Below are 115,039 nucleotides of genomic sequence, written 5' to 3' on the forward strand. Positions count from 1 at the left end.
CCCCCCCCCCCCCCCCCCCCCCCCCCCCCCCCCCCCCCCCGCCCCCCCCCCGCCCCCCCCCCCCCCCCCCCCCCCCCCCCCCCCCCCCCCCGGGGGGCCCCCTTTCTCCTTCCCGGGCGTCCGTCCTAATAATCCTCCTCGATCACCTGTACCTCCAGATAATCAAACGCAATCGAATCAATAAAGCTATCCTGATAAAACCGCACTTTCGCTGTCCGCTTAAAATCCTCAATACAGGACTCCAGCCAGATAGGCTTACTCAGATCAAACTGATGACAGATCTCGTCCAGCGCGTTGAAAATCTTGTGTGTCCGTGTTTCATCCGAAAAATCCTCAACCACCATATCCTTTAACATATGATTACTCTTAAATTCCCTGGCCCAGATTCGCATAAAAACCTCCCGTTTCAAAAATTATTTCTATAATAAAGAAAATAGATAACAAAGCGATAACGCAACACTTAGAGTATAAAGGCGGCCACCCTGTTTGTAAAGAAAGAATGCCTGGAAAAACCTTGAAAAACTGCGAAAAACCCTTGCTTTTGCGAAAAAATTATGTTATAGTATCACCTTGTGATATATTATTAAAATTCCTTGTTTCCCCCATAGTGAGGAAGCCAGAGACCAAAAGGAGGAAAAGCATGAACAAGTATGAATTAGCATTAGTTGTGAATGCAAAGGCAGAGGATGACGTCAGAACCGCTACCGTAGAGAAAGCGAAAGAGTATATCGCTCGTTACGGCGGTGTAGTGACAGAGGTGGAAGATTGGGGCAAGAAGCGTCTTGCTTACGATATCCAGCACATGAGAGAAGCGTACTACTACTTCATCCAGTTTGACGCTGACGCAACCTGCCCGGCAGAGGTGGAGAAGCACGTTCGTATCATGGAGAATGTCATCCGCTATCTGTGTGTTCGCAAAGACGCATAGAGACAAGGTTTTTAACCGAACAAGTGGAGGATTGTTGGTATGAATAAAGTAATTTTAATGGGACGTTTAACCCGTGACCCGGACGTTCGTTATTCTCAGGGAGAGAACGCGAGCGCATTCGCAAGATATACACTGGCAGTGGACAGAAGATTCAGACGGGACGGAGAAGCAACTGCTGATTTTATCGGCTGCGTGGCATTCGGACGTCAGGCTGAGTTTGCTGAGAAGTATCTGCGTCAGGGAACGAAGATTGTGATTACCGGACGTATCCAGACCGGCAGCTACACGAATCGTGACGGACAGAAGGTTTACACCACAGACGTGGTTGTAGAGGAACAGGAGTTTGCGGAGAGTAAGGCGGCAGCAGGCGAGCATGCAGGCGTCTTCCAGCCCCAGAACAATTCCAATCCTTTCCAGTCTGCACCGGCTCCTTCCGCAGCAGCGGGAGATGGATTCATGAATATCCCGGACGGAATTGACGAAGAATTACCGTTTAACTAACAATCGTGGAAGAGAATTGAAAGATTAACAGGAGGTAAAAGCCATGGCTTACACAAAATCCGATAAAGGCGACGCGCCCATGAGACGTAGAGGCATGGGACGCAGAAGAAAGAAAGTCTGCGTATTCTGCGGCAAAGAGAATAACGAAATCAACTACAAGGATGTAGCAAAATTAAAGAGATACGTATCTGAGAGAGGAAAAATCCTTCCCAGAAGAATCACAGGAAACTGTGCAAAGCACCAGAGAGCTCTGACTGTAGCTATCAAGAGAGCACGTCACATTTCCCTGATGCCGTACGTAATGGACTAATTCATTTACGGGAATCAGACCCCGCAGTCGTAATGGCTGCGGGGTTTTGTTGTGAGAGAGGAAAATCATGATTCAAAAGAAAAAGCTGAATCAGTTTTATATGGAGCAATATGAGCGGGCGGGGCGGAAAAAGCCGAAGAAACCGGTAAAGGAAGCAGGAATGCAGGCCAGAATCGCAAAGGTTCAGAAAACGCTGAAGAGCGCCCGGCCGGGTCAGATTAATATCCGGACGCTGGAGGAGCTGCACAGGCAGCTGAAGAATACGGCTTCTTATGCTTATCGCAGAAATAAAGAAGAACTCATTGAGAAGCTGAATGAGGATATGCTGCCAAGACTTGTGGAGCTTGATTTGGGAATGCTGCTGGCGGAGCAAAAGGATGGGCTGAACGGTGAGTTCCTGGCCTGGGCGCGTCGGACCATGCCCTGTGCCATTTGTCAGGAACCTATGTTTACCCTGTATCCCAGATTCCGCCGGTATAAGGTGAAAAATAAAATTCTGGAACTGGTGCCGGCCCGGCCGGAGATGGAGTTTGCGGAGGTGCGGGAGCTGCCCCGGCATTTCGTGCTGCATATCGGTCCGACCAACAGCGGAAAGACCTTTCAGGCACTGGAGCGGCTGAAAAAAGCGAAAAACGGAAGCTATCTGGGGCCTCTGCGTCTGCTTGCCCTGGAGGTTTATGAGCAGATGCACGCCGCGGGCATTCCCTGTACCATGCGGACGGGGCAGGAATGCATTGAGGAAGAACACAGTCTGGTGACAGCTTCTACCATAGAAATGGCAGATTTCGATGAAAATTACGACATTGCGGTGATTGATGAGGCCCAGCTGGTGGCGGATACGGATCGGGGCCATTCCTGGACGAAAGCGATTCTGGGACTGCGGGCGGTGGAAATTCATATCTGCATGAGCCCTGCAGCGGAACAGGTTGTCTGCCATCTGATTGAGCTCTGCAGGGATACCTATGAGGTGAAACGTTATGAGCGAAAGGCGGAGCTGATTTGCGAAGAGAAGCCTTTCCTTTTTCCGGAGGATGTGCAGGAGGGGGACGCTTTGATTGCGTTTTCCAAAAAATCAGTGCTGGATATAGCCGGGCGGCTGGAGGAAGCGGGAATTGCCTCCAGCGTCATCTACGGCAGCCTGCCCCCGGAGATTCGCCGCCGTCAGACCCGGATGTTCAATAAGGGAAAAACAAAGGTGGCTGTAGCCACGGATGCTATCGGTATGGGACTGAATCTGCCGGTGCGCCGGATTGTCTTTATGCAGACGGATAAGTTTGACGGCGTGAGCCGTCGACCGTTGCGGATTCCTGAGGTCAAACAGATAGCGGGCCGGGCAGGTCGGTTTGGAATTTATGATAAGGGTTATGTGAATGCTCTGGGCGAGCGGGAACTGGAATTTATCCGGGAGCTTTATCAGGCGGCAGAGGAACCGCTGACCCAGGTGAACTTAGGCTTCCCGCAGGTGCTGCTGGATATCGACGCGCCTTTGGACGAGCTGATGAAAATCTGGTATTCCGTTACGCCCTCCGAGCCTTTTGTGAAGGAAAATATTGACGAAGCCCTGTATCTCTATGAGCTGGCGAAGAAATACCGGAATCAGATTGACGGGTTTGAGAATAAGCGCCTTGTATACAAGATGATTACCTGTCCGATTGATATTAAGGATCGGAGGGTGGTTCAGCTGTGGCTGGACTACTGCAGAAGCTATACAGCGGACGTATCATTGGAAAGACCTGCTTTTTACCGGGATCGCAAGGGTGGGATTGCCCAGTATGAGACCTATTATAAGCAGCTGGATTTGTATTATCAGTTTTCTCACCGGATGCAGAAGGAGCTGGACGAGGAATGGCTGGCGTCAGAACGGGAAAAGACCGAGATGCGAATTATGAATTATCTGACCCGCGGAAAACAGAATTATATTGCCAGATGCAGATATTGCGGAAAACTTCTGCCGCTGGGCTCGCCCTTCCAGGTGTGCGAGGAATGTTATGGGAAGCGTTGAAAAACGCTTCCTTTTTTGATTGTATTTCTGAAAATACAAGAAAACACATATTTGATACAGGTTGTAACATATACTAAGTTGTATTGCAATGAATGCTAAAAATGCAACGATATAGGAATGAAACTGGTAAAAGAGCATAAAGTGACGGCGAAAACCGGGAAAATAGGACTAAAAAACTGTGCAAATTAAACATATAGAAAAATGGAATATAAAAATAACTGGCAAAAAGAACGAAAAACAATACAACTTAGAAAATTTATTTTTCTGTATTCTATTGCAAATTTTTGACAGCCTGCATATAATAAAGTCATCAACAAGGTTACGGACATAACCCAAAAGGAAAAAACAAAACAGGGAGGAAAAAACATGAACAAGCTTTTCAAAAAAGTGACTGCCACAGCACTGGCAGCAACCATGGTTCTGGGAATGACAGCCTGCGGCGGTTCCAAGGACACTACAACAGCAGACAGCTCCAGCTCAGAAGCAGCTGAGACTCCGGCAGCAGCAACAGACAACAAGGATATCAAGATCGGCGTTTCCATCTGGTCCTCTACCGACGTACTCGGTTCCCAGTGTAAGCTGATTCTGGACGAGGCAGCAAAGGCACTGGGCGTTCAGGTACAGTATGTTGACCAGGGACATGTATCCGAGAAGGTTACAGCTTCTGTAGAGCAGCTGGTAGCAGCAGGCTGCCAGGGTATCATCATCTGCAACTCCTCTGATACAGAGATGACCTCCGCAATCAAGACCTGTAACGATAACAAAGTATATCTGGCACAGTTCTTCCGTGTAATCAGCAAGGACAACAGCGCAGACATCTACCAGATGGCTACCGATTCCGCTTACTACATCGGCGCAGTTCATGAGGACGAGCCGGCCAACGGTGAAGAGCTGGTAAATATCCTTCTTGAGAAGGGCGACAGAAACATCGGTCTGATTGGCTGGGAGCAGGGAGACGCAACCTGGCTTGGAAGATGGGAAGGCTATAAAGCAGGCGTTGAGAAATGGAACGAGGCTAACCCGGATGACAAGGCTACCCTGTCTGAGCCGCAGTACGCAGGAACAACCTCTGAGGGCGGTTCCAAAGCAGCAGAGGCTCTGATGGCAGCAGATCCGAACCTGGATGCACTGATTCCGGCAGGCGGCGGCGGAGACCCGCTTCAGGGTGCAATCGCAGCTGTAGAGCGTGCAGGCAAGACTCAGGACATCGACATCGTATCCACAGACTTCCTTCCGGACCTGGGAGAGAGACTTGAGAACGGTTCCATGGCTGGTGAGTCCGGCGGACACTACTGCGACCCGCTTATCGCGTTCATGATGGTTTACAATGCAATCAAGGGTAACTACACAGATTTCTCAGGCAAGTTTGAGGACGTTCCGTTCCCGTACCTGTATGTATCATCTGCAGATGACTACAAGGCATACGAGCAGTACTTTGTAGACCAGCTTCCGTACACAGACGAAGAGCTTGTAGCTATGTCTGAGCTGGATCTGGCAGGACTGAAGGAAGCAGCTGCTAAGGTATCTATCGAGGATGCAGCAGCACGTGCAGGCAAATAAATTCTAAGGGCTTAGAGTTTGTAGGAGCCGGTGTCGCGCGGCGATACCGGCTCCTATTATCAAAAAAATCCTTGCAGAAAAGGAAAAAGAGGTAAAGAGTATGGGTTCTAAAAAGTTGTCGGGAAGTACAAGAGGTTATCTGATTCTGTTAGGTCTGGTTGTACTTTCCTGGGGTATTTTTAAAGTACTGTCACCGCATAACTTCGGCTCCGCAGCAAATATGCTGAATTACTTTCAGGCCAGCCTGATTGCTACCGTAGGCGCGGTGGGATTCTATTTCGTAATGGTAATGGGTATGTTCGACTTCTCCATCGGAGCGAACATCATGCTTTCCGCTATTGTGGGATGCGTATTCGCAACAAGATTCAATCTGGGCTATGTGGGACTGATTGCGGGCTGTATCATCTGCGGCGCCATCGTGGGCGTTCTGAATGGTATCTTCTATGTAAAGCTCCGTATCCCGTCTATGATTGTTACCACCGGTCTGGCTCTGATTTATGAGTCCATCGCCAACTATATCGCAGGCGGCGTAGAGCAGACACTTCCGGCCAACCTTCGTATGTTCGGACAGATGCCGGGCGACATTATCCTGGCTGTCCTGGCCTGTGTGGTAGCTTACATTTTCCTGAATTATACAAAAATCGGAACTTATACATACGCCATCGGAAGCAACGAGTTTGTTGCCAAGAACATGGGTATCGATGTAAATAAATACAAAGTTCTGGCATTTATCCTGAGCGGCGCTTTTCTGGGCGTTATGGCAATCCTGACCATCAGCTATGGTTCTTCCATGGTAGCTGTAACCGGTATGGCGTCCATGAGCCGTAACTTTGTACCGACCATGGGCTGCTTCTTTGGTCTGGCATTTAAGAAATATGGTATGCCGCTGCAGGCCATTGTCATTGGTGAGTTTGTCATCAACATTATTTTCTTCGGTTTTATCGCTCTGGGAGCTCCGACCGCTATCCAGGACGTTATCACCGGTCTGGCACTGCTGATTATCATTACCCTGACCACCAAGGTGACCAAGGGCGAAATCGTGAAGTAATCGAAGGAGGAAAATGCAATGAGTGAAGTAAGATTACAGGTTAAAAATCTTTGCAAGTCCTTCGGTATTACGAAGGCGGTACAGAATGTATCTTTCAATGTAAATAAGGGCGAGGTTCACGCGCTGATTGGCGAGAACGGATCCGGTAAATCCACACTGACCAATATGCTGACCGGTATCTACAGCATCGACAGCGGTACCTTCGTACTGGATGGAAAAGAAATTCATCCGAAGAATCAGGTAGAGGCCAATGAAGAAGGCGTATCTATCATCGTACAGGAGCTGGGAACTCTGTCTGGCCTGACCGTAGCGGAAAATATTTTCCTGGGCCATGAGGATCAGTTTGTACACTTCGGTATCAAAAATACAAATGCCATGAATAAGAAAGCCACAGAGCTTCTTCATCAGTATGGCTTCGATCGGATCAAGGCATCCGATATCATTGACGAGTATAATTTCGAGGACAGAAAGCTGGTTGAGATTGTAAAGGCAACCTATTTTGACCCGAAGATCGTTGTCATCGACGAGACTACCACAGCTCTTTCCCAGGAGGGACGTGAGGAGCTGTACAAGCACATGAACCGGATTCGCGAGAGCGGTAATACGGTAATCTTTATCTCCCATGACCTGCCGGAGATTCTGGATAAATCCGATACCATCACCATTTTGCGTGACGGCGTCTATATCGATACGGTAAAGAGCGCAGATGTAAATGAGGACGACTTAAAGCGTCTGATGGTAGGCCGTGAGGTAACCGGCGATTACTATCGCGCGGATTATGGCGAGAAGGTATCTGACGAGGTGGTACTCTCTGTAGAGAATGTAACCGTTCCGGGCCTGATTGAAAATATCAGCTTCGATCTTCACAAGGGCGAGATCCTGGGCTTCGGCGGACTGTCTGAGTCCGGTATGCATGAGATTGGAAAGGCTATTTTCGGCGCTTCCTATGATAGAACCGGTAAGGTAGTGCTGGCAGACGGAACCGAGATCAACGACATCCCGTCCGCGATTAAGCACAGCATCGCATACACATCCAAGGACCGTGACAATGAGTCCGTAGTCCTGAATCAGAGCATCGGCGATAATATCTGCCTGCCGTCTCTGGACGAGCTGGCCGGAAAGACCCATATGCTCAGCGATAAGAAGCTGAAGGAATTCTCCAATAAGTTTGCAAAGCAGATGTCTGTCAAGATGGTCAATGTGGATCAGTTTGTATCCGACCTGTCCGGCGGCAACAAGCAGAAGGTAGTACTGGCAAGATGGATTGGAAAGGATTCCGACATCGTTGTGCTGGACAGCCCCACACGAGGAATCGATATTAAAGTAAAACAGGATATCTATCAGCTGATGAATCAGATGAGAAAGAACGGAAAGTCTATCATCATGATTTCCGAGGAGCTGATGGAGTTAATTGGTATGTGCGACCGTATCATAATCATGAAGGACGGTAAGCTCAGCGGCGAGCTGGAGAGAAGTCCGGAGCTGGATGAGAACAGTCTGATTACGATGATGGTATAAGGAGGCAGTTATGGAGAATCAAGTAAAGACAAATACAGAACAGAAAGAGCAGCAGCTCAAGAAATTATCAAAGATGTCGATGATCCGCGCCCTTCTGCCGATCGCAGGACTGATTGTAGTATTCCTGGTATTCAACGTTCTGACCAACTTCAGAATGATGAATAACATGTCTCTTGTACTTTCTCAGGTATATGTTACAATGATCGCGGCAACAGGCGTATTCTTTATCATGACCATGGGCGGTCTGGACTTCTCCCAGGGCTCTATTCTGGGTATCGCATCCATCGTAGTATGTATGCTGTCCAAAATCAGCATTCCGCTGGCTATCGTAGGCGGTATTGCTGCAGGCGCGGCTATCGGAGCTATCAACGGATACTTCTATGTGTGCCGTAAAATTAAATCTTTTATTGTAACGATTTGTACCATGTTCCTGTTCAGAGGCTTTATCAAGTATCTGACCACCAACGCTCCGGTTACCGGATCCGCGCTGCTTATCAACTATGACAGCACCGGTCTGAAGGTTGCCTGCACGGTAGTGGTTCTGGTGATTGGCTTTGTATTGTTCCGTTTTACCAAGTTCGGAACTTATCTGAAAGCTATCGGAGCCGGTGAGAAAGCAGCTATGTTCTCCGGTATCCGTACGGATAAGATGAAGTTTCTCATCTATGTGCTGGCAGGCGCTATCACCGGCTTCGCTGCATTTATCAACGTTATCAAGGTCGGCTCTGTAACCTCCTCCGGTGGAAATCAGCTGGAGACACAGATTCTGATTGCGCTGGTACTGGGCGGAATGCCGATCTCCGGCGGCGCGAAGGTAAGATTTGAGAACATCGTTGTAGGCTCTCTGCTTTATATCGTACTGAACAGCGGACTGACCATGATGGGCTTCTCCACACAGATGATGCAGCTGATTCAGGGTGTCGTATTCCTGGTATTTGTAGCTGTATTTGCGGACCGTCAGTCTATCCAGGTTATTAAATAAGGTACAGACAAAAGAGGGACGATATGTCAAAAAAAGGAAATGCACACAGTCAGGACATGCTGAAATATCAGAAGCTGTATAACTGGTGCAGAACGCTGATTACCAGCGGCGTGATTAAAAACAAGGATAAATTTCCATCGGAAAATATTCTGCAGAAAAAATTCGGATATTCCAGACAGACGGTGCGTACCGCACTGAACCAGCTGGAGGAAGACGGCCTGATTGTCCGTGTTAAGGGAAGCGGAACCTATGTGTCTTATGAAAATAAGAAGGAGGACCAGGGAAAACCAAAGGTTGGACTTGTCCTGAGTTATTTTTCAGATTATCTGTTTCCGAGAGTATACGATGGCATTGAATCCGTTTTGACGGAAAAGGGTTACGAGATCGATGTGGCGGTGACAAAAAACCGCCTGAATGATGAGGCCATGTATCTGGAGGGGCTGTTGTCCGGCAACCTGTCCGGACTCATCATCGAGGGAACGCGTTCCAGCTTCCCCAACCCGAATATCCGGCTTTACAACGAAATCCGGAAGAAAAATATACCGACCCTGTTTATTCATAATCATTATTCAAATCAGAAGTTTGACAGCGTGGAAATGTCAGACGCCAGGGCAGGCTATGAAGCAGCAAAGATTCTGATTCAGAATGGCCACCGGAGAATCGGGGGTATTTTCAAGTATGATGATATGCAGGGAATCGAGCGCTACAAAGGCTTCATCGAGTGCCTGTCGGATTATGGCGTCAAATTTGACGATGACTGGATTCGCTGGTATTCCACCAAGGATATGGAAGAAAAGCTGAGCAAAAAAGGTCTGCTGCGGATGTACCGCAGAACCAAGGACTGTACGGCGATGATTCTGTATAATGACGAGGTGGCAGAGCATTATATGGAGTTCCTGGAGGAGCGGGGGCTGAAGGTGCCGGACGATATCTCGCTGGTTTCCTTTGACGACGCGGAGCTGGCCCAGAACGGGGATGTAAAAGTACTTTCCGTTGTGCATCCCAAGTACCATCTGGGACGGCTGACAGCCAGAAATCTTCTTCGCATGATGGAGGATGAGGACTGGCAGAACAAAAACTATTCCCATCGTTTTCCCGTGACCCTTAACGACGGAAATTCGGTGAAGGATATACGCAGCCGGGGTTAGGGACCGGACGCGGGAACATGAAAGTTGGTAAATATTTCAGGAGGTAACGAACATGAAAAAACTTTATTTTGTAGTAGGCTCTCAGGATCTGTATGGTGACGAGTGCCTGAAGCAGGTAGCGGCAGATGCCCGGGAGATGGCAGAGTTCCTGAATGAAAAGCTGGAAGGAATCGCGGCAGTAGAGCTGCTTCCGACCGTAGAGACATCTGAAATTTGTATTGAAGATATGCGGAAGGTATCCTGTGACGATGACTGTATCGGTGTAATTACATGGATGCACACCTTCTCTCCGGCCAAGATGTGGATCAAAGGCCTGCAGGAGCTTAGAAAACCGCTGCTTCATCTCCATACCCAGGCAAATGAGAAGCTGCCTTATGATACCATTGATATGGACTTTATGAATCTGAACCAGGCAGCTCACGGTGACCGTGAGTATGGCTTCATTGTAGCAAGAATGGGAATTCCCCATGAGGTAGTAGCAGGCTACTATAAGCATGAGGACGTGGTAGCAAAGATTCGGAGATTTGCGCAGGTTGCAAAGGCGATTTCCTATTCCAAGTCCCTGAAGGTAGCTTCCTTCGGTAACAACATGAGACATGTGGCAGTTACAGATGGCGACCGTGTAGAGAGCCAGATCAAATACGGCTGGGAGTGTAACTACTATGCGCTGGGCGATGTGGTAGACATCATCAACGAGGTAACCGAGGCAGAGGTTGACGCGAAGATGAAGGAGTATACCGATAAGTATACGATGAAGACAGACCGCATCGACGCAGTCCGCGAGCAGGCAAAATATGAGGTTGGTTTTGAAAAATTCCTGAAGGAGAACGGCATCGGCGCATTTGCGGATACCTTCCAGGATCTGCACGGCTTAAAGCAGCTTCCGGGTATCGCGGCACAGAACCTGATGGGCAAGGGCGTTGGATTCGGACCGGAGGGAGATTATAAGATTGCAGCTCTGTCCGCAGTTCTGATGCAGATGGCAGAGGGACGCGAGGGAGCAACCGGTTTTATCGAGGACTACACCTATGACCTGACCGAGGGTCAGGAGCTGGAGCTGGCTTCCCATATGCTGGAGGTTCCGGTGGCCTTTGCTGCTACAAAGCCGGAGATTGATGTGCTTCCGCTTGGTATCGGTGGAAAAGAGGATCCCGCGAGACTGATCTTTGACGGCGTAACCGGAGACGGAATCCAGGTAACCATGGTTGATATGGGCGACCGCTTCCGTATCATCTGCGCAGACATTGAGCTTGTAAAACAGCCGAAGCCCATGCCGAACCTGCCGGTAGCAAGAATTATGTACCGTCATAAACCGAACTTCGCTATCGGAACCGCAGCATGGTGCTACGCAGGAGGCGCTCATCACTCTGTTGTATCTACCGCGCTGACCAGAGAGGATATCGCGATGTTCGCCCGTCTGACCGGAACCGAGCTTGTAACCATCGGCGAGGATACCACAGAGGCAGATCTTCAGAAGTTTTTCATGAAATAAGAGGATAATACTATAACAGGCAATACGATTAGAACCCATATTGCAGGAAACGCCGCCGAGTCCGGGAGGATTCGGCGGCGTTTCTGAGTTGTTTTAATTGTAATACAGGGGATGCTTGTGCTATAATAGGAATATTAAGTAGCAGTCAAAGATGAAAAAGAATGATAGAGGGGACAAAAATGAAAAGAAAGGTTCATTTAAAGGGCCGATTGAAACGGTACGTGCAGTGGCCGATTCTGATGAGTATTCTGCTTCTTGTTATGAATCTGTGCATGTATCCCATAGCAGTGAAGGCCGGTGTGGTTATGAGCGCCTTTGTGCTGGTGTATATTGCGGTGGTTATGGGACTGTATGTGCAGAACCGGGCGCAGATCTACGGCGAGCTGGTGTCCTTCGCGACTCAGTACGGACAGGTACAGCGGAAGCTTTTAAAGGAGCTGGCCATACCCTACGCCCTGCTGGACGAGGACGGAAGAGTGTTGTGGGCCAACAGCGCGTTTTTTACGGCCAGCGAGAAGGGAAAGAAGAATCTGCGGAAGTCCATCAGCTATTTCTTCCCGGATTTCACTGTGGATTTGCTTCCGGAGAATGACTTCGAGGACACCCGGACCGTGCGGTTCTCGTCAGAGGAGCGGGATTACCGGGCGGATGTGCGCCGGGTATATATGGATCACATCATGGAGGATAATACCTTTGTGGAGGTGGAGGAGGACGACAGCTTCCTGATCGCCGTATATCTCTTTGATGAGACGGAGATGAACCGGTATATCCGCATGAATAAGGAGCAGCGTCTGGTGGCCGGACTGATTTATCTGGATAACTATGACGAGGCCCTGGATACGGTAGAGGAGGTCCGCCGTTCGCTTCTGGTGGCGCTGGTTGACCGAAAGATCAACAAATATATCTCGTCCTTCGGCGGTATCGTAAAGAGCATAGAGAAGGATAAGTATTTTGTGGCTATTCAGGAGAAGGATCTTCCAGTAATGCGGGAGAATAAGTTTGAGCTTCTTCAGGACGTTAAGACCGTCAATATCGGCAATGAAATGGCGGTTACCCTGAGCATGGGCTTTGGCTGCGCGGGAAAAACCTTTGCGGAAAATTATGAGTTTGCCCGGATCGCCATCGATCTGGCCCTGGCCCGCGGCGGCGATCAGGTCGTTATCCGGGAGGGCGAGAAGATCTCATATTTTGGCGGAAAGACCCAGCAGGTAGAGAAAACCACAAGGGTCAAGGCCCGGGTCAAGGCCCACGCTCTCCGGGAGTTTATCGAGAGCCGGGATAAGGTAATGGTAATGGGACACCGCCAGACGGACGCGGATTCCTTCGGCGCGGCCATCGGTATCTACCGGGCAGCCAAGGTGCTGGGCAAGCGTGCTTATGTGGTAATGAATGAGGTGACCACTTCGGTGCGGCCTATGAAGTCCTGCTTTGAGGATAATCCGGTCTATGAGCCGGACATGTTCCTGAGCAGTGATCAGGCCATCGAGATGATTGACCGGAATACGGTACTGGTGGTGGTGGATACGAACCGCCCCAGCTATACAGAGTGTCCGGAGCTTCTGTCCCGGACGCCTACCATCGTGGTGCTCGACCATCATCGTCAGACCAATGAGCAGATTGAAAATGCGGTGCTTTCCTATATCGAGCCCTATGCGTCTTCCGCCTGCGAGATGGTAGCGGAGATTCTGCAGTATTTTGACGAGGGACTGAAGATTAAGGCGGTGGAGGCAGACTGCCTCTACGGCGGTATCATCATTGACACCAACAATTTCACCAGCAAGACAGGCGTGCGTACCTTCGAGGCGGCGGCGTTCCTACGCCGGTGCGGAGCGGACGTAACCCGTGTTCGCAAGATGTTCCGCAATGATATGACAGAATACAAGGCGCGGGCTGAGGCAGTACGCCATGCGGAGCTATATCACGGCTTTGCCATTGCCATCTGTCCCAATGAGAATCTGGAGAGCCCCACCATTGTGGGAGCCCAGGCAGCCAATGAGCTGCTGGATATCAATGGCGTCCGGGCTTCGGTGGTGCTGACGGATTATCAGCATAAGACCTTTGTCAGCGCGCGTTCCATTGATGAGGTGAATGTGCAGCTTCTGGCAGAGCGTATGGGTGGCGGCGGCCATCTGAACATGGCCGGAGCCCAGTTAGACTGCGGCGTGGAGGAAGCGCTGGAAATCGTAAAACACACCATCGACAAGCTGCATGAGGAAGGAGAATTTTAAAATGAAGGTAATTTTGATTGAAGATGTAAAATCCCTGGGTAAGAAGGGACAGTTAGTAGAGGTAAACGACGGTTACGCAAGAAACTTTATCCTGGCAAAGAAGCTGGGACTGGAGGCGACGCCCAAGAACCTGAACGATCTGAAGCTGAAAAAAGCAAATGACGAAAAGGTAGCCAAAGAGATTTACGAGGAGGCCAAGGCCTTCGGCGAGCGTCTGAAGGAGATGGCGGTCAATGTAACCATCAAGACCGGAGAGGGCGGCAAGATTTTCGGTTCCGTATCCTCCAAGGAAATCGCAGAGGCAGCCAAGGCGCAGCTGGGAATCGAGCTGGATAAGAAGAAAATGGTTCTGCCAAGTCCCATCAAGACACTGGGAACCACCCTGGTTCCGATTAAGCTGCATCCGAAGGTAACCTCTGAACTGAAAGTCAACGTAAGAGAAGCGTAAGAGAGCTAAAACATGGAAGAAGCAATCATCAAACGAGTGATGCCCCACAGTATCGAGGCAGAGCAGTCGGTCATCGGTTCCATGCTGATGGACCGGGAGGCGGTACTGGTGGCGTCGGAGATTCTGAAGGGCGAGGATTTCTACCAGCGGCAGTACGGCGTGGTCTTTGACGCCTGTGTGGATCTGTTTAGCCGGGACGAGCCGGTGGATCTGGTGACACTGCAGAATGAGCTGCGTTCCCGGGATGTGCCCGAGGAGGTCAGCAGCATGGAATTCGTCCGGGATATTCTGGAGCGGGTTCCTACCTCTGCCAACGTAAAATATTATGCCAATATCGTAGCGGAGAAGTCGACCCTCCGGAAGCTGATCCGGCTGAACGATGAGATCAATAACCTGTGCTATGCAGGCACCGAGCCTTTGGAAAATGTGCTGGATCAGACGGAAAAGAAGGTTTTTGATCTGGTACAGCGCCGGAACGCGGGAGATTTCGTTCCGATCAAGCAGGTGGTACTGAACGCCATTGAGAAAATCGAGATTGCGTCCCGCACCAAGGGAAATGTAACGGGACTTGCCACCGGATTTAAGGATCTGGATTACCAGACCTCCGGTTTCCAGCCCTCTGACCTGATTCTGATCGCGGCTCGGCCTTCCATGGGTAAAACGGCCTTTGTACTGAATATCGCCCAGTATATGGCTTTCCGGAGTGGTGAGACTGTAGCCATTTTCAGCCTGGAGATGTCCAAGGAGCAGCTGGTGAACCGACTTCTGTCCATGGAGTCGGGCGTGGACGCCCAGAAGCTTCGAAACGGCAACCTGTCGGACACAGACTGGGAGCGCCTGGTGGAGGGCGCCGAGGGCGTGGCCCGTTCCCATCTGATTATTGACGATACGCCGGGTATCACCCTGGCGGAGCTTCGCTCTAAGTGCCGCAAATACAAGCTGGAGAATAAGCTGGGTATTATCATGATCGACTATCTGCAGCTTATGTCCGGCGGAGGAAGATCCTCCGATTCCAGACAACAGGAGATTTCCGATATATCCAGAGGACTTAAGAGTCTGGCCCGTGAGCTGAACGTGCCGGTGGTGGCGCTGTCCCAGCTGAGCCGTGCCGTAGAGCAGCGTCCGGATCACCGGCCCATGCTTTCGGACCTGCGTGAGTCGGGAGCCATCGAGCAGGATGCGGATATGGTCATGTTCCTGTACCGTGATTCTTATTATAATAAGGATACGGAAATGAAGAACCTGGCTGAGGTAATCGTAGCCAAGCAGAGAAACGGCCCCATCGGTACCATCAATCTGCTGTGGATGCCGGAATACACCACCTTCAAGAATTTCAAGCCGGGTCCGCCGATGTAAATTGGAAAAATATGGTTGAAATTTCCTCTGAACCTGTTATAATGTGAAATATGGAAAAATATTACATTTCCACAAAGCAAACCGGCAGGGAGGAAATTTCGATGAGTGATGTGCGCTATATGATTTCTGACGCTTCCAGGCTGGTGGACGTGGAAGCACATGTGCTGCGGTACTGGGAAGAGGAACTGGAGCTTCCCATCGGGCGCAATGAGATGGGCCACCGTTACTATACTGAGGAAAATATCCGGTTATTCCGGCATATTAAGGCACTGAAGGACGGAGGCGTGCAGCTGAAGGCAATTAAACAGCTGCTTCCGGAGCTGGAAAAGGGCGATGTGAAGCCGGAGGGACTGCTGGCCAGGGCCGGAGGGATTCCGGTGACGGCAAACAGTGAGACGGCCCGGGAAGAAAAAATGCAGCAATTCCAATGCATTATGAGCCGGCTGATTGCGGAAGCCCTGGAGGATCACACAGAAAAAATGGGCTGTGAAATCAGCACCCAGGTCAGCGGTCAGGTGATCAAGGAGATGGATTACTTGCTCCGCATGAAGGAGGAACGGGAGGACGAACGGTTCCGCCGTCTGGACGAAGCCATAAGAAGCTCCCAGAAAAGCCGGAAGGAAAGGGCGGAAGTCACAAAAGAAGAAAAGCGAAAATGGAATTTTTTCGGACAGAAAAAGGGACAGGCCGTGTAGGTCTGTCCCTTAGTTTTTGTTCTCTCAGAGATTACTCTGCGCTGATAGCGCCGTGCGGGCACTCAGCCTCGCAGGTACCGCAATCCAGACATGCGTCTGCGTCGATTACGTACTTTCCGTCTCCCTCGCTGATAGCCTCAGCCGGACATACTGCTGCACATGCGCCACAATCCTGACAGTCATCACCAATTACATAAGCCATGATGTAAATCCTCCTTTTATAATCCTGCGCGACAGCGTCCGCAGGTGATATGTGTTGTAAGTATCGCCAAAGGCGATAGCTGTGTACAGGTGTATTTTATAATAAATAAGCGGATTATACAAGTGAAAAATCTATAAACTGTGAATTGTACCAAAAACTGTACAAAAAAATCCTTGCATAGTACTCGGAATTCGATTATAATAGTACCGCTATACATGAATAATACCGCTGAAGGGCGGTAACGATACTGATTATTATAAGGAGGAAATTTAAATGGCACAGGTAAGTAAAGATATGCTGATCGCTGACGTACTGAAGACCGATGAGAACATGGCAGGTATCCTGATGCGCGAGGGTATGCACTGCGTAGGATGTCCGGCACACCAGATGGAGTCTCTGGGCGAGGCTGCTATGGTTCACGGCATGGATCCGGATACACTGGTAGCAAGACTGAACGCGTTCCTGGCTGCAAGCGAGCAGGCATAAGAATCAGATAGAACGATCCGAGCAAATAAGGAAGACACTGTGGTGGAGACACTGCAGTGTCTTTTTGGTTTATAAACTTTTAAGAAAATCCTCACCCCATTTTTCTTGACGGGACAACCCGGCCTGACATATAATGAAGCCAGATTCCGACCGACTGGTCGGTCGGAAATTCGATTAAGAGGAGGAAAACCATGAAAAATAAGAGCGTACTGGCGCTGGGTCTGGTACTGAGCATGAGTGTGTCGATGGTGGGCTGCGGAAGCAAAGAGAAGACCGAAACAGAAAAGGTAAATGTGGAGGTACAGACGCCGGGGAGCGGCGAGGTAACTCTGGATACGGATTACATCGGAAGCGTATCTCCGGAGCAGCAGGTTTATGTGGTGCCTCTGGTATCCGGCACCGTGACCCAGGTGAATTATGCCGTGGGCGATACGGTAAAGGAAGGCGACGTGCTGTTCAAGATCGACGACGAGGCGGCGCAGCTTCAGATGAGTAACGCAAAAGCGGCTTACAGTCAGGCCCAGGCCGGAGTCAATGTGGCTACCGGAGGCTCCCGGCATCTGCAGAACTACCAGACAGAGCAGGGCATTGACAGCCTGGAGGAGAATCTGGATAAGGTACGGGACGGTATCAAGGATATGGAAAGCCAGATTGACACGTTGGGAACCCAGGAAACCCAGCTTAGTCAGGCTGTGACAGCAGCGCAGGCCAATGTGGAGGCAAAAAACCAGGTGCTCGCCCAGGAACAGCTGAAGCTGGATAGTTTGCTGAAGGCTGCGGAAACAGGCAATCCGTCCGGTGCAGGCGGTACAACACAAGCAGGCACAGGCAGTACCGGTGCGGCCGAGAATGGAACAGAGGGCGGAGCAACCTCTGGTGTAGAAAGCAGCGGCACAGCCAGTGAGTTGGCTATTCAGGAACAAAAGACGGTGGTAGCCAATGCAAAGCTGGAGCTGACCCAGGCCCAGGGCGCGCTTTCTCAGGCCCAGTCCGGCCTTTCTTCTGTGAAATCCGGGAAATCCCAGCTGGAAAGCGCGTTGGAAAGCACCAAGAGCCAGAAGGAGACCTTGAAGGATAACTTAAAGACAACCCAGAAGACTTATGAAATCACAAAAAATGAAGTGTACCCGGAAACAGACGCGACCTATTCCGCCCAGCTTGCCCAGGCCAATGTGGGTCTGGAGTCGGCCCAGTATCAGCTGGATATGTACACCGTCAAGGCGCCCATTTCCGGCCAGATCGAGTCCATTTCCGTGGAGAAGGATTCCATGGCTTCTGCGGGCAGCCCGGCCTATGTCATTTCCAATAAGGATTCGATGACCGTTACCTTCAATGTGGCAGAGAAGGTCAAGGATGAGCTGCAGGTGGGCGACGCCATTGAGGTAGAGCGAAATGGTGAAACCTTTGCCGGAACCATCACGGAGGTGGGAACCATGGCAGGGCCGCAGACCCGTCTTTTCCAGGTAAAGGCTTCTGTCATCGGAGCCGGAGATAAGCTGCCCAGCGGCGTGTCCGTCAAGGTGCATGCCACTACCCAGAGGGAAGAGAGCAGCCTGGTAATCCCCTATGACGCGATTTATTTTTCCGCAGGCAGCGCCTATGTGTATTGTGTAGAGGACGGAAAGCTTGTGAAAACCCCGATTACCGTGGGCCTGATGAATGATGACGAGGCGACTGTAGCGGATGGATTAAACGGGGAAAGTCAGGTGGTTACCACCTGGTCCTCCAAGCTTAGAGATGGTGCAGAAGTTGTGGTGAAAACAGAGGCGGAGGACGCGGAATAAATGAATCTGACAAAATTTTCCTTAAAAAGACCGGTCACGACCCTTCTGGTTGTCCTGGCGCTGGCGGTATTCGGTATCTCGTCCCTTCTGGGTCTGAGACTGGAACTGATGCCGGATATGGATATGCCGGTGATGATGGTTATGACCATTTATCCGGGAGCGGATCCGGAATCCGTAGAGGAGCTGGTAAGCTCTGAGATAGAAGGCAAGGTGGGAGCCTTAAGCGGTGTGGATTCCGTTACCACCTATTCCCAGGAGAACAGTTCCATGGTTCTCCTGCAGTATGATTACAGTGTGGATACCAACGACGCGTATCTGGATCTGCGAGCGGCGCTGGATTCGGTGGAGCGTTCTCTGCCGGATGACTGCCAGAGCCCCATCGTTATGAAAATGGATATCAATTCCATGCCCAGTATGATGTATTCCTTAAGCACCACCGACGGCAGCGACGTTCTCTCCCTGGCCAATGACGAGATTGTGCCGGAGCTGAAGGCGGTAAGCTCGGTGGCCAGCGTGGAGGTCAGCGGCGGACGGGAGAATTATATCCAGGTGAAGCTGGACGAGGAGGCCATGAACCAATATGGCCTGACCATAAGTAGCATCGCCCAGTTTATTGCGACCACTGATTTTACGATTCCGATTGGTTCCCTGGAGCAGGGCAGTCAGTCCATCAGTGCGATCAGTACGGCGGACGTCAATACCGTAGAGGATTTGCGGCAAATTCCTTTGTTTACCGCTACCGGCAGTATGATTCACCTGTCAGACGTGGCTGACGTGCAGTGGTCCCAGAAGGAGCCGGACAGCATCAGCCGTTATAACGGCGAGGAGACTCTGACGGTCAGCGTTACCAAGAACCAGAGCGCAAGTACCCTGGGAGTGGTGCGGGACGTCAGAAAGACCATGGAGCGGCTGCAGAAGGAGCATCCGGGACTGGTGGCGACAGCCTCCTACGACGCGTCGGATATGATTCTTCTGGCTGTAAAATCAGTAGGAAGCACGCTGCTCATGGGTGTCATCCTGTCTATGCTGGTGCTGTTTATTTTCTTCGGCGACTGGAAGGCCAGCCTGATTGTAGGAAGCGCCATGCCCATCTCCCTGTTGGTGACGGTGATTGTCATGGCCGTGGCAGGCTTTTCACTGAATATCATTACGCTGGGTGCGCTGGTGATTGCCATCGGTATGATGGTAGACAGCTCCAGTGTGGTACTGGAGAGCTGTTTCCGGGCGAAGGATAAAAAGCCGGGCTTTCGGGAGGCTGCGGAAATTGGTACCAGAGGCGTGGCAGGCTCTATCGTGGCTTCTACGATTACCACAGTCGTGGTATACCTGCCTCTGTGTATCCAGACTGGACTGACCGGACAGATTTTCGGACAGCTGGGCTATACGATTATCATCGCCATGCTGGCGTCTCTGATTTCCGCGCTGACTCTGGTTCCTCTGTTTTTCTGTATCTTCAAGCCGCAGGAGAAAAAGGAACTGAAGCTGAACGGATTTCTGGATAAGGTTAAGGAGAAATATGACAGGCTGGAGCGGAAGCTCTTACATAAGAAGAAGCTGAGCGTTCTGGTGGCGGTGGTGCTGTTAGTTATGTCCTTCGGTCTGGTGAGTCTGATGAAGGTGGAGCTGATGCCGGCCATGGACGAGGGAACCATTTCCGTGGCGGCTGCCTTCCGTAGCGGTACCAAAGCAGAAGAAGTAGATAAAAAAATGAAGGAGATGGAGGCTATGGTGGCTGCCCATGAGGATGTGGACAGCTATACCCTGACGTCCTCTAAGGGCTCCGGCAAAATCTCCGTTAATCTGAAAGAAGATCGGAAGATGTCCAGCCAGGAGGTGGCAGATGAGTGGCTGGAGGAGACCAGGGATATGACTGGCGTACAGTTGGATATCACCGTCAGCAGCCAGATGTCTACCATGATGCTCGCGTCAAGCGGCGGAAGCGTAACCCTGGCTTCAACCAATCTGGACGATCTGAAGGAAGCGGTTTCTGCCCTTCAGGAAAAGGCCTGGAATATTCCGGGTGTGTTGAATGTGTCCTCAGATGCCGGTGAAGGCGCTACCCAGATTCAGGTGGTAATTGATCCGTTGGACGCTATGGCCCACGGTATGACGCCCATACAGGCAGCAGGGGGACTCTACAGTATGATCAGCGGAACCGAGGCCATGACTATTACGTCAAATGGCGAGGAATATAGTGTCATGCTGGAGTATCCGGAAGGCACCTACACAAAGGCGAGCACGCTTCTGGACGCCTCCGTCGGCGGCGTACCTCTATCAGAGATGGCGACGCTTCAATATACCGATTCCCAGCAGACAGTTATGAAGCAGAACGGAAAATACACCACCACCATTACCGCTTCCTGTGTCTCAGAAGATACAGACGCGGTAGACGCGGCGCTGGATAAGCTGGTAGCAGATACAAAGCTTCCGGATTCTGTGGAACAGACCAAGGACACCATGGACGAGATGATGACAGAGACCTTTACGGCCATCGGTAAGGCGATTGCAGCGGCAGTATTCCTGGTATTCCTGGTTATGGCCATGCAGTTTGAATCTCCGAAGTATTCCCTGATGGTCATGCTGAGCATTCCCTTCAGTCTGATTGGTTCCTTTGGATTTCTCTTTCTGTCCGGACAGTCGCTGACCATGATTTCCATGATGGGTATTATGATGCTGGTGGGTATCGTAGTAAATAACGGTATCCTGTATGTGGACGGCGTCCATGCCCTGATGAATGAGGAAGGACTGGGACTGGAGGACGCGCTGATTGAAAGCGGAAAGACGAGACTCCGGCCGATTCTGATTACTACGCTGACTACCGTTATTTCCATGATTCCCATGTCTCTGGGACTGGGAACCGGAACGGAAATGATGCAGAGCATGGGTATCATTATCATCGGCGGCCTGACTGCCTCTACGATTCTGATTCTTTTGTTAATGCCGGTATTCTATCTGATGGCTTACGGAAATAAAAAAGAAAAGGGGCCGAAAAAACCGCGGAAATGGAGGCTTAGAAAGCATGGAACTGCAGAAACCGAAGTCGATGCCTGAGCTGAAGCCCAAGGTAAAAGCCCTCTACGATGCAGTGCTGGAGCTTCTGAATGAAAATGCGGATGTCAATACCCTGACCGTGTCGGATATTACGAAGCGTGCAGGTATCGGTAAGGGAACGGCCTACGATTATTTCAGCTGTAAAGAAGAAATCATTGCGGGAGCCATTATCTATGACGCCCAGATCCAGGGCGTGGAGAGCTGGGAAAGACTGGAAAATATTCCGGGCTTTGAAGAAAAGATCTGCTATTGCTTTCATTGGGTGGCAGAGTGTGTGCAGGAGCAGCGGGCCTTTGCCAGGTTTCTGTTCCTGTCGGCCCATCCGGGAGCGGCTAAGGACGATATTATGAAGAAGCTGCAGAGCATGCTTGCGGAAAGCAGGCAGTGCGGCGATATGGGTCCTATGATGATTCTGGGAAATCTGTGTGACTGCGGCATGCGGGAATGCTATATCCGGAAGGGACTCCCGAAGCAGGCGGCGGTGTATATGCTGCTTGGCAGCCTGACCTCCCTGGTGATGTATCTGGGAGAAAAAAAACAGACCGGGGATTTCTGTCCGGAGGAGATGGGAACCTATCTGTGCGAGGGCTTTTTAAAAGCAGTAAGGTAAGAAATAAGGAATAAAAAACAGACTGTGACTTTACCGTCACAGTCTGTTTTGCTATAATAGAACCGGTGGTTTTAGAAAAAAACGCATGGAAAATGCAGCAGGAGGTATGAGGTATGCTTTTGGAAAAACTGGAGCAGGAGGGTATCAAGAAGGAGCTGGAAGCCCTCGGATACAACTGTGAGGAGATCTTCGGCGGCCTGAAGGAGGAGACGGACCGGCTGTACGCGTCCTATTCCTGGCAGAAGATTCCCTGTACGGTAGAAGGAATCCGGGAGTATGTGATTCACGCGGTTCCGCCGAAGGAGCTTCGGGAGAAGGACTATCCCTGGGAGGAGTGGTTTATCCAGTTCGACGAACCGGTACACCACGTACTGTTTATGCACGATCAGGAGATCTGCAATGCGGAAGCGCCGATTCCGGAGGGAGATACACAGCATCCGGCGGAGATTTGCGGAAGAACCTGGTACTATTATGACGATAAGAACAGCTATCCGCATTTTGCGGGAAAGGCAGAGCCGAGATAAGGCTCTGCTTTTTTCTTAAGAAATTCAAAAGATTCTTAAAAAAACAGGTATTTCCTTGAATCCGCCGGAATATAATGCTAGAGTATAGCTTGCAATCCCTTTCTTTGTGGCAGGGAGCAAGACAACGGGTGGCGAAAGAGGAGAAGTTTATGAAAAAGAATAACCGAGGAATTCGTACGGTATTTACAGCGGGCGTTCTGCTTGTGCTGGTTATAGCGGCTGCATGGACGCTGAAGCACAGAAAGGCGGACGAGCCTGCGGATGCAGAGATTAAGATAGAAACGCCGGTTTCAGAGGAAGAGGCGCCAGTGGAAGAAACAGCTCCGGCGGCGGAGCCGACGGTGGATCCGGCCGCAGAGCAGGCAGCTAAGGACGAAGCAGCCCGTCAGGAGCAGGAAAAGAGTACCTTCGCGACGGACTATGAGAGCGAACCGCTTCTGAATACCACTTCTATTAAATATCTGAGCCTGGAGGTGGGAGGAACCGACGATGAGATCCGCCTCAACTGGATGTCTCCCAGCGGAAGCGCCGGACAGGTAAGCTGGTATACCGTGCAGGACGGGACATTTCAGATGGTGACGGCCCAGTGCAGCGCTTCCCAGACTATGCCCGGATATTATGTAAACAAAGCGACGGTGACCGGACTGCAGCCGGGAATGACCTATGCTTATAAGGTAGGAAATGACGCAGGCGGCTGGTCTCCCGAATACAAATATACGGTGCCGGAGGGCGACACGAAAGAGGGCTTTACCTTTCTGGTAACTTCTGACGCGGAGATTGGGCAGGATCAGTATCAGGAGGAAGAGGTAACGGTAGAAAACTGGGACAAGGTGGTGACACGCCTGACCAATTATGTGCCGGAGGCGCAGTTTATGGTACATGCGGGCGATCAGGTGGCTCAGTTTGGAAATGCGGAGGAATACAGCGGCTTCCTGGATCATCTGGGACTTTATAAGATTCCGCTGGCGCCGGTGACCGGAAATCACGATGTGGCCAACGAGCAGATTTGTAAGGAGCTGGGTTACGGCGGCGGCCCCTTTTTCTATGAGCATTTTAATGTGCCGAACCGCTCAGACACCTATGGAATGAGCGAATATGATAAGGACGGAGATTACTATTTTATCCGGGGCGATGTACTGTTTCTTGTACTGAACAGCATTACAGCCCAGGAGACGGATACGCATGAAGAGTATGTGCCAAAGGTGATTGCGGAGCACCCGGACACAAAATGGAGGGTGATTATCCAGCATTATCCGGCTTACAGCAGCGTGAAGCGCTATCAGGACCAGATGGATTCCTGGATTCGAAAGTCCCTGGCTTATATCTGTGCGGATAATGACATTGATCTGGTGATCACCGGTCATGACGCGGTGTATTCCCGCTCTGCCTTTATCAACCGGGAATGCGCCAGAATAGATAATAATTATGATTATGCGTCCGGAGCTACCGCTGTAAATCCGGAGGGAACCATGTATGTGGTCTGCGGAACTTCCAGCGGAAGCCTGTATCAGGGAGTGACGCCGAACGGCAACCTGGTCTGCCAGATAGAGCAGGAGCAGCCCATGGCGATCCGCTTTGATGTGACAGACAGGGAGCTGCGTCTGAAGGCGTATACGGTAGACGACTGGACGGTGCGGGACGAATATACAATCCGCAAGGAATAAGCCCGGAAGCCTTGACAATCCGCGGAAAGACTGCTATATTTACCTACAGTTAGACTGGAAAGAATAACGAAATCATGACAAAGGCAGAGAAAAAGAGGAGTAGGCAGGGCAGACGTCAAAAGAGAGGACAGCTCACGGGCTGAGAGGCTGTCGTGGAAGGGTCGCTTGCGGAAGGTAGCTTTGGAGCCGGAATGGTGAACCGGATCAATGTTCACAGTAGCCATTCACGCCTGACCAGCGTTAAAGGGTGAGAGATATGAGGCGGATTTTTGCTTCATAAGTAAGGTGGTACCGCGCACAAGCGCCCTTTCAGGATAAGAGAGGGCGCTTATTTTTTTCGACTGGTTCAAGAAGCGAAAGAAAAATGAAGGAGGAACAGAATGAAAGAGTTGGCAAAGACCTACGATCCCAAAGCAATGGAGGATCGTATTTACGGAGAGTGGCTGGAGAAAAAGTATTTCCATGCAGAGGTGGATCGGAGTAAAAAACCGTTCACGATTGTCATGCCGCCTCCCAATATCACAGGAAAGCTGCATATGGGACACGCACTGGACAATACCCTGCAGGATATTCTGATCCGTTACAAAAGAATGCAGGGCTACAATGCGCTGTGGATTCCGGGAACCGACCATGCTTCCATTTCCACAGAGGTTAAGGTCATCAACCAGCTGAAATCAGAAGGTATCGATAAGAACGAGCTGGGCCGCGAGGGCTTCTTAAAGAGAACCTGGGAGTGGAGGGAAGAGTATGGCCGCACCATCGTAGATCAGCTGAAGAAGATTGGCTCCTCCTGCGATTGGGACAGAGAGCGCTTCACCATGGACGAGGGCTGCTCCAAGGCCGTACAGGAGGTATTCCTGCGCCTGCATAAGAAGGGCTATATCTACAAGGGCTCCCGTATCATCAACTGGTGTCCGGTCTGCAAGACCTCTATCTCTGACGCGGAGGTAGAGCATGAGGAGCAGGCAGGTCATTTCTGGCACATCAATTACCCGATCAAGGGCAGCGACAAGTTTGTAGAGATCGCTACCACCAGACCGGAAACCCTGCTTGGCGACAGCGCCCTGGCAGTAAACCCGGATGACGAGCGGTATAAAGATATCGTAGGTAAGACTGTGATCCTGCCTCTGGTAGGCCGTGAGATTCCGGTTATCGCAGACGCTTATGTAGATAAGGAGTTTGGTACCGGCGTGGTAAAGATTACCCCGGCACATGACCCCAACGATTTCGAGGTAGGAAAGCGTCATAACCTGCCGGAGATCAATATTCTGAACGACGACGCAACCATCAATGAGAACGGCGGCAAGTACGCAGGCATGGATCGCTACGAGGCCCGCAAGGTCATGGTAGAGGAACTGAAGGAGCAGGGTCTGCTGGTGAAGGTGGTAGACCATGTCCATAATGTAGGAACCCACGACCGCTGCGGCACCACCGTTGAGCCCATGATCAAGCAGCAGTGGTTCGTAAAGATGGAGGAAATGGCAAAGCCGGCTATCGAGGCTGTTAAAAACGGAGATCTGACCTTTGTGCCGGAGCGCTTTGACAAGACGTATCTGCACTGGCTGGAGAATATCCGCGACTGGTGTATTTCCCGTCAGCTCTGGTGGGGACACCGGATTCCGGCTTACTACTGTGACGACTGCGGCGAGATCGTGGTAGACCGCGAGATGCCGTCCGTCTGCCCCAAGTGCGGCGGAACCCATTTCACACAGGATCCGGACACCCTGGATACCTGGTTCTCCTCTGCGCTGTGGCCCTTCTCTACCCTGGGCTGGCCGGAGAACACCGAGGATCTGGACTACTTCTACCCCACCGACGTACTGGTAACCGGATACGATATTATCTTCTTCTGGGTAATCCGTATGGTATTCTCAGGATATGAGCAGACCGGAAAGTGTCCGTTCCATCATGTACTGATTCACGGACTGGTGCGGGATTCCCTGGGACGGAAGATGAGTAAGTCTCTGGGAAATGGTATCGATCCGTTGGAGATCATCGATCAGTATGGCGCAGACGCCCTGCGTTTCACCCTGGTTACCGGCAACGCGCCCGGCAACGATATGCGTTTCTATATGGAGCGTGTGGAGGCCAGCCGTAACTTTGCCAACAAGATCTGGAACGCTTCCCGTTTTATCATGATGAACATTGAAAAGGCAGAGGTTCCGGAAGCCATGGATCCGTCTGAGCTCACCGGCGCGGACAAGTGGATTCTGTCCAAGGTCAACACCCTGGCACAGGACGTGACAGCCAATATGGATAAATTTGAGCTGGGTATCGCCGTTCAGAAGCTTTATGACTTCATCTGGGAGGAGTTCTGCGACTGGTATATCGAGATGGTGAAGCCCCGTCTCTATAATGAAGAGGATCAGACCAAGGCGGCAGCCCTGTGGACGCTGAAGACCGTACTGACCAACGCCCTGAAGCTTCTGCATCCCTATATGCCCTTCATTACCGAGGAGATTTACCGGAATCTGACCGGAGAGGAGTCTATCATGATTTCCGCATGGCCGGAGTTTAAGGAGGAGTGGAGCTTCGAAAAGGAAGAGGCCGAGGTAGAGCTGATCAAAGAGGCTGTCCGCGCTATCCGTAACGTGCGTTCTTCCATGAACGTACCGCCCAGCAAGAAGGCTCACGTGATCGTAGTATCCGAGAAGCCGCAGGTGCGGGAGGTATTTGAGGGCAGCAAGGCCTTCTTTGGTACCTTAAGCTATGCGAGCCAGGTGACAGTTCAGGAGGATAAGAGCGGTATCGGTGAGGACGCGGTTTCCGCGCTGATTCCGGACGCAGCCGTTTATATGCCCTTTGCGGAGCTGGTAGATCTGGAAAAAGAGATTGAGCGTCTGAAGAAAGAGGAGGAGCGTCTGACGAAGGAGCTGGCCCGTGTGAACGGTATGCTGAGCAATGAGAAGTTTATCAGCAAGGCTCCCCAGAGCAAGATTGACGAGGAGAAAGAGAAGCTGGAGAAGTACACCCAGATGATGAATCAGGTGAAAGAACATCTCGCAGCGCTTGTGAAATAAGAATAGAGAGGACTTTATGAAAAAGTTTTTACAAAAGGTTAAGGCCTGCGGCGCAGTGGTGAAGCGATTCATCGGGCGCTGCGCGGCCGTCCTGAAAAAGTGGAGTGAGGGGTGCAGCAGTCGGATGGAAAAGCCAGTAGCTATCGCTAACCGGTTTTCCCTGGTGCTTCATGCGGTTATGTCGGCAGGAATCTATTTCATTATGGAAGCCATGTCCCGCCATTCCGCACTGGAAGCATGGAATTTTATGACAGGAAGTCCGAAGGTATTTGCCTATAATACCTTTATGATTTTCATGACCTTTATGCTTGTGTATCTGTTCCGGAGACGTATTTTTGTGCGTCTTCTGATTACGGCCTTCTGGATATACCTGGGCTATATGAACGGAACGATACTAAATAGCCGCGTTACGCCGTTTACCGGACAGGATCTGCATCTGATTACCGACGCGCTGGACGTGGTAGGTCTGTATATGTCGCCGATGAAGCTGATTACCCAGGTGGGCGGTGTGCTTCTGGGATTGGCGGCGCTGGTACTTCTGTGGAAGTACGCGCCGAAATATCAGAAGAAGGTGAACTGGCCCTTAAGCATTGCGGGCGTGATCCTCGTTCCGGTGCTGTTTGCGGGAAGCACAAAGCTCTGTCTGGAGCAGCGTGTCCTGTCCACCTATTTTGGAAATATTGCGTTTGCTTACCAGGATTACGGCCTGCCCTACTGCTTCTTCTGCAGCCTGCTGGCTACGGGTATGGACGAGCCCTACGAGTACTCGAAGGAAACCATTGACAAGCTTGTGGAGGAGGATAAGCAGGCGGCGCTTAGTGAGGATAATGATACAGAGAAGCCCAATATCCTGATGTTGCAGCTGGAGACCTTCTTCGATCCGACTACCGTAGAATGGCTGGAGTTTTCCGAGGATCCCATTCCGAATTTCCATCGGCTGATGGAGGAATATTCCTCCGGCGCCTACAAGGTGCCTTCTGTGGGAGCCGGAACGGCCAATACAGAGTTTGAGTCCATTACCGGCATGAATCTGCGGTATTTTGGACCGGGCGAGTATCCCTACAAGACGATCCTGAAGAAGACTACCTGCGAGAGCGTGGCTTATGACCTGCGGAGTATCGGTTACGCGACCCATGCGATCCACAACAATAAGGCGACCTTCTACAGCCGTGCCGATGTATTTAAAAATCTGGGCTTTGACACCTATACTTCCAAGGAGTATATGGACGTGTCCAACACTACCCCCACCGGCTGGCTGAAGGACGAGATTCTGATTGAGCAGATTCTGGACAACCTGAAATCCACGGCCCGTCAGGACTTTGTTTACACCATTTCTGTACAGGGACACGGGGAGTATCCCACAGAGAAGGTGCTGGAGGATCCGGCTATTCAGGTCAGCGGGGCCGCCACAGAGGAAAAGAATAACCAGTGGGAATATTATGTAAACCAGCTTCATGAGATGGATCAGTTCGTAGCAGATCTGATCGACGCCCTGGATCAGTTTGGCGAGAAATATGTGCTGGTGATGTACGGCGATCATCTGCCTACGCTGGGACTGACCGTAGAGGACGTGAGCAACCGCTACCTCTTTGATACCAGCTATGTGATTGTAGATAATATGGGACTGGAGAAGGTGGATCAGACGCTGTGTTCTTATCAGATTGCCGCTGAGGTTCTGGATAAGGTAAATATCCATACGGGAACCATGATGCAGTACCACCAGAACCGCCGCAAGACGAAGTGGTACCTGCAGGATATGGAGCTTCTGCAGTACGATCTGCTCTATGGTAAGAAATATGCCTACGGCGACGACGGCACAACGCCCTTTGAAACCGTAGATATGAAGATGGGAATCCATCAGCCGGAGATTACGAGAGTGATTCCCCTTCCGGACGAAAATAAGGTCTATGTATTCGGAAGAAACTTTACGACGGCAAGTAAGATTTATATTAACGATGAATGGCAGAACACGAAATTTATCAGCAGCCATGTACTGCAGGTAAAGAAGGTGAAGCTGACCGAGGATGCCCTGGTAACAGTGAAGCAGCTGGCGCCCGGCAAGGCGAAGCGGGTTCTCAGCGAGGGCAATACCATGATGTATGTGGCGCCTGTGGAGGAAGAGCCGGAAGAGACAGAGGAAGAAGCTGTAGAGGAAACCGAAACCACGGACAGCCAGGCAGAAGGGACGGGAACTGCGCAATGATGACCTATCAGGAAGCGGTAGATTATATTGAGGAAACACCGAAATTCACAAAGAAAAATTCTCTGGATCACACAAGAGCTTTTTTGAAGCGGCTGGGAAGTCCGGAGGAAAGCATGAAAATTCTCCATGTGGCGGGAACCAACGGAAAGGGCTCAGTCTGCTCTTTCCTGGCTTCCATGCTTTACGGGGCAGGAAAACGGACCGGTCTTTTTACTTCTCCCCATCTGGTGGATATCAATGAACGGTTTGTAATCGACGAAGAGCAGGTATCTGACGAAGCCTTTCTAGAGGCCTTCCATAAGGTGATGGACTGTGTCCGGGCCATGAAGGAGGAGGGCTATCCCCACCCTACCTATTTTGAACTGCTGTTCCTGATTGGAATGGTGATTTTTGAGAAGGCAGGCGTGGAATATCTGGTGCTGGAGACAGGCCTTGGCGGACGCCTGGACGCTACGAATTCAGTTGCCCACCCGCTGGTAACGGTGCTGACCTCCATCAGTCTCGATCATACCGAGTATCTGGGAGATACGGTGACGGCGATTGCGGGCGAAAAGGCCGGTATCATCAAAGAGGGTGTCCCGGTAGTCTACGACGCCTCCTGTAAGGAAGTGGAAGAGGTTATTCTGGCTAAGGCAAAAGAAATGCATGCGCCGGCCTACGGGATCCGCCCAGATATGTACCGGATTTTGGGCGCAACCGAGAAAAATATTGATTTTTCCATTGATTGTGGGTATTATGATGATATCCGGCTGACCATATCCAGCGTGGCGGAATACCAGATGAAAAATGCTGCGGAAGCAGTGACCGCTATCCGGGTGATGGAGGGGGGAACCGCCTTCACCGACGAGCTGATTCGGAATGGTATTTCTAAGATGCGCTGGCAGGGCAGAATGGAGACCGTGCTGCCGGGTGTAATCATCGACGGCGGACATAATGAGGCAGGCGTAGAGGAGTTTGTGAAAACAGCCCGACGTCTGGAGGCGGATTTTCCGGTGACTCTGTTGTTCGCGGCCGTAGGCGACAAGGACTACCGCCATATGATTGAGACCATCTGCAGGAAGTTAAGACTGGAGCGGGTGATCGTGACAGAGGTGGGTGGTTACCGCAGCGTGGATGTGAAGGAGCCGAAGAAGCTGTTTGAGGAATTCGGCCAGAAGGAAATCAAGGCGATTCCGGATGTGGAGGAAGCCTTTGAGGAAGCACTGAAGGAAAAAGGAGACGGCATTTTATTCTGTGTCGGATCTCTTTATCTGGTAGGAAGCATTAAAAAAATATTACGGGACAGGAGGACGGCAAATGATTGATTTTGAAGAAGAACTGAAGAAATTTCACCCGAGCCTGGAAGTAGAGCAGGTAGAGGACAATGTATACAAGAACAAGCCCAGGGACATGTCGGACCTTCTTGATGAAATGCTGAAGGAAATGAAGAACGGCCGCCGCTAGGAACGGTCACAGGAGGAAGCTATGCGCTGTGTGAAATGTGGAGCGACACTTACCGATCCGGAATACTGCAGCTCCTGCGGAACGGAGATACATGTGTACGATAAAATTATCCGGCTGTCCAATACCTGGTACAATAAGGGACTGGAGAAGGCAAAGGCGAGGAACCTGTCGGGCTCTGCCCAGGATCTCCGCTACAGCCTGGAGCTGAATAAGCGTAATATACCGGCGAGAAATCTGCTGGGTCTGATTTACTATGAGGTGGGCGAGGTGGTATCCGCGCTGACAGAGTGGATCATCAGCAAAAACCTGGAGCCGGAGAACAATATCGCCGATGAATACATCCATGCGATTCAGGCCAATCCGGCCCGTCTGGAAACCATTAACCAGACGATCAAAAAATACAACCAGTCTCTGCTGTACTGTCAGCAGGGCAGCGAGGATCTGGCGATCATTCAGCTGAAAAAAGTGCTTTCCCTGAATCCGAAGCTGGTGAAGGCGCATCAGTTACTGGCGCTCCTGTATATTAAGACCGAGGAGTATGAGCGGGCAGGAAGGGAGCTTCGCCGGGCGCTGGCCATCGATAGAACTGATAACCTTTCCCTGCATTATCAGGCAGAGCTGGAGGCTCTGGCAGGAAAGGCCGTGAGCCGGGGAGGCAAAGCAGAGGATACAAAAGAGAATAAGAGCAAGGCTCCGGATCTGATTTCCTATACCAGCGGAAATGAGACGATCATTATGCCGGCCTCCTATAAAGAGAACACGGGCGTCAATGTGGTGCTCAACATCTTTATCGGACTGGTGGTGGGCGTGGCGCTGATGTGGTTCCTGGCAGTTCCGGCCAAGGTAAAGTTTGTGCGAAGCCAGACGGCGGCCCAGATCCGGGAATACAGCGATCAGATCACAGCCAAGCAGACAGAGATCAACAAGCTGCAGAATCAGCTGGAGGCGCTGGGTGGAACCGAAGAAGCCGGGGAAGAGAAAGAAGCGGAAGGCGGCAGCTATGAGCAGCTGATTGACGCGTATACCAGCTTCCAGGCCGGTGACAACGAGACAGCGAAGACAGCCCTGGATCAGGTTCAGGCAGACGATTTATCCGAGAACGCAAAGGCTATCTACAATCAGATGTACGGAACCCTCCATGCGGAGGACGTGAAGAACCTGTATGATGCAGGCGAGGCAGCCTATACCGCGAAGCAATACGAGGAGGCCGTGACAAGCCTGGAGCAGGTCGTGGCTATGAATGAGAAGTACAATGATGGCTACGCAATCTACTACCTGGCACGCTCCTATGAGGCGCTGCAGCAGAAGGAAAAGGCTATCGCTATGTTCCAGAAGTTCCTGGACAATTATCCGGGAACCTCCCGGGCGAAGTACTGTACCAGCGCGATTACACGGCTGGGCGGACAGGTACAGACCCCTGCGGCGGATACGACGACGCAGTCGACTACACAGACCCCTGCGTCGGATACGACGACTACGCAGGAGCAGGCGGCGCAGCAGTAGCGATATGTAGAGTGTAAATTACAGGCTGAAGCACTTGCTGCTGAAGACGTGAGAACATGATGCAGATGTGAGCAGATTCCATTCGCGAAGCGAATTTTCATGAATCTGCGAATATCATCTGTGAAGGAACTGAACAGATGATAACCCCTGAAGTTAGGGACATGGGAATTGACAAAAAGGTCAGTTTCCATGTCCCTTTTTGTATTCGGTGCAGTAGTAGAAAGGAGTAAAAATATGGGAAAAGAAAGAATGAAGCTGGAAAAACAGACCCTGACTATCCGGGTGCCGGAGGAGCTGGATCATTACAGTGCCGACGCCATCTGCAGGAAGGCAGATCAGCTGGTGCAGACCAGAGATGTGCGGGAAATCGTCTTTGATTTTTCCGAGACAGAATTCTGCGACAGCTCCGGTATCGGTATGCTGATGGGCCGCTATAAGATGATGCAGGCTCTGGGAGGAAGCGTGCGGGCCGTCCGGGTGCGGGAGCGGACCGCGCGGATTCTGCTGCTGTCCGGGGTGATGAAGCTGATTCCGGTTGAGACGCTGCAGGGAGGTGCGAAGCAATGAAAAATCATATGAGAGTGGAATTCGACAGTATTTCGGAAAACGAGGCATTTGCCCGGGTGACCGTGGCGGCCTTTCTGACCCGTTTAAATCCCAGCGTAGAGGAGGTGGCGGACGTGAAAACCGCCGTCTCCGAGGCCGTGACCAATGCGATTATCCACGGCTATCAGGGAACGGTACATACCATCACCATGGAAGGGGAGCTGGAGGGAAGCTGTCTGACTCTGCGGATCCGGGATGAGGGCGTTGGGATCGCGGACATCGGGCAGGCGATGGAGCCCCTGTATACCTCCCGGCCGGAGCTGGAGCGATCCGGCATGGGCTTCCTCTTTATGGAGGCTTTCATGGATGAGGTTCAGGTGGAATCGGAGCCGGGGAAGGGAACCTGCGTAACGATGAAAAAATGGATTGGCCGCGGCAGGGACTGATTATGGAGCGTACCGCCGGGCTGATTCGCAGATCACAGGACGGAGATAAAGAAGCAAGGGAGATACTGATACAGGAAAATATGGGGCTGGTTCACCATGTGGTCCGGCGTTTTCTGGGCCGGGGCGTAGAGGCAGAGGATCTGGTGCAGATTGGATCCATCGGGCTTCTGAAGGCCATCGAGCGTTTTGACTTAAGCTATGAGGTGCGGTTTTCCACTTACGCCGTACCCATGATTGCCGGGGAGATCAAGCGCTTTCTCAGGGACGACAGCATGATTAAGGTGAGCCGCGCCTTAAAGGAGCTGGCGGTGAAGGCCGCGAGACTTCGGGAAGAGCTGCGGATGGAGCGGGGCGAGGAGCCGGGTATGGAAGAGCTGGCAGAAAAGCTTGGGGTAGATCCGGAGGAGCTGGCGCAGGCCTATGACAGCTGCAGCGAAGTGGAATCCCTGCACAAAATCATTTATCAGGGGGACGGGGAAGGCGTCAGTCTCATGGAACGGGTGGAGGAGAAAAAGGATGAGCAGGAGGAGCTGCTGACCGGTATGCTGGTGCGACAGCTTCTGGACACGCTGGAGCCGAAGGAACGCCGGCTGATCATACTGCGGTTCTTCTGCGACAGAACCCAGGCCCAGGTGGCCAGGGAGATGGGTATGACCCAGGTACAGGTGTCCCGGCTGGAAAAAAAGATACTTTCAACCCTGAAAAAACGGGCCGGATAGAGAAAAATATGGAAAAATCGCGAAAATCCGCAAAAAAATCTTGAAATCTGCTATTTGACGGGCTATAATGTCCCCAGAAACAACGGAGTTTCAGAAAGGCGCGAGTGCACCTTCCTGAAGCTCTTTTTTTACGCGAGCAACGAGTCAAAGTCCGTGCTTGCACGAGACCTTGAGGACTGCCGCGATAACGAGTAAAATTCGCGAAGCGTATTTTATCTCGTTTCCATTTGAAGGAGGAGAATATTATGAAAAACAGAATGATCGCACTGACAGCAGCCGCTGTACTGGCTGTATCCCTGACCGCCTGCGGTTCCAAGGCAGAGGAGCCTGCGGCAGCAGACACTAAGACAGAAGCAGCAGAGGACACGGCTTCCGCAGATACCACAGGAGATAAGAAAGTCCTGAAGGTAGCCATGGAATGCGGATACGCGCCGTACAACTGGACACAGCCGGACGATTCCAACGGAGCCGTTCCCATCAACGACAGCTCCGATTACGCTTACGGCTATGACGTCATGATGGCAAAGAAGATTGCGGACGAGCTGGGCTATGAGCTGCAGATTGTAAAGCTTGACTGGGATTCCCTGGTACCGGCGGTACAGTCCGGAACGGTAGACTGCGTCATCGCAGGCCAGTCCATCACATCGGAACGTCTGGAAATGGTAGATTTTTCCAATCCGTATTATTATGCATCCGTAGTCAGCCTGGTAAAGCAGGACGGACCGCTGGCTGACGCCAAGGGTATCTCCGATTTTGAGGGCGCGACCTGTACTTCCCAGCTGGGAACCATCTGGTATGACGTATGCCTGCCCCAGATCAAGGACGCCAATATCCAGCCTGCACAGGAGTCTGCACCGGCTATGCTGGTGGCTCTGGAGAGCGGACGTACAGACCTGGTTGTAACCGATATGCCGACTGCAAAGGCAGCCTGTGTGGCATACCCGGATCTGAAGCTTCTGGACTTCACGGATACAGACGATGATTTCGCGGTTTCTGACGAGGAAATCAACATCGGAATCTCTGTACAGAAGGGCAATACCGAGCTTCTGGACGGCATTAACAGCGTACTGGCTACCATGACGGTGGATGATTTCAACAGCATGATGGACGAAGCCATCTCCGTTCAGCCGCTGTCTGAGTAAAATAAAAAACGGTAAGAAATAAAAGGGAGCTGTGAACATAAGATGTCCATATCAAATATGAATTTCCTGGAGAGAATCCTATATCTGCTCCAGCGCTACGGCGTTTCTTATCTGAAGGGAGCCGGAACGACGCTGGCAATCGCGCTGGTATCCACAGCCATCGGCTGTCTGATTGGCTTTGTGGTCGGCGTGGTACAGACCATTCCGGTGGATAAGAAGCGTGACAGCGCCGCGAAGCGGGGACTTCTGCGGGTAGTGAAAATGATCCTGAAGGCCTACGTGGAGCTGTTCCGCGGTACGCCTATGATTGTACAGGCAGTCTTTATCTATTACGGCCTGTCACAGATGTTTCAGATTCAGCTGGGAATGTGGTCCGCCGCATTTCTGGTGGTATCTATTAACACAGGAGCCTATATGGCGGAATCGGTCCGCGGCGGAATCATTTCCGTGGATCCCGGTCAGATGGAGGGCGCCAAGGCCATCGGCATGACCCATGTGCAGGCCATGAAAAATGTGATCCTGCCCCAGGCTATCCGCAATATTATGCCGCAGATCGGCAACAACCTGATCATCAACATCAAGGACACCTCGGTGCTGTCAGTTATCAGTATCGTGGATCTGTTCTTCGTACATAAGAGTGTGGCGGGCGCGCTGTATACCTATTTTGAGTCGGCGACCATCGTAATGGCCATTTATCTGACCATGACGCTGGTGACTTCGAGACTCTTACTTCTGGTGGAGAAGAAGATGGACGGCGACGCCAATTATGAGCTGGTGGATACCATGGATATCGGCAATCAGCTCCGTACCGTCCGGGAAAATGACGGGGAAGGGAGACGCGGATAATGAGTGAGAAAGAACTGATTCTGCAGGTTTCCCATCTTCAAAAGAGCTTTGGAAATCATGCGGTACTGAATGATATTGATTTTGAGGTGCGAAAAGGCGACGTGGTGTCCATTATCGGCGCATCCGGTTCCGGTAAGTCTACCATGCTCCGCTGTATCAACCTTCTGGAGGAGCCGGGCGGAGGTGCGATTCTGTTTCACGGACAGGATATCACGGATCCGAAGGTGAATGTGCCGGCCTACCGGGCGAAGGTAGGTATGGTGTTCCAGAATTTCAACCTGTTCAACAATATGACGGTGCTGGAGAACTGTATCGTAGGCCAGGTGAAGGTGGCGAAGAAGAAGCCGGAGGAGGCCCGGGAAAGCGCGATCCGGTATCTCCGTCAGGTGGGCATGGAGCCTTTCCTGAACGCCAAGCCCCGGCAGCTGTCGGGCGGTCAGAAGCAGCGTGTGGCTATCGCCCGGGCCCTGGCCATGGAGCCGGAGGTGCTGCTCTTTGACGAGCCGACCTCGGCACTGGATCCCCAGATGGTGGGCGAGGTCTTAAGCGTCATGGAGGATCTGGCGAAGCAGGGGCTGACCATGCTGGTCGTGACTCATGAGATGGCCTTTGCGCGGGATGTGTCCACCCATGTGATCTACATGTCCGAGGGCGTTATCGAGGAAGAAGGGACGCCAGAGCGGATCTTCGGGGCGCCGGAGAGTGAAAAGACGAAGGAGTTTCTGGCGCGATTCCGGAATACGAGTATTTAAAAAAAGTGCATAATTTTTGTTGATAGAAGCACACTAACTTTGAGAAATGGATTTCAAAAAGGAGGTGTGCTTCTGTGGATCATACGAAGTATCGGGTGTGGCTGGGAGCAATATTGCTGGTGCTGGTAGCGGCAGGCGTGGTGTGGTATCTGCTGGCGCAGGAGAGAAGAGAACCGGTGACGGACGGAACGCTGGTATACCGGGAAGTGACGGAAGAGCCGGCATGAAGATAGGAAAGCAGATCCTGATGGCAGTGCTCGGCTTCAGCTCCGGGCTCGGCGTGGCAGGCGGCGTGGTGGCGCTGATCATTGCCCTGGGACTGGTGTCGGAATTTGCGGAGCAGACCCACACGGCCCGGCATATTTTCCGGTATGAGGACGCGATTTCCGCCGGGGCTATCATCGGAAATGTGATCAGCGTATATCAGCTGACGCTGCATCTGGGACAGGCCGGGGCGGGTATGTTTGGTCTGTTTTCCGGAATTTTTGTGGGAGCCTGGTCCATGGCGCTGACGGAGATCCTGAATATCGTTCCCATTTTTACCAGGAGACTGGATCTCAGGAGAGGGCTGGGACTGATCGTCAGTTCCATGGCGGCGGGCCGGACGGTGGGTTCATTTTTATATTATTATTTTCGGTTTTAGGAGGAAACAGCATGAAGGAATTTCAGGGATCCCGGCGGCAGCAGCCGGACGAGGCAGGGAAAGAACGCTATAACCGGTATGTGAAGGACGTGACGCCTACCCACAGCCTTCCGGCGCAGATGGCAAAGGCTTTCATGACGGGCGGTCTGATCTGCTGCCTGGGTCAGGGAATTCTCAACTGCGCGCTGCGCGCGGGGCTGGATTCGAAGACCGCGGGAAGCTGGTGCTCGCTGGGATTGGTGGTGCTGAGCGCGGTCCTTACCGGTCTTAACATCTTTCCGGCTATCGCCAAATGGGGTGGCGCGGGCGCGCTGGTTCCCATCACCGGCTTTGCCAACAGTGTGGCGGCCCCGGCCATCGAATATCAGAAGGAGGGGCAGGTTTTCGGGATCGGCTGCAAGATTTTTACCATTGCGGGCCCGGTGATATTGTATGGCATATTTACCAGCTGGGTGCTGGGAATTGTCTATTTTCTAGTAAAATGATATGAAAAGTATGAAAAGGCGATTTTTCACTGGATTTCCGGTTGACAAATCCTCTGTCTGTGTTAGAATGTACGAAAGTGTAGCGGTTTAAAGTGGCGCATTGCTAAAAATATGCGGATCGTACACGGACTTCTTCTGAGGAAAGGCAGGAACTAAACCATGAATTACGGAATCTACAGTATTTTACCGTCTCTGGCGGCGATTGTTCTGGCGCTGGTAACGAAAAATGTATTTATCGCGCTGTTTATCGCATTGCTGCTGGGCAATTTTATTCTGAACCCCAGTCTTGTGAATGTGCTTGTGGGAACCAAGGACATGATGGTGGACGTGTTCTCCAGCCACTCCAGCACCTCGATTATCTTCATTCTGCTGATGCTGGGCGGTCTGTTTTATCTGATTGAAAAGGCGGGTGGCTTAAGAGGTTTTACTCACTTTATGATTGCGAAGCGGAGTGTGGTCAAGTCCCGCAGGGGCGCGGAGCTGTTTACCTGGCTCATCGGCGTTCTGATGTTCCTGGACGGCACCATGAGCGTGATGATCACCGGAGCGATTGCCAGACCCTTTACGAAGGCTTTTAAAATCTCTCCGGAGAAGACAGCGTGGATCGTGCATTCCACAGCGACGCCCATGTCCATTCTGATTCCGATTGCGGCGTATGGTCCCTATATCGCCAGCTTTATCGAAGCGCAGGGCGTGGCAGATCCCACGTCGGTCATGGTCCGCAGCATCGGCTTTAATTTCTACTGCATTATGGCTGTCGTAGGTGTGGCGGTCTTTACGCTGTTACATATTGAGTACGGCCCTATGAAAAAGGTTGAGGAAGCTTATATGCAGGGAACCGGCGGAAACGGACAGGATCCGGACGGCGAGGTGGAGCAGCCGGGAAGCGGAAAGGCCCGTTATTTGGCTCTGCCGCTGGTTATCATGATTGGCTTTGCGTTGATTTATTTCTTTGCGGCAGGGGACAGCGAGACCGGACTGATTCTGGGAATCTTCTTTGGAAGCCTGTATCTGATGCTGGATCTGGCGGTTCATAAGGTCATGAAGTTCGGCGAGACCCTGGACGTCTTTTTTAAGGGCTGCGGAAGCATGACCGGCATTGTGGCGATTATGGTATTCGCCTACGCCCTCAGTAACCTGCTGGGTGAGCTGGGTACGGCGGAGTTCCTGTCCGGCGTGCTGGTACAGCTTATCTCCCCGACCGTGTTTACGGCGCTTGCGTTTATCGCCACCTGCCTGCTTTCCTTTTCTACGGGAACCAGCGCAGGCAGCATTGCCATTATGATGCCGGTGCTTCTGCCCATGGCGCTGACGCTGAATGTGCCGGTGGTGCTGATTACCGGTGCTATCGCAGGCGGCGCGGTATTCGGAGACCATACCTCTCCGATCTCAGATACGACCGTTATGACCTGCTCCTCCTGTGAGTGCGACGTGGTGTCCCATGTGAAGACACAGCTGCCGTATGCGCTGACCTTTGCGGCTATCGCAGTTGTCATTTATCTGGTGCTGGGCTTTATCCTGTAGTATAATAAAGGCAGACAGTACGAGAAATCAGGTAACAGGGAAAAATTGGAATATGGGAAATAACAAAATCTATAATTTTGATGAGCCCATTTGCCGCATAGGACAGAACTGTGCGAAATGGGGAGAAGAATATATCGGAAGCGGCAGTGACATGCTGCTTCCGTTTTGGGTGGCGGATACGGATTTCCGGGCGCCGGAGGAGGTCAACGAGGCCCTGAGGGCCTGCGTGGAGCACGGAATCTATGGATATGTGCGCCCTTCCGCGTCCTGCCTTCAGGCGGCGGCCTCCTGGCAGCAGCGGCGGCATGATTTTCCGGCAAAACCGGAGTGGATTACGGTGGTTCCGGGGATTGACTGCGCCATGGCGACGGCAGTGCAGGCTTTTACAAAGCCCGGCGATAAGATTCTCATCAATACGCCGATTTACGATCCGTTTTTTGAGGTCATCGAAAAGAACGGCCGGGAGACGGTAGACAGCCCCATGGAACTTGAGGACGGAGGCTATCAGTTTAACTGGACGGATTTTGAAGAAAAGCTTAAGGGTTGCCGGCTGTGGATGTTCTGCAATCCCCAGAATCCGGAGGGACGCAGCTTCCGGGAAGAGGAGCTTCGGAAAGCCGGAGAGCTCTGCGCAAAATACAACGTGCTGATGTTGGCAGATGAGATTCACGGGGATATTGTCTACGACGGAAGAAAGCATATTCCGCTGGCGTCTCTGTCGGAGGAGTTCTGTGGGCGCACCATTACCTGTACGTCCCCCAGCAAGACCTTCAGTGTGGCGGGAATGGCGGCTTCCGTAATTCTGATTGCAGATGAGAAGCTGCGGGAGCAGTTCCGGGCGACGCTTTCCAAAAATACGCCGGGAGTAAGCTGCTTAAGCCTGGTGGCGATGGAAGCTGCCTATCGGTACGGGGATTCTTACGCGGATCAGCTTGTGGCCTATCTGCAGGGAAACCGGGATTTTATGCTGGAGTATCTGCGAAAATATCTGCCGCAGCTTCGGCCCGTCTATCCGGAGGCCATGTTCCTTATCTGGCTGGACTGCAGCGGACTGGGCCTTCCGGCAGAAGAATTACCGGCGTTTTTTGAGCAGGCAGGCGTACGCCTGTCCATGGGAAATGCTTACCGGGAAAAGAGCGGTCAGTCTGTACGGCTGAATTTCGGCTGTACCAGGGCAACCCTTCAGGCGGGCCTTGAGAGAATCCGGGCGGCAGTGGAGGCTCGCTGCATAGAAGCGGATACGAAGGAATAGGAAATGGAAGAACGGAAGCGAACGATTTGTGATATCTGCTGTCCCTCCTTTCACTGCGGGATTGACGCGTACGTGAGGGACGGACAGCTTGTGAAAATAGAAGGAACGGCAGAGCATCCCCAGAATCATGGGCTCCTGTGCGCGAAGGGACTGGCCTCCCGGCAGTATGTGTACCGGAAGGATCGGATCCGTACGCCGCTGCTTCGGACCGGGGAGCGCGGAAGCGGAGAATTCCGCCCCATAAGCTGGGAGGAGGCCTATGAGCGGATTGCGGAGCGTCTGCTGGATATCCGGAGGGAGAGCGGCCCGGAGGCGGTGGTATTTTTCTCGGGCTATACAAAATGGTACCGGCCCTGGCTGCACCGTTTGGCCAATGAGTTTGGAACTCCTAACTACATGACGGAATCCAGCAGCTGCATGTTTTCCACCTTTCTGCAGTGGCTGACGGTTACCGGCAATAAGATGTGCAGGCCGGACGTGGGCCAGACAGGAGTTTTTCTCGGCTGGGCCTACAATCCTTACTATTCCCGGAATCTGGCAGCGGCTGATGTGGAAGAAGCGAAGCGCCGGGGAATGAAGGTCATTATCGTGGATCCCCGGATTACGCCCGCTTCCCTCAGACTGGCGGATCTGCACCTGCGTCCGAGACCGGGAACTGACGGGGCGCTGGCTCTGGGACTTGCCCATGTATTGTTGGAACATGGCTGGTATGACAGGGAATACGTGTTAAAGTACGTCTATGGCTTTCCGGAGTATGCGGCCTATGTGAAAGCATTTACGCCGGAGAGGGTGGAAGAGCTGACGGGCGTTCCTAGGGAACAGGTAGAGGCTGCCGCAGAGCTGATAGGAAGGAATCTGCCTCTGGCGATTAACGAAAGCGCGGCGCCCATTGCCCACCATCGGAACGGATTTCAGAATTACCGGGCGATTATGGCCCTGTCGGCCATTACCGGCTCCTTTGATCGGCCGGGCGGACAGCTTCCGGTGAGCTTCAGCTACAATTACCAGGCGGCAGGCTTTGCCACCCGGGAAAAGGAATTTATCGGGAAAATAAAGGAAAAACCGGATCGCCCTCCGGTGGGTGGGAAAAAATATCCGTTGTGGCACGATCTGATTGACGAGGCGCAGTTTACGGATCTGATCCGGCAGATTCATCAGCAGAAGCCGTATCCGCTGCGGGCCCTGGTGGGCTTTGGCTTGAACCACCGGATTGGGCCGGGAAGCAATCAGATGGCGGAGGCGCTGAAAAAGCTGGATTTTCTGGTGGACGTGGATTTGTTTCTGACCGACACGGCGAAGCTGTGCGACATCGTGCTGCCTGCCTGTACCTCCTTTGAGCGCAGCGAACTGAAAGCCTGGGGAGGCGGATACATGACGGTAACGCAGCCGGTGATTGCGCCCCTGTATGAGTCCCGATCCGACATACAGATTATCTGTGATCTGGCCCGGAACATGGGACTTCCGGACAAGCTTCTGACGGCAGGGCCGGAAGCCGGTATCCGTTATCTTATTTCCGATTTGCCGGTGTCCTATGAGGAGCTTCTGGCGGCGGAGCTTCCGGTGAAGGTGCCGGGCGCCGGGGCTTACAGGGCCGGGACCATGCTGAAAGAGGGCATTCCCACGGCCAGCGGAAAATTCGAATTGTATTCGCTGGAGATCGAAAAGCTCCGGAAGGAAGATCCGGACTGCGGACTGGATCCGCTGCCCACCTATCGGAAGCCCTTTGAGGAGAAAGAGCGGGAGAAATATCCCTTTACCCTGTGCACCGGTCCCCGGATTCCGGGTTCCCTTCATTCCAGACTGCAGGGGGTTCCCTGGGCCAGCTCCCTTAAGCCGCATCCGACGGCAGATTTGAATCCGGAGGACGCGGCGGCAGCCGGAATCTGCCAGGGAGACGAGGTGGAGGTGTATACAGCCTTTGGCTGTATCTGTCTGAAGGCCAGCCTGTCATACAGTATAGACCGGGGAACGGTTTATGTCTGTCATGGGTATCCAAAGGCCGATGTAAATACGCTTCTGGATCCGGAGCACGTAGATCCTTATTCCGGGTTCCCGGCTTTCCGGAGCAGCCAGGCAGGCGTACGAAAGAAGGTGCGGTAGATGAGCGCGAAGAGAATCCGATTTGACCGGGAACGGTGTACGGCCTGCTGTGCCTGCGTCATGGCCTGCATGGACGAAAAAAATACAGAGCTGGAGCAGGGAGAGCGGGCGCTCCGTCAGGTGTATACGGAAGAGCTGTTCCGGGACGGGCAGGTAAGCTTCCGGTTTCATTCGGATTCCTGCATTCACTGCCGGATTCCGGCCTGTGTGTCAGCCTGTGGAAAGGGCTGCCTCTACCGGGAGGAGGAAAGCGGTCTGGTGCTCTATGACACCGCAGCCTGCGACGGCTGTGGCCGCTGTCTGGAGGCCTGCCGTATGGGAGCGATTTTCCTGGATCCGTCCGGGAAAATCCAGAAATGCGACGGCTGTATCGAACGCCAGCGCGCCGGAAAAATCCCGGCCTGCGTGCGGGTATGCCCGACGGGAGCGCTGTATCTGGAAGAGGATTCATAGAAATTGAAAAAGCGTTGTCCAGTTATTATTTTTATGACGGGGCAGCGCTTTTTGTCTGTATAAAATGATTCTGACCGGTCAAACATAACCAGAAAGAACGATATACGGAGGAACCGTCCATGAGCGAAATCCTGTACCTGAAACCCGAAAAAAAGATCCGCACCTATAACCGCGTCCTGACCCTGGGAGAGGCCGTGGAAATGCAGTGCGCGGATCCGGCGGTGGTGAAGCGGCTGAAGACCGAGAAGCTCTACGTCTTTCAGGATGTCAAGCCGGGGCGGCACGCCTGCGCCGGCCGCGCGGTCCTCTCTATCCTGGACGTGGTGGAGAAAATCCAGACAGTCTATCCGAAGTTGGAGATACAGAATCTGGGAGAAACGGATTTCGTAGCAGAATATTCCACCAGGCCGGAGGAAAAGAAGCTGTGGACGTTTCTGAAGGTCAGCCTGGTCTGCGCCTTATGCTTCTTCGGCTCCGCATTTTCCATTATGGCCTTCAACAATGATGTCTCCACGGTTAAACTGTTCCGCCAGTTTTACACCCTTCTGACCGGGCAGCCCTCCGACGGCTTTACCATTCTGGAATTTACCTATTCCCTGGGGCTCGCGGTGGGGATCCTTGCCTTCTTCCATCATCTGGGCGGCCGCCGCCTTACCAGGGAGCCTACGCCCATCGAGGTGGAAATGCGTCTCTATGAGGACGATGTGGATACCACCCTTATTAAAACCGCGGCCCGGAACGGGGCGCATAAGAAAAAGTAGAGGACTATTTTTCCGCTCTCCCGCATAAAATAAATGTGTTCGGAGAAAATAATTTCCAGACAGAAGAAATGTGGAGGTGCGGAAAGCTATGAATACAATAAGGGGAAAGCAGAGTATCTGTTTTCAGAAGCAGCCGCAGATTGTGAGCGCGGCCAGCGTGGTAGGAAAAAAGGAGGGCGATGGCCCACTGGGCGCTCTGTTTGACGAGATAGAAAAGGATCCGATGGCGGGACAGGCCACCTGGGAGGAAGCGGAGAGCGCCCTGCAGAAGCGGGCGGCCCTGCTGGCTATGGAGAAAGCGAGAAGGCTTCCGGGGCCGGGCGTGCCGCCGGTCCGGTACCTGTTTTCCGGAGATCTGCTGGGACAGCTGATCGCTACTTCCTTTGGCGTGATGGAGCTGAAGCTGCCTCTGTTTGGCCTTTACGGAGCCTGCTCTACTATAGGAGAAGCGCTGATGCTGGGAGCCATGACCGTCCAGGGCGGCTATTCCGAGGCGGTGCTGGCCCTGACCTCCAGTCATTTTGGCAGTGCGGAGAAGCAGTTCCGGTTTCCCTTAAGCTACGGAAACCAGAGACCCCAATCCTCCACCTGGACGGTGACCGGGAGCGGAGCCTTTGTGCTGTCCGGCAGTGGCGGACATGCGAAAATCACCGGAGCCACGCCGGGAAAGGTCGTCGATTACGGTGTGAAGGATTCCATGAATATGGGAGCCTGTATGGCCCCGGCGGCCTGCGACACCATCTGTACCCATCTTGCGGACTTTGACCGACGACCGGAGGATTACGATGCCATTGTGACCGGCGATCTGGGGGCGGTGGGGCAGAAGATTCTGATTGATCTGGCAGCAGAGCGGGGCTATGATATCTCCGCGCAGCACCGGGACTGTGGGATCCTGATTTTCGATCCGGAGGTACAGGATACGCATTCCGGCGGCAGTGGCTGCGCCTGCTCCGCCGTGACGCTGGCGGCGTATCTGCTTCCGAAGATCGAGAGCGGAGAGTGGAAGCGGTTGCTGTTTGTACCCACCGGTGCTCTGCTGTCCACGGTCAGCTTCAACGAGGGACAGAGCGTGCCGGGGATCGCGCACGCCGTTGTGATAGAACATTGCTGAGAGCGGACGTAGCTTAGATGAAGGAGAAGAGTTTATGGATTACGTAAAAGCATTTCTGGTGGGCGGCCTGATCTGCGCCCTGGTGCAGGTCCTTATGGAAAAGACAAAAATGCTGCCGGGACGGATTATGGTGCTTCTGGTATGCAGCGGAGCGGTGCTGGGAGCGGCAGGCATATACGAACCTTTCCGGGAATTTGCGGGGGCGGGCGCCTCGGTTCCGCTTCTGGGCTTCGGGAACCTTCTCTGGCAGGGGGTCAAAGAGGCCGTAGATGAAAATGGTTTTTTGGGGTGCTTCCAGGGAGGCTTCCAGGCCAGCGCTGTCGGGATCAGCGCGGCGCTGGTGTCCGGCTATCTGGCCAGCCTGGTTTTCCGGCCAAAAATGAAAAATTAGCTGCTTGCCTTTTTCCGGTCAAACTGCTATACTTGTTGTATTTGTTATGAGAAAGTGACGATTTGGCACAGGACAGAATACGGAAGGAGGCAGCCCGATTGAAAAAGATAGCGGTTGTGACAGATAGTAACAGTGGAATTACGCAGGAAGAAGCACAGAAGATGGGGATCTATGTGCTGCCGATGCCTTTTACAATCGATGGGAAGGAATATTTTGAAGGAATCAGCCTGACCCAGGAGGAGTTTTATGAGAAGCTGACGGGAGACGCGGATATCGCCACCTCACAGCCCTCTCCCCATTCTCTTCTGAAGCTTTGGGACGAACTTCTTAAAGAATATGACGAGATCGTGCAGATTCCCATGTCCAGCGGCCTGTCCGGAACCTGCCAGACAGCGGCGGCGCTGGCTGCAGATTATGAAGGCAGAGTGTTTGTCGTAAATAACCACCGGATTTCCGTCACCCAGAAGCGTTCCGTAGAGACCGCCCTTGCCCTGGTGAAGGCCGGAAAAGAGGGAGCGGAGATCAAAGAGTTCCTGGAAAAAACAGGAAAAGACGCCAGCATTTATATTACCGTGGCTACCTTAAAATATCTGAAAAAGGGAGGCCGGCTGACTCCTGCGGCAGCCGCTATCGGAACCATGCTCCGCCTGAAGCCGGTGCTGACGCTCCAGGGAGAGAAGCTGGACAGCTGCGCCAAGGCTCGTACCATGCATCAGGCCAAGCAGCTGATGATCGATCACATCCGTGAAGATATCGAGACCCGCTTTGGCGGTCTGGAGGCGCACAGGGTTCATATGGATATTGCCCATACGAATAACGAGGCAGAGGCTCTGAAATTCCGGGAAGAAGTAGAGGCAGCATTTCCGGGGTATGAGGTAGGCGATATCGCTCCGCTTTCCTTAAGCGTATCCTGCCATATCGGCGATGGAGCCCTGGCTCTGGCGATTACAGAAATCACAGAATAAATGACGCGTTACACCCGGAGAAACAACTGATTTCTCCGGGTGTTTTGTTTTGACAAGCATACAGCCCTGTGATACACTAAAATTCAAGAATGTATGTAATTCACAGTGACTGAGGTGGAAAGCATTGGATAAATATGAATTTCAGATAAAGACAGAGCAGCTGGAGAAACAGCTGGACAAAAAAGATTATAAAACGGCGGCCAAAATTGCGGATTCTATCGACTGGAGAAAGGTTCACAATGTGGGACTGCTGATGGAAGTGGCAGAGGCCTATGAACGTTCGGAGCGCTATGAGGACAGCTATGAGATTCTGAATATCGCTTATGACTGCGCGCCCATCGGACGTATGATTGTATACAGAATGGCAGAGCTGGCAGTCCGGATGGAAGATTATGACGAGGCAGTAGATCTGTACAAGGAGTTTGTGAAGATCGCGCCCCACGATCTGGGCCGCTATGTGTTGAAATATAAGATTTACAAGGGCCGCGGCGCGTCCCTGGAGGATCAGATTGCGATTCTGGAGGAGTATAAGAGCCGGGAATATCAGGAGCAGTGGGCCTATGAGCTGGCAGAGCTGTATTATCAGGACGGTATGCTCTCGAAATGTGTGGAGGAGTGCGACGATCTGATTCTGTGGTTCAGCGAGGGAGAGTATGTGCTGAAGGCCATGAAGCTGAAGATGAAAATTCAGCCGCTGACTGCCTCCCAGGAGGAGAAGTACAGGCAGATGGCAGGCGAGGAGCAGGCAGAGGCCATTGAGATCAAGACGGTCAATATGGAGGATAAGTTCAATACCGTGAATCTGCAGGCGGCTCTGGCAGCAGGCGTACAGGATTATATTCAGGAGACTGATCATCAGGAGGAGCAGGCAGAGGAACTGACGCCGGAGAAAACCGTAGAAGATCCGGAAAAAGAGCAGGGATTCCTGGGACAGACGGAGACCGGACAGCTGACTTTTGATCCCGATGAGAGCGTAGTAGAGAAGCAGATCACTGGCCAGATGAGCATTGAAGACGTGCTCAGCAGCTGGGAAGAAAAGAAGCGTGAGACGGAGGCAGCCATTGCGGAGGCGGCGAAGCGTGATGAAGCAAGGAAGAAAGAACGGGAACACCTGCGCGCTACCGGACAGCTGCCGGAACTGAATATTGAAGTGAAGCAGACGGTGCCGGAGGAGGTACTGCGTCTAATTGAGGAGATTGAAGGACGGTATCCTTATAAGGTACATGTGGATCCCATTGAACGGCAGGCGTCGCCCCGGCAGGCAGTGCCGGAGGTAAAAGCGACGGTGAAACCGGCAGAAGCGCAGAGCGCTGCCAAAAAGCCGGAGAAGGAGCCGGGTGAGATCCTGGAGATCCTGGAAGCGCCTTCCGGTGTGGCAGCACAGGAAGAAAAGGCGGAGGAAGCGATTCAGGCAGAGGCTGCAGCTCCGGATACGGAAAAGGAACCGCAGGAGATCCTGGAGATTCTGGAAGCACCGTCCGAGGTGAAAGCAGATAACAGACAGACCGAAGCTCAGACAGAAAAAGCGACAGCAGAACTGCCGGAAAAAGGGAAGAAAGAGTCGCAGATGGAAGAGCAGGCTTTGGAGGATTCTGAGACAGTTTCTCCGATGTTGAATGATTTGGAAAAGGATCTGGAAGAAGCAGTATCCACACTGCCTCCCGGACAGCTTTCCGAGGAGCAGAAGAAATTATTTTCGTACTTCACCTCTGTCCGCGGCATGAATCAGCAGCTGGCGGCCCTTCTGGAGGAAGATCGGATGCGGAAAGAGCGCCGGGAAGATTCCCTGACAGGTAATATTGTTGTTACCGGAGAGAGCGGCAACGGCAAAACTACGCTGGCAGCCGATCTTGTGAAGGCCCTGCAGAAGCAGCGGCGTATCAAGGGAGCTAAGATGGCCAAGGTTCCCGCGGATAGTCTGAATGGAAAGAATGTATCCGGCATTATTCAGAAGCTGGGCGGCGGAGCTCTGCTGATTGAGAAGGCAGGCGCACTGAAGACCGAGACTGCCGTGCAGCTATCCCATGCCATGACCCGCAGGACAGGAGGCCTCCTGGTGATTCTGGAGGACGAGAAGGAAGAGATCCGCAAGCTCTTTATCCGCTGTGAGAGCCTGGGGGCCAAGTTTACCCGAACCATTGATATTCCGGTATTTACGAACAAGGAGCTGGTAGCCTTCGGAGAGTCCTATGCGCTGGAGCAGGAGTGTGTTCTGGACGAAATGGCAGTGCTGGCCCTTTACAAGCGGATTGGCAATAATCAGACCAGCGATCATCTGGTCAATGTGGCCGAGGTCAAGGAGATGGTAGACGAAGCCATTGACCGGGGCGGAAAGAAGAGCCTGTTCGGCAAAGTAAAGAAGAGCAGACTGGACGAATTCGGACATACAATTTTGCTGGAAAAGGATTTTGAAAAGTAGAACATGATGAAACATACAAATGATTTGGGAAAGGATCCGATTTTCCCGCTGGTGCTGCGGCTTGCGATTCCCACCATGCTGGCACAGTTTGTAAGCGTCCTGTATTCCATCGTGGATCGGATGTATATCGGCGCGGGAGTCGGGGATCTGGCCCTGGCTGGAGTGGGCGTCTGCGCGCCGATTGTTACGCTTCTTTCCTCCTTCGCGTCCCTGATCGGCCTGGGCGGTTCACCGATTATGGCCATGCGGATGGGAGCGGGGGATAAGCGGGAGGCCCAGAAGATTCTGAATAACAGCTTTTTTATGCTGCTGGTGACGTCAGTGCTTCTGACCTTTGGTTTTTTGGCCCTAAAAGAAAAATTTCTGATGTGGTTTGGCGCGAGTCAGGTCACATTTCCTTATGCGAATACCTATGTGACCATCTATACGATGGGAACCGTATTTGCGTTGTTATCCACGGGCATGAACAGCTTTCTGATTGCCCAGGGATTTTCCGGCCTGGGTATGGTGACCGTCATGCTGGGAGCCGTGCTCAATATTGTTCTGGATCCGGTCTTTATCTTTGGCTTTCATATGGGAGTGGCCGGCGCGGCTGTTGCGACAGTTTTGTCCCAGCTTGCTTCCGCCGTCTTTGTGCTGGTGAGCCTGCGGGGAAAAAGAATGCCCATAAGACTTGGCTGGGGCGGCTTTGCCAAACAGACGATGCGGAAAATCATAAGCTTTGGATTTTCTCCGTTTCTGATTATCGCCAGCGACAGTATCCTGCTGATTGTGCTGAATACGGTGCTGCAGCGCTACGGAGGTCCGGGCGAGGGCGATATTCTGGTTACCTGCGCCACCATTGTGCAGAGCTACCTTCTGATCATTACCATGCCCATGAGCGGGATTACTCTGGGCAGCCAGCCGGTGGTCAGCTTTAACTACGGAATGGGAAACGCGGAGCGCATTAAAAGGGCGATCTGGTGTATCACCGGACTCTGCGTGCTCTTCTGCAGCCTGATGATGGTGTTTACTTACACCCTGTCGCCCTTTTATGTGGGAATGTTTACGAAGGACGCGGCGATCCGCCTGCGCTCCGTGCGTTATATCAAGATATTTACAGCTATGATTGTGCCCCTGGCGGTACAGTATCCGCTGGTGGACGAGACGACGGCTCTCGGCCATGTAAAGCGGGCGCTGTTCTGTTCAGCCTTCCGGAAGCTGATTTATTTTTCCGGACTGCTTTTGCTTCCCAGACTGGTATCCGCAGAGGCGGCCTTTTTCTCAGAGCCCATTGCGGATATTCTGGCCGCCATCATGACGACGGTTCTATTTTTAAAAACCTTCCCGGGGATTGTGCGGGAAACAAGAGCCATGGAGAAAGCGAAAAAGGCGGAGGCCTGAGCTTCTATGCGATAATCTCCAGCTCCACCTGGGGCAGAAGTTCCTTCACATCGGCCTCCCGGGCAAGCAGGGTACCCTCCTGCCGTACAGAACCGGCCGCGCAGGCCATGGCATAGCGGAGCATATCGGCGGTGTCCAGACGCTTCCGGAGGGCATAGCACATGCCGGCCACCATGGAATCGCCTGCGCCGGTGAGACCCTTAGCTTCCACCGGAACGGCTTTGGCCCGGTAAGTATGTTCCTTATCCAGCAGCAGGGCTCCATCTGCGCCCATGGAAATACATACGTAAGGAATGCCGCTGTCCACGACCTGGCGGGCTACCTCCAGCGGTCCCTTGCCGGACTTTAATTCACTTTTAAAGGCCTGCTCAAATTCCTTGCTGTTGGGCTTGATCAGGAAGGGCTTTTCCTCCAGACCCAGCAGGAGCGGTTCTCCGGCGGTGTCCAGTACCGTTTTGACGTCCTTTTTATGGGCCAGCCGGATCAGTCTCTGATAGATATTGGCAGGAACGCCGGGTGGCACGCTGCCGCTTAAGACCAGAATGTGGGTGTGATCCAGTCGGACATCGATCTCGTCCACCAGCTTCTCGATAGAAGCAAAGGGGACGTTGGGTCCGGCCTCGTTGACCTCTGTCATGATGTGGTTAGACTGGTCAAAGAGCTTGATATTGGTCCGGATAGCGCCCTCAGAGCGGACAAAATAATAGGGCAGTCCCCGGGCGGTCAGGGTATGCTCCAGGAAGCTTCCGTTATCCCGGAAATTCAGACCCATGCACATGGTTTCTTCCTTTAGATTATTCAATACGGTACTTACATTCAGTCCCTTTCCGGACAGATCCACGCGGGTATTCTTCACCCGGTTGTAAGCGCCGATTTCCAGATTATCCAGATAAATTGTTTTGTCAATACAGGGATTTAAAGTTACAGATAAGATCATATAAGATACCTCACTTATTCGGATATTTCACGCATTTCCCTCTTCCCCTATTATAGAAAATACAGAAAAGAAAGTCAATGTCAGGGAAAATTCTGAAAAATAAGAAAGAATCCTGCAAAGCAGGATTCTCCGCCTGCGGCGGGTCGCATAAGCGACATGATTCCATTCCGCCGCAGTGCGATCCCCCGGAGGGGCTTTTTGCTCTATAGGAATCATAGCTTTCACACTTTAATGTGGCACGGTATTTCCTATAGAGTAAAAAAGCCGGGAAAAGATTGGCGGAAACCTTGACGGACTATACCGCTCGGTATATAATGAAGCCAGACAGAGAATCCGTGCGATTTTACAAAGAGGCAGAGAGATGGACAACAGGGAAATTATTCTTGAAACAGCGCTGGATTTGTTTTACACCCGAGGATACGATGCAGTAGGAGTACAGGAGATTGCGGAGCGATCCGGTGTGACGAAGCCGACGTTGTATTATTATTTTAAAAGTAAATACGGTCTTCTGGAACAGCTGCTTTTGAGCCGGAGCGAGGGCTTCGGAAGGGAGCTTCGGGAAGCCTGCGCCTATCATGGGGATCTGAAGAATACCCTGTGCGCGGCCGCCCGGACGGCAGCGTCCTTTGTGGCGCGGGAACCGAAGTTTTCAGCGCTTTTTGTGGCGTTGTACCATTCCGCAAAGGGAAATGAGGCGTATCAGGCGGTGCGTCCGTTGGTTCTTAAGCTTCAGCAGGAGATTGAGCAGATTTTTATCTCCGCAGCCGCGGATCTGGGGAATATGCACGGCCGGCAGCGGCAGTTTTCCTTAGGCTTTATCGGGCTGGTTCTGTATTATATTGTTATGAAGCAGGAAATCAGCCGGCGGGAGGCGGTACAGATCTCGGAGGAAGAGATCGAGGCTCTGGTCCACCAGTTTATGCATGGTATTTATTCGTAAAAAGAGATTTTTAAGGAGGCAGAAAAGATGGCAAAATGGTATGAAGAAGCCATTTTTTATCACATTTATCCGCTGGGGCTTCTGGGAGCGCCAAAGACCCATACAGAGGAGGGGACGGTACACCGCTTAAGGGAGCTGGACGGTTGGGTGCGTCATATGAAGGAATGCAGTTTTACCGCCACCTACATCGGGCCGCTGTTCGAGTCTACCAGCCATGGCTACGATACGAAGGATTATAAGCAGGTGGACAGCCGCCTGGGCGATAATGAGGACTTGAAGCACTTTGTGAAGTTGTGCCATGAGAACGGCATCCGGGTGGTTGTGGACGGCGTATTCAATCACACGGGACGGGAATTTTTCGCTTTCCAGGATATTCAGAAAAACCGTGAAAACTCCCCTTACCGTTACTGGTATCAGGACGTGAGCTTTGAGGGCAACACCCATTATAACGACGGCTTTTATTATAAGGCCTGGCACAACTGCTTTGAACTGGCGAACCTGAATCTCTGGGATCGGGGCGTGAAGGATTATCTTCTGGACGTGGTACGGTTCTGGATTGACGAGTTTGATATTGACGGCATCCGTCTGGACTGCGCCGATTGTCTGCAGTTTGATTTTATGAAAGAGCTGCGGTGGGTGACCTCCCAGAAGAAAGAGGACTTCTGGCTGATGGGCGAGGTAATTCACGGGGATTACGCCCGCTGGGTCAATCCGGAGACGCTTCACTCCGTGACCAATTACGAGCTGTGGAAGGGACTGTATTCCGGCCACAACGATCATAATTATTTTGAGATCGCCCATACGATCCGGCGGCAGTTTGACGCGAACGGCGGTATCTATAGGGGCTGCAGGCTCTATTCCTTCGTGGAGAACCACGACGTGGATCGGATTGTCAATAAGCTAAATGAAAAAGGCTTTTTACAGTCGGTATACACACTGCTGTATACACTGCCCGGAATCCCGTCTGTCTACTACGGCGGCGAGTGGGGCGTGGAGGGCCGGAAGGAGGGAACCTGCGACGACGGGCTTCGTCCCCGTCTGGTGCTTTCCGAGATGGAAGAGAGGGCGCCGATACCGGAGCTGAAAGGGCTGCTCTGCAGGCTGGGAGCGGTTCGCCGGGAGAATCCGGCGCTGGCCGACGGCGTATACCGGGAGCTTATGCTGACCAACCGGCAGTACGCGTTTGCCAGAATCCTGGGAGACAGCGCAGTGGTTGTGGCAGTAAACAATGACAGCAATCCGGCTCATTTCGAGATCAACTGTCCGGTATCTGCGGGAGGCGCAAGGGAAGCACTGACGGATACGGGAGCAGAGCTTCGGGACGGCAGAATTATCTGGGAAATGCCCGCGTATGGAAGCGCGGTATTTATTATGGAATAAAAAACAGGGGTGAGATTATGAAAGGGAAGAGAACACGGGCGGACGCCAAAGTAAGAGAGGCAGAAAAGGCGGCGAAGAGAGCCGCGCAGGGAAATAAACCGGTAAAAATAGCAGCGGTAAAGGCAGCGAAAGCAAAGGCGCAGAAGCCGGAGATGTCCTGCTTTATCTCTGATTTTGACCAGTATCTGTTCGGTCAGGGCAATCATTACGATATTTTCCGGAAGCTGGGCGCACATCTGACAGAGGTGGACGGACAGAAGGGCGTGCATTTTGCGGTCTGGGCGCCCCATGCGCTGGAGGTGTATGTCATCGGTGAATTTAACGGCTGGAATGAGCGCAGCCACCCGATGAAGAGACTGGATCCGCTGGGTATCTGGGAGCTGTTTGTGCCGGGCGTACAGCTGGGAAGTCTTTACAAATATCTGATTGAGTCCCAGGATCACAGGCTGCTTTACAAGGCAGATCCTTATGCGACGGAATCGGAACTGCGGCCCGGAACCGCGTCAAAGGTATCCGATATCTCCGGTTATCAGTGGTCTGACGGGGATTGGATGAATACAAGAAAAAAGAAGGAACCGAAGGAAGAGCCCATGTCCATCTACGAGGTACATCCGGGTTCCTGGAGAAGGCATCCCCACGGATCCGACGAGGACGGCTATTACAGTTACCGGGAGCTGGCCCATGAGCTGGCGGACTATGTCCATGAGATGGGCTACACCCACGTGGAACTGATGGGCATTGCGGAGCATCCCTTTGACGGATCCTGGGGTTATCAGGTGACAGGCTATTACGCGCCTACCTCCCGTCATGGAAGCCCGAAAGACTTTATGTATCTGATCGACTATCTGCACCAGAAGAAAATCGGCGTGATTCTGGACTGGGTTCCGGCCCATTTTCCGAAGGACGCCCAAGGACTGGCAGATTTCGACGGCCAGCCCCTGTATGAGTATCCGGATCCAAGAAAGGGAGAGCATCCCGACTGGGGTACCAAGATTTTCAATTATGAGATGAATGAGGTCAAGAACTTCCTGATTGCCAATGCCCTGTACTGGGTGGAAGAGTTCCATGTGGACGGACTCCGGGTAGACGCCGTAGCTTCCATGCTGTATCTGGATTACGGCAAGGAGGCAGGTCAGTGGGTTCCGAACAAGTTTGGCGGCAATAAAAACCTGGAGGCTATCGAGTTCTTCAAGCACCTGAATTCCGTACTGCTGGGCCGAAACCCGGGCGTGGTGACCATTGCCGAGGAGTCTACAGCCTGGCCGATGGTTACGGGAAGACCGGAGGACGATGGCCTGGGCTTTTCCTTCAAATGGAATATGGGCTGGATGAACGATTTCCTGGAATACATGAAGCTGGATCCCTATTTCCGTAAGGGAGCCCATAATCTGATGACCTTTGCGATGACCTATGCCTACAGCGAGAATTACATTCTGGTGCTGTCCCACGACGAGGTGGTACATCTGAAGTGTTCCATGATCAACAAAATGCCGGGCGAGTATGAGGAAAAGTTCGCGAACCTGAAGGCGGCCTATGCGTTTATGCTGGGCCACCCGGGAAAGAAGCTTCTGTTTATGGGGCAGGATTTTGCGCAGCTGCAGGAGTGGAGCGAGGCCAGAGAGCTTGACTGGTATCTGCTGGAGCAGGATCAGCACCGGGAACTTCAGAGCTTTGTAAAGGCGTTGCTCCATCTCTATAAGAAGACCCCGGCCCTGTATCAGCAGGACACCAGACCGGAGGGCTTCCAGTGGATCAACGCCAACGATGGATATCGCAGTATCTTCTCTTTCATGCGCTTTGATAAGGAGAAAAAGAAGAGCCTGCTCTTTGTCTGCAACTTCACGCCGGTAGAGCGTCCCGATTACCGGGTGGGCGTGCCGAAGAAAAAACAGTACAAGCTAGTTCTGGACAGCGACGCGGCTGAGTTTGGCGGCAGCGGTAAGACCAAACCCGGCATTTACAAAGCCGAGACCGGCGAGTGCGACGGCCAGCCTTATTCTATCGCGTATCCGCTTCCGGCATATGGCGTGGCGGTATTTGAATTCTAAGGCCGGGCTTTTTCCAGCGCCCGCTCCACTGCGCCCAGGATTGCCTGGGAGGTGTAGCGGGTGTCCGATGAATAGCTGAGATCCTCCAGGGACTGGGTTTCGCAGATCTGCTCTGCCAGACTGTCCAGGGCGGGCTGCATCAGCGGGTACATGGTTTCCACAGCTTCATCCAAGTGAGTGAAGGCGATGGATTCAATGCGGTGATCGCTGACTGTGACAGATACGTCTATGGCGTTGCCGCCCAGCGTGATGGAGGAGGTATAGACGCCCGGGATATAAGCGGTATCAGCAGAAGCGGCGCTTTTTGAATCCTTCGGCGCGAACATATACACCAGCAGCAGAATCAGCAGGATTCCGAGGGCCACAAAGATCCCGGTGTAGATCAGCTCTTTCATACGGAGTACGACGATTTTGGTTTTGGAACTCAAGGGAATGCCTCCTGCGGGGTCGATTGTTACAGAATATGCAGGAGGGAAGCAGGATATACGTATCATACCACAAACGGGCAGGGACTGTGTATTTATCTGTGTGCATCGTTTATCTGACACTGTATGTCTCCCACGGACGCAAGGTCCGCAGGAGACACACAGCGTCCGCTAAAAAGCTGCACACATGATAAAATACACAGTCCCTGCCCTGTTATAGCATATAGGTTAGCGTTCTACCGCTCGATAAAGCCTTCGCCCAGTACCTCCCGCACATCGGTTACGATGACGAAGGCATTGGGATCACATTCTTTAGTCAGTTCCTTCAGCATGACAATCTCCTTTTTGGATACCACGCAGAACAGCATATTTTTGGCGGTGCCGGAGTACATACCGGTGGCGGAGATACCGGTGACGCCCCGATCCAGATCTTCCATGAGAAGGGTGGCTACCTGGTCGGGATTCTCGGTGATAATGAAGGCTGCCTTGGAGAATTTCAGACCGTCTATGAGACCGTCCGCCACACGGGAGGTCAGATAGATGGCGATGATTGCGTAAAGCGTCATCTGGATGCCGAACAGGTAGGCTCCGAACAAGACGATCAGAGTATCCAGGATCCACATGATAGAGGCGGTACTGTAATGCCGCAGGAAATGCTGAATCAGCGCCGCGATCAGGTCGGTGCCCCCGGTGGTAGCCTGTGCTACGAAGACCAGACCAATGCCGGCTCCTACGATAAGACCGCCGTACAGGGCGGAGAGAAGCAGATCGTCACCGGCAATGGGGACGACCGGAAGAACGGAGAGCCAGAAGGACAGCATAATGGTGGCAAAGCCTGTCCGCAGGACATAGCGGAAGCCTTTCAGCTTCATAGCCAGCAGCAGAAATGGAATATTCAGGGCCAGGTTTGTGACAGAAAGGGGAATGCCGCCGGGGATCAGCCTGGATGAGAGCTGACGGATAATGATGGCCAGACCGGAAAAGCCTCCGGTGATCAGGCTGACCGGATCGAAAATCGAAGCGACGGCAAAGGCCATCAGGCCGGTTCCTATAATAATCAGCAAAATGTCTTTCAGTTTCATTTTTTTTGCAGATGACATGATAAAAAATCCTTTCAGAAATATTCTCGTTCAAATCCATTGCTAAGATCAAAGCTAACATAGGAAGGGAAAAAAAGCAAGGGAAACATGGGAAAGGCTCTTTGTGAACAATGTATAAGGAAAAATTAGGGAATGAAATGGAAAAAACTTGAGGAAATGCATAAAAAATTTGTATTTCCTCTTTTCAATTTTGTAATTTTGCATTACTATATAGAGTAAGTATTTGTGTTTTGATAGAAATAGGCGTGTTTTTATTGTAAATATTGCCAGAAATGAACGAGGAGAGGGACTGGCGATATGCACAAAATAAAAACTATATGAAAAAAAGGAGCGGAGAGTTATGATTTCAAATCAGGTATTACAGAACACGATAGACGGGCTCAAGGGCATTACCAGGATCGATCTTTGCATCATTGACACAGAAGGAAAGGTACTTGTGTCCACATTTCCGGAGGCAGACGCCTATACAGGCTCTGTAATGGCTTTCATAGATTCTCCGGCGGACAGTCAGGTGATTCAGGGCTTCCAATTCTTTAAAATATTTGACGACAATCAGCTGGAATATATTCTTCTGCTGAACGGCGGAAGCGAGGATGCTTATATGATTGGCAAGCTGGTGGTATTCCAGATCCAGAATTTACTGGTTGCATATAAGGAGCGTTTCGATAAAGATAATTTTATCAAGAACCTGCTTCTGGACAACCTGCTTCTGGTAGATATTTACAACCGTGCCAAGAAGCTGCATATCCAGACAGAGGTGCGCAGGGCAGTCTTTGTCATTGAGACGGGCCGGGAGGAGGATACGGCTTCCCTGGAAAATGTACGCACCCTGTTTGGAGCCAAGTCCCATGATTTTATCACGGCGGTGGACGAGAAGAATATCATCGTGGTGAAGGAGCTGGCGGATAACGAAGGTTATCCGGAGCTGAACCGGACAGCCAGGGTTATCTGCGATCTACTGAACAACGAAGAGGGCGAAAGGGTACACGTGGCTTACGGCACAATCGTAGGAGAGATTAAGGAAGTGTCCCGTTCTTATAAAGAGGCGAGAATGGCTCTTGACGTCGGCAAGATTTTCTTTGATGAGAAGGATGTTGTTGCGTACAGTACGCTGGGTATCGGCCGTCTGATTTATCAGCTTCCGATTCCGCTGTGCAAAATGTTTATCCGGGAAATCTTTGACGGCAAGTCTCCGGATGATTTTGATGAGGAGACGCTGACTACCATCAACAAGTTTTTTGAAAACAGCCTGAATGTGTCCGAGACCTCCAGACAGCTTTATATCCACCGGAATACGCTGGTGTACCGCCTGGATAAGCTGCAGAAGAGTACCGGCCTTGATCTTCGGGTGTTCGAGGACGCGATTACCTTCAAGATTGCGCTGATGGTAGTAAAGTACATGAAGTACATGGAATCCATGGAATATTAAGCTACGGCTGAGGAGTGAAAAAATGATTGACATGCAAAATGTGACAAAGTCCTATGCCACCGGCGTGCAGGCCTTAAACGGCGTGACCCTGCACATTGACAAGGGCGAATTTGTCTTTATCGTAGGAAACAGCGGTTCCGGCAAGTCCACGCTGATCAAGCTGCTTCTGAAGGAGCTTGAGCCAAGCTCCGGAACCATCAAGGTAAACGGAATCAATCTGAACCGGATGAAGGCGAAGGCGATTCCCAAATACCGCAGAAAGCTGGGTGTGGTATTTCAGGACTTCCGTCTTCTGAAGGATCGGAACGTCTATGAAAATATCGCCTTTGCGCAGCGGGTTATCGCTACGCCCACCAAGGATATCCGGAAAAATGTGCCGAAGATGCTTTCCCTGGTAGGCCTGGCGGAGAAGTACAAGTCTTTCCCGAAGCAGCTCTCCGGAGGAGAACAGCAGAGAGTTGCCCTGGCGAGGGCACTGGTAAACCGGCCGAATATTCTACTGGCCGACGAGCCTACCGGTAATCTGGATCCGAAGAATTCCAGAGAGATTATGAAGCTTCTGGAGACCATCAACGAGCGTGGTACGACCGTGCTGGTGGTAACGCATAACCAGGAGATTGTAGATCAGATGAAGAAACGGGTAATTGTCATGAACAAAGGCGTCATAATCAGTGACGAGCGCAACGCTGGGTACACACAGAATGCGAATTAGTTCCATCGGCTACTGCCTGAAGCAGGGCCTGAAAAATATCTGGCGTAACAAAATGTTTTCCCTGGCGTCGGTTGCCACTATGTCTGCCTGCATTTTCCTGTTTGGGATCTTTTTCTGTGTGGTAGAAAATTTCCAGTATATGGTAAAAGAAGCGGAAAAATCCGTAGCAGTTACCGTATTCTTTGACGAAGGAATGTCCGAGGAGGACATTCAGGCTATTGGTGAAAAAATCCAGGCCCGGAGCGAGGTGTCCGAGGCAGTCTTTGTATCCGCGGAGGAATCCTGGGAACAGTATAAGGCGATTTACTTTAAAGATAACCCCCAGCTTGCGGAGGGCTTTGCAGATGATAATCCGCTGGCCAATCAGGCCCATTATGAGATTTATTTGAAGAATGTGGAACAGCAGGAGAGCCTGGTAGAATGGCTGGGCAGCGTGGAAGGTGTCCGTAAGATTAATCAGTCTGCCCAGGTGGCAGATATTCTGACGAATTTCAATATGCTGATTGGTTATATTTCTGTAGCAGTGATTATTTTGCTGCTGTGCGTATCGGTCTTCCTGATCAGCAATACGGTCACCATCGGTATCGCGGTCCGCAAAGAAGAAATTGCGATCATGAAGCTAATCGGAGCCACCAACGGCTTCGTCAAGGCCCCCTTCGTAGTGGAGGGTATCATCATCGGAATCCTGGGTGCTGCTTTCCCGCTGGCGCTGCTGTATTATCTGTATACACAGCTTGTGGGCTTTGTGGGAGATAAGTTCAATGCGCTGACAGGGCTTCTGCAGTTCCTTCCGGTAAATGAAATGTTCCGGATTCTGCTTCCGGTGGGCCTGGCGCTGGGCGTGGGTATCGGCTTCTTCGGCAGCTTCTTTACGATACGGAAGCACCTGAAGGTTTAGAAAGTTAAGAAAAGGAAAAACGGATGAAAAGAACGCGTGTGGTAAGCGCACTTCTGATAGCGGCGCTTGCGGTTGGCTGTATTTTCACAAAGGATAATCTGAGGGTATCGGCGACAGAGGCACAGATTTCTACGGACGGATCTGATGCGAAGACCACCCGGACGGAGAAAATTGACACCAGCGATCTGGAGGATAAAAAGCAGGATACGCTGGATAAGATCAAGGATATCAAGTCCGATATCAGCGATGTGAAAAAGAAAATTTCCGATTTGAAGAACAGTAAGAGCAATCTGGAAACTTATATTTCCAAGCTGGACACGGAGGCCAATGATCTGGCAAAGCAGATCGAACGGCTGAACGGAGATATTGCGGTAAAAAAAGAAGAAATCACAGTGGCAGAGGGCGAACTGGAGGAAGCAATCGCGACGGCGGACCGGCAGTATGAGGATATGAAGAAACGGATTCAGTACCTCTATGAGAACGGGAATCCTTCCTATCTGGAATTGCTGCTGACGTCGGAAAGCATGGCGGATTTTCTGAACAAATCCAGCTATGCGGAGCAGGTGACAGCCTACGACCGGAGCATGCTGGAGGAATATATCGCCCAGAAGCAGGCGGTAGAGGAAAAGAAAAAGCAGCTGGAAGCTGAGAAGGAAGAGCTGGATGCCATGGCGGACGCGGCCGCTGAGCAGAAGAAGACCGTGGATGCGTTGATCAAGACCAAGACAGCCCAGATTCAGAGTTATCAGAGCCAGATCGACAGTGAAAACAGTAACGCGGAGGAATATAAGGCAGATCTGGCCAAGCAGCAGAAGCTGCTCGATCAGATTGAGCAGCAGATTGCGGCGGCAGCGGCAGCCAACGCCCAGGACGGCGACGGCGACGGCGGAGCCTCCGGCTTTCTGTGGCCCTGTCCCAGCAGCAAACGGATCACCAGCGGCTTTGGAAACCGCGCCCAGCCTACGGCAGGCGCGTCAACCAACCATAAGGGCATCGATATCGGTGCTTCCTACGGAGCGTCGATTATAGCTGCGGCAGGCGGACGGGTGACTACAGCTACTTACAGCAGCTCTGCAGGCAATTACATTGTTATTTCCCATGGAAACGGTCTGTCTACCGTATACATGCACTGCTCTGCATTGTATGTGAGCGCCGGGCAGACGGTGAGCGCCGGACAGTCCATCGCCGCAGTAGGCTCTACCGGATATTCTACCGGCAACCATTTGCATTTTGGCGTGATCAAGAATGGAAGTTATGTAAACCCGCTGGGTTATGTAGGCTAGGTGGAATTGGACGAAGGATAAGGACATATACTGGAATTATGGAAAACAAGAAGCAGTTTATCAGGGGAATCGCCGTCGGTGTGGTGGTAACTGCGCTGGTGGCCGGAGGAGCCTTCTTTGGCAGCAGGGCTCTGACAAAGGTGTCGGATGACAGAAAAACAGAAAGCGGCCAGATGAATCTGACAAGCTCAGAGGTGGAGGGAAAGCTTACCGAGATTGAGGCGCTGGTCCAGAAGTACTATCTGAATGAGATTGATACGGAAAAAGTGGAAAATTATCTCTATAAGGGTATGATTGCCGGCCTGGACGACGCCTATGCAGCTTACTACACAGAGGAAGAATACAAAAGCATGATAGATTCCACCAACGGAAGCTATTTTGGCATTGGCGTGGAAATGAGCCAGAATATGACCACCGGAATCATCACCATTACCCGTGTCTTTGAGGGCTCGCCTGCGGAAGAGGCCGGACTTCTTCCGGGAGATCTCATTTACAAGGTGCAGGATACAGAGGTGACCGGAGAGGATCTGACCAAGGTGGTTTCCATGGTAAAGGGAGCGGAAGGTACGACGGTTCCGATTTCCGTAGCCAGGGAAGGGGAAAACGATTATCTGACCTTTGACGTGGAACGCAGAACCATTGAGATCTCTACGGTAGAGCACAGGATGCTGGACGGCAATATCGGCTATATTTCCATCGCCAGCTTTGATGATGTGACGGTCAATCAGTTCCTGACCGCTCTGGAGGATCTGGAAAATCAGGGCGAGACTGCGCTGATTATCGACCTTCGCAACAACGGAGGCGGCCTGGTGTCCAGCGCGGGCAGCATTCTCGACCGCCTGCTTCCGGAAGGGCTGATTGTATACACAGAAGACAAATACGGCAACCGGGAGGAACTGAAGTCCGACGCCGAGAACTATTTCGATAAACCGTTGGCTGTCCTGGTCAATGGAAACAGCGCCAGCGCTTCGGAAATCTTCGCCGGGGCCATCAAGGATTACGGAATCGGCACGCTGGTGGGAACCCAGACCTTTGGCAAGGGCATTGTCCAGAAGGTGTATCCCTTAAGCGACGGTACGGCTGTGAAGCTGACCGTATCCAAGTATTATACGCCCAAGGGCAACAATATCCACGGAATCGGCATAGCGCCCGACGTGGAGGTGGAGCTGGACGCGGACGTGGCCAACGCGATCACGATTCCGGAGGAGAAGGATAACCAGCTTCAGAAGGCTGTGGAGATCTTAACAGAAAAATAGAGAGTGGAAACCCTGTTCGGAGGATTGCGGACAGGGTTTTTATCTGCAAATCATAAAATATTCTAAAAAGTCATAAAAATCTGTAAAACCCCATGTGACATAACATGCATACAAAACATAAAAATTCAAAACGTTCATATAAATGAAGTAATTTAGTCAAAATGCAAAAAGATTGTTTTTAAATTCGTGCAATAAGCACAGAAAATTTGTTTAATGCTACAAAAATATCAAAACATACATAAAATGAACATAAAATATTGCAAAACGTTCATATAAAACCTTGCAAGATAAGAGGTGATTTTGTATGATAAGCACATAAGAAAAAAGAAACCAAGAATATAAATATCCAAGAAGAAAGGGAGATTTGAGAAATGTCCAAAATTAGTGAAATGACAAGAGACAGCTGGATCAAAAGCACCTTTCCGGAGTGGGGAACCTGGCTCGTAGAAGATATCGAGAACGAGGTTGTAGCTCCCGGAAACGTGGCTATGTGGTGGCTGGGATGTACCGGCGTATGGTTTAAGACACCGGCTGACACCAATATCACCATCGACCTGTGGTGCGGAAACGGTAAGAGAACCCACGGCGACAACAAGATGAAGCCGGGCCATCAGATGGCAAATATGTGCGGCGGACGTTTGATGCAGCCGAACCTGAGAAACGTACCCTTCGTCATTGACCCGTTTGCTTTCAAGCATGTGGACGCAGTTCTGGCAACCCATTACCATCAGGATCATATGTCTGCAGAGTGGGCAGCACATGTAATCCAGAGCGGAATGACTACGACCGATGAGAACGGCAAAGAGATTCCGGTACCCTTCATCGGACCGAAGAAGTCTGTAGAGACCTGGGTAAAATGGGGCGTTCCGGAAGACCGCTGCATTACTGTAAAGCCGGGCGATACCATCAAGATCAAGGACCTGGAGATCGTTGCTCTGGACAGCTTTGACCGTACCTGTATCGTTACCACAGACGATACCAGCGAGAACAGAGAAGAGCTGACAGGCGTTTGCCCCACGGATATGGACGATAAGGCAGTAAACTACCTGGTTAAGACTCCGGGCGGAAACATCTATCACTCCGGTGATTCTCACTTCTCCATTTACTTTGCAAAGCATGGTAAGGATTATGATATCGATGTTGCATTTGGTTCCTTCGGTGAGAACCCCATCGGTATGCAGGATAAGATGAGCTCTGTAGATATCCTTCGTATGGCTGAGAACCTGCGGTGTAAGGTTGTTGTCCCGATTCACTGGGACGTATGGACCAACTTCCAGGCAGACTGCGACGAGATCAAGCTGCTGTATGATTTCAAGAAGGACAGAAACGAGTACAAGTTCCATCCGTTCTTCTGGCAGGTAGGTGGAAAGTACACCTATCCCCAGGACAAGGATAAGATTTACTATCATCACAGAAGAGGCTTTGAGGACTGCTTCGAGCATCCCCAGAACATTCCGTTCCGTTCCTGTCTGTAAGCTTTGGAATAAGGGAGAAAGGGATTATGTTAAGAGAGTTTGTAGAAAAGAAGCATTATCTGTTTGCCAAGGAAGCAAAGGACTGGGAAGACGCTATCATCATGAGCTGCAAGTCCCTGGAGGCAGACGGAACGGTAGAATCCAATTACGCCCATGATATCGTAGAGTGCGTTCGCAAGTACGGTCCGTATATCGTAATCATGCCGAACATCGCGATGCCGCATTCCCAGGAGGGCGCAGTCGGTGTCAACAAGACGGCCATCGGCTTTATGAAGCTGGAGAAGCCGGTCAGCTTTGACCCGAATGACCCGGAAAAGGACGCTCAGCTGTTCTTCACCCTGGCATCCTGCAATCCGGATCAGCATCTGAACAATATGATGCGTCTGTCGGAAATGCTGATGAATGAGGAGCTGGTAGCAGAGCTTCTGAAGGCTGAGGGGCCGGAGGATCTGCTGAAGCTTCAGGAGAAGTATCTGGACAAATAAGAACCTGATCGCGGCCCGTGAGGGCGGGTTGCGGTTAAAGATAAAGGGGAAAATGTAGGAGGAAAAGAGTTATGGATATTTTAATGAGAGCATGGTCGTACTTTGCTACGAACATTCTGCAGCAGCCGGCATGGATGATCGGCCTGATCGTTTTGATTGGTTACATTCTGCTGAAGAAACCCTGGTATGATGTACTTGGCGGAACTATCAAGGCAGTCGTAGGTTACATGATCTTGGCAGCAGGTTCCGGCGGACTGGTAAGCAACTTCCGTCCGGTGCTGGTAGGTCTGAAGGATCGTTTCAATCTGGACGCTATGGTTATCGACCCGTATTTCGGACAGAACGCGGTAACCGCAGGAGTGGAGGAAGTATTTGGAAAGCCCTTCTCACAGGTTATGCTGCTTCTTCTGATTGCGTTTATCATCAACATTTTACTGGTTCGTTTCAGTAAGGTGACAAAGCTTCGTTCCCTGTTTACCACAGGTCATGTACAGGTACAGCAGGCTTCCACAGCTTACTGGCTGCTCCTGTTTGCACTGCCGGGACTGGCTACCAATAACACAGCGCTTCTGGTCGTAATGGCAATCGTACTTGGTCTGTACTGGGCAGTAGGCTCCAACCTGACCATTAAGCCGACCCAGGAGCTGACAGACGGCGCAGGCTTCTGTCTTGGACATCAGCAGATCATGGGAGTGGCACTGTTCTCCTGGATCGCAGGCAAAATGCATGAGCGCGATGTAAAGAAGGGCAAAGAGGCTTCCAAGAAGCTGGAGGATATCGAACTTCCGGGCTTTATGTCTATCTTCAATGAGAACATGGTATGTACCGCAATCCTGATGACGGTATTCTTTGGAGCAATCCTTCTGGTTCTTGGCAGAGATTATCTGACTGAGGCCGGATTCATGAAGGAAGGACAGAGTTTCCTGTTCTATATCCTGACTGTCTGCCTGAACTTCGCAGTATATCTGGCAATCCTGCAGCTGGGTGTTCGTACCTTCGTAACAGAGCTGACCAATTCCTTCCAGGGTATTGCCAATAAGTGGCTCCCGGGTTCCGTACCGGCAGTAGACTGTGCGGTATCTTACGGTTTCGGTTCTCCGAACGCAGTACCGATTGGTTTCCTGGCTGGTGCTCTTGGACAGTTTATCGCAATCGCGGCACTGATTATTCTGAAGAGCCCGGTACTGGTAATTGCCGGATTCGTACCTGTTTTCTTTGACAATGCGACCATCGCGGTGTATGCTAATAACAAGGGCGGTCTGAAAGCAGCGCTTATCCTGCCGTTTATCTCCGGTCTGTGCCAGGTATTCGGTTCTGCGTTAATCGCAGGCTGGGTAGGCATGGCAGCATACGGCGGATACCTTGGTATGTGGGACTGGGCAGTTGTATGGCCGGTATTCACAGTTCTGATGAAGTACTTAAGCTACGCAGGTCTGGCAATTGTAATTGTTGCCCTGCTGGCTATCCCGCAGCTGCAGTACAGAGCTGACAAGGAAGGCTACTTCATGATGACTGAGGACTGGGAAGCATACAAAGAGCTGAAGGCTAAGAAGGCTGAATAAAGATTCGTCAAATATACTAGTTAATCCGATAGGAGGAAACGACAATGCTGAACATTTTGGTTTGCTGCGCAAATGGCGCAGGAACAAGTCTGATGATGAAGATGACTACAGAGAAGGTTGTAAAATCCCTGGGTATCAAGGTTGGAAAGCTGCATCACTGCTCTCTTTCTGAGGGAAAGAGCTCTGCAACCCAGTTTGATGTAGTATTCTGCCCGCTGAACTTCATCTCCATGTTCAAGGAAGCAGAAGCAAAGGGTGTCCATGTAATCGGTCTGAAGAACGTAATGTCTCAGGCAGAGATGGAAGAAAAACTGAAAGCATCCGGAGTACCGCTTGAGTAATAAGTAAAACAGGAAATTACTGTTTGCAGTAACAACGAGGGCGCTTCCCCGTGGCTGGAAGGCCATGGGGGAGCGTTTTTCTGATGGATATGATTCAAAAGGATACAAGAAGGAGTGAAATGCCGTGAAAACAAGCCGTTCCATTGTGAACAGTCGAAGAGAGAAAATCCTGGAGACCGTAAGAAATGATGGAGATGTGTCAGTCAGCAGCCTGTCGGAAATGCTGCAGGTTTCTCCTCTGACGATTCGGCGCGATCTCCAGTATCTGGAAGAACATAAACTCCTGGAGCGCTTTTACGGAGGCGCAAGGACAGGAAATGCGGAAGTACCGCGAAAAAACAGCAGAGAGCTCCGGAAGGAGCGGATTGCAAAATATGCGGCCGGTCTGGTGGAGGATGGAGACAGCATTCTTCTGAATACAAGCTCCACAGCTCTTGCTATGGTAAAATACATTACCAGCCGGAATGTAACAATTATTACAAATAACGGCAATATTATCAATGAGGAGAATCCCTCTCAGGCAACGATTATTCTTCTGGGCGGGGAACTGCGGTATCAGAAGGGCGCCATGGTTGGTGATTTTACAAAAAATAGTCTGGAGTATGTGACCGCGAAGAAAAGCTTTATCGGATGTACGGGAATCAGCCCGGATATCGGCATGGTGACAGAGATGGTGAGCGAGGTAAACCTGAATCAGATGATGTTTCAGCGGGTAACCGGCGCATCTTATATTCTGGCAGACAGCTCCAAGTTCGGAGAAAGAACAGGAGGCGTATCCTGTCCGCCGGAGAAAATAGAAAATATTATCACGGACATGAACGCCCCGGCGGATATGCTCCGTGAATTTCGTGAAATGGGAACCTGGGTATATCAGGTAGATTAGGAGACGAGACTGCAATGAAAGTAAATAAAATCAAAACACACGAACTGGAAAAATGCTATTCTATCTGTCCGCTGACCTACAACGGAACAGAGCATATGCTGGTAGCGGCAGAGAAGGTGAATAAGTGCCTGCTGTTTGACCTGGACGGTAATCTGGAAGAAACCGTATGGGACGAGCCCGGCGGAGTTATGACGATGGTTCAGATTCCGGGAAGCAACGGCGAGTTCCTGGCTACCCATAAATTTTACTCACCGAACGATTCCAAGGAGGCGAAGATTATCCTGGCTTCTCCCAAGGGGAAAAATGACTGGGCGGTAAAGACCATTGCGGATTTGCCCTTCGTACATCGTTTCGATATCCTGACCAGAGGCGGCGTAAACTATATCGTTGCCTGCGCGCTGAAGTCCGGCCATGAGTTCAAAGACGACTGGAGTATGCCGGGCAAGATCTGGGTAGGCGAGCTTCCGGCAGATTTAAGCGATATCAACGAGGACAACCAGGTGAAGCTGATTCCCCTGAAGGAGAACCTGCTGAAGAACCATGGTTACTGCCGCATAGAAAAGGACGGCATCATGAGCGGTATCGTGGGAACCGAGAATGGCATTTTCAAGGTGACGCCGCCGGCAGAAAAGGGCGGCGAGTGGAGCGTAGAAACTCTGACAGAGGATCCGGCCAGCGATATGACCTTTGCTGATTTCGATGGAGACGGCGAGGAGGAAATGCTGGTTATGACCCCGTTCCACGGCGATACCATCAAGATTTATAAGAAGGTTGACGGTAAGTACAGCTGTATCAAGACCTTCGAAGGCTCCTATGAGTTCCTGCACGGTATCTGGGGCGCAGAGATTCTGGGGAAGGGTATGGCGATCATCGGAAACCGTAAGGGCGATCGGGATCTGATGGCATGCTATCACGATGGTAAGGATTATGTCCTGGAGGTTCTGGATCACAACGTAGGACCGGCAAACACCCGTGTATACAAGAAGCCGGGCAACAAGCTGGGTATCCTGTCCACCAACCGTGAGATTGACGAGATCGCGTTCTATGAGATTGAGAGCCTGTAAGCAGGATCTTTGTAGGAAAGGATAAAACATGAAAGCATACAGCATTGGATTATACGAAAAGGCTATGCCGAATACGCTGACCTGGAAGGAAAAGCTGGAGGCAGCGAAAGAAGCAGGATACGATTTTGTAGAAATCAGCATTGACGAAACCGATGACAAGCTGGCCCGTCTGGACTGGACAAAGGAAGAACGTTTGGAGCTGGTAAAGACCATGTACGAGGTGGGACTGCCCATCCGCAGCATGTGTCTGTCCGGACACCGGAAGTACCCGCTGGGAAGCAGCGATCCGGCTACAGAGGCAAGAAGCCTGGAGATTATGGAGAAGGCCATTCAGCTGGCAGATGATCTGGGCGTCCGCATCATCCAGCTGGCAGGCTATGACGTATATTATGACGAGTCCACGCCGGAGACCGTAGAGCGTTTCGGACGGAATCTCAAAAAAGCAGTTTGTATGGCAGCCAGAGCAGGCGTGCTCATGGGATTTGAGACCATGGAAAATGAATTTATGAACACCTGCGAAAAATCCATGAAATATGTGGATGAGATCAACTCTACTTACTTGAATGTGTATCCCGACTGTGGTAATATCAATAATGCGGCAATTACTTATGGAACCGATGTGCTTGCAGATCTTAGAAGCTGTGATGGCCATGTGGTTGCCATGCATTTAAAGGAGACTGTTCCGGGCAAGTTCCGCGACATGATGTACGGAGAGGGACAGGTTGATTTCCCGGCGATGATTGACACCGCATGGAAGATCGGTGTGCGCCGTTTTGTAACGGAGTTCTGGTATCTGGGTAAGGAGGATTGGAAGGCAGATCTGCATTTTGCCAATTCTGCCATGAGAAAGCTCCTGGATCAGAAGGTGGACGACTAAAGGAGGAGAAATCATGTTAGAGGAACTGAAAAAACAGGTTTATGAAGCCAATATGGAGCTTCCGAGAAGAGGACTTATCACCTATACATGGGGAAATGTCAGTGGAATCGACCGGGAAAAGGGTCTTTTTGTAATCAAACCCAGCGGAGTAGAGTACGATCTGCTGAAGCCGGAGGATATGGTAGTTATCGACCTTGAGGGCAATAAGGTAGAGGGCGATTACAATCCGTCTTCCGATACACCGACCCATCTGGAGCTGTATAAGGCGTTCCCGAAGATTGGCGGCGTAGTACATACCCACTCTCCGTGGGCTACCTCCTGGGCACAGGCAGGCCGCAGCATTCCCTGCTACGGAACCACACACGCAGATTACTTCTACGGCGAGATTCCCTGCGCCAGAAGCCTGACCGCAGAGGAAATCAACGGCGAGTATGAGAAGAATACAGGTCTTGTAATCGTTGAAACCTTCAACAACAGAGGCATCGATCCGATGCATGTACCGGGCGTTCTGTGCACCAACCATGGACCGTTTACCTGGGGAACAGACGCAGCCAATGCCGTACACAACGCAGTCGTTCTTGAGGAGGTTGCCAAGATGGCATGCCGTACCGAGATTTTGAATGCAAGAGTACAGCCGGCTCCGCAGGTTATCCAGGACAAGCATTTCCTGAGAAAGCATGGCGCAAATGCGTACTACGGACAGATTAAGAGATAATAGAGAATCAGATTGCAGCAGCCGGATCCAGTGTGATCCGGCTGTTATATTTAAAAAAGACAGAAGAGGGTGGATGATATGAATAGTATAATGGTGCGGAGAAGCATTCGCAAATATCAGAAAAGGGCAGTGGAAGAGCAAAAGGTTCATGAGCTTTTAAAGGCAGCTATGTCCTCTCCGACAGCAAGGAATCAGAGAGAATGGGAGTTTGTTGTTGTTACGGATAAGGAGATATTGAAGGCACTTTCGGAATGTAGTCCTTATGCTAGTCCGGCGGCAGAGGCTCCTCTGGCTATCATACCTGTAGCGAATGAAAAACGAATGAAGTCACCGGCATATTTTGAACAGGATCTGGCGGCGACAACGGAAAATATCCTGATTGAGGCTGTGGAACTGGGCTTGGGCGGAGTATGGATGGGAATTGCTCCAAAAAAGGAAAGAATGGATAAAGTATCGGAAGTACTTCATTTGCCGGAGCATACGAAACCTTTTGCAATTATTTCTATAGGATACCCAGCAGAAGAAAGAATCGAAACAGAGAGGTACGAAGAGGAGAGGATTCATTATAATCAATATTGATTGGCAAAATAAACAAAAAAATGAAAAAAATATATAAAATATACAAAATATTAAAAACCACATTGACAGTTATCAGAATTAGTGCTATGCTTTGTCATAACAAAGTAATGTTGTTATATAATTAAATGTAGATATCACAGGAACCGGAGCAACGATTCAGGCCTATACCAGGAAACCGGTGCTGGATAAGCGAATTATGAACCTGCGGCATGTTCTGAATGGCTGGGTACCATTTGGAAATATTGATTCTGCGGGTGGTGCGTTCCGCTGGCTGCGTGATAATCTCGGTAAGAAAGAGACAGAGACCGCACATGCAAAAGGAATGGACGAATATGCATATCTGTGTGAGCTGGCAGAACAGGTAGCGCCTGGTGCAGAAGGATTATACTTCCTTCCCTATCTGATGGGCGAGCGTACTATGGGAAGTGCAGATTCCAGAGGTTGTTATATCGGTCTGTCCCTGGATAAAGGCCTGGGTCATATGGTCAGGGCGCTCCTGGAGGGCGTAGCATTTGAGTTCAAGCGTACGCTTGATATTTTTGAGGCAAATGGAGAAAAGATTCAGATGGTATATCATTCTGGCGGTGCCGCAAAGGGAGATACCTGGAATCAGATCAAGGCAGATATTTATAATGTGCCGATTTGTACATTGGAAGCAGATGAGGGCGGCGTATTGGGCGTAGCGCTGATGTCAGCCGTAGCAGTGGGATTCGTGGATGATTTGGAAGCTGGAGCTGAGAAGCTTTTAAAGGTAAAGAAAATTTATCAGCCAAGACCGGAGAACCGGGCAATTTATGACAGAATGTATAAGGTATTCTGTGAATTGCACGATGTGCTGCAGCCTTCATTTAAACATATGGCGGAAGCGCAGGAGGATAAGTGATATGGATTTTACAAAAATAAAGAATCCAATTATAGCAGAACGCGTACGAAATGAGGGAGCGGCGCTGATAGCGCATTGCCATTTCGGAGTGCAGGGACTGACAAAGACAGAGGATGATGTAAAAAAAGCTTTATATAGATTGCTTGATACGGGTTTTAAGCCGGTTGCTTTTGATACAGAACCAGTTTTTGTAAAAATGATTCAAGAGATTACCGGAGGTTCTATCCGCCTGCATGCAGCAGTATCTTATCCGCTTGGGAGAATGACGTTAAAGAAGAAGCTTCAGGATCTGGAGCATTTATTAGAAATAGGAATTGAAGATACCTGTGTATGCCTTGACTGGCAGGCGATATTTTCACACAGATACAAAGATGTGGAGATGGAAGCAGCTGAAATTATGAAAGAATTTGATGGAAAATTCTTTAAAAATGCATTTGTGATACCGGCGACGCTGTTAAGTGATACAGAATTAGTAGAGGTTCTGAAAGCTCTGGATTCAGCAGGCGTATATTCGGTAAAAGTAAATCCGGGATGTAAATTAGGAGTATCTTTTGAAGAAGTAGAATTGATTAAACGGTGTTTCCCTAATCGGTTTGATATCCACCCATCGGGAAATATTCGTACACTGGAGCAGTTCGAAAGGTATCGGGCGTTGGGCTGTGAAGTAATACATACAGCAAGTACTCTGGATATTGCAAATACCTATATGGAGCGTCAGGCACGGTTATATGGAGGACTTGAGGCATGAAATACGCGGAAAGAGTAGAGTTTTCAAATATACAGCAATATGAAGTTGGGGATGAGCAGATCGAAAATCTGGTACTAAAGGCTGTACGTGCAGGAGGAAACACAGTTGTAGTAGGTCCCTCTGCGGTACCTGTAGTAAACAGTCTTTTGAATCAGGAGGATCAGATAAAAGTAGATTGTGCGTTATCGTATCCTTCAGGGGCATATTTCACATCTCAGAAAGTAGAGGAAGTGAAAGATATGCTGAATGAACCGCTGCATATTGACGAATTTTACATTGTCATGCAGGTGGGAATGTATTTGAGCGGACATAAGGATGAGATGCGGGAAGAATTGAAGGCGCTGGTGGAAGCGGCGGATGGAATCCCGGTGAAAATTGTGACAGAAATCAGTGTCTTTGACCACAGTCAGATGAAGGAGATATGTGATGCGGCAGCTGAGGCCGGAGTTAGTGCAATGGTGGTATCTGCAGACTTCCGTCCCTACGATATTCCGGAACCAACGATTGAGCAGGTACGTGAGTTTGTAAAACTGGCAGCAGGACGGTTTGAGGTTATTGGAGCAGGTAATGTAACAGAACCAAAGCGTTTTCTGGATATGCTGGAAGCAGGGGTTACACGGGTAAATACTCCGGTTGGGTTTGAAATTTTGACAAAATTAAATATGGAAGCATGAAAAGGACTCTTAAAGGAAAAAGGGATCGGTTTGATTGACAAATATCCAGATTATGCTAATATAAAATACAAAGATACTACAATCGGACATATAATTGTCATGATTGCATAAAAGCATAAAAAGGAAAGGAAAGACCAGGGAGGACATATGCTGCTTGGAAAAAAGTTAGACAAAACGACCCCCATTCCACTGTATTTTCAGCTGAAAGAATTGATTATGTCTGAGATTAAGAATGGGTCGTACCCGAAAGATAGCATGATACCGACAGAAAAAGAACTGAGTGACATGTTTGGTATCAGCAGGACAACGGTCAGACAGGCCATTACAGAAATGGTACAGGAAGGCTGGCTCTATCGTGTAAAGAGTAAAGGGACTTTCGTATCACAACCCAAGATTAATCAGGATTTTATTCAGAAGCTGGAATCATACAATGATCAGATTGTTCGGACTGGACGCACACCATATACGGAAGTGCTCGATTTTAAAGTAGAAAAGGCAAAGCCGGAGGTGGCGGAGCATTTGAATATCAGGCCGGAAGATCCAGTTGTCTTCTTGTATCGGAAAAGATATGCTGACGATGAGCCAATTGTGGTGTTAAAAACTTATCTTCCCTATGATCGTTGTTCTTTTGTCATGGAACATGATTTTACCAAGGAATCATTATATTCGGTATTATCAAGGGATGATTCCACAAGGGTATATTGTGTGAAACGTTTGGTGGAAGCAGTGGAAGCTACAGCCAGTGATGCGGAAATACTCGATATGAAAAAGGGAAAGCCAATACAGTTTTTTTCCAGCGTGGGCGTAAATGTATTTGGTCAGCCGATAGAGTTTTCATTGGCAAGGTACCGGGGTGACAGAAATAGTTTTGAAGTCACGGTATTTACAGATAAGTAAGAGGAAAGAGAGTCCTAAAGTGATGAATCATATGATAGGACTCTCTATTTTATTTCTTATTATATCGTAACAATACATCGTAACATCATTATTAAAAGGAGGAAATAAGATTGAAGATGGAAGGATTTGCGCATATTGGTCTGTTTGTAAATGATATTGAGAGATCGCTGAAGTTTTATACAGAAAAATTAAATTTCAAGCTGATCTGGGAATCTGTGAATCAGTGCGACGATGGAGATGTTCGAGTGAAGTTTATTCAAAACGGAGATTCAGTGATTGAACTGGTACAATTTCCGAAACCGATTCAACGGGAAGATGGTTGGTTTGATCACATTGCGATGAATGTGGAAGACATCGATGCAGTGATAGCGGAGTTGGAGAAAAAGGGGATTGCTTTTGAGGAGGGCAGCTATACGCATGCACCGCAGACATTCGAGAAAGGTTCGAAATGGGTGATGTTCCGCGGGCCGGATAATGAACATCTGGAATTAAATGAGAGATTGAAATAAAAGAAAAAGGAGGAAATTAAAATGTTAAATGTGAAAAAAGCAGAGAGGCCGACAATTTATTTTATTGGCGTAACTACCGGAAAATCATCGATTATGCGTGTGTTTCCGAAATGGGCGGAGGCACTGGGACTGGATGCAGTAATTCAGGGAATTGATTTTAAACCGCATTCGCCGGCAGAGGATTACAGAGAAGCGGTAGAATTTATTAAAAATGATCCGCTTTCCCTGGGAGCGCTTGTGACAACGCATAAGATTGATTTATATAATGCATGCAAAGAGTTATTTGAATATCTGGATCCTTTTGCGCAGAAGCTGGGAGAGATATCAAGTATCTCGAAGAAGGATGGAAAGCTGTGCGGACATGCCAAAGATCCGATCTCAAGCGGTCTGGCTTTGGAGCATTTTGTGCCGAAGGATTTTTGGAAGAAGTATGATGGCGAAGTATTCCTGATGGGAGCAGGTGGAGCAGCGCTTGCGATGTCCCTGTATTTTGGTCAGGAGAAGGGCGGCGATGACATCCCGAAGAAAATTATTATTTCTAATAGAAGCATGCCCCGTCTGGAGTCCGCAAAGAAAATTCTGACCGGTCTGAATCCAAATATCCAGTTAGAATATCTCTATACGCCCAATATGGGAGACAATGATAAGATCCTGGCTGATTTAAAACCGCATTCTCTGATAGTAAATGCGACAGGGCTTGGAAAAGATGCACCGGGTTCACCTTTGACGGATGCAGCGCAATTCCCGGTAGACAGTTTGGTATGGGAGATCAATTATCGTGGAGAGCTTGTATTTATGGAGCAGGCAAAGGCGCAGGAGAAAGAGAAAAACCTTACGATTAAGGACGGCTGGATTTATTTTATACACGGTTGGACGCAGGTAGTGGCAGAGGTATTTCATATCGATGATATGCAATCGAAAGTAATGATGCTCAGTGAAGTGGCAAAGAACGCATAAGGGGGATAATATGAATTCTTTTAATTGGGACAGCAGTTTTTCAGTAGATTTTGATTTGTTAAATGGGTTTTCAAAGACAGCGGAAAGTACAAAGAGATATCTCTCGCAGATGAAAAATATGTATCTGGATACGGAGGCGGCAGAAAAGATTCTGGAGATTTCTGATCCGTTGGTTTACGAGTTTTATGAGCTGGGATTTCCGGAGAGGAAGGGCGATCTGGGATTCGGTACTACTATTTTATATCCGGGTCTGGTTGGCGAAGAATATTTTATGACCAAGGGACATTTTCATACCCAGCTTGAGACAGCAGAGGTATATTACACATTAAATGGAAGCGGATATATGGTTTTAGAGAATCCGGAAGGCGATACCATGGAAATGCCGTTAAAAAAGGGAGAGGCCTTGTATGTTCCGAGAAGATATGCGCATCGTTCAGTGAATACAGGAAAAGAGCCGTTGGTGATGTTTTTCTGTTTCGCTGCGGATGCAGGCCATGATTACGGAACCATTGAGACAAAGGGATACCACAAATTGATTCTGGAGCGGGAGGGGAAACCTGTGATTGTGCCGAATCCTAAGTGGTAAAAATAAAGTACGGTGAATCGGATGAAAGGGCAAATACATACGGTACTGGGAAAAATAGAATCTAAGGATTTGGGATTTACACAATGTCATGAACATCTTCTGCTGCGGAAAGGAACCTCTTTTGAGATCAATCCGGCCTTATTTATGGATAACAGGGAATGGTCGGAACAGGAAGTGACGGACTATAAAAAAGCAGGCGGCTGCGCTTTGGTAGAAGCGCAGCCGGGTGGCTGTGGTCGGGACGCAGAAGGACTGGAAAAAATCAGTAGAAAAACGGGCGTGCACATTGTGGCATCAACCGGATTTCATAAGCTTCTGTTTTATCCGGAGAAGCATTGGATTCGTACAGTTGAAGAACGTAAATTGTGCGAATTCTATTGTAAGGAATTAACAGAAGGAATGTATACCGATACAGACCTGAAATTTTTCGAAAAACAGCAAAAAGGAAAAGCGGGGATCATTAAAACTGCTTTAGATAAGTGTAATTTACAGGGACAATACACGGTGTTATTCAAGGCAGCAGTGAGGGCACAAAAAGAGACAGGAGCACCGTTGATGGTGCATATCGAGGCAGAAAGCGATCTGAATGAGTTGTTGACATTTTTTAAGGCAGAAAGAATAAATATGGAAAAGGTTTATTTCTGTCATATGGATCGCGCGTGTGCAGAGGAAAGCTTTTGGAAAGTTTTGGAAACAGGAGCGGCGCTGGAATTTGATACGATTGGACGTTTTAAATATCACAGCGACAAAAAAGAGATAGCATTGATCAAAAGAATATTTGAATGTGGCTATGAGAGACAATTGTTATGTTCGCTGGATACCACAAGAGAAAGATTAAAAACCTATACTCCTGAGGGAGTTGGATTGGCGTATATCTTAAAAACATTTATTCCGGAAATGCGAAAACAGGGAATTACAGAAGAACAAATCCAAAAGATTTTCAGAGAAAATCCAGGACGGATTTTGGCGTGGGAATAGGAGGATGAAGGAGAGATGGATGTAAATAAGAAAATTGAAGAATTAAAAATTGTTCCGGTAGTAGTACTTCATAATGCAGATAATGCAGTCCCGCTGGCGGATGCACTGATACAAGGCGGACTTCCGATTGCAGAAATCACATTCCGGACGGAGGCAGCAGAAGCATCGATTCGGGCAATTACTGAGAGATTTCCAGAAATGTTGGTGGGAGCCGGAACGATTGTGACAGTAGAACAGGCAAAAAAAGCAGTGTCAGCCGGAGCAAAATTCCTGGTTTCAGCCGGTTTTAGCCAAAAAGTTACAGAATATGCCATTGAAAATAAAATCCCTGTTTTCCCAGGAATCTGTACGCCGACAGAACTTATGTATTTGCTGGAATACGGTTTGTCGGTAGCGAAATTTTTCCCTGCTTCACAATATGGAGGACTGGCGACGATTAAAGCATTATCCGGACCATTTCCCCAGATGCGTTTTATGCCGACAGGAGGTATTAATGCCGGCAACATCCGTGAGTATCTGGCAGATCCCAGAATTATAGCATGCGGTGGCAGTTGGATGGTAAAAGATTCATTGATCCGGGAAGGCAAGTTTGACGAGATAAAAAAGGCAACGATGGAGGCAGTCGAACTTGTAAAGGATTTGTAAGGAGGGATACCTATGGGAAAATACAGGGTTCTGGTAACGGCTCGTTCTTTTGGCAGTGTGGATTCGAAAGCAAAGGAGCTATTGGAAGCGCATAATTGCGAAATAAAAAACTGGAAGCAGCAGATGGGCCGATTACGGAGCAGCTTGCACAGGAGATAGGGACTGCCGATGCAATAATTGCAGGTTTAGAAAACTATGATCGCAGTTTATTAGAAAAGGCAGGGCAGCTTAAGGTTCTATCCAGATATGGAGTGGGATACGATAAAGTTGATGTGCAGGCAGCAGAAGAAAAAAATATTATTGTAACAATAACACCTGGTGCCAATGGTGATTCAGTAGCAGATATGGCAGTTGCTCTGATGCTAAATTGTGCACGTAATATTACCATAATGGATAATAGTATAAAAGGGAAAAATGGAGTGAGACCCTCCGGTGTCGAAATGTGGGAAAAGACTCTGGGTGTGATTGGGACTGGGAGGATCGGGAAAGGAGTAGCAAGACGATGCAAAGGTTTTAATATGCAAATCCTATGTTACGATAAATATCAGGATGATCTTTTTTCGAAAGAGTTTGGAGCAAAGTATGTTGATCTGGATACCCTGATTCAGGAGTCTGATTTTATTACGATACACTCTCCTTTAACAGAAGAAACAAAAAATATGTTTGGGGCAAGAGAGTTCCAGATGATGAAAAAAGATGCAATTCTGATCAACACAGCCAGAGGTGGCATAGTGGATGAAATGGCTCTTTATACTGCATTAAAGAATGGAGAAATCAGAGGGGCAGGTTTAGATGCAACTGTGCAGGAACCGCCGTATGATAGTCCGCTGTGTACGCTTCAGAATTGTATTATTACTCCGCATGCCGGAGCGGCAACCAAAGAAGCCAGCAGCAAGATGAGTTTGATGGCGGCACAAAATGTGATAGAGGTGTTGGAAACAGGAAATTGCAGTTATAAAATTTAGAAAAAGACAAAGAGCAGGCAATACAAGGGAAATAATTTGCCTGTTCTTTGTCTTATATTTTGATAATCTTTGTCCATACTAGGAAAAAAGGAAAAGGAGATTATCAAAATGAAGGCTTTGCAGATTGAGAAGGTTATCGGCAGGGAAATTCTGGATTCCCGGGGAAATCCCACAGTGGAGGCCGAGGTGATTCTGGCAGACGGCAGCGTAGGCCGTGGAGCTGCCCCCAGCGGCGCATCTACAGGGGAATTTGAGGCACTGGAGCTGCGGGACGGGGATAAGGGCAGATATTTGGGAAAAGGTGTTACAAAGGCGGTAGAGAATATCAACCGAATTATCGGGGAGGTGGTGAAAGGGCTGGATGCTTCCGATATCTATGCGGTAGACCGTGCCATGATGGAGGCAGACGGAACCGGGGACAAGTCCGGGCTGGGCGCAAACGCGATTCTGGCAGTTTCCATTGCCACCTGTCGGGCAGCAGCGGCAGCTCTTACGATTCCGCTGTACCGGTTCCTGGGCGGTGCCGGTGGAAATGGTCTTCCGGTTCCGATGATGAATATCCTAAATGGCGGCTGTCATGCACTGTCCTCCGGACTGGATGTGCAGGAGTTTATGATTATGCCGGTGGGAGCAACCTCCTTTAAAGAGTGCTTAAGATGGTGCGCGGAGGTTTTTCATGGACTGGCTTCGATTCTGCAGGAAAGAGGGCTGGCGACCTCTGTGGGAGACGAGGGAGGCTTCGCTCCGGCGTTACAGTCTGATGAGGAGGCTATTGAAACAATTTTGGAGGCTGTGAAGAAGGCGGGATATGAGCCGGGCCGGGATTTCCGGATTGCCATGGATGCGGCCGCCTCCGAGTGGAAAAGTGAGAAGGGGAAAGGTTTTTATAAGCTTCCGAAGGCCGGTACGGAATACAGCGCAGAGGAGCTGATTACCCATTGGGCGGAGCTTTGTGAAAAATATCCGATTATCTCGATTGAGGATGGCCTGGATGAGGAAGACTGGGAAGGCTGGCAGAAGCTGACCGTGCGTCTGGGTGACAAAGTGCAGCTGGTTGGAGACGATCTGTTTGTTACAAATACCGGGCGATTAGCCAAAGGAATCGAACAGGGCTGCGGCAACTCCATCTTGATTAAGCTGAATCAGATTGGTTCTGTATCTGAGACGCTGGAAACGATTCAAATGGCCCACAGGGCTGGATATACAGCGGTTGTGTCTCATAGATCTGGCGAAACGGAGGATACCACGATTGCGGATCTGGCAGTGGCTTTCCATACCGGCCAGATAAAGACGGGAGCGCCCAGCCGGAGCGAGCGTGTGGCAAAATACAACCAGCTGCTCCGCATCGAGGAGCAGCTGGGGAAGGGCGCGGTTTACCCGGGAATCCGGGCGTTTCATGTAAAATAGTTTTTGTAGATGGATTTTATTCTGCCTCAAAAACGGCGGTGATTTCCGTATTTCTCTGAAGTTGTACCAGGATCTCTTCCTTGTTGACGCTGTCGGACAGAAAGGTTCCATTTTCTAATTCCCAGCCCGCAAACAGATATCCCTTTGCGGGCTCCGCTTTCAGGGTTATCGGATAATCGGTGTAGTACCAGCCGTTCCAGCTTCCATTGGAAAGATCCGGGGTAATGGTGTTCAGAGTAACGGTTCCGCCATCGGTTTCGGAACTACTTTCCGGCTCTGCGCCTGCAGTCTGGATAGAAAGCGTCAGATCCACCAGGTCTCCGGTCAGTTCAAAGTGTTCGGCAAGAGCAGGAACGATGGCGTCGAAGCGGTTTTCGAAGAAGATACGGAGGGCTTCGATCTGCTCTTCGAAGCTGTCATACCAGGGAACTGTGTTCCAACGCTGCCAGCTGAGAGCTGCCTGGTCTGCGTATTGGGTTTTCAGCTGATCCAGTAAAACATTGACCCGCTCCGGACGGAAGTTTTCATTGGCCATATCCAGAAAGGTCAGGACGAACTGGCGGCGGAAATCTTCATTTTGCATAAGGGCGGGCAGAGGCTCCGTATCAAGAAAGCCTGCAGGATAGTAACCGGCGTGCTCTGTAAAGGTATCCATGAGCCAGGGCTCGGTATTTTCCCACTCGGTTCCCACAGCCAGAGAGTCATCCAGATCGTACAGGCTCCAGCGCCAACGGCCATCGTTCCAGCCTTCGCCGTCCGGACGGGTGCTACGCCAGGTATAGACATTTCCGCCCAGGGGGCGCGTGTCTGTGTTGGCGATGTAGATGTTGGTACAGAGCCAGTCGATCAGACTTTGCATATCGATGGTTTCTAACAGCGTCTCATAGGTATCCGGGTCGGTCAGATCGGAATGGAGCAGATCTGCGGCTTCCTGATAGAGGGCGATGTCTTCGGCCTTTCCAGATTGTACTTCTTCGGAGTCTTTGATGAGCAAAATATCATCAGCGGGAACCTGATAATGATTTTGCAGATATTCGGCAGAATATTTTTCCATGAGAAAATACATGCCCCAGTATTCCCCATCCAGGAAAACCTGACATGGCTGATATTCCTGAATGGCAGTGTCCTGTTCAGCTGCCAAGGAGAAGAAAAATACCTTTTTCAAAGTACGGCTGTTGTTGAGGATCATAGTTGGATAGGTTGCCTCCGGATTGGAAAAGATAGAGGTAAATGCGGAGTTCCCGTAGCGCTTCCGGGCGAAGAGGGTGAAACTCTTCTGAGGAAAGCTGCGGGATTCATTGCCCCGTATGCGGATTCCGCAGTCCTGGTCAAGCAGGGTATTACCCTGTTCATCAAAAAGAGCCAGATGGGCCGGACGTTCAGATTCCGATCCTTCCCGGTGATAATTCATATAATCCATCAGTTCAATCCAAGGAAATTCCTCGTAAATGATACCGTCCTTTAAGGCCTGTTCATAGCCGGAACCACGTACATAGATCCCCCGTTCTTCGGAAAACAGATAGTCCGGATCGGAGGTCAGGGAAAGAATCCAGGCATCCGGATAACCATTCTTCTGCTCCTGGTTGATAAAGTAAGAGGCAGTTACCGGATTGCTGTAATTGCCGTCTGCATCGAAAGCAGAAGCCCGGAGGACAATAGCCTTATCTACAGCCTGGGCAGGCGGAAGATAGTCGGTGGTTTCCGCCACAATATCTGTCAAAGCTGCATAGACATTAGGCTGGGCACTGGGATCTGTAAGGTGCAGGGGCTCCTGATAGACCGGAGAGGTTTCGTCTGGCGTGCTGCCATCCAGGGTGTACCGGATGGTCAGTCCGTCAGGTGCGGACATGGAGACGGTAACAGAATTTTGATAAAATCCGCTGGCAGTTTCGATGACCGGCTGTTCAGCTAAAAGGCCGGCAGCAGTCTGGTTGGAAGCGCCCGGCGAGGGACGCAGCGGAGCAAATTCTTCTCCGCCATCTTCTGTGCGGGCATAGACAGTGCCTTGTGTGAGACTGCCGGGCAGTGAAACAGAATCTACCGGCAGGGCCGGTTCTGTCTTTAGTGTGGCCAAATCGACGATTTTCTCCCAGGTAAGCGTTACTGTGTGGACGCCGGAAAGACTGAGCCGCACAGAAAGACTGCCTTCCGGTTCTGGTCCGTCTTCGGACAGGGCATAGATACAGGAGAAGCCGTGAGGCTCTATTTCCCCCACCAGAAGCTGGGCATTGTCTCCGGTATCTGTAGAGAGGCACAGTCCTGCCAGGGAAATGGTTTCTCCAGTGGGATTGTACAGCTCGATATAGCTCTGATAAGTAAGACCCTGTTTCACTTCTGTTCCCGGGTTATTGAGACAGATTTCATTGATTTTCAGGGAGAGTACGGGCGCATTATAATTGGCCTTTCGGTATTTTTGTCCCAGAAAAAATAAAATGGCCAAACAGAGCGCGAGAAAGGCCAGTCGGGTGTAGCGCAGGGTTTTCTGTCGGGGCGTGGACCGTCTCAAGATTCGTCCTCCTTATTCAGTAAGAGAAGTTCGCTGCCGTTCATGGCGTAGTCGCAGGGCTCCCCTTTGGTCAGAATAGCTTTTCCGGCTGTGCCTTCAGTCAGGGCGTTGCAAAAGGACTCCAGCTGTTCAGAGGGCACAAGAGCCTCTAACCAGACGGAATCGGTGTAGGCAGAATCCAGGGTAGGAATCTGGTTCTGTCCCATCAGATACTGAATTTTTCCTAAATCCGTGTAGTCCGTACGGATTTCCAGACGGACGCCAGACTGGCGGGTTAAGATAATGGAATTTTTCAATCCTTCCTGTACCGCGCCGGAATAAGCCCGTACCAGTCCGCCGGTTCCAAGCAATGTTCCGCCGAAATAACGGGTCACGACAATGGCGATGTTGTGGATATCTTCCTTTAAAAGAACATCCAGCATAGGCCGGCCGGCTGTACCAGCCGGTTCTCCGTCGTCGCTGCAGCGGGTCAGCTGGTGTCGGCTGCCAATGGTGAAAGCCGTGCAGTTGTGACGGGCGTCCCAGTATTGTTTTTTTGTCTGCTCAATAAAGCGCAGAGCTTCTTCTTCGGAGGTGACGGGGGCTACGGTCGCAATAAACCTGGATTTTTTTTCAATAATTTCGCCCGCGCCGCCTGCGTATGCAAAACGGTATGCTTCTGACATGTGAATTCCTTTCAGGAAGCCTGTCCGCTCTCCTGGGTCATCATATCATCCACAATTTCCAGAAGACACACAGGTGTTACCGCATTCTGAATGAGGCGCCGCAACATGTCCCGGGCCTGGCTTTCGGAATCAGATACCGGAGGAGTGCTCTCGGTTTCTTCCACGCCGGGGCGTTCGGCCAGGGATTTCTTGATGCAGATGCGATAGAGAGGGACTGGTGATGTGGGGCGTTCCTCTTCTATCAGGTAATATTTCAGGTGGAGCTGGTTTCCTTTTTCATCTGTGACAGAACGGGTTTCGATGAGGTATTCTCTTTGCATAATAATCTCCTTTTGGCAATGAAAACGCCGGGTTTTGAGAAAATTATACAAAACCCTATGGAAAAAGAATGTCGAAAGCTGTCACAGAAATTAAATTTTTAAAGTACCTATTATTATAGTATAAAGCGTCGCTCCCGTGCAAGGGACAGACGGGCAGAAATGCTTAAGAAACTGTGAATTTCTGAAATAAGTCTTTATTCCGACAGTACTTTTTGTTATAATGATTGAATGTATAGGAGGATAAAACATGAATTACGGGAAACGCAGTACTTCAAAAAAACAGAAGTCTATGCATTCTAAAAGCGCGAAGGCAGGGAAAAAGGCCAGCGTTATTTTTATAAAAGCATTCCTGGTCTGCCTGCTGGCAGCGGGAGTTATCGGCCTGTGCGCCGGAATCGGAATTGTGAAAGGAGTCGTTGATAACGCTCCGGATATTGACAGCACCAGTGTCATTCCGCGTGGATATAAGTCTGTGATGATAGATTCTGACGGAAATAAAATGGCAGAGCTTATCACTGCGGGATCCAACCGTGTCTGGGTGGATATAGACAAAATTCCGGATCACGTGCAGAAGGCATTTATCGATATTGAGGACGAGCGCTTTTACGAACATAACGGAGTTGATTTAAAGGGTATCGTCCGGGCAGGCGTGAAGGGCGTCGCCAGCGGCTTCCGGAAGACCGAGGGCGCCAGCACCATCACCCAGCAGCTTCTGAAAAATAACGTCTTTGATTTCATGAGCGAAGATACCATGATGGAGAAGATAGAACGAAAGCTGCAGGAGCAGTATCTGGCTCTTGAGCTGGAAAAGATTATGACCAAGGATGAGATTCTGGAGGCGTATCTGAATACCATCAATCTGGGACAGAATACGCTGGGTATTCAGGCAGCATCCAACCGTTATTTTAATAAAGACGTAAGCGAACTGACGGTTTCGGAAGCGGCTGTTATCGCAGGCATCACCAAAAGCCCTAACAAGTATAATCCGGTATCGGATCCGGAAGAGAATGCCAAGCGCCGGGAGCTGGTTCTGAGCGCCATGAAGAAAAATGGTCATATCTCGGATGCGGAATATGAAGAGGCCATGGAGGACAACGTCTATGACCGGATTCAGACCACCAATGAGACAAAGAGTACGGCGTCCGTGTATTCTTATTATGTAGACGCAACCATTGCCCAGGTGATCAATGATCTGCAGGAGGTTAAGGGTTATACCTCTCAGCAAGCCTACAATCTGGTTTATAATGGTGGACTGACCATAGAGACGGCTCAGGATCCGGCGGTTCAGAAGATTATGGACGAGGAGACCTCCAGGGAGGAGAATTATCCGGCAGGCTCCAAGATTGGCCTGGAATATGCCCTGACGGTGGTGAAGCCCGACGGAATGCAGAAGAATTACAGCAAGGAAATGATGGAGAAGTATTTCAAAGAGAATGAATCCTCCAAATTTGAATTGCTCTTTGACAGCAAGGAAGACGCGCAGGCTCACATTGACGCCTATAAAGAGGCGATCGTAGAGGAAGATGACAAGATCTACGAAACGATCAATATGACGGTGCAGCCTCAGATCTCTATGGTAGTCATGGATCAGTCCACCGGTTATGTGAAGGGAATTGTAGGCGGCCGCGGAGAGAAGACAGAGAGTCTGTCGCTGAACCGCGCGGTGGATACCACCCGTCAGCCCGGTTCTACCTTTAAGGTAGTGGCAGCCTATGCGGCAGCGCTGGATTCTGCGGGAATGACACTGGCGACCACCCAGTACGACGCGCCCTACAATTACGATGGCGGAAAGGGACGTCCTGTCCGCAACTGGACCGGCGGCAATTACCAGGGCTGGTCTTCCCTCCGCAGAGGTATCGAACAGTCCATGAATATCGTGGCGGTAAAGACCATTACGGATATTACGCCGGCTTTGGGTATCACTTATCTGGAGAATATGGGAATCACCACGATGCAGAAGGAGCTGAAGAACGGCAGAAACGATTATACCCAGGCTATGGTACTGGGCGGCATCACCAATGGTGTGAAAAATGTGGAGCTGACGGCGGCTTACGCAACCATTGCCAACGGCGGCGTCTATGAGAAGCCGGTTTTCTATACGAAGATTACCGATCATGACGGCAATGTACTGATTGATAATACAGAGGCTTACAGCAGAACCGTTCTGAAGGATAGCACCGCATGGCTTCTGACCAGTGCCATGCAGGATGTAGTAACCCAGGGTACCGGTAAAGCAGTTAACTTTGGCGGAATGAGCATTGCCGGTAAGACAGGTACCACCTCCGATAACCGTGATGTGTGGTTTGTGGGTTATACGCCTTATTACACAGCGGGTATCTGGGCGGGCTATGATAATAACCATGAACTCTCCAGCAAAAAAGGCGAGACTAACTACCATAAGAAAATCTGGAAGGCAGTCATGTCCAGGCTGAGCGAGGGACAGGAAAACATCGGTTTCCCGAAGCCGTCCTCTGTTACCAGCGCGACGGTCTGCGCGGCGTCGGGTAAATTACCGATTCCGGGAATCTGCGACGGCATGGTGAAGACGGAATATTTTGCGGAGGGAACGGTGCCGACCGAGTACTGTGATGTGCATGTGACAGGCGAGGCCTGTGTGGAGAGCGGCGCTCTGGCCACAGACGCGTGCCCGGTACATGAATTCCGTGTGATTACGCTGATTCCGGACGATAACAGTGTATCCGGCTCGCCTCTGGTAGCCAAGCCCTGCAGCCTGCACCCGGGTAATGTGCTGGGTACGGTAAATCAGCCGCCTACGGACGGAACGGCCGCAGTGGGAGAGATTCAGACGGAGGACGATGACGACACAGAATATGTCTGGGATGATGAGGATTCTGACGAATAAATCTGGGAGAGCGGAAGATGTATCAGACAATTTTCTTTGATCTGGACGGAACCTTGACAGATTCTGCTCCGGGCATTACCAATTCAGTGGCTCATGCCCTGAAAAAATGGAAGATTGAGGTGGAGGACCACAGAGCGCTTAATGTGTTTGTGGGACCGCCGCTGGCGGAATCCTTTGCAAAATATTATGGATTTACGCCGGAGGAATGTAAAAAAGCCATTGAATATTACCGGGAATATTATACGGACAAAGGAATGTTTGAAAATTCCGTTTATCCCGGAATTGAGGAGTTGCTGGCTCATCTGAAAAATACCGGACGGAAAGTAGTGGTGGCTACATCCAAGCCGGAGGTGTTCGCGGTTCAGATTCTGGAGCATTTTCATTTAGCTCAGTATTTCGACCGGATTGCCGGTGCCAGCATGGATGAAAACCGCGTGGAAAAAGCAGATGTACTTCGTTATGCCATCGAAGCGGGCGGCTATGATCTGTCGAAGGCAGTGATGGTAGGCGATCGGGAAAATGACATTCGCGGCGCCAGAGAGAATCAGCTGTTCAGTGTCGGCGTGCTGTATGGCTATGGAAGCCGGGCAGAGCTGGAGGAAGCCGGAGCTGCAGCAATTGCGGAGACCGTAGAAGAATTGAAGAAATATCTGGACGCGGAAACGGTGTAGAAATCCAAACACATATTCCCGGTTGGAACAAGCTGATTTTTATAAGCTTTTTCAACCGGGATTTTTGTGCAAAAAGCTGGAATTATTTTTGACTTCCGTGTATAATGTGAGACCGTAGCATGGATAGAGATTCGTTTAGAAGTGAGGAATTTTTGAATGAGTGAAGCGACAGCAGGAAAAATGCATGATATGACGACAGGAAGTCCTGTAAGACTAATTCTGTATTTTATGGTTCCCATGTTTCTGGGAAATGTGTTCCAACAGTTTTATAATGTGGCGGATTCCATTATAGCCGGACAGTTTCTGGGTGTGCGGGCACTGGCGGCCATCGGAAGCACCGGATCTCTGATGTTTTTTGTGACGGGCTGGCTAAACGGCCTGGCCAGTGGTTTCGCGATTCTGGTGGCCCAGTGGTTCGGCGCAAAGGAATATGAGCGGATGCGGCATTATGTAGCCATGTCGGTGTATCTGTCTCTGGGCTTTGCGGTACTGATGACCGTGGGACTTCGGGCAGCGAATGTGCCGATTTTGCGTCTGATGAACTATTCCGATGAAATTATGCCGGATGTGAAGGCCTATATGGGAATTATCTACGCCGGCCTTTTGGTAACGGCAGCCTACAATGCCCTGGCGGCGTTCCTGCGTGCCCTGGGGGATTCCAAATCACCTCTGTATTTTCTGATTATCTCTGCGGTGATTAATGTGGCCTTGGATATTGCCTTCATCATTTACGGTGGAATGGGCGTGGAGGGCTGCGCTTACGCAACTGTAATTGCACAGGGAATTTCCGCCCTGCTGTGTTTCATTTATATTATAAAGAAATATCCGATTCTGCATCTGAAAAAAGAAAACTTTACGTTTTCACTACATGCCTGTGGACGTCTGCTGGCCCTGGGTATACCCATGGCTCTGCAATTTTCTATAACAGCTATCGGAACCATTATTGTACAGGGCGCAGTCAATGTGTACGGGGAAACCTATATGGCGGGCTTTTCGGCAGGCGGAAAGCTGCAGAACATTATTGCGACGGTTTATGTGGCCTTCGGCGCGACGATTGCTACCTATGTGGGTCAGAACTGGGGAGCCGGGGCGAAGGAAAGAGTTCGCGAGGGTGTACGCTGTACCCAGATTATGATTTTGGTTTACAGTGTGTTTGCCATGGTGCTTGTGTTCTTCTTCGGTAAATATATGATGCGTTTATTTGTCAGCGCTTCGGAGACAGATGTAATTGATGTGGCGGTGTTATACTTCCGGATGGTATTCTGGTGCTATCCGTTTCTGGGCAGTATCTTCCTGTATCGGAATACGCTTCAGGGGCTTGGGTATGGGCTGGTACCCATGCTGGGAGGCGTCTTTGAGCTGTTTGCCAGAGCCGGAATTGTGCTTCTGGTAGCGGGGAAAGCCAGCTTTGCAGGCGTCTGCCTGTCGGATCCGGCGGCGTGGATCTCAGCGTTGATTCCGTTGGTGCCCTATTATTTTTATGTGACGCGGAAGTGGAGAAAGACCCAGGCGTAAGAAGGGAGGGGTCCGTATGGTAAAAATAGATTTAATCACGGGCTTCTTAGGTTCCGGCAAGACCACATTTATCCGGCAGTACGCCCGGTGGCTCATCAGACAGGGTTACAACATCGGCATCCTGGAAAATGATTTCGGGCCGGTGAATGTGGACATGATGTTATTGCAGGATCTGGAGGGCTAAAGCTGCGAGCTGGAGATGGTTTCCGGAGGCTGCGATAAGGAATGCCACCGGAGACGCTTCAAGACGAAGCTGATCGCGATGGGAATGAGCGGTTATGACCGGGTATTGGTGGAACCGTCCGGAATCTACGATGTAGATGAATTTTTTGACGTCCTTCATGAGGAACCCCTGGATCGCTGGTATGAGATAGGAAATGTGTTCGCTGTCGTGGATGCGAAATTACCCTCGGACCTTTCGGAGGCTGCGGATTACTTGCTGGCTACAGAGGTGGCTGACGCAGGCGTTGTACTCTTAAGCCGGGTTCAGGAGGCCGGCGCAGCGGAGATGGACGCGACCGTGGCGCATCTGAACCGGGCGCTGAAACAAGTCGGATGCAGCAGGCGGTTGGATAGAGAGATAATACGAAGCAACTGGTTTGAATTTACAGATGAAGATTTCGAACGACTGTTGCATGTGGGCTATCAGATGTCCGATTACTGCAAGGAGGCACAGCAGGAGGACGCCTTCGATTCCTTATTTTTCATGCATGTGAAAATGACGGAGGCAGAGCTTAGAGCTGCGGTTCAGGATGCCTTCGCGGATTCGAATTGCGGCCGCATTTTCCGGATCAAGGGCTTTCTGCCCATGGGCGAGGGCTGGATCGAGCTAAACGCCACGCGCCAGGAGACCGTGATAAATCCCATTTCCAGGGGACAGGAAATCCTGATTGTGATAGGGGAAAATCTATCGAAGACAGCGCTGGAAGCATACTTTGAAGAAGCCGGAAAATAATTTGATAAAAAATTGACAATTACATGGGAAGCCGCTATAATCAGGATATGGCAGAAAGGCACAGGCCTTTGAAAGAATGGTTCGGGTAACTAGTGACGCAGCAACAGAAAACCAGGAGGAAAAGAGGTCATGGAGAATTTTGATGTAATTGTTGTTGGCGGCGGTCCGGCCGGTTATAACAGCGCGGAGTATGCGGCGCACCACGGAAAGCGTGTGCTGCTGGTGGAAAAGAAAAGTCTGGGAGGCACCTGCTTAAACGTAGGCTGTATCCCTACAAAGACATTTCTTTACGCAGGGAAAATGTATCATTACGCGAAAGGGGCAGGCGAAGCCTACGGCGTAAAGGTGGAGGGTCCGGTTCATGTGGATCAGGCCGCTGTAACAGCAAAGAAGGACGAGGTTGTGAAAATGCTGGTGCAGGGTGTGGGAAGCGCGCTCCGACGCAGTAAGGTAAAGGTAGTAAACGGAACGGCAAGGCTTGGAAGGGCAGACGGAAAGCTGGCAGTGTTTGTGGGCGAGAAAGCCTACACGACAGAGGAGCTGATTCTGGCTACGGGATCTTCCCCGGCAGTTCCGCCCATTGAGGGAGCAAAGGAGGGCATGACTGACGGGACAGTCATGACCAGTGATGAGATTCTGGATCTGAAGGAAATTCCCAAGAAGCTTCTGATTGTGGGAGGCGGAGTGATTGGATTTGAGATGGCGGCTTATTTTCAGGAGGTTGGTTCTAAGGTAACGGTCATCGAGATGCTGGATAAGGTTCTAGGTGGAAATGACCGGGAAATCAGCGGTCTGCTTCAAAAAGAGCTGGAGAAAAAGGGCGTAACCTTCCATCTTTCCTCCGGTGTGAAAAAGCTTTCAGGCGGCGTAGTAACCTATGAAAAAGAGGGCAGGCTCCAGCTGGCAGCCTATGACCGGGCACTTCTGTGCGTGGGACGCCGGGCCAACAGTCAGATTGAGGGACTGGAGGAGCTGGGCGTACAGACCGAGCGGGGCGCGATTGTGACGGACGAGCACATGCAGACCAGTGTTCCCCATGTATATGCCATTGGCGATGTAAACGGCAAGGTTATGCTGGCGCATGTGGGATACCGGGAAGGTGAAGTGGCAGTGAATCATATTCTGGGCGAAGAGGATGCCATGAGCTATGATGCCGTCAGCAGCGTAGTTTATACCAGCCCGGAGGCAGCCTTTGTAGGTCTGTCCGAGGAGCAGGCGCAGGCCTCGGGACGGGCATATGAGATTAAGAAGGTTTCCATCAATTTCAGCGGCCGCCACGTGGCGGAGAATGGCCTGAGCGACGGTATCTGTAAGCTGATTGTGGATAAAGAAAAAGGAACGCTTATAGGCGCGGCCCTGATGTCCTCCTATGCATCAGAGTATATCTACGCGCTGGCACTGATGATTGATCTGCAGGTTCCGCTGAAGCGGATTCAGCGTACCATATTCCCGCATCCGACGGTATGTGAGATTGTGCGGGAAGCAATTATGAGCTGAGAATGTGGGAGAAAAAGTGAAGACAGAGGTAACGGCCTGGCATACAGGAAATGCGGGAATTGTAATCCGGGAGTATGATACAGAAAAAAATCAGAACGTGGCAGTAGGCTTCGATGTATTCGCGAGAGATCCCAATGGGCTCTATCCGGATACGCCGGACAGGATTCGGGAACAGATCCTGGAGGAGATAGAAACCGGAGCTATCGAAATGCTGGTGTTTACCCATGAGCATGGAGATCATTTCTGCCTCGTAGATACCCTGGAGGCCTTGCGGCGCAACCCTGCGCTTCGGATCCTGTCTACAGAGGCAGTAATCCGGCAAATCCGGGAACGGGAGCCGCAGGCGGGAAGGCTTACGGCAATTCGGGCTTCCGAGCAAAAATACAGAGTTGCAGATCTGGGCGCAGTCAGTCTGACGGTATTTAACAGCGTTCATATGGGCGACCAGTTTGCGGATATCCAGAACCTGGTCTGCCTTATAGAGATCGGAGGGCGGCACATTCTGCTGCCGGGAGACGCAAGGCCGGATTCGCAGCTTTACAGGCGCGCGGCAGCCTGGTCGGAGGACATAGACTGGCTGATTGGCCCGTTTCCGTTGCTGGGGCTGCCCTCCTCCCGCCGGCTGATCAGGCAAAATCTGAAGCTTGGACATGTGCTTGCGGTGCATCTGCCCCGGCCGGAGAAGGACGCGGAGGGCTGGCGGAGAAATGCGGAGCACATCTGCAGGACGGCAGAGGACGGACTTCCGGTACCGGTATTCGGATACGAGCCGGGAAAACAGTACAGGCTTTGAAAAAGTGCCTAAAAAAGCCCGGAAAATCAAGTGTATTTTTACAGAAAAACCCCTTGACACAGGGTTTTTTTCTTATTATACTAATCTAGTGTGCGCGAAAAGCATAGGGTATTTTTGCGCGCCTGAAACAGTCGAATTACCGACACAGCAGCCTGACAGGGCCGGCAACATTGCCTGCCACTCATCACAGGAGGTGAAAGGAATGCCAACATTCAACCAGTTAGTTAGAAAAGGACGTCAGACAACTGTAAAGAAGTCTACAGCGCCCGCCCTTCAGAAAGGATTTAACTCTCTGAAGAAGAAAGCAACTGATACATCCGCACCGCAGAAGCGTGGCGTTTGTACCGCAGTAAAGACCGCTACCCCGAAGAAACCGAACTCTGCTCTTCGTAAGATCGCCAGAGTACGTCTTTCCAACGGTATCGAGGTAACAAGCTATATCCCCGGAGAAGGACATAACCTTCAGGAGCATAGCGTTGTTATGATCCGTGGCGGTAGAGTAAAGGACCTGCCCGGTACCAGATATCACATTATCCGTGGTACACTGGATACAGCAGGAGTTGCAAAGAGAAGACAGGCACGTTCCAAGTACGGTGCCAAGAGACCGAAAGACGCAAAGAAGTAATTTAAAGGTCGTTTGGTTTTGTAACTAGTACAGGTTTCACGCTGTGAATATTTAGAGAGGTAACACCACAGTCACTAGGCTCGAGAATACCTCGCCAAGTGTCTGGGTGGACGTTCGCACTAAGCTCGAAAACACCTCGCTAAGTGCTCACAGTCAACAGAACTATTCGTTGGATAGACAATTGTCTATATTGCCGGAATGAAATATCGTCCCTTAGGCTGCGGGTCGTATATAGATTTGCCGTGCACGACACAAGTAGAAAGACACATGTGAGTACCTGAGAATTAAGAGTGAATCTTACTGAATCACTGATTCGGTAAGCATGTATTAAGGAGGGAAGTATTGTGGCACGTAAAGGACATACTCAGAAAAGAGATGTATTAGCGGATCCGCTGTACAACAACAAGGTAGTCACCAAGCTTATCAACAACATCATGCTGGATGGTAAGAAGGGCGTGGCTCAGAAAATTGTTTACGGAGCATTCGAGAGAGTAGAGGCTAAGACAGAAAAGCCGGCTCTGGAAGTATTCGAAGAGGCAATGAACAACATCATGCCGCTTCTCGAGGTAAAGGCAAGACGTGTCGGCGGAGCAACCTACCAGGTTCCGATCGAGGTTCGCGCTGATCGTCGTCAGGCTCTGGCTCTTCGCTGGATGACCATGTTCTCCCGTAAGCGCGGTGAGAAGACCATGGAAGAGCGTCTGGCAAATGAGATTATGGATGCAGCAAACAACACAGGCGCATCTGTAAAGAGAAAAGAAGACATGCACAAGATGGCAGAAGCAAACAAGGCGTTTGCTCACTATCGTTTCTAATTATTTGAGGAGGAAAATCCCGTGGCTGGAAGAGAATATCCATTGGAGAGAACCAGAAATATCGGAATCATGGCTCATATCGATGCTGGTAAGACCACACTGACTGAGCGTATTCTGTATTACACTGGTGTAAACTATAAGATCGGTGATACTCATGAAGGTACTGCTACCATGGACTGGATGGAGCAGGAGCAGGAGCGTGGTATCACCATCACTTCCGCTGCTACAACCTGTCACTGGACGCTGCAGGAGCACTGCAAGCCGAAGCCGGGCGCATTAGAGAACCGTATCAATATCATTGATACCCCGGGCCACGTAGACTTTACGGTTGAGGTAGAGCGTTCCCTTCGTGTACTGGACGGCGCTGTCGGCGTGTTCTGTGCGAAGGGTGGTGTAGAGCCGCAGTCTGAGAACGTATGGCGTCAGGCTGATACCTACAATGTTCCCCGTATGGCATTCATCAACAAGATGGATATCCTGGGAGCAGATTTCTACAATGCAGTAGATATGATTAAGACCAGACTTGGCAAGAATGCCATCTGTCTGCAGCTTCCGATTGGTAAGGAAGACGAGTTCAAGGGAATCATCGACCTGTTCGAGATGCAGGCATACATCTACAATGATGAGAAGGGCGAGGACATCTCCATCACAGAGATTCCGGAGGACATGAAGGACGAAGCAGAGCTTTATCACCAGGAGCTGATCGAGAAGATCTGCGAGCTGGATGACGACCTGATGATGCAGTACCTTGAGGACGAGGGAGCATCTATCGCAGTTGAGGATCTGAAGAGAGTTCTTCGTAAAGCAACCTGTGAGTGTACAGCTGTTCCGGTTTGCTGCGGTACCGCATACAGAAATAAGGGAGTTCAGAAGCTTCTGGACGCTATTATCGAGTATATGCCGGCTCCGACAGATATCCCGTCTATCAAGGGAACTGATATGGATGGCAATGAAGTAGAGCGCCATTCCTCTGATGAGGAGCCGTTCGCTGCACTTGCATTCAAGATCATGGCTGACCCGTTCGTAGGAAAGCTTGCATTCTTCCGTGTGTACTCAGGAACCATGAATTCCGGTTCTTATGTATATAACTCTACAAAGCAGAAGAAGGAGCGTGTAGGCCGTATCCTGCAGATGCACGCAAATAAGAGAGCAGAGCTGGACAAAGTATATTCCGGTGACATCGCTGCAGCAGTTGGATTCAAGTTCACCACAACCGGTGATACCATCTGTGACGAGCAGCATCCGGTAATTCTGGAGTCCATGGAGTTCCCGGAGCCGGTTATCGAGCTGGCTATCGAGCCGAAGACCAAGGCTGGTCAGGGCAAGATGGGCGAGGCTCTTGCAAAGCTGGCAGAGGAGGACCCGACTTTCCGTGCGCATACCGATCAGGAGACCGGTCAGACTATCATCGCGGGAATGGGAGAGCTGCATCTGGAAATCATCGTAGACCGTCTGCTGCGTGAGTTCAAGGTAGAGGCTAATGTAGGTGCACCGCAGGTAGCTTACAAGGAGACTTTCACCAAGGCTGTTGACGTAGACAGCAAGTACGCTAAGCAGTCCGGTGGACGTGGACAGTACGGACACTGTAAGGTCCGCTTTGAGCCGATGGACGCCAACGGAGAAGAGCTGTTTAAGTTCGATTCCGAGGTTGTTGGTGGTGCGATTCCGAAGGAGTATATCCCGGCAGTCGGCGAAGGTATCGAAGAGGCTGCACAGTCCGGTATCCTGGGAGGCTTCCCGGTACTCGGTGTTCATGCTACCGTATACGATGGATCTTACCATGAGGTCGACTCCAGTGAGATGGCATTCCATATCGCTGGTTCCATGGCTTTCAAGGAGGCTATGCAGAAGGGTAATCCGGTACTGCTTGAGCCGATCATGAAGGTTGAGGTTACTACTCCGGAGGAGTACATGGGCGATGTTATCGGTGATATCAACAGCCGTCGTGGACGTATCGAGGGTATGGATGATATCGGCGGCGGTAAGATGATCCGCGGATATGTACCGCTTGCAGAGATGTTCGGTTACTCCACAGACCTGCGTTCCAAGACTCAGGGCCGTGGTAACTACTCCATGTTCTTCGAGAAATACGAGCAGGTACCGAAGAATATCCAGGAGAAAGTACTCGCTGCTAAGAAATAATGATGTGAAAAAGCAAAATTCCTAAATTTTGCTTGAAAAATAAGGCTCTATGAAATATAATCAGAAGTAGCCGAGTTTTAATATCGAAACAGGAAAAAATCAACTTTTACCCTTAGGGTGAATGAATTCAAGGAGGACAATCAAAATGGCTAAAGCTAAATTTGACAGAACAAAACCGCATTGTAATATCGGTACCATCGGTCACGTAGACCATGGTAAAACTACTCTGACTGCAGCTATCACAAAGGTTCTGGCAGCTCGTGTTGCTGGTAACACAGCTACAGACTTCGAGAACATCGACAAGGCTCCGGAAGAGAGAGAGCGTGGAATCACCATCTCTACTGCACACGTTGAGTATGAGACAGAGAAGAGACACTACGCACACGTTGACTGCCCGGGCCATGCTGACTATGTAAAGAACATGATCACTGGTGCAGCACAGATGGACGGCGCTATCCTGGTAGTAGCAGCTACCGATGGTGTTATGGCTCAGACTAAGGAGCACATCCTTCTGTCCCGTCAGGTAGGCGTTCCTTACATCGTAGTATTCATGAACAAGTGCGACATGGTAGACGATGAGGAGCTGCTTGAGCTGGTAGACATGGAGATCCGTGAGCTGCTGAACGAGTATGAGTTCCCGGGAGATGACACTCCGATCATCCAGGGTTCCGCTCTGAAGGCTCTTGAGGATCCGATGGGACCGTGGGGAGACAAGGTTATGGAGCTGATGGATGCAGTTGATAGCTGGATTCCGGATCCGAAGCGTGCTACAGACCAGCCGTTCCTGATGCCGGTCGAGGACGTATTCACCATCACAGGTCGTGGTACCGTTGCTACCGGCCGTGTTGAGCGTGGTGTTCTGCATCTGAATGAGGAAGTTGAGATCGTTGGTATTAAGGAAGAGACTCGTAAGACCGTTGTAACCGGTATCGAGATGTTCCGTAAGCTGCTTGACGAGGCTCAGGCTGGTGACAACATCGGAGCTCTGCTTCGTGGTGTTCAGAGAACCGAGATCGAAAGAGGTCAGGTTATCGTTAAGCCGGGCAGCATCACCTGCCATACAAAGTTCACCGCTCAGGTTTACGTTCTGACAAAGGACGAGGGTGGCCGTCATACACCGTTCTTCAACAACTACAGACCGCAGTTCTACTTCCGTACAACTGACGTTACTGGCGTTTGCAACCTGCCGGCTGGTACAGAGATGTGCATGCCTGGTGACAACGTAGAGATGACCATCGAGCTGATCCACCCGATCGCTATGGAGCAGGGTCTTACATTCGCTATCCGTGAGGGTGGCCGTACAGTAGGATCTGGACGTGTTGCTACAATCGTCGAGTAATCTACGCGAAAGCAATGAGATAAGCGCCGAATAGGCGATGAAAAACAGCCCCTTGTGCTTGCACAAAAAGGGCTGTTTTTTATTGAATATGCGGGCATTTAACGAATGCCCGCGACCGAGGAAATGCATGGCATTTTCGAGGTTTGGCGCTTGTCTGAATCAAGGCTTCTGGGGAATTCCCCGGAAGCCTTTTTTTAGTTACAAATGTGTAATTTTCTTGTCGTGGTTCTAGTTTGGTTCTAAAAATTCGTACTTTCTATTTTCAATGGATGTAATCTTCTATCGGAACATTGAATAATCGCAGGGTATCTTCCAGCCACATCTCATATTCTTCTTTATCCAAGAGGCCATCCGCAAGCTGCTGGTTGACTTTGTTCCAATCAGGAATGAAGGTGGCGATCTGGGCGTTGGGAATGTCCAGAGCCAGGTGCGCCATGAGCTGGTTATCTTTCTGAGAGTAAGTCGTATTTCCTTTTATATGTAAGCCTCTGCGATCCAGGTCAATCAGAATAGCAAGAAAATCGGCAAAGGTTCGGACAGGCGCAGTTCTGGGAGTAGAAATCTTTACACCCAACAGTTCATTCATCGAGATTTTCAATATATCACAAAACTTCTGTATCGTTTCCACAGGCGGCTCACTGTAGCCATTTTCATAATTGGAATATGAAGAATTGGTCAGCTCCAGCCGGGTGGCCATTTCTCGCTGGTTGATTCCGGCGTTCATCCGGGCTTGTTTCATTTTCTTTCCTACTTCTAAATATTCTCCTAAACGCATGATTTTACCCTCCATGATACTAATTTAGCACAATAAGATACAGAAATCAATGTAAAAGATACAAGAATTTTAATAAATCATGTTGACAAATCAAAAATCTTGTATTAAATTAGAAATACAAGAAATTATGTAACAATACAAGAAATAAAAGAGGAGGAGTGAATTATGGGGACAAACTATATGATGACCGCGGACGAAGTAGCTGCGGAACTGGGGATTTCCAAGGGTCATGCTTATAAAATGATCCGGCAGATGAACGAGGAACTGGAAAAAGCCGGGTTCATCGTTGTAGCAGGTAAGATTCCGAGGGCTTTTTGGGAAAAGAAGTTTTTCGGATATCAGACATCAGCGTAAGGAGGGATGGATATGCCAGCATATAAGGATGAAAAGCAAAATACCTGGTACTGTCTGTTTTATTACAGAGATTGGCAGGGAAACAAGAAGAAAAAGCAAAAAAGGGGGTTCCAAACAAAGAAAGAGGCTCTTGAGTGGGAAAACAACTATAAGTTAACGGCCAATGCAAACATGGATATGACGATGGGAGCGTTCGTGGAGATTTATTTCCGGGATAAGAAGGGAGAATTGAAAGAGAGGTCAGTAAAAAATAAGCGCTATATGATAGAAGCGCACATTCTTCCGTATTTCAAGGACAGGCCTATGAACAGCATTACTCCGTCAGACATTATCCAATGGCAGAATGAAATGCGGACAAAGGGGTTTGCCCAGACCTATCTCCGTATGATACAGAATCAGATCACAGCGCTGTTCAATCACGCGAGCAATATTTACGGCCTGGGGAACAATCCCTGTAAAAAAGTAAAGAAGATGGGAAAGGCGGATGCGGACGAATTGGATTTTTGGACAAAAGATGAATACGACAAATTTATCAGCGGAATGGAGGAAGGGGACAGATATTACACGATTTTCGAAGTACTATTTTGGACAGGCTGCCGGGAGGGAGAAATGCTGGCCCTGACAAAATCAGATATTGACTTTGCAAGGAATCAAATCAGTATTAGTAAAACCTATTACCGTGCGGAGGGACGGGATATTATTACGACGCCGAAAACGGAGCAGTCGGCAAGAGTCATTGATATTCCACAGTTTTTAACACAGGAGTTGAAAGATTATGTGGATAAACTCTATGGAATATCGGACAACGAGAGGATATTTCCCATCGTGCCAGAGGCGGTGCAGCATAAGCTGAAACGGGAGTGTGAGAAAAGCGGAGTAAAGAAAATCCGCGTACACGATCTCCGTCACAGCCATGTTTCACTTTCACAGGGTTATTTCTGGGACAGTCTATCTGACTGCCTCAGATAACCCTTTTTCTTTTGCCTCACGTTCCGCCTTTTCACGCTCATATTTGCGACGCATATAAGTACGGTTCCATGCACGCTTACGGCGTTTGCGGTCTTCTTCTTTTATCTGTTCAGGTGTAAGCTCCGGCATCGGAACATCCAGCTTACCCACATACTTGAGATAAATATCAATCTGCTGAATTCTGTCACCGGTTGATTTGTCTGCTTCGTGTACCACGATTTTATCAACAAACTCATGAATCATAGGAGTAGTAAGTTCTGTGAAATCTGTGTATCGGTGTACAAGTTCAATAAACTTATCTACATTATCAGCATTCTCCTGATAGTCATTAAAAGTCTTTTCTAAAGCATCTACTGATAATTCCAATTCATTTTGTTCCGTTTCGTAGTCAGCCAAAAGCATTTCAAACCGCTTGTCACTTAGCTTCCCATTTACATTGTCCTCATAGATTTTCTTAATGAGGGTATTTAATTCTTTGATACGTTTCTGCTCTCTGGAAAGACGTTTTTTCAGTGCTTTGGCTTCGCTTTCCTGTTGAAGCTCCGTAGCACTGCGAACCTTTTCGATAAACTCGGATTCATGCTCCATCACATAAGTGCTGGTAGCTTTAATAACTTCCAAAAGCAAATCCCTGATAACATCCGTGCGGACATGATGCTGTGTGCATCTGTTTTCAAACTTGCTCTTTGCCTTACTGTAGGTGGAGCAGGTGTAATTGTCCTGTGCATTGGTGTACTTTCCGGTAGGATTACCATCCTTATCCCTCTTTTCATAACCGCCGGTGCGGTGGTTGAACATCTTAGCACCGCAGTCAGCACAATATACCAGTCCGGTCAGAGGATTGATGTCACCTTTCTTGGTGGGACGGTGCTTGGTTTCACGGATTTTCTGAACAGTAAGCCATGTTTCTTCGTCCACAATCGCTTCCTGAGTATTCTCAAAGATAACCCAGTCCTCCGGTGAATTATGCACAGAATGTTTATCCTTGTAGGATTCCTTTTTGGTACGGAAATTTACTGTATGCCCCATATATTCAGGTTTTCTTACAAGGTCTGAAATCGTAGAAGCAGTCCAAGTGAATGGTCTGTTCATGTCACAGCTTCCCCGACAGGTTCCAAGTCCCTGCTTTGCAAGATAATAGGAAGGTCTTTCAACCTTTTCATCCTTCAGAATCCTTGCCACCTGCATCGGTCCGTTTCCCTCAATGATAAGCTGATAAATACGTCTTACCACTGTGGCAGCCTCTTCATCAATAATCCAATGGTCTGGGTCATCAGGGTCTTTCTTGTACCCGTAAATTGCGTTGCTTGTCAGATGTTTTCCATCCATTCCCTTATTATGAAGTACGGATTTGATTTTCCGGCTGGTATCACGTACATACCACTCATTCATAATGTTAAGAAATGGGGCAAATTCGTTACTGCCATCGTTTAGAGCACTGTCCACATTGTTGGAAATGGCAATAAATCGCACATTTTTCTTTCGAAACAGCACTTCCGTATAAAAGCCTACTTCAAGGTAATTACGTCCGATACGGCTCATATCCTTTACGATAACGCATCCTACAGTGCCATCTTCAATATCCGCAAGCATACGCTTCCAGTCAGGTCTGTCAAAATTGGTTCCCGACCAGCCATCATCCGTATAGTGACGTAGGTTGACAAATCCCTGCTCGGTTGCAAATTTCTCCAACATTTTCTTCTGATTTATAATACTGTTGCTGTCACCACTCAGTTCATCATCACGGGATAATCTCTCGTAGAGTGCAGTGATTTTGTTAAGTTCCGGTTGTTTTGTTTTCATAAGATTCTCCTTTCAAAACAAACAACCAGCTTATCTGTGGTTTTATTCTACCACGAATAAGCTGGTTTGTGTAAAAATAATTATTGTCTCACTAATAGGAGAAATCCGAAAGAAAATCGGAACTGTTTTGTAAAACTTATAAATTTTAATTCCCCCGAATTCGGGGGAATTAGAAAAATGCAATTGAATTACTTCAATACCTTTGGATTTTGTTCTTCCAAAATGGACATTTGATGTATGGCAATCTTATTTAATTTTATCAGACGTTCTTTCTGACTTAATCCGTCTTCAATCAAAACTGCATTGATATTTTCCATGTTGGAAAGACAAATCAATTCATTAATGCTAGCATAATCTCTGATATTCCCCTTTTTGTCAGGATGTTCTTCACGCCACTGCTTGGCAGTCATACCAAACAATGCCATATTTAATACATCTGCTTCGGATGCATAGATTACAGAGGTCTGCTGTGGTGTAAGCTCAGCTGGAATCAGATTTGTTTTTATGGCATCTGTATGTATTCGGTAATTGATTTTTGCCAGCTCTCTTTTCGCACTCCAGCCAAGTAAAGCTTGTTCTTTCTTTTTTAACCGTTCAAATTCCTTAATCAGATACAGCTTAAACTGAGGAGATACCCAACTTGCAAACTCAAATGCAATATCCTTGTATGCGTATGTTCCACCATATCGTCCAGCTTTAGCTATGATACCTTTTGAATTGGTTCTGGTTACCCATTGCTTAACCGACATAATGAAACGATTCAGACCAGCTTCCTGCATAATTTCTTCATATGCATGGATATCAAAATCTTCGTTATACATTTCTTCCCATATACCAAGAAATTCTATTGTATTTTTATTACGAAGCCACTTCTCAATCAATGCCGGTCCGTTATCAATTTTTCGCACCATATCTGTTAAAGAAATATAATCATCTTCTTCAATCTGTAATACCTGTATTTCAGTACCATCGACATTGAGTTTTTCCATAAATCAGCCGTCCTTTCTTTATTCTTTATCCTTCGCCCGGCTCTTATACACATTATACTGGTTCTTGCATTTGCCGCTGCAGAATACGCTGTTTGGTCTGTTGGCAATAAAAGCATTGCCACAATGCTTACATACCCGGAGTGTGGATTTTTCATCGGTAAGCATAAAGGAAAACATCATCTGCACACCAAGTAAGAGGGAGTGGAAATCCCAGACAATGGTAGGTCGGTCAAGCAGCTCTATGTGATAGGTTGGTGCAATACCGCCAAATGCCGCCATGCCCTGACGGTAAAGCTGTTTTTGCATATCATCCAGCATGTCAAAGTCCTGATAGTAGAGAAAGCTTGACATAAAGGTAAATGCCCAGTCTTTAAATAAAGTCACAAGCCAGTCATACCGTTCTGCATATTCTTTCTGGAAACTCATCATTACTGCCTGCGATTTGTTTTTCATGGTCATAATCAGTGCCATCATCTGCACATCGTCCGTACTCCATGAAGATTCCATCCCTTTTTTTACAAAATCAATCTTATCAAAGGGAAAGAAGTAAGAAAGATATTTTTCCGTAGTCATGCTTTCCTCTTTGATGAAATGGTTCTTCGGCAAATATACCGCATGGTAGGTAATAAAGTCCGGTGTGGTAGGAAGTGCTGTCATAAATCCAAGCAGTCCGTAACAGGTAACAAAATCCATAATGGCACTCTGCAAACGTTCCTGTGTATTATTTTTGTCCATGCACATCAATCCAAGGTTTACCGCCTTTAATACAATCTGCTCCGAATCCTTTAGCGGATTATAAAGAGACACTTTCGCATCCGGTGAAGGTGTGATGTACAACGTACCTTCTTTATCTTCCTTCCATTCATATTTGTCATAACGTGCCCAGTTGGAGCTGGTTCTCTTAAATAGGTTACTCATAAAAGCCTCCAATCTGTCTGCTCTAAAATGTAATCTGTATCATTGGAAAATATATTACTATCATACCAAGCATGTCCTACAAGGTCAAATGGTATTTGTGATTTCTTTCGTTTTCTTATTCTTTTTATCCGTAATCAGTGACCGATAGGTATCATAAAAAATCTGCTCCGTCTTCGTAAGGGAAATGTGATTATCCACTCTGTTTTGTAGTGCCTGCATAAAGGATTTACGAAGCTTTTTTAACATGGTGTCACGGATTTTTCGGATATTTCTGTCGGTCTGCTCTCTACATGCTGCAATTAACTGGCAGGAGTATCCCTTAATGGCAAGCTGATATAAAAGCTCCTTCTGTACATCTTTTAACGCAAAGATTGCTTTAGAAATATCCTCGTCTGTTACCAGCTCATGTATTTCAAAGGGGCAGTCATAAATGGCATCAAGGAAATCCCCTTTCAGTATCTGCTTCCAGAAAACATGCCGGATGGGAGCAGGAATTACAATCTCATCCGGTGACATTCCCCATCCAAGGGGAACATCCGATCTTCCTATTTCATGGTAGCGTTCCTTACGTTCCCGGTTGGCATCAAACCTGTTCCACCATGTAACCACATTTGCAAATTCCTCCTCGGTTCTGGCAGAATCCTCAAGACGTGTCAGTGCTTCCTGTTCCAGTTCACGTTTCAGCTTGTTTCTTGTTGATGCTTCCGGTATCCCTGATACTTTCGGCTCATTTTCCATCTCAAGTTCTATTTCAAGAATAGCGGCATTCTCCCGTTCAAGGGCATCCGTCAGGTCATCTTCCGGCATGTCTTCTTCAAAATAATCATTTGTACATTCCTTCAACAGGGATTCACCACCTTTCAAAAAATATTTTCAAAACTTTTATAAAAAACAGTTCCGTTTTGGGACTGCATTTCTCCTATAGGTGAGGAAGTAATCTTATTTATCGAAAAAAGATTACTTAATACCATAAGAAAGGAGCCGGATTTTATGAAGATTTGTCTTATCCGTTGTCGCAGTCCGTCAAAGATACTTTGATTATAGCAAACATATGTTCACATTTCAAGGAGGAGGTGAAATAATTATGGAGCAGACAGCAAGTAAAGAGCAGGCGATGTCCTCTTTTACCAAAAGAAAAGGACAGACCACCTATAAGGTAAATGTGTTTTTCGCAGAGAATACTACAGCTACCTTTGAGGATAAGCTTTTGCATCTGATGGCAAATGATATTGCCAACCGGAAGCAGGGTATACCGGATGCAGAGTAATTGTTGCACAAATCAATTGTTTTTAAGCTGATATTTCATCAGCAGGAAGGAGTTTTGTATGGGTAAATCAACCAAAACCTATGAAGAAAGAATCCAGGAGAAGGATTTAAGGATCGAGAAGCTGGCACAGGAACTGAAGCGTTATGAGGCACAAAAGAAGCAGCTGGAGAAACGAAAGAAGGAGGAAGAACGGAAAATCCGTACCCACCGTCTGATTGAAATTGGTGCGGCGGTGGAGTCAGTTCTTGGAAGATGTATTGAGCTGGAAGAAATCCCTAAGCTGATTGCATTTCTAAATAAGCAGGAAGCCAACGGGAAATTTTTCTCCAAAGCAATGCAAAAAGGTCCGGATACAGATATGAAAAAAGAGGAAGTTGGGGAGTCAGGAGTTTCCTGATTCCCTTCTCTTTTTAGGGAGAAGGGCGCACTTATAGACAGGCAGAGCCTGTCTATTGCGCGCGCTCTGCGAGGCTTATGGGAAGCATCTGGGTTTTAAAAGATAAACTTTCGGAACGGTCTGCTTCCCATAGGAAGAACCCCTCCGGCGTTCTTCCACATAAGAATATGCACTTTTAACGAAGGAGGATATGCACTATGTCAATTTATCATTGCAGTATCAAAATCATTAGCAGGAGTGATGGAAAATCGGCAGTTGCTTCTTCTGCCTACCGCTCCGGCGAAAAGCTCATGGATGACCGCACAGGTCTTGTTCATGACTTTACGAAAAAGCGTGGAGTTGTATTTACAGAAGTTGCACTTCCGGCACATGCTCCGCCGGAATATGCTGACCGGAATGTATTATGGAATGCGGTGGAAAAGGCAGAAAAGAAATCCAACGCACAGCTTGCGAGAGAGATAGAAGTGGCACTTCCAAAGGAGCTTTCAAGGGAATGTCAGATTGAAATTGTAAGAAGGTATGTGCAGGATAATTTTGTTTCCGTTGGCATGTGTGCCGACTGGGCATTGCATGATAAGGGTGATGGCAACCCCCATGCTCACATTATGCTGACCATGCGTGGCATCAAACCCGATGGCACATGGGCACAGAAGGAAAAGAAGATTTATGCCCTTGATGAAGACGGAAACCGCATTCCACTCATTGACCCTGCTACCGGAGAGCAGAAGCTTGGTAAACGGAATGAAAAGCTTTGGAAACGCATTACTGTAGAACCAAATGACTGGAACGAACACAGTAAAGCAGAAATCTGGAGAAAATCATGGGCAGATATCTGTAACGAATATCTGTCTTTGGAACAGCAGATTGACCACAGAAGTTACAAACGGCAGGAGCTGGATTTAGAGCCTACCATCCACGAAGGGTATCGTGCCCGCAAGATGGAGAAGGCAGGCTTTGTTTCTAATCGGTGCGAATACAACCGGATTGTAAAAGCTATCAATTCACTTAAGACAAAATGGTTACAGACAGTCCGTGAATTACAACAGACCATTATAGAGAAAGGACGTTTTTTATATGAACGAATTGCAGGATACCTTGGAGGAAATCATGAAGATTTTTTCCTCACAGGAAGAGATGCTGGACATCATGGAGGAACAGCAGAAGGAGTTGGATTTTCTTCGGAATACGATTCAGAAGCAGGACGAATTGCTGAAGAAATTGAACGAAGAGAATGCCAAGCTGTCGGCAGAGAATCAGGAATTAGCCGGACAGAATCTGCGATTGCAAACACAGAATCAGCAATTGCAGAAATTATGCAAAGAGTAAAAGAGAAAGCGAGGGAACGAGATGAACGAATCAGAAAACTTAAAGAACGAAGACGACTTGTTGAGTCTGTCGGAGACACTTATGGAGGAGAACGAAACTTACCGTCATCGGATAAATCAGTTGGAGAATCAGATACAGACGCATTTATCCGACAGGCAAAAGCTGAAATCGCAGATACAATCCATGCAATCAACTCTGGACGCAATAGCGCAAGAGAATCAGAACTTGAACGCTCATATCGCCAGATTAGCAGAGAGCGATTTGGTACTGGTGGAGAACGAGAAGTTGAAAAAGGAAAATCAGCAGGTGCTGGCAGAGAAAGAGAAGGCTCAGAGAATCTTCGCAGAAGCCGAGAAAAAGGCAGAGAACGCTAATGTTGTCTTAATGAAAGCGAAGGCATTGGAAGCTGATTTTAACAATCATATTTCCGTTGAAGCTAAGCATATCCGCAAGCAAGTAAAAGCAGATATGCAAATACAGTTACAGGAAAAGTTGCGAACGCAAACCGCTACACTTGGCGTATGGACATGGGTAATTGCTTTTATCAGCATTGTTCAAACTGGTTATATCTTTTTTGTCAACAAAGATGTAGTTGCCACCATACCTGATTGGTTTCTGAATCGTGGCAGGAATGTGATGAACATTTCAAATTTGCTTTGTAGGGTGTATCAGTGGTGCTATGAATATCTGGCTCAGTATGTCCATTCCTATGTGGCAGTTGGTATTATTGCTTTAGTGTCTGTTGGGATTGCGGCAGGTGTATTTGTACTTGCGAAAATAGCATTTGACAGGATTACAGAAAAGTGTGATGACCGATGGCAATATTACAAAAACACTGGTGTTGCAGAACTTAGAAAGGCTGTGTCCGTAGCACTTTGTGTTATCAGTGTTACATTGTCAATGTTATCTGTTTCACTGATTCCGGTAGATATTAATGTGCTAAGCTGGTGGCTTATTCTTTCGGCAGGTCTGAATTTTTTGTATCATGGCAGTTGTAAGGGCAGTTACCATTAATGCATAAAAGTACTCCCATGGGCAGATGAAATCTGCTCACGGGAGAGTAATACAAAGGCGGTTCAAACTGGAAGTTGTCAGTCTTTCATCTTTTTTATCACTCACTAATTAACTGTAATCCATTAGGATTTAGCTGATATATTTTATCACACACCTCTTCAATGTACTTTCTATCGTGAGAAATGCTAATGACAGCCCCTGGAAATTCTCGGAGCATTTTTCTTATTACCGGGCCGGATAATGGTGAAAAATTTCTTGTAGGCTCATCCAGAATAAGAACATTCGCACCACTTAAACTCATCCTCAAAAGAAGCACTTTCGCCTTTTGTCCACCAGACAACTCCCGAATAGGATGCTCCATTTCATCTGGCGTGTATTTAAGTGAACCTAGGTATGTTCTAATTCTTGTACGCTCTTCTTTATCTCCTGTTTTATCAAGGTAATCAACCGGTGTAACAGATAGCTCCAACAAATCTTCATAATTTTGGGGCATATATTCTGCTTTAATATCATTCCGATTCATAAGTTCTTCCGCTATCTTTTTTAGAAGAGTCGTTTTTCCTGCCCCGTTGGCTCCTATAATACAGATTTTCTCTGATCCTTTTATTTTCAAATAAATTCCTTCTGCCAAAATTCTTTCGCCTTCTGGAGTCATTAGCTTTGAAAGTTCATATTCTATGACCGTTTTCCCTGTTGGAATGTATGCGTTTTTATCTCCTAATTTAAAAAAGATTGCTTCTTCCTGCTCCGGCATTTGCGTCATATTTTCGTCTTCTCTTTCAAATCTTCGCCCCATAGCCTTAACTGTGTGCATTTTGTCCTTCAAATTCTTTGCCACCGACGGCGCTTGTCTGGAACAATTTGCTAATGCGCTTTGCACACTCTGAGACACTCTTTGATATTTCTCATCTCGAATCTTTTTTTCCCTACGGTCACATAGTGCCCTCTGTTCTTGAAGTTCAAATTTATGAAGCCGTTCCTCCACATAGTTTCTATAGGGAAGCTTGGCCACGGTATATCTCGCTTCTGTTTTTCGCTTAATCTGCTCGATATGTATTACCATGTTGGCGGTACGCTCTATCAATGTTTCATCGTGTGAAATAAAAAGCACAATATGTTTCCATTCATTTATGGTTTTTTCCAGTAATGTAAGCGTCGCAATGTCAATATCATTTGAAGGTTCGTCTAACAATAGCACAGAAACATCGCGAATAAAAAGCCGCATGAGTTGTACCTTGACTTTTTCTCCTCCTGAAAGGCTCCCCATCATCTGACTACTGTAGAAAAAATCATTTTTTATTCCAAATTTTCCTGCAGTAACAGACAGTTCTTTTGGCGTTTTCTCCCAGAATATTTCTTCCTCAGAAAAATACTCGTATACGGTTTTTTTCTTATCTTCATCGGGCATCTCTTGCGGAAGGTAACCAAAACGTTCGTTTCCCATTACTCTTTCCCCATCCGCTTCTATATAGTTTTCTATAAGCGATGGATCATATATCCACTTCATTAATGTTGATTTTCCGTTCCCTTCTTCTCCAATGATAACTGCTTTATCTCCATCATTTAGCACAAGGTTGAAATCATCAAGAATTACTCTCAGGTCTTTTTTATGTGTTAAATTTAATTTCTTTATCTGTAACATAAAGTTCCTCCTTTTCGAAACACGAGTCAATTATTTTTGTACACACAAAAACGAGCCTTTTTTGCATACGCAAAAATAGACTCGCCAAATAGACCTTTATTCCTTTCCCTAAGGAAAAGCAAAGGAAATGCCTCTTGCGATAATCCAACTTAAGCGTACACAAAAATAAACCTATTTTCTACAGGCTCAATAACTATATGTGTCTTACTTAAATTAAATTATCTATTAATCATTTCCTCACCTTACACGAAATGTGCCATCCTTTTTTCTAATGATAATACTATCATACTGTATTTATTGTGTCAACACATTCCACCTTATAGAAGCGCAAATTCAAAGTTTCCATTGCCTCATTTACATAGTCAGGCTTTTCAAAATTCTTACTTTTTGTAAATTTCAAATTTTCGTTTCCCAATGTTTTGCTTTTCTAGCCTTTCCCATTTCTCACAATTGATTTTCTGCTTTTTATCCATGCATACAGCTAAAATTGTATTTTCATGCGAAATTCTCCATAACTGTTCCAACATAGCATCCATGGAATTCTTACCTTGTTCCCATTCCACCAAATTTCCGTATGGAACATCCGTAATAATTATATCAGGCAATATTTCCGGCAAAGGCATCGTACAATCCGCTTGGAAAATCTCTGTCGATATATCATTCCCCAGCATAATGCTTAATTTATCGCAACTATCTAATGCCTCCTTATGAGATTCCTTACCATAAGAATTGTAAAGTTCCTCTATCTCTGCTTTTCTCTTTTTCAAAGCAACATCAGTAAGTAAGGATATATTTTTCTTTGCATGAGCTACCATATCTTCATCAATATCACTACCATATATTTTTCTGATATACTTATTTTGAAAATATCCAAGAATTGTAAGGGAATAGCCTCCCCCACAACAAGGGTCATATATGACTAAATCCTCTTTTTTATTCGAACGCTCCAGTGCCCGACCGTAAATTTCAAGCAACAATCGAATCGGGAAATTCGGTATTCCTTTTCCTCCATAAAGAACCCGACCACTTGCAAAATCCTGAAAATTATCATCTTTACAATATAAATATTCCATTATCTGCTTAACCTATCGCTTTCGTCCAAACTCTTGATTTCGTTTTTACACAAAAACCTTTCCATGCACCCAATTTATCACATCATCAGCCACTTCTTTGGGCGATTTCATTGATATATCCAGCAACTCGTACTTGGTATCCCCCACCTGAGTATGTTCCATAAAATAACGATTATAATCGCATGAACTATTAATCCAGTTCTCGTCCGTTATTCCTCTGCCCTCTTGCATACGTTGTCTCAAAGAATCTTCATCCGTAACTAACGCCAAACAAATAATCTCACTAAAATACCGACTGTTGTATACTTTCGGAAAACGGTCAAGGCATCCCGCCATCGTCCACAAAACCAGTGTCCCTGACTGTATAATATCCTTTGAAATATTAGCAATAATTTCAACCCATTTATTACAGGATTCCTCATCATCCCAGTTTATAAAGCCTGTGAAAATATCAGCATCCAATACTACAAAATCAACTTTTCTCCTCATAATCTCAATCGCCGTAGTAGTTTTGCCTACTCCGCTGCACCCTGTCAGAATAAGTAACGGCAAGGATTTAAACTCCCATTCCGCACCGCATTTCGGGCAACGAAGTTTATTTTCAATTATTTCTTTGTCCCATTCGTAATTCCCACAATTTGAACATATCTCAATCATCCTTACACATCTCCAACTTCAAAGTTACTTTTCCTATAAATTGAACTTTAGCGTATACAAGCATTTACGAATTTCATTGGTACATCCATTCTTTCTGCCACTTGCTCTGGTGTCATGCCACTATCCAAGAAACGTTTACAAACTACTTTTATGTTCTCGCCAACCTCAATAATATGTTTATCAGGGTCATAAATTCTAACCACTCGCTGTCCCCATGAATGTTCCTTGATAGGATGGACGTATTCCACATCATACTTTTTCAGTCTATCAGCAAATTTGTCAAAGTTATCCTCTTCAAAATATACTTCAGAACTATTACTACCGAATGAAACGTTGTCTGTACCAATAAATTCATTCCAAGTTTCAAGTGTTTGCAGTGCCAAACCACCTGTCAAAGTCTTATTTGCACCAAAATCCATAATTACATGAAGCCCCAAAACTTTTATATAAAATTCCAATGACTTATTAATATCCGTTACTACCAACATAGGGTTTTTTATTTTCATCTACTATACCTCCGTCAAATTCAAATCTTCTGTTACTTTCAATCTCTCCACAAGACTGCAAGTTAATTTACAGTTCCGTATGAGCAATTTCCGTTCCTTTCTTAAATCGATTCTTCAAGGGCAGATAGTATATCAACATCATGAAAAGCGGTTGCTGCCACGACAAGCCTATGACACACCCAATCAGTTTTATGTTCGCAGACAAAATGCCGACTATAAAGGCAAGAACAGAAGAAACAATAATTAACCATTTGGTAAATATTATCTCAGATTCCGTAACTATGTCTTGCTTTCTGATTGTTGTTACCCTAAGCAATATTGCGAAAATCAGAATAAATATCGTCGCAAACAATACAGCTGAGCCTATCACAAGAAAAATCGTCAATCCGTTTACTCCCGCAACTGTAAGGTTAGCTAATGGTGTAAAATCAGAACCGTCAATATTTATGTTGTCCACATATTTGATTAAATTTTTGCCCAACATTACATTATATATTTCTCTTATATATCCTATTGAAAATATCCAATTAAGTATTGATGCTGCAACCAGCAGAACTCGTCTGACTAAACCTCTGCCCATTGTAATTCCCCCACTAACTTCAAATTTCACTTCCTATTGTACCACGCACATCTCTTACATTCCACTTATATTTTTGTAAAGATTTTGAAAAAGGCGGACTGCTAATCTATAGCAATCCGCCCGAAAAATTACCACACTTCTAAACTATCTTCTGCATCAATCCAAGCTTGCATTTCTCCATCCAACACTAAGCGTGCATACTCCATAGGTTCATCAATCGCAAGAGCATTTAATGCGCACTGTGAATTTGGTGTGATCTTCAATCCTTCCTCCGCCTTACTACAATCTATGCGAAGAAGCATATTATCAAAAGTGGTTATATCTATACTATTGCAGTACTGGTTATATGTAGCATATATAAGTTTCATAGCTTTTCGTCCTTTCGTTTTTATTACAGATAAGCCGGTTGTATTGGTAAATTGTTGTGTGTCCTAGAATTATCCTTTAGAACATGATACACACGTGGCTTATCTGATTCATCAGGGAGTAGAGCCATTGATTATCAAAGAACGCCTGGGCCACCGAGACATTAAAATGACCCTGAATACCTACGGCCATCTGTATCCGAACCAGCAGAGGAAGGTAGCGGATATGTTGAACAACCAAAAAGAAAAGAGCCTCAGCAGCGGCAACGGTAGAGGCACAAGATAACAGGAACACTCTGCTATTTCGATGTAAATACAACATCAGTATAGCAGAGTGTTTTATGTATGATAAATAGAAAATGAGGTTTGTTCACAGAGAAACGAGAGCGTGACACGCTCCCGTAAAAGACAACCAGGACGGAAGTCACAGGGCGAAGACGGGAGTTTGAAGCTGCTCCGGGAAAGGATTTAGAAGCCCTCGGCGTTTGAGAGCGAAATACACCCATCGCACAAACTTCGTTTATGCTCTGTGTATTTCGCCCTTGCAGGGGGCTTAGCTGCCGAAAGGCAGAAAGTTCGTAAACAGGCACCGGAGCGCCTACTCACAAAGAAAGATGGTGTTGCTTATAGCGAGAAATTCATTTATTCAGTTATCGAAGCTGCCAAACGTAAAGGGCAGGATTAACTATATCGCCAGTCCTGCCAGACAGGAAAATCTCTATGCCGTGTATGAAACTACGGAGCGGAAATTCTGGTCAGAACTGGCAAAATGCAATCAAGAGGAATTCCGGAAGAGCGGGACAGACGGCCAGTGTATTGAAGCCAGGGAATTGATTATTGCCTTGCCAGAGAGTTTTACGGAGTATTATCCCCGCCGCTATGTATTAGCGTTATTTACAGACCATTTTAAAGAACAGTACGGAGTGGAGTGTATTGCGGCGCTGCACCACAATAAGCGAAAGACCAACTACCACATCCACCTGATTTTCTCGGAGCGGAAGAAGTTGAAGGAGCCTATTGTAAAGGTGGCTTCCAGAAACATGTTCTATGATGAACGAGGCGTCCATGTCAGGACGAAGAAAGAGATATTAGACGAGAATGGGGAGATAAGGCCGGGCTGCAGCGTCATAAAAAAGGGAGAGGTTTACGAAAAAAAGCTATTTGAAGCTAAGAACAGCTGGTTTAAAACGGCGGCTTTCCTGGATGAAGTGAAGCATTCTTACACAGAACTGATAAATCAGGAAGTGCCAGACGAGAAGCAGAAGCTGCAGGTATTCGGGCATGGCAGCCTGTATCTGCCTACTAAGAAAATTGGAAAGAACAATCCCAAGGCCGAGGAGATAGCAAAGGATAATGAAATGCGGAAGGAGTGGAATGCTACGGTGGATCAGGCATTGGTCAGCGGAGCGGCAGAGGAACAGATCCGGGAGATAAAGCGGGAGTGTATTTCGGAAGAGATAAAAGCGAGTATCGATAGGAGAGGAAAAAGGCCAGAGCTGTTTTTGCTATATCTTTTCGAGGCAGTTTTCAAGCTGAAAGAGCTGATTGAGAGGGTAAGGGAAAGAGTAGCGGAGGCGAAAGAAGAAAGACTGGAGTTTCCGGTAAGAAGCCCGCTTGCAGCCAAATACCAACAGCTTGAAAAAATAAAGGATGAATTAGATAGTTGTAATGGTATTATTTTAAAGAATGAGCGGGAAATCAAAAAAGCTGAAGAAAACCTATCTCATTTAACGGGAGTGTTTCATAGAAAAGAAAGAGGTACGGTGCAAAGGTGGAAAGATGCATTGGAACGAGAAAGTATCAGCATGAAACAGAGACTTTCAAGGATAGTTCAAGAGTATGGCTATGAAACAGTCCAGGAGTTTATGCAAGAATACCAGAAAGCTCGGAATGAATACAAAGCGTATAGGGATGCAGTAGAAGAATGGAAGGAGAGGACAGAAGCGAAAGGGTTTATGGATATGCAGATCCGGGAAGCAAAGAAAAGGACGGAGGCCAAGGAAGAATACAGAGGTTATCATAGCAGTAGCAGAGGAGCCAGATAGTGAAGAATCCCTCAGGAGAGTGTCCTGGGGGATTTCATTCTGTTTGGGAATCCAGTAAAACGGAATAATCAACTTCGAAGATTTTAGCAAAATAGGTTAATTCAATATCCGTGACAAACCGTTTCCGGGCTTCAATTCTCTGGATAGCATTCTTGTCCAAATCCAGGCCAAGAAGCTGCAAAGCGTCAGCCAGTTCTCGTTGAGACCAGCCTTTTTCTATACGAAGATTACGGATAGCAATACCAGAGAGGTTATTCATGTTGTCGATTTTGTTCTTATACATAGCTCACCTTTTGACAATTATTAAATGTCATTTACTTTTCTTATAGTGTATGATAGGATTGCTATACAAATGACATTTACTAAGTGTCAAAGATAAGTTTAAGCGAGGTAAATATAGAAATGGATAGTGAATTAAAATTGACAACAGAGGTCTATCTGCTTTGGCAGACCCTTGATTCTTTACCGGAAAATGAGCAGCGATTCATTCGATTGATTATTGGATATGGTGCCAGTGGCCTGATTTCGGATGATGATTATAGTTTTCTGTTGCAATACCTGATGGCGAAGGATAAGGAGTTGTATGAGGCCAGGGAGAAGATTAAGAGGCTTTCATAAAGGACGGTTTTGTAGTAGAATAGGGGTGTACAAATTTGAATTTGTGGAGGTGCTTTTATGGAATTAAAGAGAATTCATCAAGACTTCTCAGTCTGCCAAGTAGAAGATTATTCACTTGTGAATTTTGAGTCTCAATATTGCTTTATTGGAAAGACTGACGAAGAGAAATCACTTGTATGCGCTACAGGCGAAGCTCCAGCCAATGCTGTTCGGTGCGATGATGGATGGAAAGCTTTTCGCATTCAGGGCATTTTGGATTTTTCGCTGGTTGGAATATTATCGAAAATTGCTGTAATTTTGGCAAATCATGAGATCTCGATTTTCGCTGTATCCACTTATAATACAGATTATGTTTTGATAAAAAGCGAAAATTATCAGAGAGGATTAGAAATTCTGGAAGCCGCAGGGTATGAGATTGTGGACTGACAACTTCAAGTTTGACGAGGAGGTGCTTTACATGAAAAAGAGTATGTCAAGGATTATCGGTTTGATAATGCTGATCATAGCTATTGTATTTATAATGTGTGCATTGAATCATCCAGAAAAGAGTTTCCCTTGGAACAATACAATTACTTGGCTACTGTATGGTGTATATTTTCTTGTGACAGTAGTGTTGCTTATTGCTCCTAAGATGAAGAAGTCGGGAAAATGAAAATTATTATTTATGGTTCACAATATGGAACCGCCAGAAAATATGCGGAAGAACTCGCAAAAAGAACTAACATTGAAATTAAGAGTTATAAAGATGTTACA

General features: G+C 49.1%; 112 protein-coding genes, 2 pseudogenes and 1 other annotated feature (1 of these 115 cut by a window edge). Of the genes and pseudogenes, 94 read left to right on the forward strand and 20 right to left on the reverse strand.

Annotated features, from left to right (window positions below):
* Positions 1 to 125 precede the first annotated feature (125 nt).
* Positions 126 to 392: a hypothetical protein gene (locus ACTNCH_RS08310; protein WP_441018431.1), complete on the reverse strand. Its 267-nt coding sequence runs from the start codon at positions 390 to 392 to the stop codon at positions 126 to 128.
* Positions 393 to 640: 248 nt separating this feature from the next.
* On the opposite strand from ACTNCH_RS08310, the gene rpsF reads away from it, so the two are divergent.
* The 14 genes from rpsF to ACTNCH_RS08380 all read left to right on the forward strand — a co-directional run bounded on the left by rpsF (position 641) and on the right by ACTNCH_RS08380 (position 16,216).
* Positions 641 to 928 carry a 30S ribosomal protein S6 gene (rpsF, locus tag ACTNCH_RS08315; protein WP_158365092.1) on the forward strand — a complete coding sequence of 96 codons (288 nt, stop codon included), beginning with the start codon at positions 641 to 643 and terminating at the stop codon, positions 926 to 928.
* A gap of 39 nt (positions 929 to 967) precedes the next feature.
* Positions 968 to 1,429: a single-stranded DNA-binding protein gene (locus ACTNCH_RS08320; RefSeq protein ID WP_441018433.1), complete on the forward strand. Its 462-nt coding sequence runs from the start codon at positions 968 to 970 to the stop codon at positions 1,427 to 1,429.
* Positions 1,430 to 1,472: 43 nt separating this feature from the next.
* The gene (gene rpsR / locus ACTNCH_RS08325; RefSeq protein WP_441018435.1) at positions 1,473 to 1,739 is read left to right on the forward strand and encodes a 30S ribosomal protein S18; all 267 of its coding nucleotides are present in this window, start codon (positions 1,473 to 1,475) and stop codon (positions 1,737 to 1,739) included.
* Positions 1,740 to 1,806: 67 nt separating this feature from the next.
* Positions 1,807 to 3,741 carry an SUV3 family DEAD/DEAH box RNA helicase gene (locus ACTNCH_RS08330; protein WP_441018437.1) on the forward strand — a complete coding sequence of 645 codons (1,935 nt, stop codon included), beginning with the start codon at positions 1,807 to 1,809 and terminating at the stop codon, positions 3,739 to 3,741.
* Positions 3,742 to 4,107: 366 nt separating this feature from the next.
* Positions 4,108 to 5,301, forward strand: coding sequence for a sugar ABC transporter substrate-binding protein (locus ACTNCH_RS08335; protein ID WP_441018439.1), 1,194 nt, complete (start codon positions 4,108 to 4,110; stop codon positions 5,299 to 5,301).
* Positions 5,302 to 5,401: 100 nt separating this feature from the next.
* Positions 5,402 to 6,349: an ABC transporter permease gene (locus ACTNCH_RS08340; protein WP_441018441.1), complete on the forward strand. Its 948-nt coding sequence runs from the start codon at positions 5,402 to 5,404 to the stop codon at positions 6,347 to 6,349.
* A gap of 18 nt (positions 6,350 to 6,367) precedes the next feature.
* Positions 6,368 to 7,867: a sugar ABC transporter ATP-binding protein gene (locus ACTNCH_RS08345; RefSeq protein WP_441018443.1), complete on the forward strand. Its 1,500-nt coding sequence runs from the start codon at positions 6,368 to 6,370 to the stop codon at positions 7,865 to 7,867.
* Between the two features lie 10 nt (positions 7,868 to 7,877).
* On the forward strand, positions 7,878 to 8,849 hold the full coding sequence (locus ACTNCH_RS08350; protein WP_441018445.1) for an ABC transporter permease: 972 nt from the start codon (positions 7,878 to 7,880) through the stop codon (positions 8,847 to 8,849).
* A gap of 23 nt (positions 8,850 to 8,872) precedes the next feature.
* On the forward strand, positions 8,873 to 9,997 hold the full coding sequence (locus ACTNCH_RS08355; protein ID WP_441018447.1) for a GntR family transcriptional regulator: 1,125 nt from the start codon (positions 8,873 to 8,875) through the stop codon (positions 9,995 to 9,997).
* A 52-nt stretch (positions 9,998 to 10,049) separates the two neighbouring features.
* Positions 10,050 to 11,489 carry an L-arabinose isomerase gene (araA, locus tag ACTNCH_RS08360; protein WP_441018449.1) on the forward strand — a complete coding sequence of 480 codons (1,440 nt, stop codon included), beginning with the start codon at positions 10,050 to 10,052 and terminating at the stop codon, positions 11,487 to 11,489.
* 179 nt (positions 11,490 to 11,668) lie between these two features.
* On the forward strand, positions 11,669 to 13,717 hold the full coding sequence (locus ACTNCH_RS08365) for a DHH family phosphoesterase (protein ID WP_441018451.1): 2,049 nt from the start codon (positions 11,669 to 11,671) through the stop codon (positions 13,715 to 13,717).
* A 1-nt stretch (position 13,718) separates the two neighbouring features.
* A complete protein-coding gene (gene rplI, locus ACTNCH_RS08370; protein ID WP_441018453.1) occupies positions 13,719 to 14,165 on the forward strand; it encodes a 50S ribosomal protein L9 in 447 nt (148 codons plus the stop codon).
* Positions 14,166 to 14,177: 12 nt separating this feature from the next.
* The gene (dnaB, locus tag ACTNCH_RS08375) at positions 14,178 to 15,521 is read left to right on the forward strand and encodes a replicative DNA helicase (RefSeq protein ID WP_441018455.1); all 1,344 of its coding nucleotides are present in this window, start codon (positions 14,178 to 14,180) and stop codon (positions 15,519 to 15,521) included.
* Positions 15,522 to 15,622: 101 nt separating this feature from the next.
* Entirely contained in the window at positions 15,623 to 16,216 is a 594-nt protein-coding gene (locus ACTNCH_RS08380; protein WP_441018457.1) for a helix-turn-helix domain-containing protein, read from the forward strand.
* A 31-nt stretch (positions 16,217 to 16,247) separates the two neighbouring features.
* Here ACTNCH_RS08380 and ACTNCH_RS08385 read toward each other — a convergent pair whose 3' ends face one another.
* On the reverse strand, positions 16,248 to 16,418 hold the full coding sequence (locus ACTNCH_RS08385; protein ID WP_158365078.1) for a DUF362 domain-containing protein: 171 nt from the start codon (positions 16,416 to 16,418) through the stop codon (positions 16,248 to 16,250).
* Between the two features lie 273 nt (positions 16,419 to 16,691).
* Here ACTNCH_RS08385 and ACTNCH_RS08390 point away from each other — a divergent pair, with 273 nt between their 5' ends.
* From ACTNCH_RS08390 to ACTNCH_RS08535, 30 genes are all read left to right on the forward strand, one after another.
* Complete coding sequence (locus ACTNCH_RS08390; RefSeq protein ID WP_441018459.1) at positions 16,692 to 16,904, forward strand: DUF1858 domain-containing protein; 213 nt, start codon at positions 16,692 to 16,694, stop codon at positions 16,902 to 16,904.
* Positions 16,905 to 17,095: 191 nt separating this feature from the next.
* Positions 17,096 to 18,688, forward strand: coding sequence for an efflux RND transporter periplasmic adaptor subunit (locus ACTNCH_RS08395; protein WP_441018461.1), 1,593 nt, complete (start codon positions 17,096 to 17,098; stop codon positions 18,686 to 18,688).
* Entirely contained in the window at positions 18,689 to 21,739 is a 3,051-nt protein-coding gene (locus tag ACTNCH_RS08400) for an efflux RND transporter permease subunit (RefSeq protein ID WP_441018463.1), read from the forward strand.
* Positions 21,708 to 22,349, forward strand: a complete 642-nt coding sequence (locus ACTNCH_RS08405; RefSeq protein ID WP_441018465.1) for a TetR/AcrR family transcriptional regulator — start codon at positions 21,708 to 21,710, stop codon at positions 22,347 to 22,349. Before ACTNCH_RS08400 ends, ACTNCH_RS08405 begins: the two co-directional genes overlap by 32 nt.
* A 113-nt stretch (positions 22,350 to 22,462) precedes the next feature.
* Positions 22,463 to 22,873, forward strand: coding sequence for a hypothetical protein (locus ACTNCH_RS08410; RefSeq protein WP_186872732.1), 411 nt, complete (start codon positions 22,463 to 22,465; stop codon positions 22,871 to 22,873).
* Between the two features lie 149 nt (positions 22,874 to 23,022).
* Complete coding sequence (locus tag ACTNCH_RS08415) at positions 23,023 to 24,537, forward strand: fibronectin type III domain-containing protein (RefSeq protein WP_441018468.1); 1,515 nt, start codon at positions 23,023 to 23,025, stop codon at positions 24,535 to 24,537.
* A 77-nt stretch (positions 24,538 to 24,614) separates the two neighbouring features.
* Positions 24,615 to 24,849: a binding site (T-box leader), on the forward strand.
* Between the two features lie 68 nt (positions 24,850 to 24,917).
* Positions 24,918 to 27,557: a valine--tRNA ligase gene (locus tag ACTNCH_RS08420; RefSeq protein ID WP_441018470.1), complete on the forward strand. Its 2,640-nt coding sequence runs from the start codon at positions 24,918 to 24,920 to the stop codon at positions 27,555 to 27,557.
* A 16-nt stretch (positions 27,558 to 27,573) separates the two neighbouring features.
* Positions 27,574 to 29,760, forward strand: coding sequence for an LTA synthase family protein (locus ACTNCH_RS08425; protein WP_441018472.1), 2,187 nt, complete (start codon positions 27,574 to 27,576; stop codon positions 29,758 to 29,760).
* Positions 29,757 to 31,064, forward strand: a complete 1,308-nt coding sequence (locus tag ACTNCH_RS08430; RefSeq protein ID WP_441018473.1) for a bifunctional folylpolyglutamate synthase/dihydrofolate synthase — start codon at positions 29,757 to 29,759, stop codon at positions 31,062 to 31,064. Before ACTNCH_RS08425 ends, ACTNCH_RS08430 begins: the two co-directional genes overlap by 4 nt.
* Positions 31,057 to 31,203 (forward strand): hypothetical protein, encoded by a 147-nt coding sequence (locus ACTNCH_RS08435; RefSeq protein WP_441018475.1) that lies wholly within the window; start codon positions 31,057 to 31,059, stop codon positions 31,201 to 31,203. Before ACTNCH_RS08430 ends, ACTNCH_RS08435 begins: the two co-directional genes overlap by 8 nt.
* 21 nt (positions 31,204 to 31,224) lie before the next feature.
* Positions 31,225 to 32,706 carry a tetratricopeptide repeat protein gene (locus tag ACTNCH_RS08440; protein WP_441018477.1) on the forward strand — a complete coding sequence of 494 codons (1,482 nt, stop codon included), beginning with the start codon at positions 31,225 to 31,227 and terminating at the stop codon, positions 32,704 to 32,706.
* 234 nt (positions 32,707 to 32,940) lie between these two features.
* Entirely contained in the window at positions 32,941 to 33,273 is a 333-nt protein-coding gene (locus tag ACTNCH_RS08445) for an anti-sigma factor antagonist (RefSeq protein ID WP_441018479.1), read from the forward strand.
* A complete protein-coding gene (spoIIAB, locus tag ACTNCH_RS08450; protein WP_441018481.1) occupies positions 33,270 to 33,698 on the forward strand; it encodes an anti-sigma F factor in 429 nt (142 codons plus the stop codon). The genes ACTNCH_RS08445 and spoIIAB overlap by 4 nt, the downstream gene beginning before the upstream one ends.
* 2 nt (positions 33,699 to 33,700) lie before the next feature.
* Positions 33,701 to 34,417, forward strand: coding sequence for a SigB/SigF/SigG family RNA polymerase sigma factor (locus tag ACTNCH_RS08455; RefSeq protein WP_441018815.1), 717 nt, complete (start codon positions 33,701 to 33,703; stop codon positions 34,415 to 34,417).
* Between the two features lie 245 nt (positions 34,418 to 34,662).
* Positions 34,663 to 35,559, forward strand: coding sequence for a transporter substrate-binding domain-containing protein (locus ACTNCH_RS08460; RefSeq protein WP_441018483.1), 897 nt, complete (start codon positions 34,663 to 34,665; stop codon positions 35,557 to 35,559).
* Positions 35,560 to 35,601: 42 nt separating this feature from the next.
* Positions 35,602 to 36,405, forward strand: coding sequence for an amino acid ABC transporter permease (locus tag ACTNCH_RS08465; protein ID WP_441018485.1), 804 nt, complete (start codon positions 35,602 to 35,604; stop codon positions 36,403 to 36,405).
* Positions 36,405 to 37,157 (forward strand): amino acid ABC transporter ATP-binding protein, encoded by a 753-nt coding sequence (locus ACTNCH_RS08470; RefSeq protein ID WP_441018487.1) that lies wholly within the window; start codon positions 36,405 to 36,407, stop codon positions 37,155 to 37,157. Before ACTNCH_RS08465 ends, ACTNCH_RS08470 begins: the two co-directional genes overlap by 1 nt.
* A gap of 74 nt (positions 37,158 to 37,231) precedes the next feature.
* The gene (locus tag ACTNCH_RS08475) at positions 37,232 to 37,384 is read left to right on the forward strand and encodes a hypothetical protein (protein ID WP_441018489.1); all 153 of its coding nucleotides are present in this window, start codon (positions 37,232 to 37,234) and stop codon (positions 37,382 to 37,384) included.
* Entirely contained in the window at positions 37,381 to 37,800 is a 420-nt protein-coding gene (locus ACTNCH_RS08480; RefSeq protein WP_441018491.1) for a stage V sporulation protein AB, read from the forward strand. Before ACTNCH_RS08475 ends, ACTNCH_RS08480 begins: the two co-directional genes overlap by 4 nt.
* An 11-nt stretch (positions 37,801 to 37,811) precedes the next feature.
* Positions 37,812 to 38,285: a SpoVA/SpoVAEb family sporulation membrane protein gene (locus tag ACTNCH_RS08485; protein WP_441018493.1), complete on the forward strand. Its 474-nt coding sequence runs from the start codon at positions 37,812 to 37,814 to the stop codon at positions 38,283 to 38,285.
* Positions 38,286 to 38,444: 159 nt separating this feature from the next.
* Entirely contained in the window at positions 38,445 to 39,809 is a 1,365-nt protein-coding gene (locus tag ACTNCH_RS08490) for a Na+/H+ antiporter NhaC family protein (RefSeq protein ID WP_441018495.1), read from the forward strand.
* A 52-nt stretch (positions 39,810 to 39,861) separates the two neighbouring features.
* Positions 39,862 to 41,061, forward strand: coding sequence for a MalY/PatB family protein (locus ACTNCH_RS08495; protein WP_441018497.1), 1,200 nt, complete (start codon positions 39,862 to 39,864; stop codon positions 41,059 to 41,061).
* 3 nt (positions 41,062 to 41,064) lie between these two features.
* On the forward strand, positions 41,065 to 43,161 hold the full coding sequence (locus ACTNCH_RS08500) for a molybdopterin-containing oxidoreductase family protein (RefSeq protein ID WP_441018499.1): 2,097 nt from the start codon (positions 41,065 to 41,067) through the stop codon (positions 43,159 to 43,161).
* The gene (locus ACTNCH_RS08505) at positions 43,162 to 43,614 is read left to right on the forward strand and encodes a 4Fe-4S dicluster domain-containing protein (protein WP_441018501.1); all 453 of its coding nucleotides are present in this window, start codon (positions 43,162 to 43,164) and stop codon (positions 43,612 to 43,614) included.
* Positions 43,615 to 43,733: 119 nt separating this feature from the next.
* Positions 43,734 to 44,375, forward strand: a complete 642-nt coding sequence (locus ACTNCH_RS08510) for a stage V sporulation protein AA (RefSeq protein WP_441018503.1) — start codon at positions 43,734 to 43,736, stop codon at positions 44,373 to 44,375.
* 88 nt (positions 44,376 to 44,463) lie between these two features.
* Positions 44,464 to 45,486: a stage V sporulation protein AD gene (locus ACTNCH_RS08515; protein WP_441018505.1), complete on the forward strand. Its 1,023-nt coding sequence runs from the start codon at positions 44,464 to 44,466 to the stop codon at positions 45,484 to 45,486.
* Positions 45,487 to 45,520: 34 nt separating this feature from the next.
* Positions 45,521 to 45,877: a SpoVA/SpoVAEb family sporulation membrane protein gene (locus ACTNCH_RS08520; RefSeq protein WP_441018507.1), complete on the forward strand. Its 357-nt coding sequence runs from the start codon at positions 45,521 to 45,523 to the stop codon at positions 45,875 to 45,877.
* A gap of 98 nt (positions 45,878 to 45,975) precedes the next feature.
* On the forward strand, positions 45,976 to 46,842 hold the full coding sequence (locus tag ACTNCH_RS08525) for a DegV family protein (protein WP_441018509.1): 867 nt from the start codon (positions 45,976 to 45,978) through the stop codon (positions 46,840 to 46,842).
* Between the two features lie 124 nt (positions 46,843 to 46,966).
* Positions 46,967 to 49,261, forward strand: coding sequence for a hypothetical protein (locus tag ACTNCH_RS08530; protein ID WP_441018511.1), 2,295 nt, complete (start codon positions 46,967 to 46,969; stop codon positions 49,259 to 49,261).
* A gap of 3 nt (positions 49,262 to 49,264) precedes the next feature.
* Positions 49,265 to 50,644: an MATE family efflux transporter gene (locus ACTNCH_RS08535; protein WP_441018513.1), complete on the forward strand. Its 1,380-nt coding sequence runs from the start codon at positions 49,265 to 49,267 to the stop codon at positions 50,642 to 50,644.
* Positions 50,645 to 50,648: 4 nt separating this feature from the next.
* Here the strand turns inward: ACTNCH_RS08535 and pfkB are convergent, their stop codons facing one another.
* A complete protein-coding gene (gene pfkB / locus ACTNCH_RS08540; protein ID WP_441018515.1) occupies positions 50,649 to 51,581 on the reverse strand; it encodes a 1-phosphofructokinase in 933 nt (310 codons plus the stop codon).
* A gap of 361 nt (positions 51,582 to 51,942) precedes the next feature.
* On the opposite strand from pfkB, the gene ACTNCH_RS08545 reads away from it, so the two are divergent.
* The 3 genes from ACTNCH_RS08545 (at position 51,943) to glgB (ending at position 55,949) form a co-directional block, all read left to right on the forward strand.
* Complete coding sequence (locus tag ACTNCH_RS08545) at positions 51,943 to 52,521, forward strand: TetR/AcrR family transcriptional regulator (RefSeq protein WP_441018517.1); 579 nt, start codon at positions 51,943 to 51,945, stop codon at positions 52,519 to 52,521.
* 27 nt (positions 52,522 to 52,548) lie between these two features.
* Positions 52,549 to 53,901: an alpha-amylase family glycosyl hydrolase gene (locus tag ACTNCH_RS08550; protein WP_441018519.1), complete on the forward strand. Its 1,353-nt coding sequence runs from the start codon at positions 52,549 to 52,551 to the stop codon at positions 53,899 to 53,901.
* 152 nt (positions 53,902 to 54,053) lie between these two features.
* Entirely contained in the window at positions 54,054 to 55,949 is a 1,896-nt protein-coding gene (gene glgB, locus ACTNCH_RS08555; RefSeq protein WP_441018818.1) for a 1,4-alpha-glucan branching protein GlgB, read from the forward strand.
* Here the strand turns inward: glgB and ACTNCH_RS08560 are convergent.
* Positions 55,946 to 56,377 carry an FMN-binding protein gene (locus tag ACTNCH_RS08560; protein WP_441018521.1) on the reverse strand — a complete coding sequence of 144 codons (432 nt, stop codon included), beginning with the start codon at positions 56,375 to 56,377 and terminating at the stop codon, positions 55,946 to 55,948. The genes glgB and ACTNCH_RS08560 overlap by 4 nt on opposite strands.
* Before the next feature lie 233 nt (positions 56,378 to 56,610).
* Positions 56,611 to 57,474: a YitT family protein gene (locus ACTNCH_RS08565; RefSeq protein WP_441018523.1), complete on the reverse strand. Its 864-nt coding sequence runs from the start codon at positions 57,472 to 57,474 to the stop codon at positions 56,611 to 56,613.
* 340 nt (positions 57,475 to 57,814) lie between these two features.
* Between ACTNCH_RS08565 and ACTNCH_RS08570 the strand changes: the two genes are divergently transcribed.
* From ACTNCH_RS08570 to eno, 25 genes are all read left to right on the forward strand, one after another.
* Positions 57,815 to 58,903 carry a PucR family transcriptional regulator gene (locus ACTNCH_RS08570; protein WP_441018525.1) on the forward strand — a complete coding sequence of 363 codons (1,089 nt, stop codon included), beginning with the start codon at positions 57,815 to 57,817 and terminating at the stop codon, positions 58,901 to 58,903.
* 22 nt (positions 58,904 to 58,925) lie between these two features.
* A complete protein-coding gene (gene ftsE, locus ACTNCH_RS08575; protein WP_441018527.1) occupies positions 58,926 to 59,615 on the forward strand; it encodes a cell division ATP-binding protein FtsE in 690 nt (229 codons plus the stop codon).
* Complete coding sequence (ftsX, locus tag ACTNCH_RS08580; protein WP_441018529.1) at positions 59,605 to 60,513, forward strand: permease-like cell division protein FtsX; 909 nt, start codon at positions 59,605 to 59,607, stop codon at positions 60,511 to 60,513. The genes ftsE and ftsX overlap by 11 nt, the downstream gene beginning before the upstream one ends.
* A gap of 23 nt (positions 60,514 to 60,536) precedes the next feature.
* Positions 60,537 to 61,796 (forward strand): murein hydrolase activator EnvC family protein, encoded by a 1,260-nt coding sequence (locus ACTNCH_RS08585; RefSeq protein ID WP_441018531.1) that lies wholly within the window; start codon positions 60,537 to 60,539, stop codon positions 61,794 to 61,796.
* Between the two features lie 38 nt (positions 61,797 to 61,834).
* Positions 61,835 to 63,052 carry a S41 family peptidase gene (locus ACTNCH_RS08590; RefSeq protein WP_441018533.1) on the forward strand — a complete coding sequence of 406 codons (1,218 nt, stop codon included), beginning with the start codon at positions 61,835 to 61,837 and terminating at the stop codon, positions 63,050 to 63,052.
* A gap of 371 nt (positions 63,053 to 63,423) precedes the next feature.
* Positions 63,424 to 64,527: an L-ascorbate 6-phosphate lactonase gene (gene ulaG, locus ACTNCH_RS08595; RefSeq protein ID WP_441018535.1), complete on the forward strand. Its 1,104-nt coding sequence runs from the start codon at positions 63,424 to 63,426 to the stop codon at positions 64,525 to 64,527.
* Between the two features lie 26 nt (positions 64,528 to 64,553).
* Positions 64,554 to 65,012: a PTS sugar transporter subunit IIA gene (locus ACTNCH_RS08600; RefSeq protein ID WP_158363505.1), complete on the forward strand. Its 459-nt coding sequence runs from the start codon at positions 64,554 to 64,556 to the stop codon at positions 65,010 to 65,012.
* Between the two features lie 71 nt (positions 65,013 to 65,083).
* Positions 65,084 to 66,574 carry a PTS ascorbate transporter subunit IIC gene (locus ACTNCH_RS08605; RefSeq protein WP_441018538.1) on the forward strand — a complete coding sequence of 497 codons (1,491 nt, stop codon included), beginning with the start codon at positions 65,084 to 65,086 and terminating at the stop codon, positions 66,572 to 66,574.
* Positions 66,575 to 66,618: 44 nt separating this feature from the next.
* Positions 66,619 to 66,915 (forward strand): PTS sugar transporter subunit IIB, encoded by a 297-nt coding sequence (locus ACTNCH_RS08610; RefSeq protein ID WP_349164823.1) that lies wholly within the window; start codon positions 66,619 to 66,621, stop codon positions 66,913 to 66,915.
* 124 nt (positions 66,916 to 67,039) lie between these two features.
* Complete coding sequence (locus ACTNCH_RS08615; RefSeq protein WP_441018540.1) at positions 67,040 to 67,798, forward strand: DeoR/GlpR family DNA-binding transcription regulator; 759 nt, start codon at positions 67,040 to 67,042, stop codon at positions 67,796 to 67,798.
* 14 nt (positions 67,799 to 67,812) lie between these two features.
* Positions 67,813 to 68,862, forward strand: coding sequence for a hypothetical protein (locus ACTNCH_RS08620; RefSeq protein ID WP_441018542.1), 1,050 nt, complete (start codon positions 67,813 to 67,815; stop codon positions 68,860 to 68,862).
* Positions 68,863 to 68,890: 28 nt separating this feature from the next.
* Entirely contained in the window at positions 68,891 to 69,739 is an 849-nt protein-coding gene (locus ACTNCH_RS08625; RefSeq protein ID WP_441018544.1) for an L-ribulose-5-phosphate 3-epimerase, read from the forward strand.
* 13 nt (positions 69,740 to 69,752) lie between these two features.
* Positions 69,753 to 70,454 carry an L-ribulose-5-phosphate 4-epimerase gene (locus ACTNCH_RS08630; RefSeq protein WP_158363511.1) on the forward strand — a complete coding sequence of 234 codons (702 nt, stop codon included), beginning with the start codon at positions 69,753 to 69,755 and terminating at the stop codon, positions 70,452 to 70,454.
* Between the two features lie 78 nt (positions 70,455 to 70,532).
* Positions 70,533 to 71,033: a nitroreductase family protein gene (locus ACTNCH_RS08635; protein WP_441018820.1), complete on the forward strand. Its 501-nt coding sequence runs from the start codon at positions 70,533 to 70,535 to the stop codon at positions 71,031 to 71,033.
* 133 nt (positions 71,034 to 71,166) lie between these two features.
* Positions 71,167 to 71,916, forward strand: a complete 750-nt coding sequence (locus ACTNCH_RS08640; RefSeq protein ID WP_441018822.1) for a xylulokinase — start codon at positions 71,167 to 71,169, stop codon at positions 71,914 to 71,916.
* Between the two features lies 1 nt (position 71,917).
* Positions 71,918 to 72,664 (forward strand): hypothetical protein, encoded by a 747-nt coding sequence (locus ACTNCH_RS08645; protein WP_441018546.1) that lies wholly within the window; start codon positions 71,918 to 71,920, stop codon positions 72,662 to 72,664.
* Positions 72,661 to 73,338, forward strand: coding sequence for a hypothetical protein (locus ACTNCH_RS08650; RefSeq protein WP_441018548.1), 678 nt, complete (start codon positions 72,661 to 72,663; stop codon positions 73,336 to 73,338). Before ACTNCH_RS08645 ends, ACTNCH_RS08650 begins: the two co-directional genes overlap by 4 nt.
* Before the next feature lie 147 nt (positions 73,339 to 73,485).
* On the forward strand, positions 73,486 to 74,235 hold the full coding sequence (locus ACTNCH_RS08655; RefSeq protein ID WP_441018550.1) for a GntR family transcriptional regulator: 750 nt from the start codon (positions 73,486 to 73,488) through the stop codon (positions 74,233 to 74,235).
* Between the two features lie 116 nt (positions 74,236 to 74,351).
* On the forward strand, positions 74,352 to 74,744 hold the full coding sequence (locus ACTNCH_RS08660) for a VOC family protein (protein WP_441018824.1): 393 nt from the start codon (positions 74,352 to 74,354) through the stop codon (positions 74,742 to 74,744).
* Positions 74,745 to 74,765: 21 nt separating this feature from the next.
* Positions 74,766 to 75,701, forward strand: a complete 936-nt coding sequence (locus tag ACTNCH_RS08665; protein WP_441018552.1) for a shikimate dehydrogenase family protein — start codon at positions 74,766 to 74,768, stop codon at positions 75,699 to 75,701.
* 10 nt (positions 75,702 to 75,711) lie between these two features.
* A complete protein-coding gene (locus ACTNCH_RS08670) occupies positions 75,712 to 76,287 on the forward strand; it encodes a glucose-6-phosphate isomerase family protein (RefSeq protein WP_441038337.1) in 576 nt (191 codons plus the stop codon).
* Positions 76,288 to 76,308: 21 nt separating this feature from the next.
* Positions 76,309 to 77,265, forward strand: coding sequence for a phosphotriesterase family protein (locus ACTNCH_RS08675; protein WP_441018556.1), 957 nt, complete (start codon positions 76,309 to 76,311; stop codon positions 77,263 to 77,265).
* A 15-nt stretch (positions 77,266 to 77,280) separates the two neighbouring features.
* Entirely contained in the window at positions 77,281 to 77,910 is a 630-nt protein-coding gene (gene eda / locus ACTNCH_RS08680; RefSeq protein ID WP_441018558.1) for a bifunctional 4-hydroxy-2-oxoglutarate aldolase/2-dehydro-3-deoxy-phosphogluconate aldolase, read from the forward strand.
* Positions 77,911 to 78,005: 95 nt separating this feature from the next.
* Complete coding sequence (locus ACTNCH_RS08685) at positions 78,006 to 78,875, forward strand: phosphoglycerate dehydrogenase (RefSeq protein WP_441018560.1); 870 nt, start codon at positions 78,006 to 78,008, stop codon at positions 78,873 to 78,875.
* 108 nt (positions 78,876 to 78,983) lie between these two features.
* Positions 78,984 to 80,282 (forward strand): phosphopyruvate hydratase, encoded by a 1,299-nt coding sequence (gene eno / locus ACTNCH_RS08690; protein ID WP_441018562.1) that lies wholly within the window; start codon positions 78,984 to 78,986, stop codon positions 80,280 to 80,282.
* Positions 80,283 to 80,298: 16 nt separating this feature from the next.
* Here the strand turns inward: eno and ACTNCH_RS08695 are convergent, their stop codons facing one another.
* The 3 genes from ACTNCH_RS08695 to ACTNCH_RS08705 are packed head-to-tail and all read right to left on the reverse strand — an operon-like array spanning position 80,299 to position 83,773.
* Entirely contained in the window at positions 80,299 to 82,788 is a 2,490-nt protein-coding gene (locus tag ACTNCH_RS08695) for a CotH kinase family protein (protein ID WP_441018564.1), read from the reverse strand.
* On the reverse strand, positions 82,785 to 83,453 hold the full coding sequence (locus ACTNCH_RS08700; RefSeq protein WP_441018566.1) for a YigZ family protein: 669 nt from the start codon (positions 83,451 to 83,453) through the stop codon (positions 82,785 to 82,787). Before ACTNCH_RS08700 ends, ACTNCH_RS08695 begins: the two co-directional genes overlap by 4 nt.
* Before the next feature lie 11 nt (positions 83,454 to 83,464).
* On the reverse strand, positions 83,465 to 83,773 hold the full coding sequence (locus tag ACTNCH_RS08705) for a DUF6514 family protein (RefSeq protein ID WP_441018568.1): 309 nt from the start codon (positions 83,771 to 83,773) through the stop codon (positions 83,465 to 83,467).
* Positions 83,774 to 84,020: 247 nt separating this feature from the next.
* On the opposite strand from ACTNCH_RS08705, the gene ACTNCH_RS08710 reads away from it, so the two are divergent.
* The 10 genes and pseudogenes from ACTNCH_RS08710 (at position 84,021) to tuf (ending at position 96,988) form a co-directional block, all read left to right on the forward strand.
* The gene (locus ACTNCH_RS08710; protein WP_441018570.1) at positions 84,021 to 86,636 is read left to right on the forward strand and encodes a transglycosylase domain-containing protein; all 2,616 of its coding nucleotides are present in this window, start codon (positions 84,021 to 84,023) and stop codon (positions 86,634 to 86,636) included.
* A gap of 17 nt (positions 86,637 to 86,653) precedes the next feature.
* Entirely contained in the window at positions 86,654 to 87,307 is a 654-nt protein-coding gene (locus ACTNCH_RS08715) for an HAD family hydrolase (RefSeq protein ID WP_441018572.1), read from the forward strand.
* Between the two features lie 156 nt (positions 87,308 to 87,463).
* Entirely contained in the window at positions 87,464 to 88,822 is a 1,359-nt protein-coding gene (locus ACTNCH_RS08720; protein ID WP_441018574.1) for an MATE family efflux transporter, read from the forward strand.
* 16 nt (positions 88,823 to 88,838) lie between these two features.
* Positions 88,839 to 89,777: pseudogene (locus ACTNCH_RS08725) on the forward strand (GTP-binding protein).
* A gap of 129 nt (positions 89,778 to 89,906) precedes the next feature.
* The gene (gene lpdA, locus ACTNCH_RS08730) at positions 89,907 to 91,274 is read left to right on the forward strand and encodes a dihydrolipoyl dehydrogenase (RefSeq protein ID WP_441018576.1); all 1,368 of its coding nucleotides are present in this window, start codon (positions 89,907 to 89,909) and stop codon (positions 91,272 to 91,274) included.
* 4 nt (positions 91,275 to 91,278) lie between these two features.
* Positions 91,279 to 92,067 (forward strand): MBL fold metallo-hydrolase, encoded by a 789-nt coding sequence (locus ACTNCH_RS08735; RefSeq protein ID WP_441018578.1) that lies wholly within the window; start codon positions 91,279 to 91,281, stop codon positions 92,065 to 92,067.
* Between the two features lie 202 nt (positions 92,068 to 92,269).
* Complete coding sequence (gene rpsL, locus ACTNCH_RS08740) at positions 92,270 to 92,692, forward strand: 30S ribosomal protein S12 (RefSeq protein WP_158363525.1); 423 nt, start codon at positions 92,270 to 92,272, stop codon at positions 92,690 to 92,692.
* 344 nt (positions 92,693 to 93,036) lie between these two features.
* Positions 93,037 to 93,507 carry a 30S ribosomal protein S7 gene (gene rpsG, locus ACTNCH_RS08745; RefSeq protein ID WP_178038305.1) on the forward strand — a complete coding sequence of 157 codons (471 nt, stop codon included), beginning with the start codon at positions 93,037 to 93,039 and terminating at the stop codon, positions 93,505 to 93,507.
* Between the two features lie 21 nt (positions 93,508 to 93,528).
* On the forward strand, positions 93,529 to 95,649 hold the full coding sequence (gene fusA / locus ACTNCH_RS08750; RefSeq protein ID WP_441018581.1) for an elongation factor G: 2,121 nt from the start codon (positions 93,529 to 93,531) through the stop codon (positions 95,647 to 95,649).
* 145 nt (positions 95,650 to 95,794) lie between these two features.
* Complete coding sequence (tuf, locus tag ACTNCH_RS08755; RefSeq protein ID WP_158363528.1) at positions 95,795 to 96,988, forward strand: elongation factor Tu; 1,194 nt, start codon at positions 95,795 to 95,797, stop codon at positions 96,986 to 96,988.
* Between the two features lie 262 nt (positions 96,989 to 97,250).
* Here the strand turns inward: tuf and ACTNCH_RS08760 are convergent, their stop codons facing one another.
* A complete protein-coding gene (locus ACTNCH_RS08760; protein ID WP_441018584.1) occupies positions 97,251 to 97,763 on the reverse strand; it encodes a helix-turn-helix domain-containing protein in 513 nt (170 codons plus the stop codon).
* Positions 97,764 to 97,928: 165 nt separating this feature from the next.
* Between ACTNCH_RS08760 and ACTNCH_RS08765 the strand changes: the two genes are divergently transcribed.
* Both ACTNCH_RS08765 and ACTNCH_RS08770 read left to right on the forward strand, forming a co-directional pair.
* A complete protein-coding gene (locus tag ACTNCH_RS08765) occupies positions 97,929 to 98,117 on the forward strand; it encodes a helix-turn-helix domain-containing protein (RefSeq protein WP_186873816.1) in 189 nt (62 codons plus the stop codon).
* 12 nt (positions 98,118 to 98,129) lie between these two features.
* The gene (locus ACTNCH_RS08770; protein ID WP_441018586.1) at positions 98,130 to 99,086 is read left to right on the forward strand and encodes an Arm DNA-binding domain-containing protein; all 957 of its coding nucleotides are present in this window, start codon (positions 98,130 to 98,132) and stop codon (positions 99,084 to 99,086) included.
* On the opposite strand, the gene ACTNCH_RS08775 is transcribed toward ACTNCH_RS08770, so the two are convergent.
* The 4 genes from ACTNCH_RS08775 to ACTNCH_RS08790 all read right to left on the reverse strand — a co-directional run bounded on the left by ACTNCH_RS08775 (position 99,066) and on the right by ACTNCH_RS08790 (position 103,639).
* A complete protein-coding gene (locus ACTNCH_RS08775; RefSeq protein WP_238297847.1) occupies positions 99,066 to 100,889 on the reverse strand; it encodes a recombinase family protein in 1,824 nt (607 codons plus the stop codon). The two genes, ACTNCH_RS08770 and ACTNCH_RS08775, sit on opposite strands and share 21 nt — an antisense overlap.
* 188 nt (positions 100,890 to 101,077) lie before the next feature.
* Positions 101,078 to 101,878 carry a KilA-N domain-containing protein gene (locus tag ACTNCH_RS08780; protein WP_238297848.1) on the reverse strand — a complete coding sequence of 267 codons (801 nt, stop codon included), beginning with the start codon at positions 101,876 to 101,878 and terminating at the stop codon, positions 101,078 to 101,080.
* An 18-nt stretch (positions 101,879 to 101,896) separates the two neighbouring features.
* A complete protein-coding gene (locus ACTNCH_RS08785) occupies positions 101,897 to 102,796 on the reverse strand; it encodes a hypothetical protein (RefSeq protein WP_238297849.1) in 900 nt (299 codons plus the stop codon).
* A gap of 84 nt (positions 102,797 to 102,880) precedes the next feature.
* Positions 102,881 to 103,639, reverse strand: a complete 759-nt coding sequence (locus ACTNCH_RS08790; RefSeq protein ID WP_441018589.1) for a hypothetical protein — start codon at positions 103,637 to 103,639, stop codon at positions 102,881 to 102,883.
* Positions 103,640 to 103,880: 241 nt separating this feature from the next.
* On the opposite strand from ACTNCH_RS08790, the gene ACTNCH_RS08795 reads away from it, so the two are divergent.
* The 4 genes from ACTNCH_RS08795 (at position 103,881) to ACTNCH_RS08810 (ending at position 106,800) form a co-directional block, all read left to right on the forward strand.
* Complete coding sequence (locus ACTNCH_RS08795; protein ID WP_238297851.1) at positions 103,881 to 104,063, forward strand: transposon-encoded TnpW family protein; 183 nt, start codon at positions 103,881 to 103,883, stop codon at positions 104,061 to 104,063.
* A gap of 58 nt (positions 104,064 to 104,121) precedes the next feature.
* Positions 104,122 to 104,460, forward strand: coding sequence for a DUF3847 domain-containing protein (locus ACTNCH_RS08800; protein ID WP_238297852.1), 339 nt, complete (start codon positions 104,122 to 104,124; stop codon positions 104,458 to 104,460).
* A gap of 197 nt (positions 104,461 to 104,657) precedes the next feature.
* Positions 104,658 to 106,160, forward strand: a complete 1,503-nt coding sequence (gene mobQ / locus ACTNCH_RS08805) for a MobQ family relaxase (protein ID WP_238297853.1) — start codon at positions 104,658 to 104,660, stop codon at positions 106,158 to 106,160.
* A complete protein-coding gene (locus tag ACTNCH_RS08810; protein ID WP_238297854.1) occupies positions 106,072 to 106,800 on the forward strand; it encodes a hypothetical protein in 729 nt (242 codons plus the stop codon). Before mobQ ends, ACTNCH_RS08810 begins: the two co-directional genes overlap by 89 nt.
* Positions 106,801 to 106,897: 97 nt before the next feature.
* Here the strand turns inward: ACTNCH_RS08810 and ACTNCH_RS08815 are convergent, their stop codons facing one another.
* The 6 genes from ACTNCH_RS08815 to ACTNCH_RS08840 all read right to left on the reverse strand — a co-directional run bounded on the left by ACTNCH_RS08815 (position 106,898) and on the right by ACTNCH_RS08840 (position 111,626).
* Entirely contained in the window at positions 106,898 to 108,442 is a 1,545-nt protein-coding gene (locus tag ACTNCH_RS08815; protein ID WP_346793722.1) for an ATP-binding cassette domain-containing protein, read from the reverse strand.
* Between the two features lie 380 nt (positions 108,443 to 108,822).
* Entirely contained in the window at positions 108,823 to 109,515 is a 693-nt protein-coding gene (locus ACTNCH_RS08820; protein WP_118408998.1) for a hypothetical protein, read from the reverse strand.
* Between the two features lie 45 nt (positions 109,516 to 109,560).
* Positions 109,561 to 110,172, reverse strand: coding sequence for a hypothetical protein (locus tag ACTNCH_RS08825; protein WP_235359923.1), 612 nt, complete (start codon positions 110,170 to 110,172; stop codon positions 109,561 to 109,563).
* Between the two features lie 47 nt (positions 110,173 to 110,219).
* Positions 110,220 to 110,678, reverse strand: coding sequence for a VOC family protein (locus ACTNCH_RS08830; RefSeq protein WP_118408994.1), 459 nt, complete (start codon positions 110,676 to 110,678; stop codon positions 110,220 to 110,222).
* Between the two features lie 67 nt (positions 110,679 to 110,745).
* Positions 110,746 to 111,258 (reverse strand): hypothetical protein, encoded by a 513-nt coding sequence (locus ACTNCH_RS08835; RefSeq protein ID WP_346793724.1) that lies wholly within the window; start codon positions 111,256 to 111,258, stop codon positions 110,746 to 110,748.
* Positions 111,259 to 111,386: 128 nt separating this feature from the next.
* Entirely contained in the window at positions 111,387 to 111,626 is a 240-nt protein-coding gene (locus ACTNCH_RS08840) for a DUF6061 family protein (RefSeq protein ID WP_119202560.1), read from the reverse strand.
* Positions 111,627 to 111,714: 88 nt separating this feature from the next.
* Here ACTNCH_RS08840 and ACTNCH_RS08845 point away from each other — a divergent pair.
* Together ACTNCH_RS08845 and ACTNCH_RS08850 are read left to right on the forward strand one after the other, a co-directional pair.
* Positions 111,715 to 111,909, forward strand: a pseudogene (locus tag ACTNCH_RS08845) (site-specific integrase); the annotation flags it as partial.
* Positions 111,910 to 112,348: 439 nt separating this feature from the next.
* Entirely contained in the window at positions 112,349 to 113,668 is a 1,320-nt protein-coding gene (locus tag ACTNCH_RS08850; protein WP_441018594.1) for a MobA/MobL family protein, read from the forward strand.
* Between the two features lie 34 nt (positions 113,669 to 113,702).
* Here the strand turns inward: ACTNCH_RS08850 and ACTNCH_RS08855 are convergent, their stop codons facing one another.
* Positions 113,703 to 113,951: a helix-turn-helix domain-containing protein gene (locus tag ACTNCH_RS08855; RefSeq protein ID WP_186873819.1), complete on the reverse strand. Its 249-nt coding sequence runs from the start codon at positions 113,949 to 113,951 to the stop codon at positions 113,703 to 113,705.
* A gap of 119 nt (positions 113,952 to 114,070) precedes the next feature.
* On the opposite strand from ACTNCH_RS08855, the gene ACTNCH_RS08860 reads away from it, so the two are divergent.
* The 4 genes in view from ACTNCH_RS08860 to ACTNCH_RS08875 are tightly spaced (at most 57 nt apart) and all read left to right on the forward strand, a layout consistent with a single transcriptional unit that may run on beyond the window.
* Positions 114,071 to 114,286 carry a hypothetical protein gene (locus ACTNCH_RS08860; protein ID WP_441018596.1) on the forward strand — a complete coding sequence of 72 codons (216 nt, stop codon included), beginning with the start codon at positions 114,071 to 114,073 and terminating at the stop codon, positions 114,284 to 114,286.
* Positions 114,287 to 114,343: 57 nt separating this feature from the next.
* A complete protein-coding gene (locus ACTNCH_RS08865) occupies positions 114,344 to 114,712 on the forward strand; it encodes an ACT domain-containing protein (RefSeq protein ID WP_441018598.1) in 369 nt (122 codons plus the stop codon).
* Between the two features lie 31 nt (positions 114,713 to 114,743).
* The gene (locus ACTNCH_RS08870; protein ID WP_441018600.1) at positions 114,744 to 114,938 is read left to right on the forward strand and encodes a hypothetical protein; all 195 of its coding nucleotides are present in this window, start codon (positions 114,744 to 114,746) and stop codon (positions 114,936 to 114,938) included.
* On the forward strand, positions 114,935 to 115,039 hold the start of the coding sequence (locus ACTNCH_RS08875; protein WP_441018602.1) for a flavodoxin domain-containing protein. 420 nt of this gene lie beyond the right edge of the window; only the first 105 of its 525 coding nucleotides appear in the window; the start codon lies at positions 114,935 to 114,937; the stop codon falls past the right edge of the window. Before ACTNCH_RS08870 ends, ACTNCH_RS08875 begins: the two co-directional genes overlap by 4 nt.

Origin of the sequence: Candidatus Merdisoma sp. HCP28S3_D10 (assembly GCF_052065835.1) — a bacterium.
Lineage (GTDB): Bacteria > Bacillota > Clostridia > Lachnospirales > Lachnospiraceae > Laedolimicola.

What these genes read in the sequence shown, in the direction of transcription:
- ACTNCH_RS08310 (WP_441018431.1), bottom strand. Translation starts at nt 392, where the DNA reads ATGCGAATCTGGGCCAGGGAATTTAAGAGTAATCATATGTTAAAGGAT.
- rpsF (WP_158365092.1), top strand. Translation starts at nt 641, where the DNA reads ATGAACAAGTATGAATTAGCATTAGTTGTGAATGCAAAGGCAGAGGAT.
- ACTNCH_RS08320 (WP_441018433.1), top strand. Translation starts at nt 968, where the DNA reads ATGAATAAAGTAATTTTAATGGGACGTTTAACCCGTGACCCGGACGTT.
- rpsR (WP_441018435.1), top strand. Translation starts at nt 1,473, where the DNA reads ATGGCTTACACAAAATCCGATAAAGGCGACGCGCCCATGAGACGTAGA.
- ACTNCH_RS08330 (WP_441018437.1), top strand. Translation starts at nt 1,807, where the DNA reads ATGATTCAAAAGAAAAAGCTGAATCAGTTTTATATGGAGCAATATGAG.
- ACTNCH_RS08335 (WP_441018439.1), top strand. Translation starts at nt 4,108, where the DNA reads ATGAACAAGCTTTTCAAAAAAGTGACTGCCACAGCACTGGCAGCAACC.
- ACTNCH_RS08340 (WP_441018441.1), top strand. Translation starts at nt 5,402, where the DNA reads ATGGGTTCTAAAAAGTTGTCGGGAAGTACAAGAGGTTATCTGATTCTG.
- ACTNCH_RS08345 (WP_441018443.1), top strand. Translation starts at nt 6,368, where the DNA reads ATGAGTGAAGTAAGATTACAGGTTAAAAATCTTTGCAAGTCCTTCGGT.
- ACTNCH_RS08350 (WP_441018445.1), top strand. Translation starts at nt 7,878, where the DNA reads ATGGAGAATCAAGTAAAGACAAATACAGAACAGAAAGAGCAGCAGCTC.
- ACTNCH_RS08355 (WP_441018447.1), top strand. Translation starts at nt 8,873, where the DNA reads ATGTCAAAAAAAGGAAATGCACACAGTCAGGACATGCTGAAATATCAG.
- araA (WP_441018449.1), top strand. Translation starts at nt 10,050, where the DNA reads ATGAAAAAACTTTATTTTGTAGTAGGCTCTCAGGATCTGTATGGTGAC.
- ACTNCH_RS08365 (WP_441018451.1), top strand. Translation starts at nt 11,669, where the DNA reads ATGAAAAGAAAGGTTCATTTAAAGGGCCGATTGAAACGGTACGTGCAG.
- rplI (WP_441018453.1), top strand. Translation starts at nt 13,719, where the DNA reads ATGAAGGTAATTTTGATTGAAGATGTAAAATCCCTGGGTAAGAAGGGA.
- dnaB (WP_441018455.1), top strand. Translation starts at nt 14,178, where the DNA reads ATGGAAGAAGCAATCATCAAACGAGTGATGCCCCACAGTATCGAGGCA.
- ACTNCH_RS08380 (WP_441018457.1), top strand. Translation starts at nt 15,623, where the DNA reads ATGAGTGATGTGCGCTATATGATTTCTGACGCTTCCAGGCTGGTGGAC.
- ACTNCH_RS08385 (WP_158365078.1), bottom strand. Translation starts at nt 16,418, where the DNA reads ATGGCTTATGTAATTGGTGATGACTGTCAGGATTGTGGCGCATGTGCA.
- ACTNCH_RS08390 (WP_441018459.1), top strand. Translation starts at nt 16,692, where the DNA reads ATGGCACAGGTAAGTAAAGATATGCTGATCGCTGACGTACTGAAGACC.
- ACTNCH_RS08395 (WP_441018461.1), top strand. Translation starts at nt 17,096, where the DNA reads ATGAAAAATAAGAGCGTACTGGCGCTGGGTCTGGTACTGAGCATGAGT.
- ACTNCH_RS08400 (WP_441018463.1), top strand. Translation starts at nt 18,689, where the DNA reads ATGAATCTGACAAAATTTTCCTTAAAAAGACCGGTCACGACCCTTCTG.
- ACTNCH_RS08405 (WP_441018465.1), top strand. Translation starts at nt 21,708, where the DNA reads ATGGAACTGCAGAAACCGAAGTCGATGCCTGAGCTGAAGCCCAAGGTA.
- ACTNCH_RS08410 (WP_186872732.1), top strand. Translation starts at nt 22,463, where the DNA reads ATGCTTTTGGAAAAACTGGAGCAGGAGGGTATCAAGAAGGAGCTGGAA.
- ACTNCH_RS08415 (WP_441018468.1), top strand. Translation starts at nt 23,023, where the DNA reads ATGAAAAAGAATAACCGAGGAATTCGTACGGTATTTACAGCGGGCGTT.
- ACTNCH_RS08420 (WP_441018470.1), top strand. Translation starts at nt 24,918, where the DNA reads ATGAAAGAGTTGGCAAAGACCTACGATCCCAAAGCAATGGAGGATCGT.
- ACTNCH_RS08425 (WP_441018472.1), top strand. Translation starts at nt 27,574, where the DNA reads ATGAAAAAGTTTTTACAAAAGGTTAAGGCCTGCGGCGCAGTGGTGAAG.
- ACTNCH_RS08430 (WP_441018473.1), top strand. Translation starts at nt 29,757, where the DNA reads ATGATGACCTATCAGGAAGCGGTAGATTATATTGAGGAAACACCGAAA.
- ACTNCH_RS08435 (WP_441018475.1), top strand. Translation starts at nt 31,057, where the DNA reads ATGATTGATTTTGAAGAAGAACTGAAGAAATTTCACCCGAGCCTGGAA.
- ACTNCH_RS08440 (WP_441018477.1), top strand. Translation starts at nt 31,225, where the DNA reads ATGCGCTGTGTGAAATGTGGAGCGACACTTACCGATCCGGAATACTGC.
- ACTNCH_RS08445 (WP_441018479.1), top strand. Translation starts at nt 32,941, where the DNA reads ATGGGAAAAGAAAGAATGAAGCTGGAAAAACAGACCCTGACTATCCGG.
- spoIIAB (WP_441018481.1), top strand. Translation starts at nt 33,270, where the DNA reads ATGAAAAATCATATGAGAGTGGAATTCGACAGTATTTCGGAAAACGAG.
- ACTNCH_RS08455 (WP_441018815.1), top strand. Translation starts at nt 33,701, where the DNA reads ATGGAGCGTACCGCCGGGCTGATTCGCAGATCACAGGACGGAGATAAA.
- ACTNCH_RS08460 (WP_441018483.1), top strand. Translation starts at nt 34,663, where the DNA reads ATGAAAAACAGAATGATCGCACTGACAGCAGCCGCTGTACTGGCTGTA.
- ACTNCH_RS08465 (WP_441018485.1), top strand. Translation starts at nt 35,602, where the DNA reads ATGTCCATATCAAATATGAATTTCCTGGAGAGAATCCTATATCTGCTC.
- ACTNCH_RS08470 (WP_441018487.1), top strand. Translation starts at nt 36,405, where the DNA reads ATGAGTGAGAAAGAACTGATTCTGCAGGTTTCCCATCTTCAAAAGAGC.
- ACTNCH_RS08480 (WP_441018491.1), top strand. Translation starts at nt 37,381, where the DNA reads ATGAAGATAGGAAAGCAGATCCTGATGGCAGTGCTCGGCTTCAGCTCC.
- ACTNCH_RS08485 (WP_441018493.1), top strand. Translation starts at nt 37,812, where the DNA reads ATGAAGGAATTTCAGGGATCCCGGCGGCAGCAGCCGGACGAGGCAGGG.
- ACTNCH_RS08490 (WP_441018495.1), top strand. Translation starts at nt 38,445, where the DNA reads ATGAATTACGGAATCTACAGTATTTTACCGTCTCTGGCGGCGATTGTT.
- ACTNCH_RS08495 (WP_441018497.1), top strand. Translation starts at nt 39,862, where the DNA reads ATGGGAAATAACAAAATCTATAATTTTGATGAGCCCATTTGCCGCATA.
- ACTNCH_RS08500 (WP_441018499.1), top strand. Translation starts at nt 41,065, where the DNA reads ATGGAAGAACGGAAGCGAACGATTTGTGATATCTGCTGTCCCTCCTTT.
- ACTNCH_RS08505 (WP_441018501.1), top strand. Translation starts at nt 43,162, where the DNA reads ATGAGCGCGAAGAGAATCCGATTTGACCGGGAACGGTGTACGGCCTGC.
- ACTNCH_RS08510 (WP_441018503.1), top strand. Translation starts at nt 43,734, where the DNA reads ATGAGCGAAATCCTGTACCTGAAACCCGAAAAAAAGATCCGCACCTAT.
- ACTNCH_RS08515 (WP_441018505.1), top strand. Translation starts at nt 44,464, where the DNA reads ATGAATACAATAAGGGGAAAGCAGAGTATCTGTTTTCAGAAGCAGCCG.
- ACTNCH_RS08520 (WP_441018507.1), top strand. Translation starts at nt 45,521, where the DNA reads ATGGATTACGTAAAAGCATTTCTGGTGGGCGGCCTGATCTGCGCCCTG.
- ACTNCH_RS08535 (WP_441018513.1), top strand. Translation starts at nt 49,265, where the DNA reads ATGATGAAACATACAAATGATTTGGGAAAGGATCCGATTTTCCCGCTG.
- pfkB (WP_441018515.1), bottom strand. Translation starts at nt 51,581, where the DNA reads ATGATCTTATCTGTAACTTTAAATCCCTGTATTGACAAAACAATTTAT.
- ACTNCH_RS08545 (WP_441018517.1), top strand. Translation starts at nt 51,943, where the DNA reads ATGGACAACAGGGAAATTATTCTTGAAACAGCGCTGGATTTGTTTTAC.
- ACTNCH_RS08550 (WP_441018519.1), top strand. Translation starts at nt 52,549, where the DNA reads ATGGCAAAATGGTATGAAGAAGCCATTTTTTATCACATTTATCCGCTG.
- glgB (WP_441018818.1), top strand. Translation starts at nt 54,054, where the DNA reads ATGTCCTGCTTTATCTCTGATTTTGACCAGTATCTGTTCGGTCAGGGC.
- ACTNCH_RS08565 (WP_441018523.1), bottom strand. Translation starts at nt 57,474, where the DNA reads ATGTCATCTGCAAAAAAAATGAAACTGAAAGACATTTTGCTGATTATT.
- ACTNCH_RS08570 (WP_441018525.1), top strand. Translation starts at nt 57,815, where the DNA reads ATGATTTCAAATCAGGTATTACAGAACACGATAGACGGGCTCAAGGGC.
- ftsE (WP_441018527.1), top strand. Translation starts at nt 58,926, where the DNA reads ATGATTGACATGCAAAATGTGACAAAGTCCTATGCCACCGGCGTGCAG.
- ftsX (WP_441018529.1), top strand. Translation starts at nt 59,605, where the DNA reads ATGCGAATTAGTTCCATCGGCTACTGCCTGAAGCAGGGCCTGAAAAAT.
- ACTNCH_RS08585 (WP_441018531.1), top strand. Translation starts at nt 60,537, where the DNA reads ATGAAAAGAACGCGTGTGGTAAGCGCACTTCTGATAGCGGCGCTTGCG.
- ACTNCH_RS08590 (WP_441018533.1), top strand. Translation starts at nt 61,835, where the DNA reads ATGGAAAACAAGAAGCAGTTTATCAGGGGAATCGCCGTCGGTGTGGTG.
- ulaG (WP_441018535.1), top strand. Translation starts at nt 63,424, where the DNA reads ATGTCCAAAATTAGTGAAATGACAAGAGACAGCTGGATCAAAAGCACC.
- ACTNCH_RS08600 (WP_158363505.1), top strand. Translation starts at nt 64,554, where the DNA reads ATGTTAAGAGAGTTTGTAGAAAAGAAGCATTATCTGTTTGCCAAGGAA.
- ACTNCH_RS08605 (WP_441018538.1), top strand. Translation starts at nt 65,084, where the DNA reads ATGGATATTTTAATGAGAGCATGGTCGTACTTTGCTACGAACATTCTG.
- ACTNCH_RS08610 (WP_349164823.1), top strand. Translation starts at nt 66,619, where the DNA reads ATGCTGAACATTTTGGTTTGCTGCGCAAATGGCGCAGGAACAAGTCTG.
- ACTNCH_RS08620 (WP_441018542.1), top strand. Translation starts at nt 67,813, where the DNA reads ATGAAAGTAAATAAAATCAAAACACACGAACTGGAAAAATGCTATTCT.
- ACTNCH_RS08625 (WP_441018544.1), top strand. Translation starts at nt 68,891, where the DNA reads ATGAAAGCATACAGCATTGGATTATACGAAAAGGCTATGCCGAATACG.
- ACTNCH_RS08630 (WP_158363511.1), top strand. Translation starts at nt 69,753, where the DNA reads ATGTTAGAGGAACTGAAAAAACAGGTTTATGAAGCCAATATGGAGCTT.
- ACTNCH_RS08635 (WP_441018820.1), top strand. Translation starts at nt 70,533, where the DNA reads ATGAATAGTATAATGGTGCGGAGAAGCATTCGCAAATATCAGAAAAGG.
- ACTNCH_RS08645 (WP_441018546.1), top strand. Translation starts at nt 71,918, where the DNA reads ATGGATTTTACAAAAATAAAGAATCCAATTATAGCAGAACGCGTACGA.
- ACTNCH_RS08650 (WP_441018548.1), top strand. Translation starts at nt 72,661, where the DNA reads ATGAAATACGCGGAAAGAGTAGAGTTTTCAAATATACAGCAATATGAA.
- ACTNCH_RS08655 (WP_441018550.1), top strand. Translation starts at nt 73,486, where the DNA reads ATGCTGCTTGGAAAAAAGTTAGACAAAACGACCCCCATTCCACTGTAT.
- ACTNCH_RS08660 (WP_441018824.1), top strand. Translation starts at nt 74,352, where the DNA reads ATGGAAGGATTTGCGCATATTGGTCTGTTTGTAAATGATATTGAGAGA.
- ACTNCH_RS08665 (WP_441018552.1), top strand. Translation starts at nt 74,766, where the DNA reads ATGTTAAATGTGAAAAAAGCAGAGAGGCCGACAATTTATTTTATTGGC.
- ACTNCH_RS08670 (WP_441038337.1), top strand. Translation starts at nt 75,712, where the DNA reads ATGAATTCTTTTAATTGGGACAGCAGTTTTTCAGTAGATTTTGATTTG.
- ACTNCH_RS08675 (WP_441018556.1), top strand. Translation starts at nt 76,309, where the DNA reads ATGAAAGGGCAAATACATACGGTACTGGGAAAAATAGAATCTAAGGAT.
- eda (WP_441018558.1), top strand. Translation starts at nt 77,281, where the DNA reads ATGGATGTAAATAAGAAAATTGAAGAATTAAAAATTGTTCCGGTAGTA.
- eno (WP_441018562.1), top strand. Translation starts at nt 78,984, where the DNA reads ATGAAGGCTTTGCAGATTGAGAAGGTTATCGGCAGGGAAATTCTGGAT.
- ACTNCH_RS08700 (WP_441018566.1), bottom strand. Translation starts at nt 83,453, where the DNA reads ATGTCAGAAGCATACCGTTTTGCATACGCAGGCGGCGCGGGCGAAATT.
- ACTNCH_RS08705 (WP_441018568.1), bottom strand. Translation starts at nt 83,773, where the DNA reads ATGCAAAGAGAATACCTCATCGAAACCCGTTCTGTCACAGATGAAAAA.
- ACTNCH_RS08710 (WP_441018570.1), top strand. Translation starts at nt 84,021, where the DNA reads ATGAATTACGGGAAACGCAGTACTTCAAAAAAACAGAAGTCTATGCAT.
- ACTNCH_RS08715 (WP_441018572.1), top strand. Translation starts at nt 86,654, where the DNA reads ATGTATCAGACAATTTTCTTTGATCTGGACGGAACCTTGACAGATTCT.
- ACTNCH_RS08720 (WP_441018574.1), top strand. Translation starts at nt 87,464, where the DNA reads ATGAGTGAAGCGACAGCAGGAAAAATGCATGATATGACGACAGGAAGT.
- lpdA (WP_441018576.1), top strand. Translation starts at nt 89,907, where the DNA reads ATGGAGAATTTTGATGTAATTGTTGTTGGCGGCGGTCCGGCCGGTTAT.
- rpsL (WP_158363525.1), top strand. Translation starts at nt 92,270, where the DNA reads ATGCCAACATTCAACCAGTTAGTTAGAAAAGGACGTCAGACAACTGTA.
- tuf (WP_158363528.1), top strand. Translation starts at nt 95,795, where the DNA reads ATGGCTAAAGCTAAATTTGACAGAACAAAACCGCATTGTAATATCGGT.
- ACTNCH_RS08760 (WP_441018584.1), bottom strand. Translation starts at nt 97,763, where the DNA reads ATGCGTTTAGGAGAATATTTAGAAGTAGGAAAGAAAATGAAACAAGCC.
- ACTNCH_RS08765 (WP_186873816.1), top strand. Translation starts at nt 97,929, where the DNA reads ATGGGGACAAACTATATGATGACCGCGGACGAAGTAGCTGCGGAACTG.
- ACTNCH_RS08770 (WP_441018586.1), top strand. Translation starts at nt 98,130, where the DNA reads ATGCCAGCATATAAGGATGAAAAGCAAAATACCTGGTACTGTCTGTTT.
- ACTNCH_RS08775 (WP_238297847.1), bottom strand. Translation starts at nt 100,889, where the DNA reads ATGAAAACAAAACAACCGGAACTTAACAAAATCACTGCACTCTACGAG.
- ACTNCH_RS08780 (WP_238297848.1), bottom strand. Translation starts at nt 101,878, where the DNA reads ATGGAAAAACTCAATGTCGATGGTACTGAAATACAGGTATTACAGATT.
- ACTNCH_RS08785 (WP_238297849.1), bottom strand. Translation starts at nt 102,796, where the DNA reads ATGAGTAACCTATTTAAGAGAACCAGCTCCAACTGGGCACGTTATGAC.
- ACTNCH_RS08795 (WP_238297851.1), top strand. Translation starts at nt 103,881, where the DNA reads ATGGAGCAGACAGCAAGTAAAGAGCAGGCGATGTCCTCTTTTACCAAA.
- ACTNCH_RS08800 (WP_238297852.1), top strand. Translation starts at nt 104,122, where the DNA reads ATGGGTAAATCAACCAAAACCTATGAAGAAAGAATCCAGGAGAAGGAT.
- mobQ (WP_238297853.1), top strand. Translation starts at nt 104,658, where the DNA reads ATGTCAATTTATCATTGCAGTATCAAAATCATTAGCAGGAGTGATGGA.
- ACTNCH_RS08815 (WP_346793722.1), bottom strand. Translation starts at nt 108,442, where the DNA reads ATGTTACAGATAAAGAAATTAAATTTAACACATAAAAAAGACCTGAGA.
- ACTNCH_RS08820 (WP_118408998.1), bottom strand. Translation starts at nt 109,515, where the DNA reads ATGGAATATTTATATTGTAAAGATGATAATTTTCAGGATTTTGCAAGT.
- ACTNCH_RS08825 (WP_235359923.1), bottom strand. Translation starts at nt 110,172, where the DNA reads ATGATTGAGATATGTTCAAATTGTGGGAATTACGAATGGGACAAAGAA.
- ACTNCH_RS08830 (WP_118408994.1), bottom strand. Translation starts at nt 110,678, where the DNA reads ATGAAAATAAAAAACCCTATGTTGGTAGTAACGGATATTAATAAGTCA.
- ACTNCH_RS08835 (WP_346793724.1), bottom strand. Translation starts at nt 111,258, where the DNA reads ATGGGCAGAGGTTTAGTCAGACGAGTTCTGCTGGTTGCAGCATCAATA.
- ACTNCH_RS08840 (WP_119202560.1), bottom strand. Translation starts at nt 111,626, where the DNA reads ATGAAACTTATATATGCTACATATAACCAGTACTGCAATAGTATAGAT.
- ACTNCH_RS08855 (WP_186873819.1), bottom strand. Translation starts at nt 113,951, where the DNA reads ATGTATAAGAACAAAATCGACAACATGAATAACCTCTCTGGTATTGCT.
- ACTNCH_RS08860 (WP_441018596.1), top strand. Translation starts at nt 114,071, where the DNA reads ATGGATAGTGAATTAAAATTGACAACAGAGGTCTATCTGCTTTGGCAG.
- ACTNCH_RS08865 (WP_441018598.1), top strand. Translation starts at nt 114,344, where the DNA reads ATGGAATTAAAGAGAATTCATCAAGACTTCTCAGTCTGCCAAGTAGAA.
- ACTNCH_RS08870 (WP_441018600.1), top strand. Translation starts at nt 114,744, where the DNA reads ATGAAAAAGAGTATGTCAAGGATTATCGGTTTGATAATGCTGATCATA.